102 protein-coding genes, 1 tRNA gene, 1 other RNA gene and 1 riboswitch (2 of these 105 only partly in view) are annotated in these 115,343 nt (G+C 65.1%); of the genes, 66 read left to right on the forward strand and 38 right to left on the reverse strand.

What is annotated here, in order from left to right:
• The 6 genes from mtrB to secA form a co-directional block, all read left to right on the forward strand.
• Positions 1-639: the end of an MtrAB system histidine kinase MtrB gene (mtrB, locus tag DBZ45_RS21315; RefSeq protein ID WP_262982878.1), read on the forward strand. 1,335 nt of this gene lie to the left of the window's left edge; 639 of the gene's 1,974 nt are visible here — the last part of the coding sequence; its start codon lies beyond the left edge, outside the window; the stop codon is at positions 637-639.
• Positions 636-2,354 (forward strand): LpqB family beta-propeller domain-containing protein, encoded by a 1,719-nt coding sequence (locus DBZ45_RS21320; RefSeq protein ID WP_111905811.1) that lies wholly within the window; start codon positions 636-638, stop codon positions 2,352-2,354. Before mtrB ends, DBZ45_RS21320 begins: the two co-directional genes overlap by 4 nt.
• A gap of 87 nt (positions 2,355-2,441) precedes the next feature.
• A complete protein-coding gene (locus DBZ45_RS21325) occupies positions 2,442-3,359 on the forward strand; it encodes a ComF family protein (RefSeq protein ID WP_223257208.1) in 918 nt (305 codons plus the stop codon).
• A 179-nt stretch (positions 3,360-3,538) separates the two neighbouring features.
• Entirely contained in the window at positions 3,539-4,264 is a 726-nt protein-coding gene (gene hpf, locus DBZ45_RS21330; RefSeq protein WP_111905812.1) for a ribosome hibernation-promoting factor, HPF/YfiA family, read from the forward strand.
• A 29-nt stretch (positions 4,265-4,293) separates the two neighbouring features.
• Entirely contained in the window at positions 4,294-5,508 is a 1,215-nt protein-coding gene (locus DBZ45_RS21335; RefSeq protein WP_111905813.1) for a winged helix-turn-helix domain-containing protein, read from the forward strand.
• 85 nt (positions 5,509-5,593) lie between these two features.
• Positions 5,594-8,326 carry a preprotein translocase subunit SecA gene (gene secA / locus DBZ45_RS21340; RefSeq protein WP_111905814.1) on the forward strand — a complete coding sequence of 911 codons (2,733 nt, stop codon included), beginning with the start codon at positions 5,594-5,596 and terminating at the stop codon, positions 8,324-8,326.
• Positions 8,327-8,383: 57 nt separating this feature from the next.
• On the opposite strand, the gene DBZ45_RS21345 is transcribed toward secA, so the two are convergent.
• Positions 8,384-8,812, reverse strand: coding sequence for an Rv3235 family protein (locus DBZ45_RS21345; protein WP_223257209.1), 429 nt, complete (start codon positions 8,810-8,812; stop codon positions 8,384-8,386).
• Positions 8,813-8,906: 94 nt separating this feature from the next.
• A complete protein-coding gene (locus DBZ45_RS21350; RefSeq protein ID WP_146617550.1) occupies positions 8,907-9,701 on the reverse strand; it encodes a LysM peptidoglycan-binding domain-containing protein in 795 nt (264 codons plus the stop codon).
• Positions 9,702-9,860: 159 nt separating this feature from the next.
• Here DBZ45_RS21350 and DBZ45_RS21355 point away from each other — a divergent pair, with 159 nt between their 5' ends.
• Positions 9,861-10,430 carry a hypothetical protein gene (locus DBZ45_RS21355; RefSeq protein WP_111905816.1) on the forward strand — a complete coding sequence of 190 codons (570 nt, stop codon included), beginning with the start codon at positions 9,861-9,863 and terminating at the stop codon, positions 10,428-10,430.
• 47 nt (positions 10,431-10,477) lie between these two features.
• On the opposite strand, the gene DBZ45_RS21360 is transcribed toward DBZ45_RS21355, so the two are convergent.
• Positions 10,478-10,693 carry a helix-turn-helix domain-containing protein gene (locus tag DBZ45_RS21360; RefSeq protein ID WP_043419585.1) on the reverse strand — a complete coding sequence of 72 codons (216 nt, stop codon included), beginning with the start codon at positions 10,691-10,693 and terminating at the stop codon, positions 10,478-10,480.
• A gap of 153 nt (positions 10,694-10,846) precedes the next feature.
• Between DBZ45_RS21360 and DBZ45_RS21365 the strand changes: the two genes are divergently transcribed.
• From DBZ45_RS21365 to DBZ45_RS21380, 4 genes are read left to right on the forward strand one after another with little or no spacing between them, the layout of a single operon-like run.
• Positions 10,847-11,491, forward strand: coding sequence for a hypothetical protein (locus DBZ45_RS21365; RefSeq protein WP_111905817.1), 645 nt, complete (start codon positions 10,847-10,849; stop codon positions 11,489-11,491).
• A complete protein-coding gene (locus DBZ45_RS21370; protein WP_111905818.1) occupies positions 11,488-12,816 on the forward strand; it encodes an AAA family ATPase in 1,329 nt (442 codons plus the stop codon). The genes DBZ45_RS21365 and DBZ45_RS21370 overlap by 4 nt, the downstream gene beginning before the upstream one ends.
• A gap of 59 nt (positions 12,817-12,875) precedes the next feature.
• Positions 12,876-17,729: an NAD-glutamate dehydrogenase gene (locus DBZ45_RS21375; RefSeq protein ID WP_111905819.1), complete on the forward strand. Its 4,854-nt coding sequence runs from the start codon at positions 12,876-12,878 to the stop codon at positions 17,727-17,729.
• Between the two features lie 34 nt (positions 17,730-17,763).
• Positions 17,764-19,233, forward strand: a complete 1,470-nt coding sequence (locus tag DBZ45_RS21380) for a sensor histidine kinase (RefSeq protein WP_111905820.1) — start codon at positions 17,764-17,766, stop codon at positions 19,231-19,233.
• A 95-nt stretch (positions 19,234-19,328) separates the two neighbouring features.
• Here the strand turns inward: DBZ45_RS21380 and DBZ45_RS21385 are convergent, their stop codons facing one another.
• Positions 19,329-19,577, reverse strand: a complete 249-nt coding sequence (locus DBZ45_RS21385) for a WhiB family transcriptional regulator (RefSeq protein WP_003804966.1) — start codon at positions 19,575-19,577, stop codon at positions 19,329-19,331.
• Between the two features lie 233 nt (positions 19,578-19,810).
• Between DBZ45_RS21385 and DBZ45_RS21390 the strand changes: the two genes are divergently transcribed.
• On the forward strand, positions 19,811-20,308 hold the full coding sequence (locus DBZ45_RS21390) for a hypothetical protein (RefSeq protein ID WP_440130543.1): 498 nt from the start codon (positions 19,811-19,813) through the stop codon (positions 20,306-20,308).
• Here DBZ45_RS21390 and DBZ45_RS21395 read toward each other — a convergent pair.
• Positions 20,305-24,537: an FtsK/SpoIIIE domain-containing protein gene (locus tag DBZ45_RS21395; RefSeq protein ID WP_190243216.1), complete on the reverse strand. Its 4,233-nt coding sequence runs from the start codon at positions 24,535-24,537 to the stop codon at positions 20,305-20,307. The genes DBZ45_RS21390 and DBZ45_RS21395 overlap by 4 nt on opposite strands.
• A gap of 190 nt (positions 24,538-24,727) precedes the next feature.
• Between DBZ45_RS21395 and glf the strand changes: the two genes are divergently transcribed.
• Genes glf through DBZ45_RS21415 form a run of 4 tightly spaced genes read left to right on the forward strand, consistent with a single transcriptional unit; the run spans position 24,728 to position 29,535 of the window.
• Positions 24,728-25,915, forward strand: a complete 1,188-nt coding sequence (gene glf, locus DBZ45_RS21400) for a UDP-galactopyranose mutase (RefSeq protein ID WP_111905822.1) — start codon at positions 24,728-24,730, stop codon at positions 25,913-25,915.
• Positions 25,912-27,933, forward strand: a complete 2,022-nt coding sequence (locus DBZ45_RS21405) for a glycosyltransferase (RefSeq protein ID WP_111905823.1) — start codon at positions 25,912-25,914, stop codon at positions 27,931-27,933. Before glf ends, DBZ45_RS21405 begins: the two co-directional genes overlap by 4 nt.
• Positions 27,930-28,808 carry an ABC transporter permease gene (locus tag DBZ45_RS21410; RefSeq protein ID WP_111905824.1) on the forward strand — a complete coding sequence of 293 codons (879 nt, stop codon included), beginning with the start codon at positions 27,930-27,932 and terminating at the stop codon, positions 28,806-28,808. Before DBZ45_RS21405 ends, DBZ45_RS21410 begins: the two co-directional genes overlap by 4 nt.
• Positions 28,792-29,535 carry an ABC transporter ATP-binding protein gene (locus DBZ45_RS21415; RefSeq protein WP_111905825.1) on the forward strand — a complete coding sequence of 248 codons (744 nt, stop codon included), beginning with the start codon at positions 28,792-28,794 and terminating at the stop codon, positions 29,533-29,535. Before DBZ45_RS21410 ends, DBZ45_RS21415 begins: the two co-directional genes overlap by 17 nt.
• An 85-nt stretch (positions 29,536-29,620) precedes the next feature.
• Here the strand turns inward: DBZ45_RS21415 and DBZ45_RS21420 are convergent, their stop codons facing one another.
• Positions 29,621-31,690, reverse strand: a complete 2,070-nt coding sequence (locus DBZ45_RS21420) for a DUF6541 family protein (RefSeq protein ID WP_111905826.1) — start codon at positions 31,688-31,690, stop codon at positions 29,621-29,623.
• 113 nt (positions 31,691-31,803) lie between these two features.
• Between DBZ45_RS21420 and DBZ45_RS21425 the strand changes: the two genes are divergently transcribed.
• From DBZ45_RS21425 to DBZ45_RS21455, 7 genes are all read left to right on the forward strand, one after another.
• The gene (locus DBZ45_RS21425; RefSeq protein WP_223257210.1) at positions 31,804-32,469 is read left to right on the forward strand and encodes a glycosyltransferase family 2 protein; all 666 of its coding nucleotides are present in this window, start codon (positions 31,804-31,806) and stop codon (positions 32,467-32,469) included.
• 3 nt (positions 32,470-32,472) lie between these two features.
• Entirely contained in the window at positions 32,473-32,826 is a 354-nt protein-coding gene (locus tag DBZ45_RS21430; protein WP_111905828.1) for a DUF2304 domain-containing protein, read from the forward strand.
• Between the two features lies 1 nt (position 32,827).
• Positions 32,828-33,652: a glycosyltransferase gene (locus DBZ45_RS21435; RefSeq protein WP_111905829.1), complete on the forward strand. Its 825-nt coding sequence runs from the start codon at positions 32,828-32,830 to the stop codon at positions 33,650-33,652.
• Between the two features lie 173 nt (positions 33,653-33,825).
• Positions 33,826-34,812, forward strand: a complete 987-nt coding sequence (pseB, locus tag DBZ45_RS21440; protein WP_190243218.1) for a UDP-N-acetylglucosamine 4,6-dehydratase (inverting) — start codon at positions 33,826-33,828, stop codon at positions 34,810-34,812.
• Positions 34,813-34,815: 3 nt separating this feature from the next.
• On the forward strand, positions 34,816-35,943 hold the full coding sequence (locus DBZ45_RS21445; protein ID WP_190243219.1) for a DegT/DnrJ/EryC1/StrS family aminotransferase: 1,128 nt from the start codon (positions 34,816-34,818) through the stop codon (positions 35,941-35,943).
• On the forward strand, positions 35,940-36,686 hold the full coding sequence (locus DBZ45_RS21450) for a cytidylyltransferase domain-containing protein (protein WP_111905830.1): 747 nt from the start codon (positions 35,940-35,942) through the stop codon (positions 36,684-36,686). Before DBZ45_RS21445 ends, DBZ45_RS21450 begins: the two co-directional genes overlap by 4 nt.
• Before the next feature lie 122 nt (positions 36,687-36,808).
• Positions 36,809-38,182 carry a GNAT family N-acetyltransferase gene (locus tag DBZ45_RS21455; protein WP_190243220.1) on the forward strand — a complete coding sequence of 458 codons (1,374 nt, stop codon included), beginning with the start codon at positions 36,809-36,811 and terminating at the stop codon, positions 38,180-38,182.
• Positions 38,183-38,348: 166 nt separating this feature from the next.
• Here the strand turns inward: DBZ45_RS21455 and pseI are convergent, their stop codons facing one another.
• The 4 genes from pseI to DBZ45_RS21475 form a co-directional block, all read right to left on the reverse strand.
• Positions 38,349-39,401, reverse strand: a complete 1,053-nt coding sequence (gene pseI, locus DBZ45_RS21460) for a pseudaminic acid synthase (RefSeq protein WP_111905832.1) — start codon at positions 39,399-39,401, stop codon at positions 38,349-38,351.
• Positions 39,402-39,460: 59 nt separating this feature from the next.
• On the reverse strand, positions 39,461-40,855 hold the full coding sequence (locus DBZ45_RS21465) for an oligosaccharide flippase family protein (RefSeq protein ID WP_223257211.1): 1,395 nt from the start codon (positions 40,853-40,855) through the stop codon (positions 39,461-39,463).
• Complete coding sequence (locus tag DBZ45_RS21470; protein WP_111905834.1) at positions 40,848-41,879, reverse strand: hypothetical protein; 1,032 nt, start codon at positions 41,877-41,879, stop codon at positions 40,848-40,850. The genes DBZ45_RS21465 and DBZ45_RS21470 overlap by 8 nt, the downstream gene beginning before the upstream one ends.
• 92 nt (positions 41,880-41,971) lie before the next feature.
• The gene (locus DBZ45_RS21475; protein WP_223257212.1) at positions 41,972-44,344 is read right to left on the reverse strand and encodes an FG-GAP-like repeat-containing protein; all 2,373 of its coding nucleotides are present in this window, start codon (positions 44,342-44,344) and stop codon (positions 41,972-41,974) included.
• Between the two features lie 366 nt (positions 44,345-44,710).
• Here DBZ45_RS21475 and galE point away from each other — a divergent pair, with 366 nt between their 5' ends.
• The 15 genes from galE (at position 44,711) to DBZ45_RS21550 (ending at position 57,394) form a co-directional block, all read left to right on the forward strand.
• Positions 44,711-45,760: a UDP-glucose 4-epimerase GalE gene (galE, locus tag DBZ45_RS21480; RefSeq protein ID WP_111905836.1), complete on the forward strand. Its 1,050-nt coding sequence runs from the start codon at positions 44,711-44,713 to the stop codon at positions 45,758-45,760.
• Between the two features lie 123 nt (positions 45,761-45,883).
• Complete coding sequence (locus tag DBZ45_RS21485) at positions 45,884-47,107, forward strand: CpaF family protein (protein ID WP_111905837.1); 1,224 nt, start codon at positions 45,884-45,886, stop codon at positions 47,105-47,107.
• Complete coding sequence (locus tag DBZ45_RS21490; protein WP_111905838.1) at positions 47,107-47,961, forward strand: type II secretion system F family protein; 855 nt, start codon at positions 47,107-47,109, stop codon at positions 47,959-47,961. The genes DBZ45_RS21485 and DBZ45_RS21490 overlap by 1 nt, the downstream gene beginning before the upstream one ends.
• Positions 47,958-48,899: a type II secretion system F family protein gene (locus tag DBZ45_RS21495; protein WP_111905839.1), complete on the forward strand. Its 942-nt coding sequence runs from the start codon at positions 47,958-47,960 to the stop codon at positions 48,897-48,899. The genes DBZ45_RS21490 and DBZ45_RS21495 overlap by 4 nt, the downstream gene beginning before the upstream one ends.
• 70 nt (positions 48,900-48,969) lie before the next feature.
• Positions 48,970-49,212, forward strand: coding sequence for a hypothetical protein (locus DBZ45_RS21500; RefSeq protein ID WP_223257213.1), 243 nt, complete (start codon positions 48,970-48,972; stop codon positions 49,210-49,212).
• A 3-nt stretch (positions 49,213-49,215) separates the two neighbouring features.
• Entirely contained in the window at positions 49,216-49,611 is a 396-nt protein-coding gene (locus DBZ45_RS21505; protein WP_111905840.1) for a TadE family protein, read from the forward strand.
• Complete coding sequence (locus tag DBZ45_RS21510; RefSeq protein WP_440130544.1) at positions 49,592-50,167, forward strand: hypothetical protein; 576 nt, start codon at positions 49,592-49,594, stop codon at positions 50,165-50,167. The genes DBZ45_RS21505 and DBZ45_RS21510 overlap by 20 nt, the downstream gene beginning before the upstream one ends.
• A gap of 65 nt (positions 50,168-50,232) precedes the next feature.
• Positions 50,233-50,646, forward strand: a complete 414-nt coding sequence (locus tag DBZ45_RS21515; RefSeq protein WP_111905841.1) for a pilus assembly protein TadG-related protein — start codon at positions 50,233-50,235, stop codon at positions 50,644-50,646.
• Positions 50,647-50,705: 59 nt separating this feature from the next.
• Entirely contained in the window at positions 50,706-51,821 is a 1,116-nt protein-coding gene (gene prfB, locus DBZ45_RS21520) for a peptide chain release factor 2 (protein WP_111905842.1), read from the forward strand.
• 174 nt (positions 51,822-51,995) lie between these two features.
• Entirely contained in the window at positions 51,996-52,820 is an 825-nt protein-coding gene (ftsE, locus tag DBZ45_RS21525) for a cell division ATP-binding protein FtsE (RefSeq protein ID WP_111905843.1), read from the forward strand.
• Positions 52,817-53,731, forward strand: coding sequence for a permease-like cell division protein FtsX (gene ftsX / locus DBZ45_RS21530; RefSeq protein WP_111905844.1), 915 nt, complete (start codon positions 52,817-52,819; stop codon positions 53,729-53,731). The genes ftsE and ftsX overlap by 4 nt, the downstream gene beginning before the upstream one ends.
• A 24-nt stretch (positions 53,732-53,755) precedes the next feature.
• Positions 53,756-55,144 carry a M23 family metallopeptidase gene (locus DBZ45_RS21535; protein ID WP_111905845.1) on the forward strand — a complete coding sequence of 463 codons (1,389 nt, stop codon included), beginning with the start codon at positions 53,756-53,758 and terminating at the stop codon, positions 55,142-55,144.
• Positions 55,145-55,271: 127 nt separating this feature from the next.
• Entirely contained in the window at positions 55,272-55,742 is a 471-nt protein-coding gene (gene smpB / locus DBZ45_RS21540) for an SsrA-binding protein SmpB (RefSeq protein WP_111905846.1), read from the forward strand.
• 121 nt (positions 55,743-55,863) lie between these two features.
• Positions 55,864-56,232: a transfer-messenger RNA gene (gene ssrA, locus DBZ45_RS21545) on the forward strand.
• Positions 56,233-56,410: 178 nt separating this feature from the next.
• Positions 56,411-57,394, forward strand: coding sequence for a S1C family serine protease (locus DBZ45_RS21550; protein ID WP_111905847.1), 984 nt, complete (start codon positions 56,411-56,413; stop codon positions 57,392-57,394).
• 96 nt (positions 57,395-57,490) lie between these two features.
• Here the strand turns inward: DBZ45_RS21550 and DBZ45_RS23435 are convergent, their stop codons facing one another.
• Both DBZ45_RS23435 and DBZ45_RS21555 read right to left on the reverse strand, forming a co-directional pair.
• Positions 57,491-57,625, reverse strand: coding sequence for a hypothetical protein (locus DBZ45_RS23435; RefSeq protein ID WP_262982881.1), 135 nt, complete (start codon positions 57,623-57,625; stop codon positions 57,491-57,493).
• Positions 57,626-57,716: 91 nt separating this feature from the next.
• Positions 57,717-58,079, reverse strand: coding sequence for a hypothetical protein (locus tag DBZ45_RS21555; protein ID WP_111906018.1), 363 nt, complete (start codon positions 58,077-58,079; stop codon positions 57,717-57,719).
• Between the two features lie 22 nt (positions 58,080-58,101).
• Here DBZ45_RS21555 and DBZ45_RS21560 point away from each other — a divergent pair, with 22 nt between their 5' ends.
• Positions 58,102-59,490, forward strand: coding sequence for an MFS transporter (locus tag DBZ45_RS21560; protein ID WP_111905848.1), 1,389 nt, complete (start codon positions 58,102-58,104; stop codon positions 59,488-59,490).
• Here the strand turns inward: DBZ45_RS21560 and DBZ45_RS21565 are convergent.
• The 9 genes from DBZ45_RS21565 to DBZ45_RS21605 form a co-directional block, all read right to left on the reverse strand.
• Complete coding sequence (locus DBZ45_RS21565) at positions 59,477-59,842, reverse strand: fluoride efflux transporter FluC (RefSeq protein ID WP_111905849.1); 366 nt, start codon at positions 59,840-59,842, stop codon at positions 59,477-59,479. The genes DBZ45_RS21560 and DBZ45_RS21565 overlap by 14 nt on opposite strands.
• Positions 59,839-60,315: a fluoride efflux transporter FluC gene (locus tag DBZ45_RS21570; RefSeq protein WP_111905850.1), complete on the reverse strand. Its 477-nt coding sequence runs from the start codon at positions 60,313-60,315 to the stop codon at positions 59,839-59,841. The genes DBZ45_RS21565 and DBZ45_RS21570 overlap by 4 nt, the downstream gene beginning before the upstream one ends.
• 6 nt (positions 60,316-60,321) lie before the next feature.
• Complete coding sequence (locus DBZ45_RS21575; RefSeq protein WP_111905851.1) at positions 60,322-61,035, reverse strand: metal-dependent transcriptional regulator; 714 nt, start codon at positions 61,033-61,035, stop codon at positions 60,322-60,324.
• A gap of 31 nt (positions 61,036-61,066) precedes the next feature.
• On the reverse strand, positions 61,067-61,825 hold the full coding sequence (locus DBZ45_RS21580) for a class I SAM-dependent methyltransferase (RefSeq protein WP_111905852.1): 759 nt from the start codon (positions 61,823-61,825) through the stop codon (positions 61,067-61,069).
• Between the two features lie 103 nt (positions 61,826-61,928).
• Positions 61,929-63,347 carry an aminotransferase class V-fold PLP-dependent enzyme gene (locus DBZ45_RS21585; protein ID WP_111905853.1) on the reverse strand — a complete coding sequence of 473 codons (1,419 nt, stop codon included), beginning with the start codon at positions 63,345-63,347 and terminating at the stop codon, positions 61,929-61,931.
• A gap of 34 nt (positions 63,348-63,381) precedes the next feature.
• Positions 63,382-63,495: riboswitch (SAM riboswitch) on the reverse strand.
• A gap of 180 nt (positions 63,496-63,675) precedes the next feature.
• Positions 63,676-64,488, reverse strand: a complete 813-nt coding sequence (gene hisN / locus DBZ45_RS21590; RefSeq protein WP_111905854.1) for a histidinol-phosphatase — start codon at positions 64,486-64,488, stop codon at positions 63,676-63,678.
• A gap of 66 nt (positions 64,489-64,554) precedes the next feature.
• On the reverse strand, positions 64,555-65,670 hold the full coding sequence (gene rsgA, locus DBZ45_RS21595; RefSeq protein WP_111905855.1) for a ribosome small subunit-dependent GTPase A: 1,116 nt from the start codon (positions 65,668-65,670) through the stop codon (positions 64,555-64,557).
• Entirely contained in the window at positions 65,654-67,075 is a 1,422-nt protein-coding gene (aroA, locus tag DBZ45_RS21600) for a 3-phosphoshikimate 1-carboxyvinyltransferase (protein WP_111905856.1), read from the reverse strand. The genes rsgA and aroA overlap by 17 nt, the downstream gene beginning before the upstream one ends.
• A gap of 21 nt (positions 67,076-67,096) precedes the next feature.
• Positions 67,097-67,666 carry a DoxX family protein gene (locus tag DBZ45_RS21605; RefSeq protein ID WP_111905857.1) on the reverse strand — a complete coding sequence of 190 codons (570 nt, stop codon included), beginning with the start codon at positions 67,664-67,666 and terminating at the stop codon, positions 67,097-67,099.
• A gap of 436 nt (positions 67,667-68,102) precedes the next feature.
• On the opposite strand from DBZ45_RS21605, the gene DBZ45_RS21610 reads away from it, so the two are divergent.
• The gene (locus tag DBZ45_RS21610; RefSeq protein ID WP_223257215.1) at positions 68,103-68,831 is read left to right on the forward strand and encodes a sigma-70 family RNA polymerase sigma factor; all 729 of its coding nucleotides are present in this window, start codon (positions 68,103-68,105) and stop codon (positions 68,829-68,831) included.
• On the forward strand, positions 68,828-69,088 hold the full coding sequence (rsrA, locus tag DBZ45_RS21615) for a mycothiol system anti-sigma-R factor (RefSeq protein WP_111905858.1): 261 nt from the start codon (positions 68,828-68,830) through the stop codon (positions 69,086-69,088). The genes DBZ45_RS21610 and rsrA overlap by 4 nt, the downstream gene beginning before the upstream one ends.
• 84 nt (positions 69,089-69,172) lie before the next feature.
• Here the strand turns inward: rsrA and DBZ45_RS23845 are convergent, their stop codons facing one another.
• From DBZ45_RS23845 to DBZ45_RS21635, 5 genes are all read right to left on the reverse strand, one after another.
• Positions 69,173-69,247 (reverse strand): 50S ribosomal protein bL37, encoded by a 75-nt coding sequence (locus DBZ45_RS23845; protein WP_369299106.1) that lies wholly within the window; start codon positions 69,245-69,247, stop codon positions 69,173-69,175.
• 121 nt (positions 69,248-69,368) lie between these two features.
• A complete protein-coding gene (locus DBZ45_RS21620; protein WP_111905859.1) occupies positions 69,369-69,974 on the reverse strand; it encodes a PadR family transcriptional regulator in 606 nt (201 codons plus the stop codon).
• Positions 69,974-70,801 (reverse strand): DUF4097 family beta strand repeat-containing protein, encoded by an 828-nt coding sequence (locus DBZ45_RS21625; RefSeq protein ID WP_111905860.1) that lies wholly within the window; start codon positions 70,799-70,801, stop codon positions 69,974-69,976. Before DBZ45_RS21625 ends, DBZ45_RS21620 begins: the two co-directional genes overlap by 1 nt.
• Positions 70,802-70,891: 90 nt before the next feature.
• Entirely contained in the window at positions 70,892-71,491 is a 600-nt protein-coding gene (locus DBZ45_RS21630) for a GDSL-type esterase/lipase family protein (RefSeq protein ID WP_111905861.1), read from the reverse strand.
• Positions 71,492-71,633: 142 nt separating this feature from the next.
• Positions 71,634-75,461, reverse strand: coding sequence for a multifunctional oxoglutarate decarboxylase/oxoglutarate dehydrogenase thiamine pyrophosphate-binding subunit/dihydrolipoyllysine-residue succinyltransferase subunit (locus DBZ45_RS21635; protein ID WP_111905862.1), 3,828 nt, complete (start codon positions 75,459-75,461; stop codon positions 71,634-71,636).
• Positions 75,462-75,828: 367 nt separating this feature from the next.
• Between DBZ45_RS21635 and DBZ45_RS21640 the strand changes: the two genes are divergently transcribed.
• From DBZ45_RS21640 to DBZ45_RS21660, 5 genes are all read left to right on the forward strand, one after another.
• Positions 75,829-77,259: a hemolysin family protein gene (locus tag DBZ45_RS21640; RefSeq protein WP_111906020.1), complete on the forward strand. Its 1,431-nt coding sequence runs from the start codon at positions 75,829-75,831 to the stop codon at positions 77,257-77,259.
• Entirely contained in the window at positions 77,256-78,326 is a 1,071-nt protein-coding gene (locus DBZ45_RS21645) for a hemolysin family protein (RefSeq protein WP_111905863.1), read from the forward strand. The genes DBZ45_RS21640 and DBZ45_RS21645 overlap by 4 nt, the downstream gene beginning before the upstream one ends.
• A 127-nt stretch (positions 78,327-78,453) precedes the next feature.
• Positions 78,454-79,440 carry a metal ABC transporter solute-binding protein, Zn/Mn family gene (locus DBZ45_RS21650; protein ID WP_111905864.1) on the forward strand — a complete coding sequence of 329 codons (987 nt, stop codon included), beginning with the start codon at positions 78,454-78,456 and terminating at the stop codon, positions 79,438-79,440.
• Positions 79,437-80,252: a metal ABC transporter ATP-binding protein gene (locus DBZ45_RS21655; protein ID WP_190243221.1), complete on the forward strand. Its 816-nt coding sequence runs from the start codon at positions 79,437-79,439 to the stop codon at positions 80,250-80,252. Before DBZ45_RS21650 ends, DBZ45_RS21655 begins: the two co-directional genes overlap by 4 nt.
• Positions 80,252-81,127, forward strand: coding sequence for a metal ABC transporter permease (locus DBZ45_RS21660; protein WP_111905865.1), 876 nt, complete (start codon positions 80,252-80,254; stop codon positions 81,125-81,127). The genes DBZ45_RS21655 and DBZ45_RS21660 overlap by 1 nt, the downstream gene beginning before the upstream one ends.
• 49 nt (positions 81,128-81,176) lie before the next feature.
• On the opposite strand, the gene DBZ45_RS21665 is transcribed toward DBZ45_RS21660, so the two are convergent.
• Positions 81,177-81,641 (reverse strand): Fur family transcriptional regulator, encoded by a 465-nt coding sequence (locus DBZ45_RS21665; protein WP_102972039.1) that lies wholly within the window; start codon positions 81,639-81,641, stop codon positions 81,177-81,179.
• Positions 81,642-81,736: 95 nt separating this feature from the next.
• Between DBZ45_RS21665 and DBZ45_RS21670 the strand changes: the two genes are divergently transcribed.
• The gene (locus tag DBZ45_RS21670) at positions 81,737-82,393 is read left to right on the forward strand and encodes an MBL fold metallo-hydrolase (RefSeq protein WP_111905866.1); all 657 of its coding nucleotides are present in this window, start codon (positions 81,737-81,739) and stop codon (positions 82,391-82,393) included.
• On the opposite strand, the gene DBZ45_RS21675 is transcribed toward DBZ45_RS21670, so the two are convergent.
• Complete coding sequence (locus DBZ45_RS21675; RefSeq protein ID WP_111905867.1) at positions 82,390-83,469, reverse strand: PLP-dependent cysteine synthase family protein; 1,080 nt, start codon at positions 83,467-83,469, stop codon at positions 82,390-82,392. The two genes, DBZ45_RS21670 and DBZ45_RS21675, sit on opposite strands and share 4 nt — an antisense overlap.
• 74 nt (positions 83,470-83,543) lie before the next feature.
• On the opposite strand from DBZ45_RS21675, the gene DBZ45_RS21680 reads away from it, so the two are divergent.
• The 3 genes from DBZ45_RS21680 (at position 83,544) to DBZ45_RS21690 (ending at position 86,097) form a co-directional block, all read left to right on the forward strand.
• Positions 83,544-84,383, forward strand: coding sequence for a sulfurtransferase (locus DBZ45_RS21680; protein ID WP_111905868.1), 840 nt, complete (start codon positions 83,544-83,546; stop codon positions 84,381-84,383).
• Between the two features lie 134 nt (positions 84,384-84,517).
• Positions 84,518-85,672 (forward strand): NAD(P)-dependent alcohol dehydrogenase, encoded by a 1,155-nt coding sequence (locus DBZ45_RS21685; RefSeq protein WP_111905869.1) that lies wholly within the window; start codon positions 84,518-84,520, stop codon positions 85,670-85,672.
• Complete coding sequence (locus DBZ45_RS21690; RefSeq protein WP_111905870.1) at positions 85,669-86,097, forward strand: HIT family protein; 429 nt, start codon at positions 85,669-85,671, stop codon at positions 86,095-86,097. The genes DBZ45_RS21685 and DBZ45_RS21690 overlap by 4 nt, the downstream gene beginning before the upstream one ends.
• 33 nt (positions 86,098-86,130) lie before the next feature.
• Here the strand turns inward: DBZ45_RS21690 and DBZ45_RS21695 are convergent, their stop codons facing one another.
• The 3 genes from DBZ45_RS21695 to DBZ45_RS23055 all read right to left on the reverse strand — a co-directional run bounded on the left by DBZ45_RS21695 (position 86,131) and on the right by DBZ45_RS23055 (position 92,208).
• Positions 86,131-87,717 carry an HNH endonuclease gene (locus DBZ45_RS21695; RefSeq protein WP_111905871.1) on the reverse strand — a complete coding sequence of 529 codons (1,587 nt, stop codon included), beginning with the start codon at positions 87,715-87,717 and terminating at the stop codon, positions 86,131-86,133.
• 162 nt (positions 87,718-87,879) lie between these two features.
• Positions 87,880-91,875 (reverse strand): ATP-dependent RNA helicase HrpA, encoded by a 3,996-nt coding sequence (hrpA, locus tag DBZ45_RS21700; protein WP_111905872.1) that lies wholly within the window; start codon positions 91,873-91,875, stop codon positions 87,880-87,882.
• Positions 91,876-92,040: 165 nt separating this feature from the next.
• The gene (locus tag DBZ45_RS23055) at positions 92,041-92,208 is read right to left on the reverse strand and encodes a hypothetical protein (protein WP_190243222.1); all 168 of its coding nucleotides are present in this window, start codon (positions 92,206-92,208) and stop codon (positions 92,041-92,043) included.
• A gap of 81 nt (positions 92,209-92,289) precedes the next feature.
• Between DBZ45_RS23055 and DBZ45_RS21705 the strand changes: the two genes are divergently transcribed.
• On the forward strand, positions 92,290-93,258 hold the full coding sequence (locus DBZ45_RS21705; RefSeq protein WP_111905873.1) for a GlxA family transcriptional regulator: 969 nt from the start codon (positions 92,290-92,292) through the stop codon (positions 93,256-93,258).
• Here DBZ45_RS21705 and DBZ45_RS21710 read toward each other — a convergent pair.
• From DBZ45_RS21710 to DBZ45_RS21735, 6 genes are all read right to left on the reverse strand, one after another.
• Positions 93,255-93,539: a protealysin inhibitor emfourin gene (locus DBZ45_RS21710; RefSeq protein ID WP_111905874.1), complete on the reverse strand. Its 285-nt coding sequence runs from the start codon at positions 93,537-93,539 to the stop codon at positions 93,255-93,257. The two genes, DBZ45_RS21705 and DBZ45_RS21710, sit on opposite strands and share 4 nt — an antisense overlap.
• Before the next feature lie 60 nt (positions 93,540-93,599).
• Complete coding sequence (locus DBZ45_RS21715; RefSeq protein ID WP_111905875.1) at positions 93,600-94,640, reverse strand: M4 family metallopeptidase; 1,041 nt, start codon at positions 94,638-94,640, stop codon at positions 93,600-93,602.
• A gap of 99 nt (positions 94,641-94,739) precedes the next feature.
• Positions 94,740-94,812: transfer RNA gene (locus DBZ45_RS21720), tRNA-Arg, on the reverse strand.
• 93 nt (positions 94,813-94,905) lie between these two features.
• Complete coding sequence (locus DBZ45_RS21725) at positions 94,906-96,462, reverse strand: ferredoxin--NADP reductase (RefSeq protein ID WP_111905876.1); 1,557 nt, start codon at positions 96,460-96,462, stop codon at positions 94,906-94,908.
• Positions 96,459-97,346 carry an FAD:protein FMN transferase gene (locus DBZ45_RS21730; RefSeq protein WP_111905877.1) on the reverse strand — a complete coding sequence of 296 codons (888 nt, stop codon included), beginning with the start codon at positions 97,344-97,346 and terminating at the stop codon, positions 96,459-96,461. Before DBZ45_RS21730 ends, DBZ45_RS21725 begins: the two co-directional genes overlap by 4 nt.
• A gap of 9 nt (positions 97,347-97,355) precedes the next feature.
• The gene (locus DBZ45_RS21735) at positions 97,356-97,832 is read right to left on the reverse strand and encodes an FMN-binding protein (RefSeq protein WP_111905878.1); all 477 of its coding nucleotides are present in this window, start codon (positions 97,830-97,832) and stop codon (positions 97,356-97,358) included.
• Positions 97,833-98,025: 193 nt separating this feature from the next.
• Between DBZ45_RS21735 and argS the strand changes: the two genes are divergently transcribed.
• From argS to DBZ45_RS21785, 10 genes are all read left to right on the forward strand, one after another.
• Complete coding sequence (gene argS, locus DBZ45_RS21740; RefSeq protein WP_111905879.1) at positions 98,026-99,675, forward strand: arginine--tRNA ligase; 1,650 nt, start codon at positions 98,026-98,028, stop codon at positions 99,673-99,675.
• Positions 99,672-101,174 (forward strand): diaminopimelate decarboxylase, encoded by a 1,503-nt coding sequence (lysA, locus tag DBZ45_RS21745; RefSeq protein WP_262982883.1) that lies wholly within the window; start codon positions 99,672-99,674, stop codon positions 101,172-101,174. The genes argS and lysA overlap by 4 nt, the downstream gene beginning before the upstream one ends.
• The gene (locus DBZ45_RS21750) at positions 101,175-102,503 is read left to right on the forward strand and encodes a homoserine dehydrogenase (RefSeq protein ID WP_111905880.1); all 1,329 of its coding nucleotides are present in this window, start codon (positions 101,175-101,177) and stop codon (positions 102,501-102,503) included. It abuts the gene before it with no gap.
• Positions 102,504-103,610 (forward strand): threonine synthase, encoded by a 1,107-nt coding sequence (gene thrC, locus DBZ45_RS21755; protein WP_111905881.1) that lies wholly within the window; start codon positions 102,504-102,506, stop codon positions 103,608-103,610.
• Between the two features lie 11 nt (positions 103,611-103,621).
• A complete protein-coding gene (gene thrB, locus DBZ45_RS21760; RefSeq protein WP_111906023.1) occupies positions 103,622-104,587 on the forward strand; it encodes a homoserine kinase in 966 nt (321 codons plus the stop codon).
• Between the two features lie 463 nt (positions 104,588-105,050).
• Positions 105,051-107,267, forward strand: a complete 2,217-nt coding sequence (gene rho, locus DBZ45_RS21765; RefSeq protein ID WP_111905882.1) for a transcription termination factor Rho — start codon at positions 105,051-105,053, stop codon at positions 107,265-107,267.
• A gap of 108 nt (positions 107,268-107,375) precedes the next feature.
• Positions 107,376-108,449 carry a peptide chain release factor 1 gene (gene prfA, locus DBZ45_RS21770; RefSeq protein ID WP_111905883.1) on the forward strand — a complete coding sequence of 358 codons (1,074 nt, stop codon included), beginning with the start codon at positions 107,376-107,378 and terminating at the stop codon, positions 108,447-108,449.
• Between the two features lie 15 nt (positions 108,450-108,464).
• Positions 108,465-109,373, forward strand: coding sequence for a peptide chain release factor N(5)-glutamine methyltransferase (prmC, locus tag DBZ45_RS21775; RefSeq protein ID WP_111905884.1), 909 nt, complete (start codon positions 108,465-108,467; stop codon positions 109,371-109,373).
• A gap of 15 nt (positions 109,374-109,388) precedes the next feature.
• Complete coding sequence (locus tag DBZ45_RS21780; RefSeq protein ID WP_111905885.1) at positions 109,389-110,177, forward strand: L-threonylcarbamoyladenylate synthase; 789 nt, start codon at positions 109,389-109,391, stop codon at positions 110,175-110,177.
• Complete coding sequence (locus tag DBZ45_RS21785; RefSeq protein ID WP_111905886.1) at positions 110,174-110,959, forward strand: WecB/TagA/CpsF family glycosyltransferase; 786 nt, start codon at positions 110,174-110,176, stop codon at positions 110,957-110,959. Before DBZ45_RS21780 ends, DBZ45_RS21785 begins: the two co-directional genes overlap by 4 nt.
• Positions 110,960-110,977: 18 nt before the next feature.
• Here DBZ45_RS21785 and DBZ45_RS21790 read toward each other — a convergent pair whose 3' ends face one another.
• A complete protein-coding gene (locus DBZ45_RS21790) occupies positions 110,978-111,874 on the reverse strand; it encodes a glycosyltransferase (RefSeq protein ID WP_111905887.1) in 897 nt (298 codons plus the stop codon).
• Between the two features lie 297 nt (positions 111,875-112,171).
• Here DBZ45_RS21790 and DBZ45_RS21795 point away from each other — a divergent pair, with 297 nt between their 5' ends.
• The 5 genes from DBZ45_RS21795 to atpE form a co-directional block, all read left to right on the forward strand.
• Positions 112,172-113,299 carry an MraY family glycosyltransferase gene (locus tag DBZ45_RS21795; RefSeq protein ID WP_111905888.1) on the forward strand — a complete coding sequence of 376 codons (1,128 nt, stop codon included), beginning with the start codon at positions 112,172-112,174 and terminating at the stop codon, positions 113,297-113,299.
• Between the two features lie 90 nt (positions 113,300-113,389).
• A complete protein-coding gene (locus tag DBZ45_RS21800; RefSeq protein ID WP_111905889.1) occupies positions 113,390-113,887 on the forward strand; it encodes a hypothetical protein in 498 nt (165 codons plus the stop codon).
• The gene (locus tag DBZ45_RS21805) at positions 113,887-114,225 is read left to right on the forward strand and encodes an AtpZ/AtpI family protein (RefSeq protein WP_111905890.1); all 339 of its coding nucleotides are present in this window, start codon (positions 113,887-113,889) and stop codon (positions 114,223-114,225) included. The genes DBZ45_RS21800 and DBZ45_RS21805 overlap by 1 nt, the downstream gene beginning before the upstream one ends.
• An 81-nt stretch (positions 114,226-114,306) precedes the next feature.
• On the forward strand, positions 114,307-115,107 hold the full coding sequence (gene atpB / locus DBZ45_RS21810; RefSeq protein ID WP_111905891.1) for a F0F1 ATP synthase subunit A: 801 nt from the start codon (positions 114,307-114,309) through the stop codon (positions 115,105-115,107).
• 78 nt (positions 115,108-115,185) lie between these two features.
• On the forward strand, positions 115,186-115,343 hold the 5' portion of the coding sequence (atpE, locus tag DBZ45_RS21815; protein ID WP_003804776.1) for an ATP synthase F0 subunit C. 61 nt of this gene lie beyond the right edge of the window; only the first 158 of its 219 coding nucleotides appear in the window; its start codon is at positions 115,186-115,188; its stop codon lies beyond the right edge, outside the window.

Raw genomic sequence — 115,343 nt, forward strand, 5'->3', positions numbered from 1 at the left:
CCCGTCGCCGAAGAGTACGGCTCGAAGATGCAGCTGAATGCGCCGGAGGGCAGCGTCGTAGTGGAGATGGACTCCCGGCGCATTGACCGCATCCTGCGGAACCTGATCCTGAACGCACTCGAACACGGCGAAGGCCGGGCGGTCAACATCTCCGTAGCCTCCAATGCGGATGCTGTCGCCGTCACCGTCAGGGACCACGGAATCGGCATGAGTCCTGCCGAGGCGGCCCGCGTCTTCGACCGCTTCTGGCGCGCCGATCCCGCCCGGGCCCGCACCACCGGCGGCAGCGGGCTGGGCCTGTCCATTGCCACCGAGGACACCAAACTGCACAACGGCTGGCTCCAGGCCTGGGGGAACACAGGGGTCGGCTCCAACTTCAGGCTCACACTCCCGCTTAAACAGGGCGGCACCATCACAAAGTCGCCGCTGCCCCTTGAACCCGCAGACGTGGGGCTCGGCAGGCCCGGCGACCACAGTGTCCTTGTGCTGGGTCCCGGCGCCACCCCCGACCTGGAGGGATCCGCGCCCAAAAACTCTGCCCCGAATGACTCCGTTGGCGCAGGTAACGCCAACGCCGTGACGGTGGACTCCGCCGCGGCGGGCGCACCGGAGACAGCGCGCACCGGGGAGCGTTCGTGAGCCGGGTACGGCCGGCGGCCCGCGGGGTTGCCGCAGGGCTCCTGGCCGTCATTCTGCTGTTCCTGACATCCTGCGCCCAGATTCCGCGGACCGGGCCTGTTGGGAAGAGCACGGACGAAAGCGCAGGAAATCCCAACGCTCCCGTATTCTTTCCCGTCGCGCCGCGCACCGGGTCCGGTCCCGAAGCTGTCATTGAGGACTTCTACCTGGCAGGCAGCGGGTATGAGGACGACTACGCCGTGGCGCGGCAGTACCTGACCCAGGCTTCCTCCGTTGCCTGGAAGCCGGACCAGCGCACATTGGTGTTCCGCTCCGAGCGTGTGGTGAAAACCGGCGTCGAGGGCGTCTATAACTACGAACTGGACGTCGCGTACTCAGTGGATTCCGACGGCGTGGCCACCCCGATGCCGGACGGAACCAAGGAAAACATCCCCGTGACGCTGGTGCAGGTTGACGGCGAATGGCGCATCTCCAAGATCCCGGACGGCACCGCCATTCCCGAGGAGACCTTCAAGGTCATCTACGGCGCCTATCCCATCTACTTCTACGACCCCAGCTTCACGTATGCCGTTCCGGATGTGCGCTGGTTCATCAAGAAGAAAACGGTGAAGGCCATGACGAGCGCCCTGCTCGGCGGACCCGCCCCCTATTTGAAGGGCGCCGTGGTCAGTGCGTTCCCCTCCGGTATGAAACTTGCCAGGGAATCGGTGCCCGTAGTCTCGGGCGCAGCACAGGTTGACCTGTCGGCCAAGGAGCTGACCGAGGCTTCCACCGAGGACAGACTGAGGATGCAGACCCAGCTGGCCCTGACGTTCCGCAGCCAGCCGGACGTCATCAACGTGGAGCTGCGGGCGAACCAGGACCTTGTCCGCGTGGAGGACAACGGTTCAGTCCTGCCGCCGGTCCAGAACAGGAACGCCCCCGCGCGCCAGATCGCCATCAGCAACAACGAGCTGGTGCGGTACGAGAACAACAGGGTGTCGCCGCTGCCTGACATGCAGCCGGTGGCCGGGCTGAAACCGCGTTCGCCCGCCGAATCGCCCGTCTCGCAGACGGTGGCGTTTTTGAACGGCAGCCGCAGCACCCTGTATTCGATGGTGCCAGGCCAGCCCGCGCGCGCCCTGACCACACGCAGTACGCTGACGCACCCGTCGTTCAGCCTGCACGACTGGCTGTGGACCGCCGGTCCCGGAGCCCAGGGCGTCACCGAAATCACGGCCTTCCGTCCCACCGGCGTGGCCCAGGGCGCACCGGTGCCGACCGTCACGCTGACCCCCTCCTGGCTGGCCGGCCGCAACGTGAAGGATTTGCGGGTGTCCCGGGAAGGGGTCCGGGCACTGGTCATCTCCGAGCAGAACGGGGAGACACGCGTACAGGTGACGGGGATCATCCGCAGCGCGGACGGCACGCCTAAGGAACTGACGGCGCCCATCACGCTGCAGTCCAGCGGAAATCCCGACCAGGGCGTATGGGTGAATGACACCACCGTTGTGGTGATGAAGGGCGCCTCGACGTCCAACGTGACCCCGGAACTTCTCTCGCTCACCGCCTCCCAGCCGCAGAAGCTGGCCCCCTGGCCGGGGCTGGTTGCCCTCAGCGCAGGCAACGGCCCCGAGGAAATCTACGCCCAGTCCAGGGACGGCATCTTCCAGCGGCTCGGCAACGGGTGGTCGGCGCAGCTGAGGGGACCCACGGACCCGTCCTTCCCCGGCTGACCGTTCCCCTCTTCCTATCCAGGGCGTTATCCACATGAAGGCCTCTTGCCCTTTTGCGGGCTGGGGCCGTTGCACCACCCTTGAACCGTGGGGAGCCATAGGACGCGAGACGGCCAGAGGACGTCGGCAGATCCGGACCTCCTGGCCCAGCCGCTGTGGCACGCACGTCACCGGGGGGAGCACCGTCAGCGACTCCTGCAGGCCTGGGATCTGCTGGCCGGGGCTGCGGCCGACGTCGTGGCCCTGGCGCTGCCCGTGGAATGCGTCTGTTGCGGCAAGGAGGATCTGGTGCTGTGTGCCGGCTGCGAGCGCAGGCTCCGGATGCTCACCCGCCGTCCCTTCCGGGCAGAGACCGGGGCGCCCGCGCTCATGGACACCGACGGCTCAGTCATCCTTCCTGTCGTGGCGGCGGGCATCTACCGCGAGGAGCTCTCCCAGTCGATCCTGGCCTTCAAGCGCCACGGCCAGGGTCAGCTGCGGACCGTGCTGTCGAAGGTATTGGCTGGCGCACTCGCAGCAGCCTATGCGGGAACGGACGCGATGGTGCTCGTTCCGGTTCCAAGCAGCGGCAGCGCCTACCGGAAACGCGGCTTCAGTCCCGTCCATCTGCTGTTGGCCGGCGTCAGGCGAAGCTTCGACGAACGCCGCCCGGTATGCACTGATGCGCTGCGCAAGGTCAGGAACCCGCGAACCGGCAGCGGCCTGACCGGAAACGGCCTGTCCGGTGGGCAGAAGGGACTCGGCAGGGGAGACAGGTCCCGAAAGGTCCGCGGCTCCATGCGCGCCGTGCGGGGCGCCCGCGGACGCTCTCTGCGGGGAAGGCAGTGCATCATTGTCGACGACGTCCTGACTACCGGCGCCACTCTGGCGGAGGCTGCCCGGGCCATCCACGAAGCCGGGGGAATTGTGCGCGGCGCCGTTGTCCTGGCCGCCACCCGCGCACCCGATGCGGCGGCTGGACCGGCGCCGTCCCGGCATCCTGGGGACTACCTGGGCCCTAGCTGAGACATAGAAAAAAATAAACTGCGAAAGGATGAATAACTTGTTGCTATGAACTAACGTCGGATATGGGTACCAAGATCAGTTGTACCTTTCGATAGCGGCTCGGAAAGGGGCTCGACTGTCAATCAGATCGTCCCCCGGAAGTGCCGCCGTCGTGTCACCGAAGTCATTTGGAGGGCACCATGGAGTTCATGATCAGCGGACGAAATCTGACGGTCTCGGACCGATTCCGCGAATACGCCGGCGAGAAGATCTCAAAGATCGAATCGCTTGGGGACAAGGTCCAGAGGGTCGACGCGAAGGTTTCAAAGGAAACAAATGCGCGGCAGACCGGTGACCAGCTCACGGTTGAAGTGACAGTCCTGGGCCGAGGCCCCGTGATCCGTGCCGAAGCAAGCGCCGCAGATAAGTTCGCCGCGTTCGACCTCGCCTACAACAAGCTGCTCGAGCGGCTGCGCAGGGCCAAGGACCGCAAGAAGGTCCACCACGGGCGGCACACGCCCAAAGCCGTACGCGAGGCAACTGCAACACTGGAGCCCGCGAGCTCCAACCAGCCGATCTACGTGGAAGCGAGCAACAACACCCAGGCTGCTCCGGAACCGGCTGAGAAATCGCCGTACGACGTCGACAACGACATCCCCGCCGGCGACTCGCCGGTACTGATCCGGCGCAAAGTGTTCCCGGCCGCGTCCCTCACCCTCGACGACGCCGTGGACAACATGGAACTTATCGGTCACGACTTTTACCTTTTCGTGGACAAGGCCACGAACGCGCCATCGGTTGTTTACCGGCGTCGCGGCTGGACATACGGGGTTATCACCCTGGACCACTACTGCGAACCCGGCGAGAACACGCATGAGGAGAAAATCATTGCGTACCGCTCGGATGATGCGGCCGCAACTGCCTAAGATGGTGCCCAGGCAACGAAAGGGCTGACATGGGTGCATCGCTGAGCCTCTCGCAGGCGCGGCGGATTGCACTGGCAGCCCAAGGACTGGATAAAGGACGGCCCGCCGGCCCCGTGACCTCACGGGCGGTGGGCCGGACCTTTGCCCGGATTCAACTCGTTCAGATCGATTCGGTCAACGTTCTGGCGCGGAGCCACTTCCTTCCGTTCTTTTCCAGGCTCGGCGACTACGACCGCTCCATCCTCCAGCAAATGGCAGGCAGGCACCCCCGGCGGATGATGGAGTACTGGGCGCACGAAGCCAGTTACATCCGGCCGCAACACTTCCCGGACCTGGTGGTGTGGCAGAACCGCAGGTGGGTCGGGGCTTCGGGGATGGATCCGGGGCTGCGTTCCGGTGTGACCGGCAGGGTCCTGGCTGCGCTCACCGACGGCAGGCCCATGACGGCCGCCGAACTCACCGCCAGGCTCGGGCACGTGGAGGACCGCAAGCACGTCGATTGGGGCTGGAACTGGAACGCCGTCAAGCGCGTGCTGGAGCACCTGTTTGAAGAGGGGGTCGTCTCGTCGGCGTCAAGGACGGACCAGTTCGAACGGCAGTATGCCCTGACCCGGCAGGTTTTGCCCGGCCATGACCTCAAAGCGGTACCTGACCCTTCGGCCGCCATGGACAGGCTCATCGATGCTGCGGCGCAGGCGCACGGCATCGGGACCGTGCGGTGCTTCGCGGACTACTTCAGGACTCCGATGAAGGCAGCTGCGGTCTCTGTTCAGCGCTTAGTTGATGCCGGACGCCTGGAACCGGTGACGGTGGCGGGCTGGGACCGGAAGGTGTACCGCCACGCCCAGGCCCGACTGCCACGCCGCGCAGCCGGCAGGGCGCTGCTCAGCCCGTTCGATTCGCTGGTCTTTGAACGGCGCAGGCTTGAGGAGCTCTTCGGGTTTCACTACCGGATCGAGATCTACACCCCGGCGGCCAAACGCCGGTTTGGCTATTACGTGCTCCCATTCCTGCTCCGCGACCGCATTGTGGCCCGGGTGGACCTGAAGGCAGACCGGGCAGCGGGACTGTTGCTTGCCAAGGCGTGCTTCGGTGAGCCGGGCGCTCCGGCGGACACCGCCGTCGAACTCGCTGCCGAACTGCACCTGATGGCAGGTTGGCTGGGACTGGACGGCGTAGCCGTCTCGCCGCTGGGGGACCTTGCCCCCGCGGTGGCGGCCGCCATTGACGGCTATCCGCTGTGAGGGAACAGGGGCAACGTGCCGTGTGTCTCTCCCGTAGACTAAATCACGCCAGAATTCGGCAGCATGAGACTGGGAGCAACTTCACGTGGCATCACTAATCGAAAAAATTCTCCGCACAGGTGACAAAAAGCTCCTGAGGCAACTGCGGAACTATGCTGATTCCATCAACGCGCTTGAAGACTCATTCCAAACCTTCACGGATGCGGAACTGCGTGAAGAAACAGACCGGCTCCGGGCGCGCCACCAGGACGGCGAGAAGCTCGACGACCTCCTGCCGGAGGCCTTTGCCGCGGTGCGTGAGGCGTCATCCCGGACACTCGGCATGCGGCACTTCGACGTCCAGCTCATGGGTGGCGCTGCCCTGCACCTGGGCAACATCGCCGAAATGAAGACCGGTGAAGGCAAGACGCTGGTGGCCACTGCTCCGGCCTACCTCAACGCCCTTACCGGAAATGGCGTGCACGTCGTCACGGTGAACGACTACCTGGCGGAATACCAGTCCGAACTCATGGGCCGTGTCTACCGATTCCTGGGGCTCACCAGCGGCTGCATCCTCGCCAACCAGGACCCGTCCGTCCGCCGCGAGCAGTACGCTGCCGACATCACCTACGGCACCAACAACGAATTCGGCTTCGACTACCTCCGCGACAACATGGCCTGGGACAAGACCGAACTCGTGCAGCGCGGACACCACTTTGCGATCGTCGATGAAGTCGACTCGATCCTCATCGACGAGGCCCGTACGCCGCTGATCATTTCCGGCCCGGCACAGGGCGACACCAACCGCTGGTACAGCGAGTTCGCCAAGGTTGTCCTGCGCCTGCAGCCGGAGAAGGACTACGAGGTCGACGAGAAGAAGCGCACCGTCGGCGTGCTTGAAAGCGGCATCGAAAAGGTTGAGGACTACCTCGGCATCCAGAACCTCTACGAATCCGCCAACACGCCCCTGATCGGCTTCCTCAACAACGCCATCAAGGCCAAGGAGTTGTTCAAGCGGGACAAGGACTACGTCATCCTCGACGGCGAGGTCCTCATCGTTGATGAGCACACGGGCCGTATCCTCGCCGGCCGCCGCTACAACGAGGGCATGCACCAGGCGATCGAGGCCAAAGAGGGCGTCGAGATCAAGGCGGAGAACCAGACCCTTGCGACGGTGACGCTGCAGAACTACTTCCGCATGTACGACAAGCTCTCCGGCATGACCGGTACGGCCGAGACCGAAGCCGCCGAATTCATGAGCACGTACAAGCTTGGGGTGGTGGCCATCCCCACGAACCGCGACATGCAGCGGATCGACCAGTCCGACCTGGTGTACAAGAACGAAGTCGTCAAGTTCGAGGCCGTCGTCCGGGACATCGCCGAACGCCACGAGAAAGGCCAGCCGGTCCTGGTGGGCACCACCAGCGTCGAAAAGAGCGAGTACCTCTCGCGCCTCCTCGCGAAGGAGGGCATCCGGCACGAGGTGCTCAACGCCAAGAACCACGCCCGTGAAGCCGCGATCGTGGCCCAGGCGGGACGCAAGGGCGCGGTCACCGTGGCCACCAACATGGCCGGCCGCGGCACGGACATCATGCTGGGCGGCAACGCCGAGTTCACCGCCATCGCCGAACTAGCCCAGCGGGGACTCGACCCGGAAGAAAACTCCGACGAGTACGAGGCAGCCTGGCCCGGTGCGCTGGAGGCGTCGAAGAAGGCCGTCAAGGACGAGCACGAGGAAGTCCTGGGCCTGGGCGGCCTGTACGTGCTGGGAACTGAGCGCCACGAATCCCGCCGGATCGACAACCAGCTCCGCGGCCGCTCGGGTCGCCAGGGCGACCCTGGCGAGTCCCGCTTCTACCTGTCGCTGACCGACGACCTCATGCGCCTGTTCAACTCGGGTGCAGCAGAACGGCTGATGAACAGCTCCGTCCCGGACGACGTGGCGCTGGAGTCCAAGCTGGTCTCACGTGCCATCGCTTCGGCCCAAGGGCAGGTTGAAGGCCGCAACGCCGAACAGCGCAAGAACGTCCTCAAGTACGACGACGTCCTCAACCGCCAGCGCGAAGCCATCTACGGCGACCGCCGCCGGATTCTGGAAGGCGACGATCTCCACGAGAAGGTGCAGTTCTTCCTGGAAGACACCATCAACGCTCTGATTGACGAAGCAACCGCCGAGGGCAACGGCGACGACTGGGACTTCGACCAGCTCTGGACCAACCTCAAGACGCTTTACCCCGTCACCGTAACGCCGCACGATGTCATCGACGAGGCAGGCGGCAAGTCGCGCATCACCGTGGAGTTCCTGAAGGAAGAAATCATGTCTGACGCCAAGCTGGTGTATCAGGCACGCGAGGAAGCCATCGGCTCCGAGAGCATGCGCGAACTCGAGCGGCGTGTTGTGCTCTCCGTCATCGGGCGGAAGTGGCAGGAACACCTGTACGAGATGGACTACCTCAAGGAGGGCATTGGCCTGCGAGCCATGGCCCAGCGTGATCCGCTGGTGGAGTACCAGCGTGAAGGTTTCACGATGTTCCAGTCCATGATGGAAGCCATCCGGGAGGAGAGCGTCGGTTTCCTCTTCAACCTCGAAGTGGAAGTCACCCCGGCCGAGGACGTCGTGGTTGCCGACGCCGCGGGCGGCCACACCGAACACCACGAGCCGCAGATCCGCGCCGCCGGTCTTGAAGCGCCGGAGAAGCCCGCCCAGCTGCAGTACACCGCGCCCCGGGAGGACGGCGGAGCCGAGACCCGGATCGAGGGCCGGGCTGCGGGCCGCTCGGGCAACCCGGCCAAGGCTGCTTCCCAGGACCGGCGCGACGGGAAGAAGAAAAAGCGCTAGCCAGACGATAAGGCAGGAAGGGACCGGAGCAGGAGCTCCGGTCCCTTCCTTTTCGCGTTAGCCAATCTCCAGTGCGGTGACGCGCCAGACGTTCTTGCTGCGTTCCAGCCGGACGGCGACTGCGCGGACCCGCAGTTCATCGATCACCACCGCGCTGGCCTCATACACGTCCGGCGTCACCTCACAGGCGCGGACCGAGCGGACTGAGGCGTTGCGGTGGAGCAGCCCCATTTTCCGGGGAGCCCGGGCAGCCACCCGCCGGGTGAGGGCGGCCCTGTGCTGGAGCACGGTGAGGCAGCGCTGGTCCAGCCGCCGTGCGAGCTGGTGGATTGGCCTTGTTCCCGCCAGAACTTCAACGGCGGCCTGGACTGTTGCCCTGGTGATGGCGCATATCTCGCGCGCCTCGTCTCCGGGCCCGGGAGCAGCGGCCGGGACGGACTCAAGAACAGCGCTTCCTGCACGCCGTATCGGGGTTACTGCAGTCATGATCGGTCCTTCGGTAGAGGCTGGCTTGGGAAGGCCGCGGGAGTTGCGGCCGCCGCGGGGTGGATGGCGCGAAAGGAAAACATGCCAATGCCGCTTACGGCGGCGGAGGGCTGAGGAGCTGGCCCGGGAGAAGGACATTGGGATCGGCTCCGATGACATTCCGGTTTGCCTGGTACCAGAGCGGCCAGCGGGCTGCTATATCCACGTCGGAAGCGCCGGGTCCCAGCTCGCGCGCGGCGATGGTCCACAGTGATTCTCCGGCCCGGACGGGTACCTCGCAGCGGGCGCTGGCCGGCTCAGCCGCTGCCCTGGCGGGCAGTGGGGTGACGAGGCCGGGTTCCACAACCGGGACACGCGGTTTCCACTGAGGCTGGAGTTCGCTACCCTCCACGACGGATCTCTGCGTGAGCCCGAATCCTGCGGAGCGGCCGGCGGGCAGGTCCGGCCGCCCGTCAGCCAGGGGCGCCCACGCTGCGGACAGGGACGATCCGCTGTTTGAGGAAAGGGCTCCTGCGGGCAAGGCATCCGCGTGGGCGAGCGGTGCGCCGAGAAGCTGCGCACCCACTGCGGCCATCGCCAGCCTGCGCATGAAGACAGGGGTGCATCGCCCCGTGGCGCGGGCGGCGGCCTGGTGCCCTGTCCGCTCCAGGAGTGCCGATGCAAATGCCGTAGCCAGCGACAGCAGCCACCAGGCTATGACTGTCAGCCCGGCGGCGAGGGCCAGCAAGCCAATCAGGTCGTCGAAGTGCAAAGCCTCCTGGTGTGCAGTGGACCGCCTCCATTGGTCGACGATCCCGGCCCCGGTGTAAGCGAGAAAGACTCCGAGCCCCAGGATGACGGCCGCCAAGGCGGCTTCTGCCCTCACCGGGCGCTGTACCTCTACCGCCATGACTTCCCCCAGAAAAAGCGATTTGATGTAGTTTGATGTGCTTTGATGCATTTAGTACCGGTAGAGCAAGTTTGGGGCAGGGGTATCTCCTTTGTCTATGGAGAAAGAAAAGTTTGTGGATTAATTGACCGCCCTCGCTGGCGCGCCTACGCTGTCGCCATGCGATGGAATGCACTCTTTCAGGATCTTGAGATGCAGCTAGCAGAGGCCGGGGTCCTGGGCCTGGAGTCCGAGATTGCCGAGCGCTCCCGGGCAGACACGGCTGCTATTGCGCTCGATGACAGGCTGCGAGGATCGTTGGGCTGCCGCATTGGTATCCATCTCAGTGCGGGACCGGTCTTCGCCGGCACCCTCAGCCACGCCGGATCCGAGAGCCTGGTCATCGACGAGGCGGCGCACCAGGTGCTGGTTCCTTATGCCGCCGTGGCCCACTACACGGGACTCGGACGGTTCGCCGTGGGCGAGGGGTCCGCCGTGCGACGGAGACTCGGCCTGGCCAGCGCGCTGCGGGGGTTGGCGCGGGACAGGGCAGAACTCACCGTCCTGATGGCGGGCCGGACACCGGATGTGCAGCTCTCGGGTGTGATTGACAGGGTGGGGCGGGACTTTTTTGACCTCGCCATGACGCTGCCGGGAGAAGCGCGGAGGGCTGGCCGGGTTGCCGATGTGGCAACGGTTCCGTTTCGGGCCCTGAGCGCGCTCCGGTCACGGCGCGGAGGGGAGCTCTGACCGCCCCAGGCAGGGAACGAAGCGTCCAGCCCGGAAACCGCCCGTGCTCAAACCGACTTGGACTTGGCCTCTTGAATCATGCGGCTTGCCTCGGCATACCGCTCTTCGATGTACTGCTCGAGCATCTTCTCCTCAACCCGCCACTGGCCGCGGCCACCCACCTGGATCGCCTTCAGTTCGCCGCTGCGGACGAGGGCATACGCTGCCGGCGCATTGATCTGAAGCTGCTCGGCTACATCTGCAAGCGTAAGGAATCGGGGCATAGTCCAATTGTGCCACCGCTGGTCGCGGATGATGCCGTTATCCACAGTTTGATGTTGTTTGCCTGAATACCTTTCCGATTGGGCAGGCATGCCGTAACAATGATCATGACCGGCGCGATTGAAGCGCCCAGGCGCCAAGGGGGAGCAGTACGCATGAGTGGAAGCACGGCGGCGACCGGAGCCCGGCTGAAGAAGCCTTCCTGGAAGGACCCGAGGCTTCTGGTGGGCGTGCTCCTTGTCCTCGCCTCCGTTGTCGGAGTCGTTGCACTCGTCGGCAGCGCGGATCGGACCACAGAGGTGTTCGCCGCCCGTGAGGCGATCGCAGTCGGTCAGAAACTCACCCCTGAAAACATCGGCCGCGTGAAGGTGCGCCTGGGCGACGTCGAAGCGCACTATGTCACAGCGGCGTCTGGCGTTCCCGATGGCCAGGTGGCGGTCCAGCGGATTGCCAAGGACCAGTTGGTTCCCCGTGAAAGCCTGGGCAGTGTCGACGCACTGGACCGGAAACCCGTGGCCGTCACGGTTCAGGAGGCCTTGCCGGAGCAGGCCGTTGCGGGCACCCGGGTTGACGTCTGGGTCTCCATGCCCGACGCCCGGAACGGTTTTGCCGAACCGAAGCTGCTGCTCCCGGGCGCAGAGATCGCAGAGGTCTCACAAGGATCCACCGCCCTTGGCGCTTCGAAATCGACGGTCCTGATGGTTCTGGTGGGAAACGAGCAGATGGCCTCCCTCCTCGGCGCGCAGGCGAACGAAGCCAAAATCTCCGTAGTGTGGAATCCCGGCGGGGCCGCCAAGTGAGTATTCCGGTTGTCACCGTCGGCGAGTCGCAGGAAGATCTGGTGGGCGGACTGGAGCGGCTCCACGGTCCCGTCACAGTAGTCCGGCGCTGCGCGGAACTCGCAGAACTGCTGGCTGCCTGCCAGAGCGGGCTCGCCCGGGCAGCTGTTGTAGCCGAGGGAAGTCAGGACCTGACTGCATCGCTGGTGGACAGGCTCGCCGCAGTAGGCGTAGTGATCATTGCCCTGACCGACAGCCCTGAGGAGCGATTGAGGCTCCGCGGGATCGGAGTCACCGCGGCGCCTCTGACCGTTGAATCCACAGCCCTGGCGGAGAGCATTGCCGACGCCGTAGGCAGGCACGCGAGCTCGAGCCCGGCAGGGCTGACTCCCGGCGGCGGTCCCGGTTACAGCACGGGTTTCGCGGATGCCGGTGCGGCCCTGCGCCCGGAGGCTGACGACGCCGAATCGGAGCCGGTTCCTGTCGGAACCGGCAGGGTTCTGGCGGTGTGGGGGCCGGCCGGTGCACCCGGCAGAACACTGGTTGCCGTCAACGTCGCGGGGGAGCTGGCTGCGGAAGGCAAGTCCGTCCTGCTGGTCGACGCCGACAGCTACGGGGCCAGTGTCGCGGGCGTCCTCGGGCTGCTCGACGACGCGGCGGGTCTGGCGCAGGCCTGCCGGCTGGCCGACCAGGGCCTCCTGGACAGGGAAGCACTGCTCCGTGTCGCCGTACCGGTTACTGCCACATCCGGGACTTTCCGGGTTCTGACCGGAATTACGCGGGCCGACCGCTGGACCGAGCTGCGGGCGGCCGCGCTGGCGCTGGTTCTGGACCGGGCGCGGGAAGTGGCCGACTTCATCGTGGTCGACGCCGGCTTCTGCCTTGAGGCCGACGAAGAGCTGAGTTTCGACACGATGGCACCGCGACGCAACGCCGCGACGCTCAGGAGCCTGGAGCTGGCCGATACCGTGATCGCGGTTGGCGCTGCAGACCCGGTCGGTGTTCCCCGCATGGTCAGGGGGCTGGCGGAGCTCGAAGGTGCAGTGCCGGGGGTGCGCCCCGAGGTGGTGCTAAACAAAGTGCGGGCCTCGGCTGTGGGCCGCTCACCGGAACGTCAGCTCCGCGAGGCGTGGGACCGGTTTGGCCCGTCGGCGAGCATTAAAGCCTTCCTTCCGTGGGACCCTGGTGCAACAGACGCAGCGCTGCAATCCGGTTCGTTGTTGCTGGAATCGGCTCCGGACTCCCGACTTCGTTCGGCGATTGCGGAATTGGTTTGTGCACCTGTCCAGCAAAAACGCCGATCCTCTGTGTTCTCCTCCACAGCAAGGCGCAGGCTGACGGGCTAGGCTCACGGTGAGGGCTGCAAGGAAGCAGCCGCGAACTGTTTTGATGGAGGCGTGTGTCGATGTCGTCTGGGTCCAGCGTGGAGGATCAGTCCCGTTCAGTCGGAGCCGAAGAAGGCTTCTTTGAGGACTACTACGAGCATCTGGCGGAGGAGGACGCGCGCGCTTATCCGCACGAGCTGCTGACAGCACGGGCTGAGACCCACCGCGCCGTCGGGTTTGAACGCCGGCCGGGGAGTGCCAACATCTCGATCGTTCCGGAGGGCGACCGCAGCGTTGTGTACATCGTCACCGACGACATGCCTTTCCTGGTGGATTCAGTTAACGCCGAGCTGGTCCGGCAGAATTCGGCCATCCACCTCGTTCAGCACCCCATGTTCGTGGTCACGCGCAACCGCGAAACCAACGAACTCGTCAAGGTGGACAGGATCCCGTCCAGCATCGGCCTCTCCAGCGGCGACACAGCGGCGCTGCCCGTCCTGTCCCACCTGATCGCACAGGGCGACAACGCGTCCCACATGGAATCCTGGATTGCCGTTGAGATCGGCCGCGCCAGTGACGAAGCCGCTGACCGGCTGCAGGAAGGGCTGGAACGCGTCCTCGGAGACGTCCGGGCCGCCGTCGAAGACTGGCCCAAAATGCGCAACAAGGCGCTGCAGATCGCCCAGGACCTGGACAAGGTGGCGCACTCGGCTCAGATCGCAGAGCTGCGCCAGGCCCAGGACTTGCTTCGCTGGCTCGACGAGGGCAACTTCACCTTCCTCGGCTACCGGGAATATGACCTGGTCAACGAAGAAGGCGAGGATGTCCTGGAACTGCGCGAGGGCAGCGGCCTGGGCCTGCTGCGGGCGCACCACGATACCCATCAGGTGCAGCATCTCACCGACGCGGGCAGGCGCAAGGCCCGCGAAAAGCGCGCTCTGGTCATCACCAAGGCCAATTCCCGCTCAACAGTGCACCGGCCTGCATACCTGGACTACGTCGGCGTGAAAAGCTTCGATGCCGCCGGGAACGTCAACGGCGAGCAGCGGTTCATCGGACTGTTTGCCACCAGCGCCTACACGGACTCGGTGCGCAATATCCCGATTGTCCGGGAAAAGGTCGAGGCTGTGCTGCGCGGTGCCGGTTTTCCGCCGGACTCGCATTCCGGGAAGGACCTGCTGGGCATCTTGGAAACGTACCCGCGCGACGAGCTCTTCCAGATTGAAATTCCCGATCTCGCCGCGACGGCAGCGGGAATCCAGCGGCTGCAGGAACGGCGCCGGACCCGTCTGTTCCTGCGGCCGGATATCTACGGACGGTTCATGTCCGCCGTCGTCTACCTCCCTCGTGACAGGTACACCACGAACGTCCGGCTGAGGATCGAACAGGAACTCCGCGAGACGTTCCACGCGGAGTCCATTGACTTTGAGGCGAGGATGACCGAATCCGCCCTCGCCCGCCTGTTCTTCCGCATCCGCCTGCCCAAGGGCGAGGACGTCAGCCACGTCAACACCGATGCGCTGGAAAAGAGGCTCGTCCGTGCTGCCCGGTCCTGGAGTGAAGGGATCGCCGAGGTGCTCCGCGAGCGGAGCTCTGACGACGGCGCCAATGAACTGGCGGCCATCTGGGCCGAGGCTTTCCCGGCGGGCTACCGCGTCGACTACGAGATAGAAGATGCCCTCGAGGACATCGCCCGGTTTGAAGAGTACGGGGCCGAAGCGGAGAGAACTGTTGGCGCCCGGCAGGAACGGCCGGGAGTCCATGTCTATCTTCCCGAAGGCGCCGGTGCCACCCTCGAGGAGGACGCCAGGGTCAAGCTGTACATGCTGGAGCCGAAGAGCCTGAGCCAGATCCTTCCCTATTTCCACAACCTGGGGCTGGAGGTGCTGGACGAGCGGCCGTTCGAGATCGAGACTGCCGACCGGCGGGACTTCTTCCTCTACGACCTCGGACTGAAGTACCCGGCCGGAGTGGACCCGGTGTCCACGGGCCGGCTGCTGGCGGATTCCTTCGGGGCGGCGGTTTCCGGCGGTGTCGAATCCGACAGTTTTGACCGGCTGGTGCTCCGCGAGGGCATGACGTGGCGCCAGGTTATCGTGCTGCGGGCCTACGCCAAGTACATGCGGCAAATGGGAAACACCAACTCGTTTGAGTTCATGGCCGATACCCTGCTGGCCAATCCGGAGGTCACCCGCGGACTCATTGCCCTGTTCGAGGCACGCTTCGACCCCAGCCTGCCCGAGGCCGAGCGGGCGCAGAAGCAGGCAACCGTCCGCGCCCAGCTGGCGACGTCCATCGACGATGTCGCTACCCTGGACGCCGACCGCGTGGTGCGGACGTTCACGAACCTGATCGAATCAACGCTGCGCACCAACTTCTACCAGGACAAGCCGCACCTGAGCTTCAAGCTCAACCCCTCGACCATCGAAGGGCTGCCCTTCCCTCGGCCCATGTTCGAAATCTGGGTCTACTCCCCGCGGGTCGAGGGCGTTCACCTGCGCTTCGGCAAGGTGGCCCGCGGCGGGCTCCGCTGGTCGGACCGCCGGGAAGACTTCCGAACGGAAATCCTGGGTCTGGTCAAGGCGCAGACGGTTAAGAATGCCGTCATCGTTCCAACGGGCGCAAAGGGCGGGTTCTTCGCCAAGCGGCTGCCGGATCCCGCCAAGGACAGGTCGGCCTGGATGGCAGAGGGCGTCGAAAGCTACAAGACGTTCATCCGCGGACTGCTGGACATCACGGACAACCTCGTCACGGAAGCCGACGGCGAACGGCTCGTCCCGCCGTCGAGCGTTGTACGGCACGACGGTGACGACTCCTACCTGGTGGTCGCGGCGGACAAGGGCACGGCGTCCTTTTCTGACATTGCTAACGGACTGGCCGCCGACTACGGATTCTGGCTGGGCGACGCCTTCGCCTCCGGCGGTTCGGTGGGGTATGACCACAAGGCCATGGGCATCACGGCCCGGGGTGCCTGGGAGTCGGTCAAGCGGCACTTCAGCGAGCTGGACCTGGACACCCAGTCCGAGCCCTTCACCGTGGTCGGTGTCGGCGACATGTCCGGGGACGTCTTCGGCAACGGTATGCTCCTGTCCAAGCACATCCGGCTGCTCGCGGCCTTCGACCACCGGCACATTTTCCTCGATCCGAACCCGGACGAGGCAACCTCCTACACGGAACGCCAGCGGCTGTTTGAGCTGCCCCGGTCGTCCTGGGACGACTACGACAAGAGCCTGATCAGCGAAGGCGGCGGTGTCTACCCGAGGCAGGCCAAGTCGATTCCGGTCTCGACCCAGGTCCGCTCCGCGCTGGGCTTGCCGGAGGACACGACACAGCTCAGCCCGCCCGAACTCCTGCGCGCCATCCTGCTCGCACCCGCCGACCTGCTCTACAACGGCGGCATCGGCACCTACGTGAAGGCCAGTTCCGAGACGCACGCCATGGTGGGCGACAAGTCCAACGATGCCATCCGGGTAGATGGCCGCGACCTTCGGGTCAAGGTCGTGGGCGAGGGCGGAAACCTCGGCATGACGCAGCGCGGCCGTATCGAAGCGGCGCTGCAGGGCGTCATCCTGAACACCGATGCCATCGACAACTCCGCCGGCGTCGACTGCTCTGACCATGAGGTCAACATCAAGATCTTCGTGGACCGGATGGTGGCTGCCGGCAAGCTCGACGCCGCCGAGCGCTCGGACTTCCTCGCGGCGATGACCGACGAAGTGGGCCGGCTGGTCCTGGAAGACAACATCGACCAGAACATCCTGCTCCTGAATGACCGCCAGAAGGTCGCGGAGTGGAGCCCGAGCTACGAGCGGCTGATGGACTGGCTGGAGAAGACGGCGGACCTGAACCGGGACCTGGAGGCGCTGCCGTCCACCGCTGCCCTGCGCGAACGGCTCGAGCAGGGGCAGGGCCTCACCTCACCGGAACTGTCCGTGCTGGCCGCCTACGCCAAGATCGAACTGGCGACGGCCCTGCGCGACAGCGACCTGGCCGACGACCCGTGGTTCCGCACGACGCTCCGGCAGTACTTCCCGGTGCAGCTTCGGGAGAGATTCGACGCCGAACTGGACACCCATCCGCTGCGACGGGAAATCATCGCAACGGTCGTGGCCAACGACATGATCAATCTGGGCGGCATCACCTTTGCCTTCCGGACCATGGAGGAGACCTCGGCGAGCGAGGTGGCTGTGGCCAAGGCGTTCGTGGCACTGCGGGAAATCTACGAGCTCGACGTCATGGTGTCCGAACTCAACGACCTGCCCGCCTCGTTCCCCACTGAGCACTGGAGCGCCGTCCACCTCGATGTCCGTCGGCTGCTGGACCGTTCGGTGCGCTGGGTCCTTGCCCAGGGCAGCGCGTCGCGGCCCATCGCCGACATCGTCGCCGAGTTCCAGCCGCCAATGGAACCCATGCGGGCCCGGCTGTTGGACTACCTGCGCGGTGACGACCGCGAGCGCGTTGCCTCTTGGCTTGAGAAGGCGCGGTCGTGGGGCGTGCCCGAGGACCTGGGCCACCGCTGGGCAGAGCTGTTCGAGAGCTTCGTCCTGCTTGACATCGCAAAAATCGCGCACAGCCGCAAGGAGCCGGTGGAGGACATCGCCAACGTCTACTACACGGTGTTCAACCGGTTCCACGTGGACTCCCTGCTGGAGCGGATCAGTTCCCTGCCCCGGGCGGACCGCTGGCAGGCCCTGGCCCGTGCAGCTCTGCGCGATGACCTCTACTCGACCGTCTCAGACATGACCACGGCGGTCCTGGACTCGACCGACGAAGGGTCGCCGGCCGAGGACAGGCTTAGGGCCTGGGAGCAGCTGAACGCGGAACATTTGGGCCGGGCGAAGAGCATGTTCGATGAGGTCAACGCCCTCGAAGCGGACGACATGGCCTCGCTCTCGGTAGCATTGAGGCTCTTGAGGTCAATCGTCCGACGCTAGGACAAGGTCCCGCCGTCGAAAAACTGGAGGTGCAGTGGCAATCTTTACGGACCCCATCAGGGAGCACGCTGATTTTGGGCCGGGGGATGCCGAGTGGCTGCACCTCCTGGTGGGCGACTGGCAGATGGTGGCCGATCTTGCGTTTGCCGACCTGGCCCTGTGGTTTCCCCACCCGGAGCACGGCTACGTTGCCTTGGCACATGTGAGGCCCTCCACGACGCATACGGTGTTCCACGCCGACTTCGTCGGGGAGGGCATCCGCTCGGACCTGCAGCCGCTGGTGGACAAGGCGTGGGAGAGCCGCACCATTGAGCGTTCCAGCGAGACGAACTGGAGCAGCGACATGGCACTGCGGGTCGAAGCCGTGCCGATGGTCAGGAACGGCCGGACGTTGGCGGTGGTCACCTCACACATGGACCTCTCGAGCTCGCGGATGCCGTCCAGGCTGGAGCTGACCTACCGCCAGTGTGCCTATGACCTGCTGCGCATGGGCACACTGGGCCTCTGGCCGGACTTCGCCTCGCCGACCGGCTCCCGCCGCGGTGCCCCGCGCGTTGGTGATGGCCTGATCCGCCTCGACGCAGAGGGCATCGTGCAGTACGCCAGCCCGAACGGGGTCTCGGCGTTCCGGCGCCTCGGCGACGGCGAATCCCTCGAAGGGCGCTCGCTGGCTGAAGTCACCGCGGGCCTGCTGAAGGACCGCCGCATGGTGGACGAGACGCTGCCTCTTGTAGTCACAGGGCGGATGCCGTGGCGAAGCGAGATTGAATCCCGCGGCGTCAGCCTGTCGCTGCGCGCCATCCCGCTCCGCGACGAGCAGCAGCGTTTCGGTGCGCTGGTCCTCTGTCGTGACGTGTCCGAGCTGCGGCGCCGCGAGATGGAGCTGGTCACGAAGGATGCCACGATCCGTGAAATCCACCACCGGGTCAAGAACAACCTGCAGACCGTTGCCGCGCTGCTGCGCATGCAGTCCCGTCGAATGGTCAGTGACGAGGCAAAGCAGGGGCTGGAACAGGCCATGCGGCGCGTGGCAACAATTGCGCTGGTGCACGAAACGCTCTCGCAGGGGCTGACCCAAAGCGTCGATTTTGATGAACTGATCGGACGCCAGTTCCGCCTTTCCGCGGAAGTGGCTTCACCATCCCAGCAAGTCCGGACGCAGCGGTCAGGGTTGTTCGGTGAGCTTCCCAGCGACTTCGCGACGCCGCTGGCGCTGGTGATCAACGAACTCGTCACCAATGCCGTCGAGCACGGACTGGAGGGACGCACCGGCACGGTGTGGTTGCTGGCCGACCGTTCAGCTGGCGACGACGATGAGGAACTGCTCACCGTCACTGTGGCGGACGATGGCGTGGGCCTTCCGGAGACGCCCCATGTGGAGGGCCTCGGGCTGCAGATTGTCCGGACGCTGGTCACGAGCGAGCTTGGCGGTACCATCCAGTGGCAGCCCCGCGAGGGCGGCGGCACGGCGGTGCAGATTGTCCTGAGTCTGGCAAACCGCTAGCACGACAAAGGCGACGGCCGCGGACCATAGGGTCCGCGGCCGTCGCCTTTTCTTGTGGAGCTTTTGCTCGGGTGCAGTCGCTGCTGTGGTGCGCGTTAGGACGCGCGGCGGGCCCTGGCCGCGCGGCGCTTCAGTGCGCGCCGCTCGTCCTCGCTCATGCCGCCCCACACGCCGGCGTCCTGTCCGGACTCCAGCGCCCACTGCAGGCAGGTGTCAACGACCGGGCACCGGCGGCAGACGCTCTTGGCTTCTTCGATCTGCAAAAGCGCGGGGCCAGTATTGCCTACGGGGAAAAACAGCTCCGGGTCCTTGTCAAGGCAGGCCGCGCGGTTACGCCAATCCATGCTGATCAGTCACTCCATTCCTGGGAAGTCAATACCCTTTGTGAAAATATTCACTAGGGCTTACATAGGAAAGGGGCCCTGGAGGGCCCCCTTGGTCATCTGGATCAAGCGTTTCATGTTAACGCTGTGTAAACAAGGGGTAGTGGACCACGAAATCCCCAAGAAACGTGAGCGATGCATCACATCGGTGGGCTGTCCCGCCGTGAGTCGACTATCTCGGGTAGTGTGCCAGTGTGTCAAGACCCCCAGAAGACCCGTCCGACCCGTTCGCTGATACCGGAGACGGCGGACTGCCGGAGGACCAGGCCTCTGCGGGCACGGATCCTTCGAGTCTCGTCCGTCCCCGCGCCGTCGCCGTGATCTCTGGGATCGTGGCAGCCGAGGCCACGGCCCTGCTGGGCACAGCAGCCTGGTACGGATTTCAGCTGGCCACCGGTGCGCCTGTCATGTCGTTTTGGGGTGCCGTTTTCACGCTCGCCCTGCTCCTGGCCTTTGCGTCGTGGCTGTATGCCGTTGCCGTGTTCCTGTTCCGGGGCTTCCGCTGGCCGAGGGCCGGTGCCCTGGTGGCCCAGCTGTTCGTGCTGACCATTGGCTTCCCCACGCTCACCGGCGGATTGCCGGCGGCCGGCGCCGCGATGCTGATCCCGGCCGCCACGGCCATCGTCCTGCTGTTCGACAAGCGCGTGATCCGCTTCGCCTCCCGCGCCGCTTCCGCTCCGCCGGCACTCTAACGCCTCCTGACTTTGTCGGCCACCGCCAGTTGGACGGGCACCGCCGTGCCGTCCGCCACGAGCAGGGCGCGTCCTGGCGGAGGATGGGGATCCGGCTCAATCCGCAGGCCGAAGATGTCGCCATCCAGCGCGCTGCGGGGCGCTATGAGGATGCCTCTGCCGCCACTGCGGGCTGCCATCGCGAGCGGGACACGCTGGATCAGTGACTGGCTGAACGCGGCTGAGAAAACTGTCGCCCAGCCGCGACTGTTCAGCTCCACGAGTTGCTGCTGGGAAATGGCAGGCAACATGTCCGCATCATCGACGAGGAGTATGGCGTCCTTTGGCAGGCTTCCTTCTACGGCGTCACGGTGGACCGCAGCCCAAAAGTCGCCGGGATGTGACGCCGGGCCGGGCTGCAGCCAGCCGGCCGCCAAGGGATTGAGCGCCGGCAGCGAAGCCAGGAACGAGGACTTGCCCGAACCGGCACTGCCCAGCACGGCAAGGACAGCGCCTCCCGGCAGGCGCACCCCGGCAGGGGCGGGTTCGTCCCCGCCCATGCCCACCACCAGGCATCGGGCGGCTATACGCAACGGGTGGGCAGCTGCGGGATCTGATCCGTGCAGAGGGACGTCTGAAGCAGGCCCATCGGAAGCAGCGTCGCCTGAAGTCCGATCCGCTCTGGGCATCCGGGAGAGCAAGTCCGCCACAGAGAGTTGCACAGGAAGTGGATCCACGCGGAAGGGCTTGACCCGCACCGGCCCCTGCACCGCTTCGCCGAGGGCAATGACAGTTCCGGAACCGGCACGTCGACCTCCTGGGATACAGAGCTGGCAGACCGCCTGGCGCCCTGCCGACAAAGCACCGGATGCCACGGCCCGGCCCGGAACTGGAGGAAGGTCGGGCATCTTGGGCCATGCCAGCCTGCTCTCGGTGCTGGCGCCCCGCGGGCAGTAGATGCGGTTGGGGATGGCTGCAAAGAACCGCGACGTCACGAGTTCCCGGTCGCCGGAGATCACCACGGTGATTCCGGCGCGGTGGCCGTCCCTGGCGATGTCCTGGAGATGGTCCTCGGCGCGGGTCAGAGGGCCGGAGCGAAGGGCCGATAGCCAGGAACCCCAGCCTGAAATGGCCAGCACCAGCGGCGGCCCGAAAGCTGCCGGGAGCCGGCTGAGCCGCCCGGACGCCTCGGCCGCCAGGCGCTCCAGCAGGCGTACACCGCGGCGGAGGTCGTCGAGGTTCACAAAGGACCCGGCGCGGTGCGCGCCCGCCATCCCCGCCAAGGACCCGTCCGCATCGAGGGCATAGAGGTGGCATTCCGTGGGATGGGCCAGCAGCTGTTGCATCGCCACTGACATGGCGTGGGCGGCATCCGGCGATCCTGCCCCGATCAGTGCCAGATGCCCATCGGTTCCGGGCCGCCAGGTGAGACCGGCTAGCCGTTGCTCCTCGGGTAGGTCCAGCAGGCCCAGCCCTACGGCCAAGTCCCCGGCCGTCCCAGGGACGGCCCTTAGAGGGGCGGCGTTTGGAGGGACGGCGTCCGCACGGACAATGTCTGCAGGGACGGCGCTAGCCGCAAGGACGAGGCCATCTGCGGTGAATGCGGCCATGTCGGCGGGATTGGTGAGTACGTCCGGAAGCGGCGGGGCCAGCGGACGGCGCACCGGAGAACCGCCCATTCCGGCCCATTGGGAGGCAGCCAGCTCCACCACAGGCCGGGCGGCGTCCGACGGGGTTGCCGGCGGAAGGCTGCCCGTGACAGAAGGCAGCGTCGCCAGCGCCGCGGTGGCCTCAAGCACCCTGACCCGGCAAGCCGCAGGGTCCTCGCGGGGGCTGGCAATGGATGCTGACTGGAACTCTTCAGCAGTTTCGGTACCCCTGGCCAGGTAGGCCCGTCCGGGCCGGTTGACGGGTATCGCCGATGCCGCATTGTTGCCGATCACGTCGGCTGACTCGTGCGCGGACTGCACCCGAAGGGCGATGCTCGTGGTGACGTTGGCCCGGATGTCCGCTGTGAGAGCCCCCTGCGGGCGCTGGGTTGCCATGATCAGGTGGATGCCCAGGGAGCGGCCAATGGCAGCGATCCTCATCAGCGCGGTGAGGGTTTCCGGAGCGTCATCGACGAGCATCCGGAACTCATCGATGATGAGGATGAGCTGGGGGAGGGGCGGTCCGCCAGCAGCCGACATGCGATAAGCGGCCAGGTCAGGGGCGCCGGCTGCGGCTAACAGCTGCTCACGTGTGCGGACTTCCGCCCGCAGTGACACAATCGTGCGCTCCAGCTGGTTGCTGGCCAGGTCCGTCAGCATGCCGACGCAGTGCGGGATGCCAGTCAGCGGACTGAGTCCGGACCCGCCCTTGAAGTCGAAGAAGAGGACATTGACGCGGTCCGGCGGGTAGCACAGGGCCAGCCCGGCGGTAATCGTGCGAAGCAGCTCCGATTTCCCGGCACCCGTGGTGCCCGCAACGAGGACGTGCGGGCCATCCGCCTCAAGATCCAGAACACGCACACCCCGGTCGGTGCGGCCCAGGGGAATGATGAGTCCCGGCTCCAACCTGCCTGCCGCCCAGCGCTTGGCGGTCGCAGGAGCCGACAGGTCAAGGACATCGCCCAGCCCGCAGCTCGCAGGGAGCGGATGTCCGTCGGCCGGCATCCCAGGGAGGGACTGGCGGTATGTCCGGCAGTAGCGGTCGAAAACGCCGGACGGCACCAGGTCTGCAACGAAGCGGCGATGCCCAGCCCGCACCCGAAGCGTGGCCCAGCGCTCGCCGAGTTCAATGTCGGTTTCCGACGGCTGATGTTCCAGGCCCGGCAGATGGACCACCCGCCATCCGAGACCGCGGGCAGTTGTGATGATGCCGGCCTCAGGGGTGCCGTCTGCTGCTTCGCCGAAGAGCAGGAGAACGCGGGAAGCATCCGGTCCGCCGGACGTGTCCGTCACTGCCGCCAGAGTGTCAGGGATCCTTGAATGGAGTGAGACGCCCGGAAGGAATCGCGCCGCGAGCGGCAGGGCAGAAGCCGGTCCATGAATCGCGATCCGGGTACCCCTGGCCAGCGGATATCCCGTGAGCTGCATCAGGAACGAGTGGACCAGACCGTGTACCTCCGGCTCTGGCCCCCGGACGGAAAGGACCGCAAGGCCAGGATCAAGGAGCAGCGGCACCGCGCCGAGCCCAGGGGGTTTGAAGCCCGGCTGGTTCGGCTCCAGGCGTATGTTGACCAATTGTTCAGCCAGGCCAAGCCTAAGCCAGACGCCTGGCGCAGGCCTTGGCGCCTCCTTGTACTCCGGCATCTCCCGTTCGGCACTCCGGCTGGTGCCGGCAGGGCTCCGCGCGGGAACCGCAGCGCTCAGAGCAAGATCAGCAGCGGACGGTGCGGACCGCCGTCGTCGATCCTGATCCTGCGCAACCGCCGCAGCGACTGCCGATCTGAGCTCGCGGCGCTGCCGGGCGCCCGAGAACACGGGGACAAGCAGAGACACTGCCGACACTGCGGTGAAGGCCAGGAACATCCACGACCCCGTCACCAGCACCAGCCCCACACCTATGATTACGGGGAGAAGCGCCCCGAGGAGCAGCATGGACCGACCCGCCGGCACAGCCGGGTGTAACACGGTCAGTGGCTCGGCCACAGAGCTCCCAGCGAACGCGAGCTCGGCGTCCCGTGCCCCTGACGGCGCAGCCAGCACGACCGACATGGACGAATTGCCGCAACGAATACGGGAACCGATCGCGACGGTTGTTTTTGACACCCGTTTGCCGTCGACCTCGGTTCCATTAATGCTGCCAAGATCCACAAGGGTCAGTGACTTATCCGTAACCTCGAGTCTGGCGTGCTCGCGGGAGAGATCAGCATCCGGAATCGTCAGCTCGGCGTTGGTGCGGCCGATCCGGTAACTTCCCCGTCGCAGCGGAAGGACAGAGCCGGCCGCGGGGCCGCTGTCCACCACGAGGAGCACGGCAGCAGGAGGTTCGCCGGCCGGTCCCGCCCCGGGCACGGCGGCGTCGGACTCGCCACCGGTGGAAGGACCGTCCACCAGAACAGCCCCATTGATGAGGGGGCTTCTGCCGACTGTCATCACGCCCAGGCGCCTGCCCTCCACCGACAGCCTGCCGGTCTGGAAGCGGCGCGAGAGTTCGGTTTCCAGATCAGACCCTGGGCACCCGTCCGGAGCCGACACCGTCAGCTCGACCGGCCCGCCTTGGGATAGGGACCCTGGAGCACGCACCAGTGTGCACTGCAGTTCCATTCGTGTCCGCCTTTCCGGGTCTTTGGTGGAAACGCTAGCCCTCATCACATGCGAGCCGACTCTGTATATCGGTGTATGTGGATAAACCCTCGTCAAGACTGCGATCACTGCCGTCGGGGGAGACTCGGGTAGGCTAGGTCAGCAGACAATGCACAACATTGGGCTGCCCGAATTCGAAACAGGAGATTTAGTGACTGCTGACCTCGTCATCGTAGGATCAGGCTTCTTTGGCCTGACGATCGCAGAACAGGCCGCCAGTGAGCTGGGCTTGAAGGTAGTCGTCCTCGACCGCCGCCACCACATCGGAGGCAATGCCTACAGCGAGAAGGAAGAGCAGACCGGGATCGAGGTTCACCGCTACGGCGCGCACCTGTTCCACACGTCGAACGAGCGCGTCTGGGAGTACGTCAACCGCTTCACCGCCTTCACGAACTACGTGCACAAGGTCTATGGCGTGCACGGCGGGGAGGTTTTCTCACTGCCAATCAACCTGGCCACGATCAACCAGTTCTTCCGCGCCAACATGACGCCGGGAGAGGCGAAGGAACTCATCCAGGAACAGGCCGGGGAACTTGCCGGCACCGATCCCCAGAACCTGAACGACAAGGGCATTCAGCTCATTGGGCGTCCGCTTTACGAAGCCTTCATCAAGCACTACACCGGCAAGCAGTGGCAGACGGATCCCAAGGACCTGCCCGCGGGCATCATTTCCCGCCTTCCCGTCCGGTACAACTACGACAACCGGTACTTCAACGACAAGTACGAGGGTCTGCCGACCGACGGCTACACGGCCTGGATCGAAAAGATGGCCGAGCACCCGAACATCGAGGTCCGGCTCAACACGGACTTCTTCGACGAGTCGCACGAGTACAGCAAGAGCAAAGTGGTCGGCAGTATCCCGGTCGTCTACACCGGACCGGTGGACCGCTACTTCGACTACGCGGAGGGCGATCTGTCCTGGCGCACCATCGACTTCGAGGAAGAAGTGCTCGACGTGGGTGATTTCCAGGGCACTTCAGTGGTCAACTACAACGACGCCGATGTGCCCTACACCCGCATCATCGAGCCCCGCCACTTCCACCCGGAACGCGGCTACCAGGCCGAGAAGACCGTCATCATGCGCGAGTTCTCACGTTTCGCGGAAAAGGGCGATGAACCCTACTACCCGATCAACACGAGCGCAGACCGCGAGCGCCTCCTCAAATACCGCGATCTCGCTGCAGACGAAAAGAACGTTCTCTTCGGCGGCCGGCTCGGTACGTACAAATACCTTGACATGCACATGGCCATCGGGTCGGCGCTGACAATGTTCGACAACCAGATCCGGCCCCATTTCGAAAGCGGAGCCAACCTTGAAAGCGGAGGAGTGGACGCATGAGCACAGCAACCAAGAGTGAGACTCAGGGCGGGACCGAAAACATCGGCACGCAGGCAGAATGGACGACAATCCAGCGGGTCATCCTCCCTGGCGAGCGGGGCCTTGAGACACTGCCGCTCTACATGGACTCCGGCGTTGTAACAAGCGCAACAGACCTTACCGATGCGTCCGGATTCGGGCGCCCCTCGGCGGCAGCCGGTGAGGAGAGCATCACCAGCCGCAGCGTGCACGCAGACGACATTGAGTCGAAGACGTCCGCTTCCGTCCGGGCCGGCGAGCGGATCTCCTTCGGCACCTACTTCAACGCATTTGCCGCAAGCTACTGGCGGCGCTGGACCACCGTGCAGGAAATCCGCCTCAGTGTCCGCACTTCCGGCCGCGGCACGGTCAGCGTCTACAAGTCCAATGCCCGCGGATCACTTCAGCATGTCGAAACCACGCGTGTCCTGGGCACAGCGGAGACACTCTTCACGCTTTCGCTGCTTCCGTTTGGCGACGGCGGCTGGTACTGGTTCGATGTCACGGCCGGTGCCGAGGACATCCAGTTCCTGGGTGCGGAATGGCAGACCCAGGCGCCACGGCGGCAGCACGGCACCCTGACGGTGGAAATCACGACGCTGAACAAAACCGCGTACTGCCTTAACAACCTGCGCATCCTCGGCGAGCATCCGGAGGCCTTGGCCAACGTCAAGGAAGTCATTGTCGTAGACCAGGGCACCGAAAAGTTGGCGGAAGCTGAGGGCTTCGCTGAAGTGAGCGCCGCGCTGGGGGATAAGCTGCGGATCATCAACCAGGCCAACCTGGGCGGGTCGGGTGGCTTCGCCCGTGGAATGTACGAGGCTGTCGAAAACGGCAGCGACTACGTCATGCTGCTGGACGACGACGTCGTCATCGAACCGGAGAGCATCACCCGCCTGGGCATTTTTGCCGATTACTGCAAAAAGCCCACGTTGGTGGGTGGCCACATGTTTGACCTGCACGATCGCAACGTTCTCCACACCTTCGGTGAAATCGTCAACCCGTGGGTTATTGGTCCGGACGAGCCGAACCCGAACCAGCAGATGCGGCACAACTTTGCCCGCCGCAACCTGCGCGACACGCCCTGGATGCACCGGCGGGTCGACGTCGACTACAACGGGTGGTGGATGTGCCTGATTCCGACGTCGGTCATCCGCGAGATCGGCCTTTCCCTTCCGGTCTTCATCAAGTGGGATGACACTGAGTACGGCGTGCGTGCCAAGGCTGCGGGCTACAGCACCGTTTCGCTCCCGGGCTCCGCCGTCTGGCACGTCTCATGGATCGACAAGGATGACCTGGTCGGGTGGCAGGCTTATTTCCACACCCGTAACCGCTTCATCTATGCACTCCTGCACAGCCCATATGACCTGGGGGGCGGATTGATCGAGAACTCATTGAAGCTCGATCTCAAACACAACATCTCGATGCAGTACTACACGGTACTGGGGCGTATTGAAGCCATGCGCGATCTTCTGCGCGGCCCCGACCAGCTCCACGCCATTCTTGCCACGAAACTCCCGGCAATCCGGGCCATGGCCAAGGAACATTCGGAAGCGCAGTTCAAGCCGAGCCCGGATGATTTTCCCGTGGTCAAGACGCGGAAGGTGCCCAGACGAGGCAAGGGCGTCAGCGTTCCGTCGTACGTGTCGCTGGTGCCGTGGTTGGCCAAGACTATTGTCCGCCAGGTCGGCGTGCCGCTCTCCGATGCCAGCCGGCGCAACCCGGAAGCGCTTGTGCCGCACGAGGACAACAGGTGGTGGAGGATGTCGCAGCTGGACAGCGCGCTGGTCTCGAATGCGGAAGGGAGCGCTGCTTCCTGGTACATGCGGGATCCCAAGCTCGTCCGGAAGCTGCTTGTTGACAGCGTGAGGATCTACGGCGACGTGCTTCGCAGATGGCCCAGCCTCAAGAAGCAGTATCGGGCGGCCTTGCCACAGATCACCTCAATGGAGGCTTGGAGGAAAACCTTTGAAGCCCACAGCGATCTAGGTGACAAATGACCTCTCCCGACGCGGAGCTGGTTAGGCCGGGTCTGGGCCGTGGTCTCAATGACGTCGTCCGATCCAGGTTTCTGCTGAAGCTGTTGGTTCGAAAGGAACTGAAGGTCAGGTACCGGGGATCTGTCCTCGGTCTGCTCTGGTCCTATGTGAAGCCGGGAATGCAGTTCATCGTCTTCTACGTAGCACTGGGGGTTTTCCTCGGACTGGAAAGCAGCCCGAGGAACCCGGATGGCCTTCCAAACTATGCGATCTACCTGTTTTCCGGAATAGTTTTGATTAACTTTTTCAGTGAGGCGCTTGGGAACGCTTCCCGGTCAATCGTGAATAACGGCGGTCTGATCAAGAAGATTTACCTCCCGCGGGAGCTGTTTCCGGTGGCTTCCGTGTGGGTATCAGCCGTGCATTTTTTCCCGCAGCTCGTTATTCTCGTGGTTGCTTGCATGTTTGCTGGCTGGCATCCCTCCTTGATCCAGCTGGTTGCCGCAGCTGCGGGCTTCGTTGTGGTGGGGCTCCTGGCTACGGGCCTGGGACTGTTGTTCGGTGCAGCGAACGTCTATTTCCGTGACTCCGAGAACTTCGTCGACATGCTGCTGATGGTGGCAACCTGGGCGTCGCCGGTGATGTACGCCTGGACTATGGTGGCGAAGGAGATAGGGGAGTTCTGGTACAACGTCTATCAGCTCAACCCGATAACGGTGGCTGTGGAGGCATTCCACTTTGCCTTCTGGGTGCCAACAACTGACGGGAACTTCCCGCTGCCCCCGCACTTGCTGTCCTGGTGGCTGCCCGTGGCGCTGCTCATATCCGCAGCCGTTCTGGGACTCGGCCAACTGACATTCCGCCGACTGGAGGGCCGTTTTGCTCAAGAGCTCTGAAACAACGACGGCAATCGAAGTCAAGAACATCAGCAAGCAGTTCGTGCTTCGACACACGCGGTCCATCAAGGAAGCCATCGTCTGGCTGCTGAAGGGCCGCAAGGGCGACCTCTCAGAGAAATTCCACGCCCTCCGCGACGTTTCCGTGGAAATCGGCCAAGGGGAAGCCGTGGCGCTGCTGGGTCTGAACGGGTCGGGAAAGTCCACGCTGCTCAAGCACATTTCGGGTGTCATGCTTCCCGACAGTGGAACCATAAGGACACGCGGGCGTGTGGCCGGGCTCATCGAAGTCGGTGCAGGCTTCCACCATGACCTCTCGGGCAGGGACAACGTCTTTCTCAACGGTGCGATCCTCGGAATGAGCGAGGAGGACATCAGGGAGAAGTTTGATTCGATCGTCGAATTTGCTGAAATCGGCAAATTCATCGATACGGAGGTGAGATTCTATTCATCCGGCATGTACCTCCGGCTGGCGTTTTCCGTGGCCGTCCACACGGACCCCGAGGTCTTTCTCGTGGATGAAATACTCGCGGTCGGCGATGAGCCATTCCAGAAGAAATGCATTTCAAAAATTCAGGACCTGGCTGCGGAAGGCAAGACACTTGTCGTTGTCAGCCATGACCTGGATCTGGTCTCGCGGATTTGCCAGCGGGGCATCCTGCTGGAGGGCGGCAACGTGACCTTTGACGGGCCGATCGAAGAGGCTGTGGCGACCCTGCGCCGTTAGGTACTTCGACAGCCGACTTCGACAGACAACAATAGAGGCAACCGACAATCATGTCGGTTGCCTCTATTGTTGTCTGTCGGGCTGCCTAGCCTTGGCCGTTCCGAAACTCCCCACAGCCTGTCACCTTATACAGCTTGGCCGAGCCCTGCTGGTCCACCAGTGTCAGACCCGTTGCGCTTTCCGCGTGGTCCATGGCCGTGTTGGGGTGCGCACCGCCGTGCACTTCGCGTTCGTCGAACTTCAGGGCGAACTGGACGTTTAGCTTCCGTGCTGCCGGGCACACGGAGGGATCTGCGCCGGCCTCGTCGATCTTGCTCATCACAATGAGCTCTTCCGGGCTGCGCTTTCCTACGACGTGGGGGACCACTGCCTGCCGTTGCGACATACCCTCGGTGAGGGAAGCGCCCGTGAAAGGATCTCCGTAGACCCGGGAATTGGACGGAACCGTTTTAGGGAGACGTTCCAGGAGTTCCTTCTCATCGGTTGAAAGCAGGGGCGAGTTGGGACCGATCCTGTAATTCGAGGCGGCAATCTGCTGCTCGGTGCCAACGGAACCGAACTGTGCACCGACGGCGACGGCCACGACGCCCAGAACCAGGACACCGGCCGGGACGATCCTGTCGAGGCTGTTCCTTCCTGACATACGGAGGGCGCCGCTAGTGAATTCTCCCAGGCGGAGTCTCGTGGTCGTGTCCGCCAGACCCCGCAGGATGCTCTCCCCGCCGAGGACGGCCAGTGGCAGAAGGACAACGGGAAGCATCGCGGCAAGCCTGTACGAGTCGTTGTACCAGACCCCAGTGAGGAAGTGGCGGGTCTCACTCTGCGGGAGCGCTGACGCCACGACGAAGAGTCCCGAGGCAACGGTGGCCATGCCAAGAACCCACACGAGCTTACGGCGTGCGATAGATGCCACCAGACCAGCAACAAGCAGAACCAACATCGCCAGCGAAACGTGGCGCCTTTGCGGTCCTGCTCCGAGAATCTCGCCGATTGCCTGTGAAACAGTCTGATACGGCTTCCATTGGGATGACGTAAGGCTCTGGCCGGCGAGGTCCCAGCCCAGGAACGCCAACGGCACGTAGACAGCGACCATTGCTGCGAAAGCGATCAGTACTGCCGCCCTGACCTGCCCTGCGCGGTAGCCGGCACCCAGCCGGAAAAGCTTGACGAAAAGCAGCGGCAGCGCGAGACCCACCAGGGCGACGACAAAGCTGGGATGTGCCAGTGCGAGGCCCGGCACGACCAGGACGCCCTGGCAGAGCACCGGTACGACCCGCCGCTTTGTCGGGTTGAGGCCCAGAAGGTCGATGATGAGCGCCAAAGCCACGGGCATGATGGCAATGGCCAGGAGGTTGGGATAAAGGACGCCGAAGTCGATCATCAGATACGGGAAGGAACTGAAGCCGGCGGCAACCGCTCCGGCCAGCAGCATGGGCAAGACCTTGCCGCTGGAGATTCGGCTCGTCAAGTACATGGTGCCCAGGGGCCAGATCACCGCAGCGATCACGATGTTTGCCGCGGTGATGGCCTGGGGGACGGAGACCGAAGCCGCTGAAGCGACAAGCGCAACCAGATCGTGCCAGGCGGCGGGATAGAACGCCGCTGAAGATTCGGTCAGGTTTCCCAGCGTCAGCGACGACCCGGAACCCGTCAGTAGGATGTGACCCACCGCATTGAGATGGAAAATGTTGTCATAGGTCTGGGAAATGCTGTCCGGAGCACCGATGATTCTGGCAAAGCGGACCGCGATAATGACTGCCGGTATCGCGAAGGCGACGAGGATGGCACCGCGCCTGACCCACTCCTGGGCTGAAGTCAGGGCGGGGCCGTTTTCAGCGTCGCCACCGGTTCCGTTGTCGAACGCCCTTCGCGGCTGCGCCCCGAAGGCGATGCCGCGCATGGCCAGCACATAGCGGAGAACCAGTGCGGCCACTGTGAGGATCACGGCACAGCCGGCCACCGGGATAATCCCGTAGTCAATGTTGGCGTACGGAGCTGCCACAGCAACGACGCCGGCGATGGTGACCGTCGTCGGACCGGATACCGCAAAGAGAGGAAGGCCCCTGACGCCTGCTCCGCGCATAACCACGAGCCCGGGCCCCAGGAAGATCACTGCTGCCAGCAGCAAAACGGGCACGAATGTCACCCAGGGCATGGGGGCTCCTCGACAGTTTCAGGGAAATATGGCCAGTGGCCAACAATACTGTAAGCACGGCGAGCGCTCACTGCCGTCCCCGGGTCCCGCAATCGGTATGGGAGACTAGTCCAGTGAATCGAACGTGGATTGTCATTCCTATGTACAACGAAGGCACCGTTGTCGGCGATGTGATCCGAGGTCTCCTGCCTACTTTCCCCTACGTCGTGTGCGTGGATGACGGCAGCTCGGACGAGTCGGCAAAAATCGCCCGCGAAGCGGGAGCCGTGGTGGTGCAGCACCCCATTAATCTTGGCCAGGGAGCCGCCCTCCAGACCGGCATCGAGTATGCGCTGCAGGATCCGGCGCTAGGGTGCATTGTGACGTTCGACGCCGATGGCCAGCACAAAGTCTCTGACGCCTTCGAGATGGCGAACCGCATTCTCAGCAACGAGGCAGACATCGTCCTTGGCTCGCGCTTCCTTGACGACCGAACCAAGCTCACTCCGATGAAACGGATCGTGCTCAAGACTGCCGCGCTACAGTCCAAGCTGTCCACCGGGCTGGACCTGACGGACGCGCACAACGGGCTCAGGGCCTTCAACCCCTATGTCGCCCGAAACATCAACCTGACGCAGAACCGCATGGCGCATGCCTCCGAGCTGGTCAACAGGCTGGCAGCCATGAAGCCCCGCTACGTGGAACACCCCGTGGAGATCATCTACACGGATTATTCGAAGGCCAAGGGGCAGTCCCTTTTGAACTCGGTCAACATTCTCGCCGAACTGTTTTTGAGGTAATTCATGCTTATTGTCATCCAGATCATCCTGGTACTCGCCGTCGTCCTGGTCGCGATGATCCTCATGCGGGGCGGTTCAAATGCCAGGCATCTGGCAATCCGCCGCATCATGCTGATGGTGTTCACTTTTGTCGCAGCTCTGTCGATCTTCTTTCCTCAGATGCTGACCACGGTCGCAGGATGGTTCGGAATCGGCCGAGGAACGGACCTTGTCCTGTACGGCGTCGTTGTTTGGCTCCTGATTTTCATGGCCACCACCTACCAGCGGTTTCGCCAGACTGAAATTTCGCTGACCAAGCTGTCGCGGCGTATCGCCATTGACGAGACTCCGAGAGTCTGGGAAACGGACGGCAAGTAGCATGGCCGCAGGACCGGCAGTACCCACGGTGGATGTCTCGCTGATCATTCCGACCAACAGCATGCATCGCTGGCTGGACCGGGCTGTCGAGTCCGTTCTGGACCAAGACGGCGCCAGCTTCGAGCTGATCCTCTACCTGGACGGGGTCGAGCTGGCCCCGGGCAAGGAATGGGCCTCCGACCCGCGTGTTCGGCTGATTCGTGGTACGAACCCCCAAGGCGTGGGGCATGCCCTGGGCGAGGCCTGCAAGCAGGCGCGGGGCGAATTCATTGCCCGGTTGGACTCTGACGACGTCGCACTGCCCGGCCGTTTCGCCCGGCAGGTGGCATACCTGCGTGAGCATCCGGACACCGTGGCGGTCACTGGCCGGGCGCCGTGGATTGATGAGGAAGGCGCCCGAATCGGGGCCTTCGGACATTCTGCCGGTTCCGACGTGCGCGGAAAACTGTTGGAGCAAAATGTGCTGGTCCAGTCGGCGATCATGTTCCGTACAGCTGACTATCGGGCGGTGGGCGGGTACAACCCCCTCAAGCAGATGGAAGACTACGACCTGTGGCTGCGTCTGGCCTTGCGGGGACGCATGGCGGTGCTGGAGGACGATGTCGTTGAATACCGCATACACCCCGACCAGACCAGCCGGGGCGTGCATCCCCGGGCGTCCTACGTCAGGACAATCTTTGCCGGTAGGAAGAATCTCGCGGAGTCGCTGGGGAAGTCAGCGGTCAGCCAACTGGTCCGCAACACGGCGTTCCGCACGGCGCTCTACATGATGTACTACCTGCCGCCGGGCTTTATTCGGCGGATCAGGACGCTGACTTCCCGCTGACGCAGGCAGTGGGAGTCGTCCAGTCGCCGTGCGTCTTCCGGGACTGCGGCTACCGGCGGCAATGCAGCCCTGCGTTTCGGTACTGGTAGGCTGATGAAAGTGTGTCCCGGGCCGGTCGTAGCCCGGGGCTGGCCTTATATGTTTATGGAATTTACCCCAAGGCGGTTATAAAAATGTCCCTACTGACTGGTTCTTCGGTGCTCATCACCGGAGGTACAGGCTCTCTTGGCAAGGCTCTCATCAAGGAAATTCTGGACAACCATGACGTCCGCCGTCTTGTGATCATTAGCCGTGATGAGCTGAAGCAGCACGAGTGCCGCGCGATGTTCAACAACGACCCGCGACTGCGCTGGTTCATTGGGGACATCCGCGACCGCCAGCGTCTGGACCGTGCATTCCACAAAGTGGACTACGTCATCCACGCCGCCGCGCTCAAGCAGGTAGATACCGCTGAGTACAACCCGTTCGAGTACGTTCAGACCAATGTTCAGGGCTCGCAGAACGTCATCGACGCAGCCATCGATGCAGGCGTGAAGAAGGTCGTTGCCCTTTCTACGGACAAGGCCTCCAGCCCGGTGAACCTCTACGGTGCCACCAAGCTCTGCGCCGACCGACTGTTTATTTCCGGCAATCATTACGCCGCCGCCTACGACACCCGTTTCTGCGTTGTCCGCTACGGCAACGTCATGGGCTCCCGGGGCTCGATCGTTCCGATCTGGAAGCGGATGGCAGCCGAGGGCAAGTCGCTTCCCGTTACCGATGACCGCATGACCCGTTTCTGGATCACGCTGGACCAGGCCGTGAAGTTCGTGCTGGACTCTTTCGAGATTATGCAGGGCGGCGAGCTCTACGTTCCGAAGATCCCGTCAGTTCGCATCACGGATCTCGCCAAGGCCGTGGACGATAACGCGACGACCCACGAGATCGGCATCCGCCCCGGTGAGAAGCTGCACGAAGAGATGATCGCTGCTGATGATTCCCGCCGCACGGTGTCAGTCGGCAACCGTTACGTCGTCATGCCCCACCTCGGTGGCTGGGGCTATGAGACTCCTGCCGATGCCGAGCCCGTCAAGGACGGCTGGAGCTACCAGTCGGATGGAAACGAAAAGTTCCTGAGCATCGAAGAGCTCCGGGAAATGTTTGTCGCGGAAGGTCTGTAAAGCGTGCTTCCCTATGGTCGTCAGTCCATCGACGAGTCGGACGTGCAGGCGGTAGCTGAAGCCCTTCGGAGCGACTGGCTCACCACAGGACCGAAGGTGGCCGAGTTTGAAGCTGCGATTTCGGCTGTGGCCGGCGGTGCTAACGCCGTCAGCGTCACTTCGGGCACGGCCGCGCTGCACGTCGCGTATGTGGCGGCGGGCGTTCGGCCTGGGGACGAGATCGTGACCACGCCCCTGACCTTTGTGGCCACGGCTGCAACTGCCGCCATTGCCGGCGCGAAGATCATCTTCGCCGACGTCGATCCTTCCACCGGCAATCTTTCCCTGGATGCTGCCCGCGCAGCGGTGACTTCCAAGACACGGGCCATCACGGCCGTTGACTACGCGGGACTGCCGGTGGATGCTGCGGCGTTCAATGACCTCGCCCACTCCTCGGGGGCACTCTTCGTCGAGGATGCCGCCCATTCCGTGGGATCGCTGCTGGACGGAAACCCTGTGGGTAAGGTTGCTGACCTTACGACGTTTTCGTTTTTCCCGACGAAGAACATGACCACGGCGGAAGGCGGTGCGGTAGTTACCCCTCATGACGACCTGGCCACCAAGGCCCGGCTGTTCAAGGGCCAGGGGCTGGTCCGGGAGCAGGAGTCCCTTCGTTTCCCCGACGAGGGTCCCTGGCACCAGGAAGTGCATGAGTTTGGCCTCAACTACAGGCTTCCCGACGTGCTGTGCGCCCTGGGCATCAACCAGATCGCCAGGCTCCAGTCGTTCCGTGAGCGTCGGCAGCAGATCCATGACGCGTACAACGCGGCATTTTCGGACAATGACAACCTCACCATTCCGGGAACGGTGGATGGAGCGGTACCCGCATGGCACCTCTATCCTCTGCGGGTGGAGGCCGACCGCCGTCGGGCCATTTTTGAAGAGCTTCGTAGCCGCGGTATCGGTGTGCAGGTTAACTACATTCCCGCTTACTGGCATCCGGTGTTTGAGGATCTGGGCTACAAGCGCGGCATGTGCCCTGAGGCCGAGCAGTACTATCGCCAAGAGATTTCGCTGCCGCTGTACCCTGGCCTTACCGATCCAGAAGTTGAGCGCGTGATCGAAAACGTTCTGGCTGTAGTCGGCTCATGACGGAACTGACGTCGCCGCGTGTTGTTGCGGTCATTCAGGCGCGGGTGGGGTCCACCCGGCTGCCGGGCAAGGTGCTGCGCAACCTGGCAGGCGCGGCTGTGCTTGAGTGGGTTGTCCGGGCTGCCAAGGCTGCCCAGGGGATTGATCAGGTTGTCATCGCTACGTCCGTGGACGCCGGAGATGACGCTATCGCGAGCTTCGGGGCGGACCACGGTATCGAGGTGGTGCGGGGGAGCGAGGAGGATGTTCTTAGCAGGTTCCTTCTTGCTGCCGAGCTCTCGGGTGCAGATGCCGTCGTTCGTCTGACAGCTGATTGCCCCTTGCTGGACCCCATGGTGATTTCCCAGGTCGTGTCGTTGTGGCGGTGCGATCCCAGCATCGACTACGTCTCCACCACCCAGTACCGCTCCCTGCCCAGGGGCCTGGATGTGGAGCTTGCCACGGTTGCGGCGCTCACCGCAGCGGATAAGCGGACTGAGTCCTATCACCGTGCCCATGTCACGAGTGCCTTGTACGAAGAGGGGTCCGGCTTCAGCTGTGCGGCCCTCACGTTTCGTCCGACGACGGCGCAGTACAGGGTTACGCTCGACACCGCTGAGGACGCTGCACTGTTGGAGGAGCTCGCGCCGCTTCTGCCGCAGGTTCCGCCGCGCTGGCGGGATGTCGTGGGCATCCTGGATGAGCGACCCGACATCGTGGCCATCAACGCGCACATCGAGCAGAAGGCACTGAGCGAGGGCTGATTTTGCGGGTACTGCTCAGATGTGATTCGACGAAGGCGCAGGGCCTCGGCCACGTCATTCGAACCATGGCACTGGCGGAAGCTGCCCTGGCTGCCGGCCACAGCGTTCAATTCAGTGGTGATGTGGAAAGCCCTGTTGGCCGAGCCCTGATCGAGGATCTTTGCTCGGCCATCCACCCGATGCCAGACGGACCCGAAGCGGTAGCGCGGCTGGCCTGTGACGTGGGGGCCGACCTCGTTCACATAGATACGTACGCGGACCAGGGCGACTTGGTTGCGGAGCTGCGCACGGTGGGGGTACTCCTGTCATCGATGGAGGATGGAAGCTTCGGAAGGCGCCCGGCGGATCTTGTGATAGATCCCTCACCTGGCGCTGAACTTGCCTACCGGCCGGGGGACGGCTCCTACAGGCTGTTCCGGGGCGCAGGGGCAATACCGATCCGCCGTTCGATCCGGGAGCTTGACGGCGCCAAGACCGTCAGCCGGGGGCTGTCGGCGGGCAGGGACGTCATGATCGTGATGGGCGGCACGGACGCACGCGATATGACAGCCCGGTGCGTGGAGCTCTGGGCCCAGACTCGGGTACCATCGCGCTGCTTCGTCGTGGACCCGGGTGGCCGGCGGGGGTTTTCCGTCGAACTGACCGCTGGCCAGTCGCTTGAAGTGATCCAGCCCTCCCTGCAGGTTCCCCACCACTTCCCCTCGATGGATCTCGTGATCAGCGGAGCCGGCACTACAACCTGGGAGCTGGCGACGCTGGGCGTACCCATGGCCTTGGTGCAACTGGTTGAGAACCAGGCCGATAATTATGCGTTCGCAACAGGTAACGGAATGGCCCTTGGCCTTGGGAACGCGAGCATGGGGCAGCTGGACGAGCCATCAGCAGTCGCGGCGCTTCGGGGCCTGCTCCAAGACGATGTGCGACGTCTCCGTCTGGGAGTCCAGGCGCGGAGCGTGGTAGACGGCGGGGGAGCAGACGCGATCGTGCGGTACTGGGAGCAGATGGCGGCCGAGTCGGATGGAATCTCGGTCAGGCCCGCTGAGATCCATGACGCGGGGCAGCTCTTTGATTGGCGGAACGACCCGACTGTACGCCAGGTTTCGCGGGAAAAGGATGAACTGGCCTGGGACACACACCTGGCTTGGGTGTCTCGCGTCGTCAAGGATCCCGGAGTGTGTCTACTCATCGTGCAGTGCGACGGTCGGCCTGCGGGCACCGTGAGGTTCCATGTTCTCGAGGACGGGCATTGGGAAGTCTCCATCACGGTTGCTCCGACCATGCGGGGGCGAGGACGGGCCGCCCAGATTCTTTCGGAGGCAGAGCGCTATTTCCTGGAACGCCGTCCCGAAGCTGTGCTGCACGCCTCGATGCTTGACTCCAACATCGCGTCCTACAAGCTGTTCCGCAACGCAGGTTATGAAGGGAACCTCGACGGTTCCGGCGAGGAAAGCTGGTACCACCTCGTGAGGCGAGGCGGCACACTTCCCGGCCGGTGACCTGCGGAGAACCACATAGGTTTCTACGAAGCAGGGCCGATTGCTTCTTTTGAAGCGTATTGGCGATTCATGATGAAGAAATGACCCCTGGTCGGTGCATGCCAACCAGGGGTCTTCTGTCTACTGGCCGCAGCCAAACTGCGGAGGCGGCCTGCAGTCGCCTATGCTAAACGACGTCCCAGGTAAGGGGCGTGCCGGCTTCGCAGTCTTGGCGGAAGGGACGCCCAAGGACTGTTTCGTACATGGCGGGTTCAAGGCCTCCGGCGGGCCGGATGGAACGAACGTTCTCCGGCGATGCGAGTTCCCCCGCCCGCACGGGTTTGACTACGTACAGTGAACGCCGAAGTCGCTGACTCTCGGATTCGCTGGCAGTCTGCCGGATGACCGGCGATCCGAGGGCCTCCCACGCCGTCTGGCTCTCCTGAACCAGTGCGGCAAGCTCGTCCGGTTCGAGGGAGAAGTCGGAGTCGACGCCCCCATCCGCACGGCTCAGCGTGACGTGCTTCTCGATAACCGTAGCGCCGAGTGCAACTGCAGCAATCGCCGCACCGATGCCCATCGTGTGGTCTGAGAGCCCCACCTGGACACCGAAGGCGTCCCGAAGCACAGGGATGGTGCGCAAGTTCGACTCTGACGCTGCCGCTGGGTATGAGGACGTGCAGGCAAGGACCACGATCTGGTCGTTCCCCTCCGCCCGGATGGTCTGAACAGCGGTATCGATGTCCGTCATCGAAGCCGCGCCGTTGGACAGAATGATGGGCTTTCCGGTCCGGGCAACCAGCCGGAGGAGCGGCAAGTCGCCAATTTCGAGGGAAGCGATCTTGTAAAGCGGAGCATCGAGGGATTCCAGCAGTTCCACGGCAGATGCATCAAACGGACTGGAGAACGGGATCAGCCCCCGGGAACGCGCGCGTTCGAAAATCGGGGCATGCCACTCCCATGGAGTGTGAGCCTCCGTGTAAAGCTGGTACAGGTTCTTGCCACCCCAAAGCGGGTGGTCGGAGCTGATGTTGAACTGGGGCTTGTTGGAATCGATGGTGATAGTGTCCGCGGTGTAGCTTTGCAGCTTGACGGCCTGGGCGCCAGACTCGGCGACCATATCGACGATGTCAAGAGCGCGCTGCAGGTCACCGTTATGGTTGCCCGACATTTCGGCAATGATGAACGGCCGTTCGGAGTTGCCAATCCTGTGGCCGGACACTTCGTAGGATGCTTGCATTACTTACCTATCTCGCTTAGGCGCTTGTTTGACGCTGCTGGTGCGGGTGGAAGGAGGGCCTACCATGATGCTAGACCCCGCTTGCGGAGGACAAAAAAACCTGCTGCGGCGGCTGCGGCGGCCAGCACTGCGCTGACTATCCCGGCCGACACCGTGGTTGGGAGCAGGAAGTTTGCGGCAATGACCACGGTGGAGGCCATGGCGGCCGCGGCGAACGACCGGATGGGAATGAATCCTGGAAGCATTCGTGCGGCCAGAATGCAGTAGGCCATGCCCAGGCCCGCGAAGGTGGCCGCCTTGACTGCCCCCAGCAGCCAGTACTGCTCACCCTGCGCCGGGATAACGGCAACGACGGTTCCTGCAACGAGGAGGAGGGGAGTCACCCAGGTGAAGGCGCTGGTCTTCTGCCGGGCAAACATGACGGACATCGCCACCAAATAGAGGGCGTAACCACAGGCTGCGCCGGGCAAGACCTTGGCTAACTGCGTGACCTGGTGGTCTTCGCCTTTGAGGACCAGCATGCCCAGTGTCGCAGCAGCCGATGCGCCGATGGCGATCGCCCCACCCACCAAGGCGGTTTGGTTCCCTACTTTTCTGACTGTCTGCCCAAGATGTTCACCATGTGACGCTTCGAGGATGCGGGCCGTCCAGACGTTGTTGAGCCCGGAGAGGATGGCAAAAGGTCCCAAGGCGAACGCGGCGGCCGCCACGTAGCGACCGGCGGATTCTGAATCCTGGAAATGCTGCACCAGGAAGGTGTCCCCCTGCATCAGCAACATGATCGCGAAGCTGTGGGGCAGGACCGGCAGCCCAAGGCGAAAGGCTGACCGGACAGCTTTCTTTGCCTTGGAAGGCCAGAGCGGCGGTGCGAGTGCCATGCCCGCTATTGCTGTGGCCAGCATTCCGACGACGAAGGCAGCCATGTAGGTCGCGGAATCCGGCGAAATATAGCTGATGGCGAGCAATCCGGCCAAGTGGGATAGCAACGAGGCGCCGCCGCTGAGCAAGACAAATGCCAAGGCCCGGCCCTGGCTGCGGAGAATCGCCTGCGTACTGACGACGGAGCTCAGCAGCCCGGTTGCCAGGATGGCGCACGAGATCGTGATTGCAATGTCCCGGTCTGGCTCCAAAACGAAGTAGCCGACGGCTGCCAGGACTGAAAGTGTCAGACTGAGGATGATATTGGCGCCGTTGATCGCCCGGGCGTGGGTGGGTCCCTCTGAAGGCCCAAAATAAGCCCGCGTGATGGCAAGGGGCAAGCCGGCGGACAAGACAACCTGGCCGACCTGCAGGAGTACGGCCGAGAGGCCCACCCGGCCCCACTGTGTGGCGTCAAGAATTCTGATGGAAAACGGCTGCACCAGCAATGCACCCATTCCTTGCAGGGCAGCTCCCAGAAGATAGTAAAGGGACTGCCTGGCATGGGACGGGCGGGCTCGTGAGGATTTAGCCAACGTTGATGAAATCGGGAGCGACCAATCTTGTGGACACCGAACGGGGGAGTCTGTCCGGCAGGTGTTCGAATGGATCCTTCAGGAAGTGGAGGGGGGACAGCTTCGCCTCGTTGACTACGGGTCCGACTTTGCGTTGCTTCAGGCCCAGAATCGACTTCGCCTTTGTCCACGGGGCGCCGATCCAGTAATCGGCAAAGGGCCGAAGCCCGGGTGAATCCCAACCCAAAACGCTGCGCAGGTCGGAGGGCGACTTCATGTACTCCTGGCCCAGCTCTGCGTACGCGATCTTCTGCAGGACAGGAACCGAGATGCTTTCCTCGTAGAACTCGGGCCAAAGGCTTCTCAGGTACTCCTCAGACGATGTCTCCTGGACGCCGGCTATCTGGAAGTGCGGGCCATACAAGCTGACCGGGGTTTCTACTGCAGCGCCATATATCAGGGCGGTGGCGAGCCGGTTTGAAACCACCTTCTTGGAGCTCATCAGCAGCCACATGACCCGGGCAAGGAACGCAGGGTCGCGTCGTTCGCCGGCAGTTGTGATGCTGTGGCCGGCCTTTCGCCACGCTTCGACAATTTCGGGCTTCTGCAGATCGTCCACGTGCATGCAGACCAACGCCGAGCCCTCGCGCTCGAACACCTCCCTGGCGTACCCCTGGTGATCGCCTTCGACGTCGAGGAGTCGGGTCCCATGGAAAGGAAACACGACCGCGTCGATGGAGCGTTCTATCGCCGCCCCGCTGTTCCTGGCCATTTCGGCAAGATACAGAGCGGGCGACCCAATGGGGGTGCTGGCGAAACCCGTTTCACGCAGGGATTCCTCTTCGCTCCATCCGCGGGAAGCGTGGGTCCATGTGAACAGGTTTCCCAGGGGCGCTGAGTCGGCGAGGTCGGCGAAGTGCGTCCGGATCGGCGTTACGGGTGTCCATCCATGCTGCAAGAGCCCGGCCATGTGACGGGGGCGCTGCAGCCCTGCATAGCCTGCAAGCACGGCGGAATGGCCATAGAAGTGGTTCTGAATGTCCATTACCGGACGGGTCTCCTTAAGATCTACGCGGCAGTCGGCGCTGAAACGTAGCGCCAGCTACGGCACTCAGGCACGCATCGCTGTCATCAAGGCTAGCTTGTGCCGGCATTCAGGAGCACATTGCTGAATTCGCCGTTCGACGCGACACCGTACAGCCACATGCTGCCATCTTTGTGCCTTGCCAAGATGTTGGGTTGCCCGGCTTCGGCGAAAGCGCCAACCCCGGAAATAGACGAGAATACATCCCAACCGGCGCCTACCCGGCGCCGAGTCTGGAATCCTGCGTTCCCGTTCCCTGGGTACAACCATAGTTCACCTGACGATGATCTAGCCAAAATGTCCTGCTTGCCGTCGCTGGTCAGGTCCTCTGCGCTCACAACGGAGTTGAAGATGTTCCAGCCGGAGCCGATGACTTTGCGTGGCTGGAATCCGCCGGTGCCGTTACCCGGATATAGCCAAAGCTGTCCGCTGCCATCCCGGGCAATTACGTCGGCTCGGCCGTCTCCTGTCCAGTCGCCCGGCGACAGGAGGGAGTTAAAGGTATTCCAGCCGTGTCCGATCACCTTGCGCGGTTTGAAGTTCCCTAGTCCGTCAGTGGGATAGAGGTAGAGCGTGCCATCCTGCATGCGGGTGATGAGGTCGGGCTTTTGGTCGCCGTTGAAGTCGCCGGTGCTCACGATTGAGCTGAAGATATTCCAGCCGGCTCCGATCTGCTTCCGAGGCAACCAGCCTCCATGACCGTTACCGCGGTAGAGGTAGAGGATTCCGCTCCTGTCCGCGGCAAGAACATCGAGGTGCCCGTCACCGTCGAGGTCCCCGGCCTCCAAGACCGTGGAGAACGTCCCCCAGCCGGCACCTGCCTTTACCTTGTTTAGGTACCCAGTGGACCCATTGCCCACGTAGTTGCGGAGCTGCCCGCCCGAATCCCTGCGCAGCACGTCAACGGGGCCATCGCCATTCAGATCCTGCCCGCTGCGGACTTCCGCTGCACCGCCCCATCCGGTGCCCAGGAGGCGGCGGGCCAGGAATCGGCCGTCGCCGGTGCCGGGATAGAGGTAAAGATCCCCGCTGTAGGTCCGTGCGAGGAGGTCTGGGTTTCCATCTGAGTTGTAGTCCCCGGCGGCGCTGACGGAGTTGAAGACGCCCCAGCCGGTACCAATGGCGCGCCGGGGCAGGAACCCGTGAGTACCGCTGCCTCGGTAGAGCCACAATACGCCGTCTGAGGAGACAGCAGCCAGGTCATTCAGGCCATCGCCGTCAAAGTCGCCAACTCCATCCAGAGAGTCGAAGGTGTTCCAGGCGCTGCCGATTTGGATTCGTGGTCGTACCCCGCCCGTGCCGTCATTGCTATAAAACCAAAGCGTGCCGTCGCCCGACCGCGCTAGGATGTCTGCGGCACCGTCGCCGTCAAAATCCGGGCTGGCAAAGACGCGGCTGTATATATCCCAGCCAGAACCAATTTGTCTTGCGCTGCCGAAGCTTCCGTCCGCAAGGCCGAGCTGTAGAACGAGCGCTCCGCTACTGCTCCTGGTGACCAGGTCAGGCCGGCCGTCACGGTTCATGTCCTGGGGGGTGAGGGAAATGTGACTGGCGAACTGCTGCCCGGAGGCGAAGCGCTTCAAGTTCTCGTAGCTGCCATTCCAGACATTTGAATCGCCGGCAAAGGGGCCGCTGGGGCTGAACTGCCAGATGCTGTAATTACCCCAGCTGGAAGGGATGGCTCCAGGACTGTTGGTAGGGGCATCCGGATAGGAGGCAACCCATAGGGGGTAGTCACCGAAGCCAGGGGCATCATTGGTGCACTGCTTCCACCAATTTGTGTTCGTGTAGATGACGGGGAGCCGTCCGGTCAACGACCGCATGGTGTTGCCGAAGTCCCGGACCCACGCAACCAACTGTTGGGGCGTTTTGTCGTAGCAGGTGTCTCCGTGGTAGAAGCCGTTGATGGTCTGGCCCGCATAGGGATTGAATTCGAAGTCCAGCACTGGGGGCATCGTGTAACCGTCACCCGCCCAGCCGCCGCCGTTTGCCACGAAAAAGCGGGCCTGGTCAGCACCAGAGGAGGCGTTGGGGATTGCGAAGTGATAGGCGCCGCGAAGCATGCCTACGTTGCGGGCACCCTGGTACTGGGATGAGAAGCTGCCGCTGATGAAGTAATTGCCTTCGGTGGCTTTCACATATGCAAAGCGCGAGCCCATGTTCCATTGCTGTTGCCAGTTCACGGCGCCTTGGTGGCTGCTGACATCTTGGCCCTTGACGCCAAAGGACGGGACCCACGTAGCTTCTGTTACAGCATCGCGGCGCGACCGCACGGCAAGTGGATTGCCCTGGCCCATCTGGGCGCCGTCTGCGCCTGCCGCTGCCTGCATCGCGGCCTTCGCTGCTTCGGAATCGAGCTCGGTGCCCGGGGCAGGCTCCACGGGGGCGCTTGTTTCGCCTGCCGTGGCAGTCGGCGTTGATTCCACGGCTGAAGCCGGAACCGGCGCCCCAAAACCCGCAAGAACCACGAGGGCGAAAAGGCTAGCGCTGAACGGTCGAGCAGTCCTTCGCCATGCAGTTATGGTCTGTGTCATATATCCGCTCCGCAGTCCGGGCCGGTGGCCCCCAACAGGCCAGTAGGCGCGGCCGGGCGGACGCGGTTGGGTCGCCCCGCTCAGCCCAGCCCCCAAGGGGTAGTCCTTGGCGCGGCCTACCCTACCACTCTTGTTACTGCTGATGCTAATGATGGACTTGGTTCCAATGTGGTTTATGGGACCCGAAGCGTGGGCTTTTGCTACGGCAGCTCGTGCAGGGATTTCAGCGCCAATCCCTGCAGCTCTAGACTGGAGGCCATGAAGGTTTTGGTCACCGGCGGCGCCGGGTACATCGGATCACACACAGCTCTCTGCCTGCTCGAAGACGCACATGAGGTTGTCGTGCTCGACAACCTCATGAACTCGAACATTGAGGCAGTTCGCCGCGTTGAGGAGCTCGCCGGCAAGAAGGTGGAGTTCCGCGAGGTCGACCTCCTTGACGCTGAAGCTGTTGACCAGGTCTTCGCGGAGGGCGGGTTCGACGCCGTGATCCACTTCGCCGGCCTGAAGGCCGTCGGCGAGTCCGTGGCGAAGCCGCTCTGGTACTACAAGAACAACGTTGTGGGCACGCTCAACCTCCTCGAGAGCATGGACAAGGCAGGCGTCCGGAGGCTGGTCTTCAGCTCGTCAGCCACCGTTTACGGCGCCTCGGAGCACGTTCCCCTGATTGAAAAGTCTCCGCTGGACGCGACAAATCCCTACGGCCGGACGAAAGAGCAGATCGAGGACATCCTGTCCGACCTGAGCGACGCCGACCCGCGGTGGAGCATCGCACTTCTGCGCTACTTCAACCCCGTAGGTGCGCACGAATCGGGGCGCATCGGCGAAGACCCCCACGGCATCCCCAACAACCTTTTGCCCTTCGTTGCGCAGGTTGCGGTTGGACGGCGCGAGAAAGTCATGGTGTTCGGCAACGATTACCCCACGCCGGACGGGACAGGGGTACGGGACTACATCCATGTCATGGACCTCGCAGCCGGCCACTTGGCAGCGCTGAACTACCTGCAGACCAAGACCGGCTCGTTCCGCTGGAACCTTGGGACCGGCAGGGGTTCGTCCGTTCTGGAGGTCATCGACGCATTCGGTGCTGCTGCAGGGCATCCGGTCCCTTATGAGTTCGCACCCCGGCGGCCGGGGGACGCGGCCGTCAGCTACGCAGATGCCTCCGCCGCATTGGCAGACCTGGGCTGGTCCGCCCACCGTGACCTGGCGCAGATGTGCGCCGACCACTGGCGCTGGCAGAGTGCCAATCCGTACGGCTACGCCGGAGCAGAAGCGACTGAACCGGCGGCAGCCGCTACGTCCTAACCACGGCATCGCAGCTCAGTTATCCACATGCCTGAGTTTGTGCTTGGCTCACGGGATAGCATCCTTTAGCTTTAACCCAGATGTACTGCCTCCGCTGGGGGCGGCAGTCGTTCGGGGGAATTCATGGATGCAGTTCGCATTGTCGAGGATGAAGTCCGGGAGCTGATCCGTCGGCGCGGTCTCGATCCGTTGCACCAGACGGCCGAGGTCAGGCGGCTCGTGGAAGCGGCCGTGACCGACTATGACGAGCGTGCCCTCATGGGGCCGCTCCCGCCGTTGGGGCCGCTGGAGTCAGCACGCCGGTTTGTCTTTGACGCGGTGGCCGGGTTCGGTGCCCTCCAACCGTTTCTGGACGATCCGGGCATCGAGGAAATCTGGATCAACGCGCCCACTGAAATCTATGTCGCCCGGAACGGCGAATCCGAACTCACATCCCTGACCCTGACGGACCAGCAGGTGCGGGACCTCGTTGAGCGAATGCTGAAGAGCTCGGGCCGGCGGCTGGACATCTCATCACCCTTCGTGGACGCGGCACTGCCTGACGGATCGCGCCTGCATGTGGTCATCCCGGACGTCACCAGACGCCACTGGGCGGTCAACATCCGCAAGTTTGTTGTGAAGGCGACCAGGCTAGATCATCTCGTGGAACTGGGCACACTGACCCCTCAGTCCGGGCGCTTCCTGGGTGCCGCTGTCGCGAGCGGACTCAACATCCTGGTCTCGGGTGCGACGCAGGCGGGGAAGACCACGCTGCTGAACTGCCTGGCGGCCAGCATCGGCAGCCGCGAGCGAGTCATTACGGTCGAGGAGATCTTCGAACTGCAGTTTCCGCTGCGCGATGTGGTCGGGCTGCAATGCCGGCAGCCGAACCTCGAAGGCGAAGGCGAGATACCGCTCCGCAGGCTGGTCAAGGAAGCCCTCCGCATGCGCCCTGACCGCCTGGTGGTGGGCGAGGTCCGCGAAGCCGAGAGCCTCGACATGCTGATCGCCCTCAACAGCGGGCTGCCGGGGATGTGCACCGTCCATGCCAATTCAGCACACGACGCCGTAACCAAGATGTGCACCTTGCCGCTGCTCGCCGGGGACAACATTTCCAGCGCGTTTGTGGTACCCACCGTAGCCTCGTGCATCGACCTGGTGGTTCACTGCAGCCGCCTTGCAAACGGGCGGAGGCAGGTGACGGAAATTCTCTCCCTGGGCAGGCGGGTCGAGAACGGCATCATCGAGTCCTCAATGATTTTCACGACGATCGGCGGCCTGCTGGAACCGACGGCCAACACAATGCCGGCGGAGGAGAAATTCGCCAAGGCCGGTTATGAGGTCGCGGCACTCTTGGACCCGCGCTGATGGCTGCGCTGCTGGGGGTCCTGGTAGGAGCCGGTCTGTTCCTCATCTGGTGGTCGGCCTGGGACGAGCCCGCGCGTCCCAAGCGTGAACCGCGGGCAAGCCGTCTCCATGACCTGCTGTTGTCTGCCGGAATTGAAAAGGTCACCGGCGCCGGTCTCATCGGCAGCTGCCTGGGACTTGGCGCCTTCGGGACGCTGGCCTTCTTCGCTGTGAGCAGGTCCTTGCCCGTCTCTGTTTGCTTCGGCCTGTTCGGCGCCTGGCTTCCGGTGGCGGTGGTGAAATGGCGGGTCAAAAGACGAAGCTCCGTCCTGCGGAGAGCGTGGCCCGACGTCGTGGACCATCTGCGGTCAGCCATCCGGGCCGGGTTGTCACTGCCCGAAGCACTGATACAGCTGGGCGAAAAGGGGCCGGAGGAGCTCCGGCACGTATTTCGCGACTTCGGCTCGGACTACCGCTCGGGCGGCCAGTTCGACGCGTCGCTGAACAGGCTCAAGGAGCGGCTGGCGGACCCCGTAGCTGACCGCATCATCGAGGCACTTCGGCTGACCCGGGAGGTGGGCGGCTCCGATCTCGGCAAGCTGCTCGGGACCCTCGCCGAGTTCCTGCGCGAAAGTGCACGGACCCGGAGCGAGCTTGAAGCGCGGCAGTCGTGGACAATCAACGCTGCGCGGCTGGCCGTCGCGGCGCCGTGGATCGTCATGCTGCTGCTGGTCAGCCGTCCGGAGGCTGTGGCTGCATACAACACCCCCATCGGGGCGGCCGTGCTGTTGGGAGGCCTGGTTGTCTCGCTGGTGTGCTATTCAGTCATGCTGAAGATAGGAGCCCTTCCAGAGGAAGAGAGGGTGCTGCGGTGACCACCGTTCCAGCGGCTGCGATTGTCTGCGGTGCATTCCTGGGTGCCGGTCTGTGGCTCCTCCTTGTCAGGCTCCCATTCATGCGGTCCATCAGTTTCGTGGAACGAATCGAACCGCAGCTGCGATCCCAAAACCTCGAATCGAGGCTCCTTCGGGCGGAGGAACGCGTTCTCACTCCTTTTGGTCCCCTCGAACGCATACTCCGTCCGCTGATCAGGGAAGCCACAGCCAAACTGGCCAGGTTCAACCTTGGCTCCGCCGCCCTCAGCCGAAGACTTGCGCAGGCGCGCATCGACAAGTCGCCCTTGGACTTCCGGGCCCAGCAGCTCTTCTGGGGGCTTTGCGCATTCATTGCGGCTGTCAGCGTGATAGTGCTGGCCGCGCTCTCCGGGAGATTCAGCCCTGTCCTGGCCGTAGCGGTCTCCGTCGGTAGCGCGATCGGCGGATTCCTCTTCAGGGATTACTGGCTCGGGGTGCAGATCAAACGGCGGGAGGAGCGGATGGTGGCAGAATTCCCCAGCCTGGCGGAAATGATTGCGCTTGCTGTGGGCGCCGGGGAGAGTGCCACCGGTGCCCTCGACCGCGTGTGCAGGACCGCCCGGGGCGAGCTCTCCAAGGAATTCAGCAGCATCCTGGCCGAAACCCGTGCGGGCAAGCCCCTGGTGGAAGCGCTTCAGGAGTTTTCTGCACGCACCGATCTGGGGCCGCTCATTCGCTTTGTTGACGGCATCGTCGTGGCGGTGGAACGCGGCACACCACTGGCCGAAGTCCTCAGGGCCCAGGCCCAGGACGTCCGCGACACGGCCAAGCGTGAGCTGATGGAGTCCGCCGGCAAGAAGGAGATCGCGATGATGGTGCCGCTTGTCTTCGGTGTGCTGCCCCTGACAGTGGTGTTTGCCGTATTCCCCGGAATAGCGGCACTCAGCCTGAATTTTTGACGCCGCTGCTCCGGCAACCGTCGCAGTAGCCATATTCAACAAACAAGTAACTCCGAGAAAAGGGAAGCACATGACATTCATGGCCAGGCACGGACTTGCACTTGTCGCCGCAGTGGCGGCGCTGATCGGCCGCTCCTTGACCGCGGCCCCCCGGTTCCGGAAGACCTTCGCGGACCATCCTGAACGCGGGGATGTGCCCGGCTGGGTCATGATCACCCTGATGTCCGCGGTCCTTGTTGCCGCGCTGCTGGCCGTGGCCGGCCCGGCCTTGGAAGCCATGTTCAACCAGGCAATGGACACGGTTGGAAAGTAGCCCGTGAACGAAACCGGTGCGGCCACTTCCGGACGCGAGCGGGGTGCTGCCGTTGTCGACTTTGTGCTTGTGGGCGCCCTCCTGACGATGTTTTTTGTCTCCATCATTCAGCTCGCGCTCGTCCTGCACGTCCGGAACACACTTATCGATGCTGCGGCGTCCGGCGCCCGGCACGGGACCTTGGCCGACCGCACCGCGGAGGACGCCCGGCACCGCACCGGCGAGCTCATCGCCACGGCGCTCAATGCCGACTTTGCCCGCGACATTGAAACACGTGAAGTCGTGTTCCAAGGGCTGCGGACACTGGAGGTGACCGTTAAGGCCCCGCTGCCCGTCATCGGTCTCATCGGTCCGCGCGGAGGGCTGGAGGTCGCCGGGCATGCCGCGATCACCGGCTGACCGCAGGCGGCGCCACGTCACCAAGCAATGTGCGGACAGGTTTCGGGAGGCTCTGTGTGCCGGCCCTGGCGCTACACCCGGCGCTCACGGCAGCCTCGGCGCCCAAGGCGCCGCTGACCCCGGGAACGCAGGGGACGACGTCGGGCAACGGGGGAGTGCGGTCGTGGAGTTCACGTTCCTCGGACTGCTCCTCATGGTTCCCGTGGTGTACTTCATCATCACTGTTGGCCAGCTTCAGGGCGGCTCGTTCGCCGTGGTGGGCGCAGCGGACCAGGCCGCCAAAGTCTTCGTGGCCCAATCAGATGCAGCGTCGGGCCGGGCGGCCGCTGAGCAGGCCACCATGGTGGCCCTTGCTGACTATGGCCATCCCGCCGGGAACGCCAGCGTCGAGATCCACTGCGACTCCGGCGGCGACTGCACCGCGGCGGGCTCGGCGGTCACCGTCACCGTCCGCCTCACCGTGCCGCTTCCGCTCGCCCCCTTCGGAGAGGCGCTGCGCCTCAACGCCGGCCAGCTCAGCGCTTCGGCCACCCAGGTTGTGGGCAGGTTCCGTTGACGCCTCCTGCAGCCAACCGTACCTCCGCCGGGCCTGCGCGAACCAGCCGCGATGAGGGCGGGCAAATGACAGTCCTCATCATCGGGTTCGTCATGCTGGCCCTGTTGGTCAGCACCGTAATCATGGCGGCGTCCAGCCTCTACATCGAGCACAAGAAACTCCTGTCGCTCGCGGACGGCGCCTCCGTGGCGGCCGCCGACTCCTACACGCTTGGCCAGGTGGAAACGACCAGCGGCACTCCGTCGGCACTTCTGAACGGTGACAGGGTCCGGAACGTCGCCGCCGATTATCTCAGCCGCAGCGGCGCCTTCGGACGCGTCGACGCACTGGCCGCCGCGGCGGGAACAGGGACGCCGGACGGTTCCACCTCCGTCGTGGTCCTCAGCGCCACCGTGCACCCGCCGGTGGTCAATTTCCTCATCCCGGATGGCATAACCATTGCCGCCACGTCCACCGCACGCTCCCGGCTGACCCGGTAGCCCAAGCGGCCGGTTCCCCGTCAGGCCGGTGAGGGTGGATAGCGTACGCTTAAACAACCATGGCTCAAATTGATTTTGCTGCAGAAATCCGCGCGCTGCGCGGCACCTATACCTCCATCGAAAAGGTCACCGATGTCGAGGCGCTCAAGGAAGAGATCGCAGAACTGAGCGAGCGGGCCGGCGAGCCGGACCTGTGGGATGACCCCGCGGCCGCCCAGGTTATTACCTCGCGGCTGTCGCACCGCCAATCCGAGCTGGAGCGGCTGAACACGCTGGTTTCCCGCATCGACGACCTTGAGGTGCTGGTGGAACTCGGCCAGGACGAGGACGACGCCGACTCCATGGGGGAGGCTGAGACGGAGCTTGAGTCCATCCGCAAGTCGCTGAAGGACCTCGAGGTCGTCACCCTGCTCTCCGGCGAGTACGACGAGCGGGAAGCCGTGGTTACTATCCGCTCCGGTGCCGGCGGCGTGGATGCCGCGGACTTCGCCGAGATGCTGCTGCGCATGTATCTCCGGTGGGCAGAGCGCCACGGCTACCCCACCACCGTCATGGACACCTCCTACGCGGAGGAGGCGGGCCTCAAGTCCGCCACCTTCGAGGTCAACGCGCCGTACGCGTTCGGCACGCTGAGCGTCGAAGCGGGAACACACCGCCTGGTCAGGATCAGCCCGTTCGACAACCAGGGCCGCCGGCAGACGTCCTTCGCTGCCGTGGAGGTCATTCCCCTCATCGAACAGACAGACTCCATCGACATCCCGGACAACGAGATCCGCGTGGACGTCTTCCGCTCTTCCGGCCCCGGCGGCCAGTCGGTCAACACGACCGACTCCGCCGTGCGCCTGACCCACATCCCCACCGGGACCGTGGTGTCCATGCAGAACGAGAAGTCGCAACTGCAGAACCGCGCAGCCGCGCTGAGGGTGCTCCAGTCGAGGCTCCTGCTGCTCAAGAAGGAGCAGGAGGACGCGGAGAAGAAGGCATTCGCGGGCGACGTCAAGGCATCCTGGGGTGACCAGATGCGTTCCTACGTCCTGAACCCCTACCAGATGGTCAAGGACCTCCGGACCGAGCACGAAGTGGGAAACACTACCGCAGTGCTGGACGGCGCCATTGACGACTTCATCGAAGCCGGGATCCGCTGGCGCACTGACAACCGCAACGCCGAACGCTAGGCGCACCCGCCCGGGCAAGGGACCCAATCCCGCGACACGCCCTCTGACTCCCGCCTGAGCGCGGTGGCCCGTGCGTATAGTCGAGAGGCCGGAGCTCTTCTTCCCCCTAGAGAAAGCCCCCGCGCCGGTTGCAGACTATGCCCATAAAGCCGTGTCCTGCAGGGTTTTAGGGTCATGATCCGTTTCGAAAATGTCACCAAGGTCTATGACCAGAAAGCCAGGCCCGCCCTGGATTCTGTCAGCCTTGAAATTGACCGTGGTGAATTCGCCTTCCTCGTCGGCGCGTCGGGATCCGGCAAGTCCACGTTCCTGCGCCTGGTCCTCAAAGAAGACCGCGCCACCTCCGGGATGGTCCACGTCGCCGGCCAGAACGTCGCCAACATCTCCAGCTGGCGCGTGCCCCGCCTGCGCCGCGGAATCGGCGTGGTGTTCCAGGACTTCCGCCTGCTGCCGCAGAAGAACGTCTTCGCAAACGTCGCCTTCGCCATGCAGGTCATCGGCAAGAGCCGCAGCGTCATCCGCGACACCGTCCCCGAGGTGCTCAAGACCGTAGGCCTGGAGGGCAAAGAGAAACGCATGCCGCACGAGCTCTCCGGCGGTGAGCAGCAGCGCGTGGCCATTGCCCGCGCCGTAGTCAACCGCCCCGGCATCCTGCTGGCCGACGAGCCCACCGGCAACCTGGACCCCACCACGTCCATGGGCATCATGGGCGTCCTGGACAAGATCAACCAGAACGGCACCACAGTGGTCATGGCCACCCACGACGACGACATCGTGAACGAGATGCGCAAGCGCGTCGTGGAGCTCAAGAACGGCAAAGTCATCCGCGACGAGGCCCGTGCCCTCTACACGTCGATGCTGCCTGTGGTCGGCCAGTCCCGAAGGCTCAAGGATGCCAGCGGACGCGATGAGGCCGCGCACTCCGGCGGCCAGGCTGCGGGCCAACAGGCAGCACGCGAGCAGGCGGCGCGCGAGCAGGCGGGGGAGGGCCGGCTGTGAGGCTCCAGTTCATCCTTGGCGAGATCGGCGGCGGACTGCGCCGCAACCTTTCGATGGTCGTCTCCGTGATCCTGGTGACCTTTGTGTCGCTGACCTTCGTGGGCGCCGCCGGCATGCTCCAGCTCCAGATCAACCAGATGAAGGGCTACTGGTACGACAAGGTCCAGGTGGCCATCTTCCTGTGCGGGGAAGGGTCGACGGCGGCCGGTTGCGCCTCGGGACCGGTGACGGCGGAACAGCAGGACAACGTGCGGACCCTGCTGGAATCGCCAGCGGTGGCCCAGTACGTCAACGATTTCCAGTTCGAATCCAGGGACGACGCCTACAAGCACTTTAAGGAGCAGTTCTCGAACTCTCCGATCGTGGATTCGGTCACGCCGGACCAGCTTCCCGCCTCGTTCCGAATCAACATGAAGGACCCGGAGAAATACCAGATCATCAGCGAGACGTTCTCCTCGCAGCCGGGTGTTGAAACTGTCATCGACCAGCGGCAGGTCCTGGAGCGGCTCTTCTCCGTGATGAACGCGGCGTCCCTCGTGGCAGTGATCATCGCCGGTGTAATGACGGTGTGCGCCATCCTGCTCATCGCCACTACGATCCGGCTTTCGGCGTTCAGCCGGCGTCGGGAGACCGGCATCATGCGGCTCGTGGGCGCCTCGAAGACAGTGATCCAGCTGCCCTTCATCCTTGAAGGGGTGATCGCCGCGGTAATCGGAGCAGCCCTGGCCTCCGGAACGCTGTGGGCCGTGGCCCACTTCTTCCTGGGCGAATACCTGTCCAAGCAGTACCCCGATACGGCGTTCATTTCGCCGGCGCAGACGCTGCTCCTCGCCCCGGCGCTCGTCGGGCTGGGTGTTGTTCTGGCGGGTACTTCATCTCTGCTCACGCTGCGCCGATACTTGAGGGTGTAGGCCATGCTCATCGAAGGAATGCCCATGACCAGGTCCGGCAGGCCCGTGCGACGAAGCCCGGGCGGGCGCCAGCGCAGGGTTCTTAGTGCCGCCGTGGCACTGGTGCTGGCCGCGAGCCTGGGAGCGTCGGCTCCAACCGCGTTCGCAGGCGACCTTGAAGACCAGCAGGCCGCCCTCAAAGCAGAAGCTGCCCGGGTCCAGCAGTCGCTCGAATTCGTCGACGCAAAGATTTCCAAAGCTGTCGGCGACCTGGTGATCTACCGGGGCCAGCTTCCGGCCGCGCAGCAGGCGCTGCTCGAGGCACAGGGCCGGGTGGCGAGTGCCGTCAAGGAAGTGGAGGCCCTCGCTGCCAGGGTGGATCTGGCCCAGCAGAACAAGGCCAAAATCACCCAGCAGTTGGATGCAGACAAGCAGAAGATCGCCAGCACGAAGAAGCTGATCGGCCAGATCGCGACGCAGGCGTACAAGTCCGGCGGCGTGCCGTCTGACCTCACCCTGTTCTTCGGTTCCAACAACACAGGCAGCCTCACTGACACGATGGACATGGCCGACCAGGCATTGCGCAGCCAGAACTCCGCAATGGACAAGCTCACGCAGCAGAACGCCACCAACGTTAACTCGCAAGCACGCCTGCAGGCGGTCGAAGCCGAGATCAAGGACCTCAAGGCCAAGGCCGATGCGGCGCTGGCCAAAGAGAAGGCCGCCCGCGACGAGGCCGCCGCCAAGAAGGCCAAGGTGGACAAGCTCATCGCCGACACCACCCGCCTGAACAACGAACTCGAGGCAGCCAGGCCCGGAATCCAGAAGAAGCTGGCTGGCGTCAAGGCACGCCAGGACGCCGTCGCTGCCGAAATCAAAGAGCGTGACCGCAGGCTGCGGGAGGCGTGGCTCGCCGAACAGCGGCGGATCGCCGCCGCTGCCGCCGCGGCGGCGAAGGCCAAGGGGGAGCAACCCCCGCCTTACGTGCCACCGGTGACCGGACCGCCGTCGGCCTTTGGCCTCCGCCACCCGTTCCCCGGCAGCGTACCGATCACCTCCGGTTTCGGATGGCGGGCGACGCCGCCCGGCACCATCGATTTCTATGGTGCCGGTGGCTACATGCACACGGGCATAGACTTCGGTGCCGCTTGCGGCACGCCGGTGTACGCGGCGGCGGCCGGCGAAGTTTTCTCAGCCGGCTGGGCGGACGACGGCGGCGGGAACAACGTTAAAATCTCGCACGGTGTGGTCCAGGGCAACTCGCTGACCACGATCTACTACCACAACACCAGTGTGGTGGTCTCGCCTGGACAGCAGGTCAGCCAGGGCCAGCTCATCGCATACTCGGGCACCACGGGAAACTCCACCGGCTGCCACTCGCACTTTGAGACTTGGCTGAACGGTGAAGCTGTTGACCCGATGCGCCTGCTCTGACCAGGGCAGGACCAGGCGGCAGCGGCGTCCTGACGGCGCCGGCCCGCCGGTGCACCTGCCGTAGAATAGTAAGACTTTGTTCCGGTGCCGCCGGGACAGCCAGTACCGAGAACTGAGGAGTTGAACCGTGCCCAAAGAAAGTGGCCGAAAAGTCGTGGCCACCAACCGGAAGGCCCGGCACGACTACCACGTCATGGACACCTACGAGGCCGGGATCGCTCTCATGGGGACGGAGGTCAAGTCCCTCCGCGAAGGCCACGCTTCCATGGTCGACGGGTTCTGCACGTTCTACAACGACGAACTCTGGATGGAGGGCATCCACATCCCTGAATACAACCAGGGAAGCTGGACTAACCATGCAGCGCGCCGGCGGCGGAAACTCCTGCTGCACCGCGAGGAACTCATTAAGATCTCGCACAAGGTCCGCGAATCGGGCTTCACCATTGTGCCGCTGCAGCTGTATTTCGTGGATGGCCGCGCCAAGGTGGAAATTGGCATCGCGCGCGGTAAGAAGGACTACGACAAGCGCCAGACACTCCGCGAGCAGCAGGACAAGCGCGAGGCCCTCCGCGTCATGCGGGAACGCAATCGGCGCTGAGCCGGCGCGACGACACGCGGTGAACCATCAGGAATGATTCGCCGCTGTGATGCGTTATGATTGATAGTCCGGCAGGGATCTGGTCCAGAACCTACGCTCCGCCGGTTTGGTAACAAAATACGGGGATGATCGGTTTCGACGATGTTAGTCGCGACAGGTGAAGCGGGCCGAGGATGCAGAATTATCTCGTAAACGCTGTCTGCAAACCAATAAGTGCCGAATCTAAGCGCACTGACTTCGCTCTTGCTGCCTAAGCAGTAAGACAGTCCGTCAGCCCGAGGTTGCTATCGCCCCGGATCCTGGCGTCATTTAGATAGCCACTGCTGTTTGCTCCCGTCATCGGAGTAAACGGGACTTTTAGATGACTGGGCCCGGATCAGCCGCCTGTTTGCAGGACGGCTGGGGCCGAGAATATCCGACGCAAACTGCGCCCGGAGAAGCCCTGACAACACGACATCGGACGGGGGTTCAATTCCCCCCATCTCCACTGAATCCCGTTACCCAACGGGGAATGCCCGGACCTAGGTCCGGGCATTCCCTGTTTAAAGGTTCGAGCCCCTTGCCGTTCACCCACGGCGTAGCCCGTACGGGACTACCCGCCATCCCTGTGGGGTTGTGACTGGTATCACGAATCCAGCAGTTCGAATCCAGCGGTAGGGAGGCATGCCATGTTTACGGCGGCTGCAAACGAACCGGGCCCCGTCGATGACGGCGCGGCCCTCGACTCCTATTCGGAGACGGTCATCAGCGTGGCCAAGACCGTCACGCCCCATGTGGCCGCCATCGAGATGACGGGGAACCGCCGCAACGGACGGTTCCGGGTCGGCGCCGGGTCCGCGGTCCTGTTCACAGAGGACGGCTACCTGCTGACCAACGCCCACGTGGTTGCCGGCACCCAGAAGGGCCGCGCCGTCTTCGCTGACGGCTCCGGCACGGACCTTGAAGTGGTGGGCGCGGATCCGTTGTCCGATCTTGCAGTGGTCCGGGGCCGCGCCCCGCATGTCGCTCCTGCGGAGTTCGGGGACGCCGAGTCACTGCAGGTGGGGCAGCTGGTGATTGCCGTCGGAAACCCGCTGGGTCTCTCGGGCTCGGTGACGGCAGGTGTGGTCAGCGGACTGGGACGCGCCATCCCTGTCTGGGCCGGACGCAACCGCAGGGTCATTGAGGATGTTATCCAGACCGACGCCGCCTTGAATGCCGGCAGTTCCGGCGGGGCACTGGCGGACTCCCGAAGCCGGATCGTGGGAATCAACACGGCGGTGGCGGGTGCCGGGCTGGGGCTGGCTGTTCCCATCAACAGGACATCGCGCCGGATCATTTCCGCGCTCCTGTCGGACGGCCGGGTCCGGCGCGCCTATCTCGGGGTGGTCAGCACCCCGATCCGCCTGGGCGCCAGCGAAGTGGTCCGCACAGGGCAGCGGGACGGGCTGCGCGTCGTGGAGGTGCTCTCCGGTTCCCCGGCGGAGCAGGCAGGTCTAAAGACCGGCGATGTGCTGCTGCGGGTAGGCTCCCGCGCCGTCAGCAATGCCGAGAGCCTGCAGAAACTCCTCTTCGCCGAGGCCATCGGCGTCCCGATGAACATAGCCGTGCTTCGTGACGGCCACTTAACCGACGTCGCGGCCGTCCCCGGCGAGATGGCGGACTGGGGATAGCCGGGCCGCGGATACAGACTGGGCACTGACTCAGGAGGGGACACAAAACGGGCTGGCCAGGGAATCCTGGCCACCCCGTCCGGTGGTATTGGGCAATCAGCGCTTCTTCAGATGCGCTACGGGGTCCACTGCTCCCTCATGCGGGGCCTTGGCCTTCTTGTCCGCGCGTTTCTGCTTGATGGTCTTGCCCGCTTTTTTCTGCTGTTGCTGGTGCGGCGATTTGTCCGGCATGGCGTGCTCCCTCGTCCGAGGGGCAGGAGGGTGCCCCTCCCTACGTAAATTACGCCTGTTTCAGCCCAGATGTAACTGCCTGGTATGCCCGTCAGCCCGTGACGTCGGCTATTCCCACAAACCTGGTGCCCACGCCGTCGAACTCGCTCCGCACGAAACCGGGCGCGGGCGAGGGAACCTCGGAGGGGCGGTGATGATCGCACACGACGTACGTGAAATCCGGCCACCATTTCTTGGGCCGGGCCGCCTCCTCGTAACCGCAGACCGCGCAGACGAGGTGCACCCATACCGGCCGCTTCCCTGTCCGGTTAGCGCGGGACTGGACGAGCCACGCAGGGGGATTGTCCAGCAGTTCGCCAAGCTGGGCTTCGGTCAGAAGCTTGGGAATGCCGTGGCGCTGCGCCATTTCCAGTGGTACATCCAAGGCAATTGCTGCGTCGCGTCTGCTGATCATCCAGTCCACGATACGGTAAGTCATGAGCGATGCCAGCCAGACCACTGCTCCCACGCGTCTCCAGCGGCAGGTGCTGGCTGTCGCGATCGTGGCGTCTTTCATGGCGATCCTCGACAGCTTCGTTGTCAACCTGGCGCTGCCCGCCATCGGCAGGGAACTCGGCGGCGGCCTCCGCGTCCAGCAGTGGGTGGTGGATGCCTATCTCCTGACGCTCGGGGCGCTCATTCTGGCGGCCGGCTCGCTCTCGGACCATTTCGGACGGGTGCGTGTGCTGCAGTGGGGGCTGGGCGGGTTTGCCCTCACTTCGGTCCTCTGCGGGGCAGCATGGACCGGTGAAATGCTGGTGGTCAGCCGGGGTCTGCAGGGAGTGGCCGGAGCACTCCTGGTGCCCAGTTCGCTGGCGCTGATCGCCAGCCACTTCGACGGCGCCGCCCAGGGGGCGGCCATCGGCAAATGGTCGGCGTGGACCAGTGCCGCCGCCATCGTGGCCCCCTTGATAGGCGGCGTATCCGTGGACCTGCTCTCGTGGCGAGTCATCTTCTTCGTCAACGTCGTGCCGGCGGCTGCCATCTGGCCCGTGCTGGCCAGGCTGCGGAAGGCCGATGCGGTCCCCGGCCCTGCCGGCAGCATCGACATTGCCGGGGCGCTCCTGGCCGTCATCGCACTGGGCGGACCGGTGTACGCTCTGATCGAGCAGGGGACTGCGGGCTGGGGCAGTCCGCAGGTCTGGCTGCCGCTGGCGGCAGGCCTCGTGGCCACGGCGCTCTTCCTCATCCACGAATCGCGCACTGCCGCTCCGCTCCTGCCACTGGGCATGTTCGCGGTCCGGAACTTCGGCTGGGGCAACATCGCCACCGCCGCGATCTACGGTGGCTTTTCCCTCGGGTTCTTTGCGCTGGGTATCTATATCCAGCAGGTCGGCGGCATGAAGGCGACCACCGCCGGCCTGGCGCTGCTGCCCTCGACGGTGATCCTGATGCTGTTGGCATCGTTCTTCGGTGGCCTGGCCGGCAAGTACGGTCCGCGGTGGTTCATGACAGCCGGTCCGGTGCTGTGTGCGGCCGGATTCCTGCTGACGCTGTCCGTTGGCGGCTCCCTGAATTACTGGACCCAGATCCTGCCCGGGCAAGTCGTCTTCGGCCTCGGCCTATCCATGACAGTGGCACCCCTGACGGCGGCCATCCTGGGATCAGTCGCTGAGAAGCAGGCCGGCGTGGGCTCGGCGGTGAATAATGCTGTTTCGAGGATCGCCGGCCTGGTCTGCATAGCCTTTGCGGGCTTCATCGTCGGTCCGGAACTGACGACGCCGGGCCTGCACCGCGCGCTGCTGGCCACGGCCGCGCTGCTGCTGCTGGGTGCGGCCTGCTCCGCCGTCGGAATCCGCAACCCGGTGCCGGCTAGCCGCCGCTGACCGCGATTCCCGCCGCGGCAGCAGCCAGCCCCAGCACCAAGTTGGCGAGGATGTTGGCGGCGGCGGCCAGGTAGCGCCGTTCGCTGGCCAGCCGCACCGTCGCAGTGGTCCAGGAACTGAACGTGGTCAGGCCGCCGGCGAACCCGGTGGCCAGGGCAGAGTGCCATTCGGGGCCGAACACCGCTGCGGCGCCCACGGACAGCCCGATCACGAACGAGCCGGCCACGTTGACCAGCAGGGTAGCCCAGGGCCAGTGCCGCCGCGGCGACGGGAAGCCGGCCAGCCAGCCATCTACGGCGAACCGGAGAAGGGCTCCGGCGATACCGAAAAGACCCACGAGGAGCGCCGTCACCGTCCAGCACCACGAGGAGCGCCGCGGAAGGCGCGGGGCGCGCCGAGTACCCTGCCCGTCCGCCATCCGGCGGCAGCCGCCGCCAGCCCCAGCAGGACAGAGAGTCCGAGGTAGATAAGGCCCGGGCCGGGCAGCCCGCTGCGGGTCAGCTGGTCAGTGGAAAATACGACGGCGGAGAAGGTGGTGAAGGAACCCAGCACGCCCGGCCCGATTGCCGCACGGAGCCAGAACGCGGTCTGCGGCCGGGTGATCCAGATGGTGGTGAGGGCTGCCAGCACGAAGCTGCCGACGAGGTTAATGCCCAGCGTGGCCCACGGCAGCTCTCCCGCCTGGTCGGGGAACAGCAGGCCCAGCCCGTACCGGAGTTCGGTGCCGAGCAGGCCGCCGGCGGCCACGGCCGTCCAGACCCGCCAGCCGTAGCCGGAGCCCGTCGTGGGGGCCGCGCCGGTGCTGCCGGCCAGGGGAGCCCGCACCAGTGCCTACAGGCCGGCCATGCGGCAGCCGGGATGTGCGGAGTCGCTGTGGATCCAGAGCGCGGAGGCTACTTCGTCGGCGAGGTCGACGTCGCGGCTGGTCCCAGGGGAGCCGATGCGGACAACCAGGGCGCCGCCGAAGGGCTTGCGGCCGCGCACCTCGACGTCGGCGTCGAGGTTGATCTTTTCGGCGGCAAGGTAGCGCAGCAGCTCCGGGTTCTCGTCGCTGATCCGGGTGATCCTGCCGGTGTGGCCGTCGTCGAGCTCGGTCATCCGGTGGGCGGACGGCATCCGGACAGAACCGTCGGCCGAGGGGATCGGATCGCCGTGCGGGTCCCTGGACGGGTTGCCCAGCCGGGCTGCCAGCCTCTCAACGAACGTGTCCGAGACCGCATGTTCCAGCTGTTCGGCCTCGTCGTGGACTTCATCCCAGCTGTATCCCAGGTCCTTGACCAGGTAGGTCTCAATGAGCCGGTGCCGCCGGACCATGGAGAGGGCAAGCCGGACTCCCTGCGGCGTGAGCGTGATGGCGCTGTACGGCTTGTGGAGGACCAAGCCCTGGTCCTTGAGCTTGCGCACCATCTCGGAGACCGAGGAATTGGCCACGCCGAGGCGCTGTGCAAGCTGGGTGGAGGTAATGGGCTTGTCCTGCCATTCCGTGAAGGAATAGATGACCTTAACGTAGTCCTCGATTGAGGAGGAGGGCGTACTGGTCTTCACAGCTTCAAGCCTACCTGCTGCCACCGCGGCGTTACGCCCGGACAGCCCGCCAGGTCTGGGTGAGGTAGGGGAGCTGCAGCAGTTCGCCCTCGGCATGCCCCAGGTGTTCGTGCAGGTACCAGGCCAGGTTGCCGGTCACCTTGGTGCGGGTGGCGTCGTTGGCCGCGAGGTAATAGCTGCGCGACTTGGCCAGTTCGAGGATGTCCTCTGGGGTGACGGGATCCTCCCACCGGGTCAGGTGGCTTTCGAGGGACGTGAATTCCGGGCCGATTTTGGGGCGGAAGTGGGGTTTGTGGACGTCCCCGGCGTGCATGATGCGGGACAGCCGGTGCACCCAGGGCACTGATGTGTCCAGCTGGTTCCAGATCAGGCCCAGCACCCCGTGCGGCTTGAGGATCCGGGAAATCTCGGTGCTGGCCCGCAGCGGGTCGCACCAGTGCCATGCCTGAGCAACGCTGACGACGTCGAACGCCGCCTCGGGCAGTCCGGTTGCCTCCGCGGTCCCTTCCAGAGCTTGAACCGCGGGGTAGGCACGGCTGAGCTGCTCCAGCATGTCCATGGAAGGATCCACCGCGCTGACGCTCAGTCCGCGTTCCACCAGCAATGCCGTGAATTTGCCGGTTCCGGCGCCAATGTCGGCAGCAGTGCTGGCCCCGGCTGGAATGAGCCAGTCGGCGGAATCAGCAGAGTAGCCGGGACGGACGCGGTGGTAGTGCTCGCCGCCGTCCTGGAAGCTCTGCCCAAGCTCCTGCCGCCGTCCGTGATGAAGTTTGGGACCGCCCCGTGCCACGCACAGTCTCCTTAGCCCGACGTCGAAAATTACCTTTCGAATTTACCGCACGGGGACCGTTGCCGTAGCAGGCCGGGGGTGACGGCTTTGTCCGGGTTGGCGGCTAGTCCTGCACGCAGGGTGCGGCGCCCGCGGTGCCGGGGGTGTTGGGTGCCCACTCCGGGTAGGTGCGGGTGTCGTTCGCCGGGACCCAGCGTCCGGCGTCCACCACGTAGTCCCAGCCGAGGCCGGAGCGGCGGAGTTCTTCGATGCCGGCGAGCAGCCGCTGGGCGTCCTCGACCCGCGATCCCACACCGAAGCTGGCACGCAGGGATCCGGACGGCAGGCCCAGGCGCTTCAGCAGCGGGTGCGCGCAGAAGCGGCCGTCGCGCAGGCCCACGCCGTGTTCGGCGGACAGGTAGGCGGCCACCAAACCTGCGTCGTAGCCCTCCACGGAGAAGTTGACCACGCCGATGGCGTCGTCCGGGTCGCTGTCGGCGAAGATCTGGTGGACGGTGACGCCGTCGATCTTGCGCAGCCCCTCGATGAGGAAGGACCGGATGGCGGCCTCATGGGCGTGCCAGCCCTGCGGATCAAGGGCAGCGATGACCTGGGTTGCCCGGGCCAGGGTGGCCGCGCCGAGCACGTTGGGTGAGCCGCCCTCGTGGCGGGCAGGGCCGGTGGCCCAGCTGACGCCGTCGAGCCTGGCCTCGCTGACGGCGCCGCCGCCGGCGAGGTGGGGGGTGCCGGCGTCGAGCCAGTCGGGGCGGCCGATCAGGACGCCGGCCCCGAAGGGGGCGTAGAGCTTGTGGCCGGAGAAGGCGAGGTAGTCGACGTCGTCCGCGGCGATGTTGACGCGGCGGTGCGGCGCGAGCTGCGCGGCGTCCACCACGATCCGGGCGCCGTATTCGTGGGCCAGCGCAGCGAGGCGCCGGATCGGAAGGATTTCGCCGGTGACATTGGAGGCGCCGGTCACGGCGAGGAGGCTGACATCGCCGTGCTCCAGCTCGGCGCGCAGGCTGCCGATCGTGGCTTCCAGCGTCTCCGATGCCACTACGCTGCGGTGCGGCACTCCCTGCCACGGCAGCAGGTTGGCGTGGTGTTCGATGTCCAGGTACAGCACTTCACCGGTGTGGTGGTGGTCCTCCACGGGCAGGCAGCCGGCGAGGAGGTTGAGGGAGTCGGTGGTGTTGCGGGTGAAAATGACGGCGTCATCGGCGCGGCCGCCCACGAACTCCCGCACGATGTTCCGCGAGTTCTCGTATACGGAGGTGCTGATCTGCGAGGCATAGCCGGCGCCGCGGTGCACGCTGGCGTAGTACGGCAAGATCTCGTTGAGGTACGCGGAAACCACCGACAGCGCGGGCGCGGAGGCGCCGTAATCCAGGTTGGCGTAGCGGACGTGGCCGCCCTGGATCAGAGGAGCCTGGATTTCTGCGCCGGTGACGGCTGCCAGGGGACGGCCGGCGGCGGCAAATCGGCCGTCCAGCAGGGCCGCGTCCGCGGCAGAAGACTCGGTGGAAGAAATGGTTGCAGTCGTCATGGGACCTCACTGAGAAAGGACCCCGTGTGACGGGGATCCGCGCTTGCCGGGTCCGTTCCGGATCGGCCTGGTCGTCACCCGGGGCACCCCACCGCGAATGGAGGGTTGCCGGCCAGCTAACCGGGGTTTAGCGCTGGCACTCGTGACCTGTTACGAGACTAGGACATCCGGACGGGCGATGAAAAAGCCTGTCCGGAATGTTAAGCGGATTATTACGCAGCGCAGATATCGGGCCTCAGGCCGAATAAACGACGGCGAACGCCCCGGAAGGGGGCATTCGCCGTCGTAATATTCAGAGCAAGAGGCGCAGGCCGCGGTGGGACGAAAACTAGAGCAGATCGTCCAGCTGCGGGTTCAGGCGCTTCAGGACTTCCGAGTGCAGGATCGAGTTGGTCGCCAGCGCATTGCCGCCGAACGGGCCGTCGGTGCCTTCGAGGGAGGTGAAACGGCCCCCTGCCTCGGTCACGATCGGCACCAGCGCGGCCATGTCGTAGAGGTTCAGCTCAGGTTCGCAGGCGATGTCCACGGCCCCCTCGGCCACCATGCAGTAGGACCAGAAATCACCAAAGGCCCGGGTGCGCCAGACCTCCTCGGTGAGCTGGAGGAACTCATCGAGGTTTCCGCGGTCCTTCCAGCCGCCGAGGCTGGAGTAGGACAGTGAGGCGTCGGCGAGGCTGGACACATTGGATACCTTAAGCCTCGTGGCGGCAGCGAGGGAACGGCCCGTGTAGGCGCCGGCGCCCTTGGCCGCCCACCAGCGCTTGCCCAGCGCAGGCGCGCTGACCACGCCGACCACGGGTTCGCCCTCGTCCACGAGGGCGATCAGCGTGGCCCACACCGGCACTCCGCGGACAAAGTTCTTGGTGCCGTCGATGGGGTCGATGATCCAGCGGCGGGAACCGTGGCCGGAACTTCCGAACTCCTCACCGAGGACGGCGTCACGGGGACGGGAACGGGACAGCTGGCCGCGGATGGACTCCTCGGCGGCCTTGTCCGCATCGGTGACCGGCGTCAGATCCGGCTTCGTCTCGATCTTGAGGTCCAGCGCTTTGAACCGGCTCATGGTCTGGTCGTCCACGGAATCGGCCAGCACGTGGGCCAGACGCAGGTCATCGTTGTACGTTGAAGCGGGTTGGGTCATGGATCCAAACTACCCTCAAAGGCACGGCGGGGCGGGGAGGCAGCTGCCGGGCTGCGCCGCGGGAGGCTAGCCGACGCTGCCGAGTTCCTTGGTTTCCTGGGCCTCCATGCGCGGGTCGGTGCCCAGCAGGCGGCGCAGGGACGCGAGCCTGGCTGCTCCGGTTGGGCCGGCATGCCCGGCCGCTACCCACGCATCCACACCGCAGTTGACGGCGGTGGCGTCGTGCTTGCAGCCTCGTTCGCAGGCCTCGGTGCCCGGCTCAAGGTCGGGGAAGGAGTGCAGGATGCGGTCCGGGTCAACGTGGGCCAGCCCGAAGGAGCGGATGCCCGGAGTATCGATGATCCAGCTCCCCGCCGGGGCGTCAGCGAGCTTGAGGGCAAGGGCCGACGACGACGTGTGCCGTCCGCGGCCCGTCACGGCGTTGACGCCGCCCGTGGCACGTTCGGCGCCCGTCAGGGCGTTGACCATGGTGGATTTTCCGACGCCGGAATGGCCCAGCATCACGGTCACCTTGCCGTCCAGGTGGGCGCGGAGCTCGGACACGGCGGCAACGTCGAGCCGGGCGGAGAGGCCGTCGTCGGACCGGGCGTCGATGCCGCCGGCCTCGGAATCGGCGGTGCGGCTGATGATGACCGGAAGGTCGAGGTGGCGGTAGTTGTCCAGCAGCCCGGTGGGGTCCTTGACGTCCGCCTTGGTGACCAGCAGCAGTGGTTCGATCCCGGCGTCGTAGGCTGCCACCAGCGCCCGGTCAATAAATCCGGTGCGGGGTTCCGGGTTGGCCGCGGCGACAACCACCACCAGCTGGTCCGCGTTGGCGACAACCGCCCGTTCCACGGGATCCGTGTCATCGGCGCTGCGGCGCAGCAGGGTTTTGCGGTCCTGGATCTTCACGAGCCGTGCAAGGGTGTCGGGCTCGCCGGAGACATCGCCAACGAGGGACACGAAGTCTCCGGCTACCACGGGGGAGCGGCGGAGTTCCCGGGCACGGGCGGCGATGACCGTCCGCTCGTTGCCCGAATCCTCGCCTACGACAGCTGTGTAACGCCCCCGGTCAACGGTGATGATCCGTCCGGTTACGGCGTCCTCATGGCTTGGGCGGTCCTTCGTCCGGGGCCTGGAACCCTTTTTGTTCGGCCGGATCCGGACGTCGGATTCGTCCCAGGAATCAGTGCTGCGTGCCACCGGGGGTCCCTGCGGTGTTGGCGCTTGCCGTGTCTGCGCCTGCGCTGTTGGCGCCCGCGCCACCCAGCTGTCCGAGCATGTCCGCCCAGAGCTTGGGGAAGTCCGGCATGGTCTTGGACGTTGTGGCGATGTCCTGCACTTCCACGCCCCTGACCGCCAGCCCGAGGATGGCCCCGGCGGTGGCCATCCGGTGGTCGGCGTAGCTGTGCACGACGCCGGCATGCAGCTCCGCGGGCCGGATGATGAGTCCGTCCTCTGTTTCCTCGACGTCGCCGCCGAGGCGGTTGATTTCGGTGACAAGCGCCGCGAGCCGGTCCGTCTCGTGTCCGCGGAGGTGGGCGATGCCGCTCAGCCGGGAGGGGCCGGAGGCCAGCGCGCACAGCGCGGCGACGGTTGGTGCGAGCTCGCTGGTTTCGGCGAAGTCCGCCCCCTTGATGTCGCTGCCGCCGGTCACCGTCAGGGTGCCGTCCTGCAGGGTCACCGCGGCCCCCATGTCGGTAAGGATGCTGCGCCACATGTCGCCCACCTGTGTGGTGTGCTCCGGCCAGTCCGGAATCCGTACGGTGCCGCCCGTCGCCAGGGCAGCGGCCAGGAACGGGCCGGCGTTGGACAGGTCCTGTTCGATGCGCTGGTCGAACGCACGGATCGGGCCGGGGCTGACAATCCAGTGGTTCGGCGTGGAGTCATCCACCACCACGCCGGCGCCGCGCAGCACGGCAATGGTCATGTTGATGTGGTCCAGGCTCGGGACCGTGCTACCGGAGTGTTCTGGGCTTGAGTGTTCAAGGTGCAGGCCGTCCGTGAAGCGTGCTCCCACCAGCAGCAGGGCGGAAACGAACTGCGAGGACGCGCTGGCGTCAATGACGAGGTGGCCGCCGCGGACCTGACCCGTGCCTTCGACGCGGAACGGCAGCGAAGCGGGCATACCGCCGTCCTCGCCGCTGACGGTGACGCCCAGGCCTGCAAGCGCCTCGATGATGGTTCCCATCGGACGCGCCCGGGCGTGGGGGTCGCCGTCGAAAACGGTGGCACCGCTTCGGAGCGCCGCCAGTGGCGGAACAAACCTCATGACCGTCCCGGCCAGGCCGCAGTCGATGGCGACGTCGGCACCACCGGAGTTGGCCGGAATCGGCGTCACCTCCAGGTCCGGGCCGAAGGCGCCTTCGCCCGGCACTTCCCGGATGTCCGCGCCCAGCTGGCGCAGGGCTTCGATCATCAGCGCTGAGTCGCGGGAGTGCAGTGGCGCCCGGAGCCGGGACGGCCCGTCGGCCAGCGCGGCGAGCACCAGGTATCTGTTGGTCAGCGACTTTGAGCCCGGCACGCGGACCGTGGCGTCAACCGGCTGCTCCGCAAACGGCGCAGGCCAGTGCGGAGCTGCGCCGGAGGTCTTAGCGGACGCGCCCATGGGTGAAGCCGTCATTCCTGTTTATGCCCCCACCGCGTGGTCAACAGCCCGGCGGACTGCCTTGTCTGCGTTGCGGACAGCCTTGTCGGCACTGTGCAGCTTCTTGCCGGTGGTCTTGCGGGCGTCCGCGGCGAGGTGGCTTGCGGTCTTGCGTGCGTCGGCGGCGAGGTGCTCTGCGCGCCAGGCCAGGCCGGGCTTGCCGGCTGTGTCCACGGAGGCCAGCAGCACACCGCCGGTGAGGGTGATGTTCTTGAGCAGCTGGTTGCGGCGGGCTTCCCGGCCCTCCTTGCTGCTGATGTCCGCGCTGCGCCATTCAACGAAGGCGTTCAGTGCCGAGATGACGGCCAGCACCGAGGCTGCGAGGCGCGCGGATTTGCCGAGCGCGAAGAGGACACCTGCACCCACCTGCGCTCCGCCGATGACCCGTGCCAGGACCTTCTCATCCGTCTGGAACGGCAGGGCTTCGGAGGCGCGGCGCAGGAGGGGCGACAGTTGCTGTGCGGTGTCGTCCGCATTCCTGAGCTTGTCCGTTCCGGCGAGGATGAAACTTGAGGCCAGCATCGGCCGGGCAAAAAAGCGGACAACGGACATGAATTTCCTCCTGGATGGCCGAGCCGCGGTGGCCGCGGCGGAGTCGGTTCTAGTCTTGCACTTTTGCGGAATATTTGCCCACCGCGCGTCGTTGTGCACTTCAGGCCGGAAGCAGTCAGCAGGCGGTGTGCTGTGCGGTTTCCGGTGTTCAGCGGCGGCGGGGGATGTCCGGAACCGGCTAGAGCGCGGACCGCCGCACGAACGCGGGTTTGATCAAGCGGGTCTCGATAAGCGGAGTGGAGATGGAGCATTGACTTTGGTGAAGGAAGCTGTGGGGGTGCGAAGTCCCACCAGGATGCGGCCGTTTGTGGTGCCGGAAACCGACGCGTCTGAGGGTGGAAATGCCTTCTCGGGTCCGGACGTCGTCGCCGGCCCGGACTACGGCACGGCACGCCGTCGGACGCGGTCAGCGACGATCAAAGTAGACTTGAACGCAATGAGCACCGTGGATCCGGCCCTGCAGGCCGCACAGGAGGACGCCGCCAACGGCATCCCTAAGACTGGTACGTCGCCCGCCGCTGAAGCGGCAGAGGATATCGACGTCGGCTCGGAGAGCGCCGAAGCGCGCCGGGCCCGGTTTGAGCGAGACGCCATGCAGTACGTGGACCAGCTCTATTCGGCGGCCATGCGCATGGCGCGGAACCCGGCCGATGCCGAGGACCTCGTGCAGGAGGCGTACACCAAGGCGTTCTCCGCGTTCCATCAGTACAAGCCGGGCACCAACCTGAAGGCCTGGCTGTACCGCATCCTGACGAACACCTACATCAACCTGTACCGGAAGCGGCAGCGGGAACCCCTGCAGTCCAATTCGGACACCATCGAGGACTGGCAGCTTGCACGTGCCGAGTCCCACACCTCCAGCGGTCTGCGGTCCGCGGAGGCCGAAGCTCTGGACCACCTGCCTGATTCGGACGTCAAGCGGGCCCTGCAGGCCATCCCGGAGGAGTTCCGGCTTGCCGTGTACTTCGCCGACGTTGAGGGCTTCGCATACAAGGAAATTTCGGACATCATGAACACCCCCATCGGCACTGTGATGTCCCGGCTGCACCGGGGCCGGAAGATGCTGCGGGACGAGCTGGCGGACTACGCCGCCGACCGGGGATTCAAAGCTGCCGCAGACGCCACGGCGGCAACGGAAAGCAACAAACAGGAGAACGGGAAATGAGCGACTGCCAGGGATTGGGCGATTGCGATGACACCAGGATGCAGCGCATCTACGAGTATCTGGACGGGGCCTTGACCCGCAGCGACCTTGCGGAGATCAAGCACCACCTCGACGAGTGCCCGGAATGCGCACAGCAGTACGATCTGGAGTGCGTCATTCGAAAAGTGGTGAAGCGCTCCTGTACCGAGGCCGCTCCGGAAAACCTGAAGAACGCCATCCTGCAGCGGATCCACACCATCCGGCCAGTGGACGCCTGACGGTTTGCCCGACTTAAACGCGATGCCCCCGCTACCTTGCTGGTAGCGGGGGCATCGCGTTTAAGCTTCGGTTCAAGCCGTGGCTTAGGTGTTGGGGCGCTTCCCGTGGTTCGCGCCGCCACGCTTACGGTCACGACGCTTACGTGCACGCTTGCTCATAGCTGGCCTCCTTAATTTCGTTACCCAAAAGAGTTGCCCTCTAGTCTCCCATATCAGCGGACCGCCTGCGAACCGGCGACGGTGCGGGGCAGGGAATCGGGACCCGGTGCCCGGACGGCGCCTACAGTGAGTTCCGGATCGAGACCCGGGCCTGGTCCAGCACGGTCCGCACGGTTTCCAGGGCCACCGGCGTCATGGGCCGGGCGGTGGTGTTCAGGCGCAGCTCGGCGCGCATGTCGTCCCGGAACGCCTGCAGCAACATCTCCGCTTCCTTGAGCATGCGCTGCCCTTCCGCGGTGTAGCGGCCCGGTCCTGCCGGATCCGCCGACCTGGCCGCGGTGCGTGCCGCTTCCGCTGTGGCCGCCAGGTCTGCACGCAGCCCACGCATGTTGCTGCGGATGTCGGCGCGGAGGTCGTCGGCGAGCCGGCGGACGGAGGCCGCAATATCGTTCTCCACGGTCTCCAGCTCCTCGCGCCGGCTATTCAGCTCAGCCAGGCCCGCAGCAGTGATGCGGTAGTTGGTGCGGCGACCCTGGGATTCCGTGGCCACCAAGCCTTCCTCCTCCAGCTTGCCCAAGCGCGGATAGATGGTGCCCGCGCTGGGGGAGTAGGTGCCGCCGAACCGGTCGCTGAGCGCTTTGATGAGTTCATATCCGTGCTTGGGGCCCGCCTCCAGGAGCGCCAGCAGATAGAGCCGGAGCGCGCCGTGGGCAAAGACGGGAGGCATCAGAGTGCCGGTTCCGGGGTGACCGGTGCCTGGCCATGGAAAATGGACGTCTTCCCGGACACGGAGTTGGTCCGGACCAGCATGAGTTTGGCGTCCGGGCCCGAGATGGTCTGCACTTTGCCGCCGGGGTGGCCATACTTCCGGTCGTCGATGACCACCGGACCGGTGGCCGACTGGGCCACGATGTCCACGCCGACGTCGTGCGGGACGCGGACAGTCAGGTCACCGGACACCGAGTTCGCGCCGAAGTCGTGGGTGAAGCCGTGCAAGTCAAAGCTCATGTCGCCGCTGACGGTGTTGGCCCGGATATTGCTGAACTGGCCGGAAGCAGTGACCTCGCCTGAGACACTCTTGGCCGTGAGGACGCCGCTGTGGTTGCGGGCGATCACTTCGCCGCTGACGGTGTTGACGTGCAGTTCGCCAGTGGTTCCGTCCGCCAGCAAGGATCCGGTCACGGTGCTCAGCCGGGTCCGGCCGTGGACGCCTGAGACCAGTCCGTCCCCGCTCACGGTGCCTGCCTCGACCTCGACGCCGGCTGGGACAGCGATGCTGATAATCACCGAGTTGTCGCTGCTGTTGTTGACCGAATCCATCAGGTTCTTGAACCAGCCCTGCGGCCCATGCAGCTGGTGCCGGATTTCAAGGCGGCCGCCGGTCACGGACACGGCGAGCGGATCCCCGTGCACGTCCGACACCTCGATCCGGACGGCTGCCTCATCGTGCGTGACGATGTCCAGCCTGCCGCGGACGATACCCACTTTAAGGTGCGAGACGCCGTCGACGTCCATGGTCTGCGGCCCGGTGACGGTCCAGGAGTTCTCTTCCATGATTCCCTCCAATTGCGATATATCGTGACTGTGGAAGCCACGCTAGTCCGCATGCGGCGGAAGATCAAGATATATCGCGAGCTGGCTATTCTACTCCGGGCTGTCCATCCCCAGCCACTGGAACCAACCCCGGTGGAGCACCAGCCATGCCATCAGCCCGTAGCCCGCCTGCCCGGGCGAGCCGCCGTTGGCTGCGAGGTCCTGGCGCCACTGTTCGTGGTTCAGCAGCGGTGAAAACGTGTCGACGTAGAGGTGCTTGCGCCGGGTGGTTACGTCCGCAAAGGCAGTGTTCAGCTCACCGAGGCGGCGGTTCTGCACCGGATCCAGGGTGGGAGGCGGCCCCACGACGAAGACCTCCAACCGCCTCTGGGTGGCTGAATCCAGGATGTTGGCGAGGTTCAGCCGGCTCCGGGCAGTGGACAGCCCGAACTCGATGTCCCGGCCGGAGAGACCGATGACCAGCCGGTTCTCATGGTTGTCGGCGAACCGGCGCCCGGCCTCCTCGAGCCAGCGCGCGGCCAGGCCTTCCGTACCTTCCTGGGGGCACGGAAGCGAAAAGCTCTCCACCGTCATGCCGTCCTGCGGAGTGCGGGCGAGCACCCGGCCCAGCCATCCCAGCGCCCGGGGATCGCCGAGTCCGGCCAGCAGTTCATCTCCAACAGCCGCAATCCGCAGCTTCCTGTCTTCCACTACTACCTCTTCACTTGTTGGGAGGGCGTGTCCCGGATACGGACCGTTTGAATGCCAGCCTAAAGGTCCATTAACTCACGCCGATTAAACAGAACTGCCCGGCTGGAACGGTATGTCACCGTCCGGCCGGGCAGCTGTTCTGCTACTTACGTGCGAATGCCTGCTTCAGGAGCGCGTCCTGCTCCGCAGCGTGGCGCTTCATGGAGCCGGCCGCGGTGGAAGCCGAAGCCGGGCGTGAAACCAGGCGCACCTGACGGTCCAGGGCGGTCGGCAGGTGCAGGCCCATGAACGGCCACGGACCCTGGTTGGCGGGCTCGTCCTGCGCCCACACAACTTCCGCGTTCGGGTACTTGGCCAGCTCGGCTTCGATCTCCGCCTGCGGCAGCGGGTACAGCTGCTCGACACGGATGATCGCCGTCGTCTTGTCACCCGTCTTCTGCCGCGTGGACAGCAGGTCGTAGTACAGGCGTCCGGAGACCAGGAGAACACGCTCGACGGCGTCCCCCTGCAGCTGCTCGTGCTCACCGATCACCGGGCGGAAGCCGCCGGTGGTGAAGTCCTCCACGGACGAGGCAGCGGCCTTGAGGCGCAGCAGCTGCTTCGGCGTGAAGATGATGAGCGGCTTCCGGGGCCGGCTGTAGGCCTGGCGGCGCAGCAGGTGGAAGTGCGAGGCGGCCGTCGTCGGGTTGGCGACGATCATGTTTTCCTCGGCGCACAACTGCAGGAAGCGTTCGATGCGGGCCGAGGAGTGGTCCGGACCCTGTCCTTCGTAGCCGTGCGGAAGCATCAGCACGAGCGACGAGCGCTGGCCCCACTTCTGCTCGGCGGACGAGATGAACTCATCGATGATGGTCTGCGCGCCATTGACGAAGTCACCGAACTGCGCTTCCCACAGGACCAGGGCGTCGGGACGCTCCACCGAGTAGCCGTACTCGAAGCCCATGGCTGCGTATTCGGACAGCAGGGAGTCGTAGATCCAGAGCTTGGCTTGGTTGTCCGACAGGTTGCCCAGGGGCAGCCATTCGTTGCCGTTGGCGCGGTCGTGGAACACGGCGTGGCGCTGGACGAACGTGCCGCGGCGTGAATCCTGGCCGGCAAGGCGTACGGGCACGCCTTCCATGATCAGGGAGCCGAAGGCGACGATTTCGCCGAAGCCCCAGTCGATGCCGCCTTCACGGGACATCTGTTCACGCTTCTCCAACAGCTGCTTGAGCTTGGCGTGGACGGTGAAGCCTTCGGGGATCTCGACGTGCGCCTTGCCGATGCGGGCGAGGGTGTCGGCGGAAATTGCCGTGGACGCTGGCGCGTTCGCTCCGATGTCCGACTGCTGGGCCTGGGGGCGCTCGATGTCCGATACCGCAGCCGAATCGGCCGTGATGATTGGAATCGGGGACGTCTGGGCGGCGTGGGTCTCGGCGAAGACGCGCTCGAGGCGTTCCTGGTAGTCGCGGAGCAGCTGCTCGGCTTCTTCCTCGGTGATGTCGCCGCGGCCGATCAGCGACTCGGTGTAGAGCTTGCGGACGGACCGCTTGGCTTCGATGAGGTTGTACATCAGCGGCTGCGTCATCGAGGGGTCATCGCCCTCGTTGTGTCCACGGCGGCGGTAGCAGACCATGTCGATGACAACGTCCTTGTGGAACCGCTGGCGGAACTCGTAGGCGAGCTGGCCGATGCGGACAACCGCCTCGGGGTCGTCGCCGTTCACGTGGAAGATCGGAGCCTGGATCATCTTGGCGACGTCCGTGGAGTACGTGGACGAGCGCGAGGAGGACGGTGCGGTGGTGAAGCCGACCTGGTTGTTGACCACGATGTGGATGGTTCCACCGGTGCGGTAGCCGCGCAGCTGGGACAGGTTGAGCGTTTCCGCCACAACACCCTGGCCGGCGAAGGCCGCATCGCCGTGGACCATGATGGGCAGCACAGGGAACGCCTGTCCCTGGTCCAGCCGGTCCTGCTTGGCGCGGACGATGCCCTCCAGGACCGAGTCCACGGCCTCGAGGTGCGAGGGGTTGGCGGCGAGGTAGACCTTGGTCTCCTTGCCGTTGTCCGACGTGAACGTGCCCTCGGTGCCGAGGTGGTACTTGACGTCACCGGAACCCTGCACGGAGCGCGGGTCCTGGGTGCCTTCGAACTCGCGGAACACCTGGGCGTAGGTCTTGCCGGCGATGTTGGTCAGCACGTTGAGGCGGCCGCGGTGGGCCATGCCGATGGCGACCTCGTCCAGTCCGTCGTCGGCCGCATCGGAGATGACCGCGTCCAGCAGTGGAATCAGTGACTCGCCGCCTTCCAGCGAGAACCTCTTCTGGCCCACGAACTTGGTCTGCAGGAAGGTCTCGAAAGCCTCTGCAGCATTCAGCTTGGAGACGATGCGCAGCTGCTCGTCGCGGCTCGGCTTGGAGTACGGGTGCTCCAGCTGGTCCTGGAACCATTTGCGTTCGGCCGGGTCCTGGATGTGCATGTACTCGATGCCGGTGGTGCGGCAGTAGGCGTCCCGGAGCACGCCGAGGATGTCGCGGAACTTGAGCATCGGCTTGCCGCCGAAGCCGCCGGTGGGCCACTCGCGGTCAAGGTCCCACAGGGTCAGGCCATAGGTGAGCACGTCGAGGTCGGGGTGCTTGCGCTGCACGTACTCGAGGGGATCGGTGTCCGCCATGAGGTGGCCGCGCACGCGGTAGGAGTGGATCAGCTGCTGGATGCGGGCGACCTTGTTGATCTGGTCGGCCGGGTCCACCTGCAGGTCCGGGCTCCAGCGCACCGGCTCGTACGGGATGCGCAGCGCTTCGAAGATCTCGTCGTAGAAGTCCTGCGCGCCGAGGAGCAGGGAGTGGACGAGCTTGAGGAATTCGCCGCTGCCTGCACCCTGGATGACGCGGTGGTCATACGTAGAGGTCAGCGTCAGGATCTTGCTGATGGCGTTCTGGGCGATGATCTTCTCGCTGGCGCCCTGCCATTCGGCCGGGTAATCGAGGGCACCAACGCCGATGATGGCGGCCTGGCCCTTCGAGAGGCGGGGCACGGAGTGCACGGTGCCGATGCCGCCCGGGTTGGTCAGCGACACGGTGGTGCCTGCGTGGTCGTCCGCCGTCAGCTTGCCGTTGCGGGCACGCTTGATGAGGTCCTCATAGGTGTGCCAGAACTCCGCAAAGTTCATGGTTTCGGCCTTCTTGATGTTGGGAACCATCAGAAGGCGGGTGCCGTCGGGCTTGGGCATGTCAATGGCGATGCCGAAGTTCACGTGTGCCGGCTGGACCGCGACGGGCTTGCCGTCGACCTCGTCGTAGTACACGTTCATGGACGGGAACTGGGACAGGGCCCGGACAACGGCGTAGCCGATGAGGTGGGTGAACGACACCTTGCCGCCGCGGGCACGGGCCAGGTTGGAGTTGATGACAACGCGGTTGTCGATCAGGAGCTTCGCCGGAACCGCTCTCACGCTGGTGGCCGTGGGCACCTCGAGGCTGGTGACCATGTTCGTCGCAATGGCCTTGGCCGGTCCGCGGAGGACGGATACGACGTCTTCCTCGGGGGCGCTGGGAGCCTTGACGTTCTTCGGCAGCTGGGCAGGGATAGGCTGGGCGCCGGTGCCCGCCTCGGTCTTCTTCGCGCCGTCGCGGGCCACCGTTGCCGGAGCCTTCTTGGCAGGTGCAGGCTGGGCGGGGGCTGCCGCCGGCGCCGATGCCGGAGCTGCCGCAGGCGCCTGGGCCGCGGGAGTAGCGGATGCCGGTGCCTTCGCGGGCGCCGGGGGAGTGACAACAGGCAGTTCGCGGGTAGCCGGATTGGCCGCCGGTGACGTCACTGCCGGCACGCCGTTGGAAGATGGACCGCTGCCGCTGTCGAATGATTCGAACAGGGGCCACCACTTGGCATCCACCGTGTTCTTATCCTGCTGGTAACGCTCGTACAGTTCGTCAACGAGCCACTCGTTTCCACCAAATTCCTCTGGCAGACGGTGGCTAGGCTGCTCTGGCACTTGAAATACGCCTCTTCCATGAGTTTGATTTCCCTCTGGTCGCCTAAGGTGCCACGGCACAACGATCGAACCAGTTTCTGTGTCCTATGAACCCAGACCCTTGCCAGTCTAATGACCGTTCCGGGTTAACTGCCAATAAGGGTGACCCAAATCATGTACCGCGCGAATTATGGCGAAATCGCATTCAAACGAGCCCCGAACAGTGTCCTTCCACCGTGCCGGGACGGCGGTTCCGGACGGGCCGGGTGAGTCCCTTTCAGTCCTCAGTGGCCCCACATTGCTCCTGTAGACTGCAATCCTTATGGACAGTAGAAATAGGTGCCATGGACGGTAAATCCAGGTGCCGGCCTGGGGGCTTTCGCCCATGATGGAGTGGCTCCTTGTCGCCGCCGGACTGCTGCTCATCCTCGGAACCGGCTTCTTCGTCGCCGTCGAATTTTCCCTTATTGCGCTTGACCAGCCCACAGTGCAGCGTGCCGTTGACGACGGCGACGCTGCCGCAGTGCCGCTGCTCAGGTGCCTGAAATCCTTGTCCACGCAGCTGTCCAGCTGCCAGCTGGGCATCACCATGACCACGCTGTTGACTGGTTACGTCATGGAGCCGTCCGTCGGGGTGCTGCTCGAGGCGCCCATTGCCGCCGTCGGGATCCCCGAGCCGGTGGCCGGTTCCGTCTCCCTCGTGGTCGCGATGGTGATCGCGACGGGGCTGTCCATGCTCCTGGGTGAGCTCGTTCCCAAAAACATGGCCATAGCACTCGCGTTCCGCATCGGCCGTGCCCTGGCCCGTCCGCAGCTGGTCTTCACCGCCATTTTCAAGCCCGCCATCGTGGTCCTGAACGGTTTTTCGAACAAGGTCCTGAACGTCTTCGGGCTGGAGGCCAAGGAGGAGATCTCCGGGGCCCGCACGCCGGCGGAGCTTGCCTCCCTGGTGCGCAGGTCCGCGGCCATGGGCACGCTCGATCCCGGGACCGCGAACTTCATTGCCCGCACGCTGAACTTCTCGGGCCGCAGCGCCGCTGACGTGATGACGCCGCGCATCCGCCTGGAAACAATTGACGCCGACCAGCCGGTTTCGGACATTATCGACGCGGCCCGCCGCAGCGGATATTCGCGCTTTCCCGTCATTGGTGAGTCTGCGGACGATATCCGCGGGCTGGTGCACGTTAAGAAGGCCATCGCAGTTCCTCCGGACCGGCGGCGGAAGCTCGAGGCCGGTGCCATCATGACCGACGTCCTCCGGGTCCCAGAAACCATCCACCTGGACGCCCTGCTCGCCGAATTGCGGGAAGGAAACCTGCAGCTGGCCGTGGTGCTTGACGAGTACGGCGGAACTGCCGGGATCGCCACGCTGGAGGACCTGGTCGAGGAAATCGTGGGCGAAGTGGCCGACGAGCACGACAAGGTCCGGCCGGGGCTGCTGCAAAGCGCCTCCGGTGACTGGTACTTTCCGGGCCTGATGCGGCCAGACGAGCTCTCGGAACAGATTCCGGGCCTCGCCGTTCCCGACGAGGCCGCTTACGAGACGGTGGGCGGGTATGTCATGAGCGAGCTTGGACGGATTCCCGAGGTCGGGGACACCGTGGAAGCGGGCGGCGGAACGCTCAGCGTGACGAGGATGGACGGCCGGCGCATCGACCGGATCTGTTTCAGGCCGCACCGTGCGCCCAGCGACAGCGCCCCCAATCACGGCAAGCCGGGCAACGGCGGCAGACCCGCTAACCACGGCAAACCCGGCAACGGCAAGTCCGGCAATGGCAAGTCCGGCAATGGCAAGTCCGGGAACGGCGGCCGGCCATGAGCGACTGGGCAGGACTGATCTGGCTGGTGGTGCTGCTCCTGGGCAACGCCTTCTTCGTGGCCGCTGAGTTCGCCGTCATGTCGGCACGCCGGAGCCAGATCGAGCCGCTGGCGGACGAGGGCGTCCTGCGCGCGCAGACCACGCTGCGGGCCATGGAGAACGTCTCACTGATGCTGGCATGCGCGCAACTGGGCATTACGGTGTGCTCGCTGCTGATCCTGCTGGTCGCCGAGCCGGCCATCCACCACCTGCTGGCCGTCCCCCTTGCCGGGCTCGGGGTGCCGACTGAGATTGCCGACGTCTCGGCATTCGCCGTGGCGCTGATGCTGGTGACGTTCCTGCATGTGACGTTCGGGGAGATGGTGCCCAAGAACATTTCCGTCTCCGTTGCAGACAAGGCAGCGCTGCTCCTGGCTCCGCCGCTGATGTTCATTGCACGGATCGTGAATCCGGTCATCGCCGCGCTCAACTGGTCCGCTAACCACATCCTCAAGCTGATGGGCATCGAGCCCAAGGACGAGGTCAATTCGACGTTCACGCTGGAGGAGGTTCAGTCCATCGTGCAGGAGTCCACGCGGCACGGCCTGGTGGATGACGACGCCGGCCTGATCACCGGCGCCCTCGAATTTTCGGAGTACACCGCCGGCAGTGTCATGGTCCCGCTGGAACGCTTGGTCATGCTGCGGTCCTCGACCTCGCCGCTGGAGTTTGAAAAGGCTGTCAGCCGGACCGGCTTTTCCCGCTTCCCGATGCTGGACGACGACGGCATGCTGGCCGGCTACCTCCACATCAAGGATGTGCTTGCCATTCCGGAATCCGGCTATGAGCTGCCCATCGCGGAGAGCCGCATCCGGTCACTGGCAAACCTCTCGCGCGACGACGAGATAGAAAAGGCGATGTCCGTGATGCAGCGTTCCGGTTCACATCTGGCGCGCGTCATCGGGCCGGGCGGCCAGACCGAAGGAGTGCTGTTCCTGGAGGATGTGATCGAGCAGCTTGTGGGAGAGATCCGCGATGCGACCCAGGCCAAAGGCATTCGGCGGCTGGGCAGTTCCGACGGCGAATAGCCGCCCGGTGCCCAGGCCGAGTCCGCAGTCGCGATTCTCTAAATAGGAATCATTCCTATTTAGCGCTACACTCGAGTAGGGGTTGCCCCTCCCCGCGACCTGACCTGTCCAGAACCGAGGTATTTCCGTGCCCAGCAATGCCCGCATTTTCCTGACCGCCGCCGTGGCCGGCTTCGGCCTGCTTCTCACCGGCTGTGGTTCGCCGGCGGCTGAGACTGCAGGTGCAGAGGCCAACGGCCGTATCGCCGTCGTCACGTCCACGAACGTTTACGGGGACATCGTTGAGGCCATCGGCAAGGACAAGGTCAATGTCTCGGCCATCATCTCCCGTCCGAGCCAGGACCCGCATTCCTACGAGGCCAACGCCCAGGACCGGCTGACCGTGTCCAAAGCCAAGCTGGTGGTGGAAAACGGCGGCGGCTACGACGATTTCATCCACACTCTGGCGGACGACAGCAATGTGCCGCACGAGAACATCATCAGCGCCGTGGAGGTTTCCGGGCTGGCCCCGCAAGCGCCAGGCACGGCCTCCGCGCACGCTGACTCCGCCCACGCGGAGGACGGGCACGCCCATGACCACGGAAACTTCAACGAGCACGTCTGGTACAGCTTTGATGCCATGACACATCTCGCCGATGCCGTGGCGGCCCGGCTCGGCGCGCTCGACTCCGGGTCGGCCTCCCAGTTCACTGCCAACGCCGCCGATTTCAAGTCCAGCCTCGCAAAGCTTGAGAGTAAGATTTCCGCAATGAAGACCTCGCACGGTGGTGCTGGCGTCGCCGTGACCGAACCGGTGCCCCTCTACCTGCTGGAAGCGGCGGGACTTGAGAACCGCACCCCTGCCGAGTACACGGCCGCCGTGGAGGAAGGCGCCGACGTTCCGCCGGCCGTACTGAAGGCAGCCACCTCGACGGTGGCCGCAAAGGACACCAGTTTCCTCGCCTACAACGAACAGACGGAAGGCCCGCAGACCCAGGCCGTCAAAAACGCAGCCAGCGCCGCTGGAACGCCCGTGGTGAATTTCACTGAAACGCTTCCGGACGGCAAGACCTACCTGGAATGGATGGCGGACAACGTGGAAAACGTCAGCAAAGCACTGAAGAGCCAGCGTTGAACCCAGTCATCAGCCTGAAACAGGCGTCCCTGAAGTTCGGCCGGCGCACCCTCTGGGACGACCTGAACCTGGACATCAATCCGGGGGAGTTCTTCGCGGTGCTGGGGCCAAACGGCAGTGGCAAAACCAGTTTCCTCAAGGTCCTGCTGGGGCTGCAGGAGCTGCACTCCGGCCACGCGAGCCTCGGCGGCCACCCTGTGGAGCGGGGCAGCCGGCTGATCGGCTACATCCCGCAGCAGAAGCCCTTCCTGCCCGACACCCCCATGCGGGCCCGCGACCTGGTGGGCCTGGGCGTCGACGGGCACCGCTGGGGAATCCGGCTGGGTACCGCCAAAGCCAACCGCAGGATCGACGAACTGCTGGACCTGGTCGGGGCAAGCGACTATGCCAAGGTTCCCGTCGGGCAGCTGTCCGGCGGTGAGCAGCAGCGTCTCCGCGTTGCCCAGGCCCTTGCCACCGACCCGAAGGTACTGCTCTGCGACGAGCCGCTCCTGTCGCTGGACCTGCACCACCAGCAGGCCGTCAGCGCACTCATCAACAAGCAGTGCCATGACCGGAAGAGTGCTGTGGTGTTCGTGACCCACGAGATCAATCCGATCATCGACTACGTGGACCGGATCCTGTACCTGGCCGGCGGCAGGTTCAGTGTGGGAACGCCCCACGAGGTCATGACCACCGAGGTCCTCTCCGACCTGTACGACAGCAACGTGGAAGTGATCCATGCCAACGGCCGGATAGTCGTCGTCGGACTGCCCGACGCCACAACCCACCATCATGACGACGCGCACGCTGCTGCGGGGGAGGGTTCCTGATGGATCTGGATTCGCTCCTGCAGTCGGTCTTTAACTTCGAGAACTACGGCGAATTGCTGGTGCTGGTGCAGAACTCGCTGTGGGCCGGCGCGGTGCTTGGTCTCCTCGGCGGCCTCGTGGGGACCTTCGTGATGAAGCGCGACCTGGCGTTTGCCGTCCACGGAATCTCCGAGCTGTCGTTCGCCGGCGCCGCCTTCGCGCTCCTGGTCGGCACCGACGTGGTGTTCGGCTCCCTCGTGGGGTCCGTTGCGGCCGCGCTCCTGCTCGGTCTCATGGGAGTCCGGGCGCGGGACAAGAACTCCATCATCGGCGTGATCATGCCCTTTGGCCTCGGGCTCGGCATTCTCTTCCTGTCGCTCTACGAGGGCAGGGCAGCCAACAAGTTCGGACTCCTCACCGGGCAGATTGTGTCCGTGGACACCGTCCAGCTCCAGGTGCTGGCGGGGACCGCGGTGGCCGTGATGGCGGCGCTGTGCGTCATCTGGCGCCCGCTGAGCTTCGCCAGCGTTGATCCCGAGCTGGCCGAGGCCCGCGGTGTTCCCGTGCGGTCCCTGGCCCTGGTTTTCATGGTGCTCCTGGGCGTCAGCGTGGCGCTGTCGATCCAGATCGTGGGTGCGCTGCTGGTTCTGGCCCTGCTGATCACTCCGGCGGCGGCGGCCCTGCGGGTGACGTCCTCGCCGCGCCTTGTTGTCCTGCTCAGTGTGGTGTTCGCCGTTTCGGCAACGGTAGGGGGAATTCTGCTCGCCCTCGGGGGGCGCATCCCCATCAGCCCCTACGTCACCACGCTGTCGTTCCTGATCTACGTGGTGTGCCGGGTCATCGGCAGCGTCCGCGCCAGGCGCGGCCTCAACGGCCGGGTCATGCGGACCGCCTGAATTCTTTGGGCCGCTTACTAATGCACTCGGTGCCTACTGCACCCGCTTCCTACTGCGCGGCGGCCTTGCGTGCGGAGCAGTCGGGGCAGAGGCCGTAAATTTCAACTGTGTGGGCCACTTCCGTGAAGCCGTGCTCCTGCGCGGTCCGCGCGGCCCAGGTCTCGACGGCGGGGGCCTCCACTTCCACGGCCTTGCCGCAGTTGCGGCACAGGAGGTGGTGATGGTGCACCGTCACGGCGCAGCGGCGGTAGACGGCCTCGCCGTCGCCGTTGCGCAGCACGTCCACGAGTTCCTCGTCGGCCAGTGACTGCAGGATCCGGTAGGCGGTGGCCAGCGAGACCGAGACACCCTTGTTCTGGAGGATCCGGTACAGCTCCTGGGTGCTCACGAAGTCATTGAGTTCGTCCAGGGCGGCGCTGACAGCGATCCGCTGCTTGGTGACGCGCTGCTCTTTCCCGCCGGCCGCCGTCGAAGGTGCCTGTGGTCTGCCGTCAGCGCTGGTGCGTTGTGGCATGGATGAACTCGCTTTTCTTCCGGGTAATGGCAGGCTTTAACGTTACCAGCCGGAGGCGCGTGGACACTGATCGGGGCCGTCCCTAGGCTAGCTTCATGAAGCTGACCAAATTCACGCACGCCTGTGTCCGGCTCGAAAAGGACGGCCACGTGCTGGTCCTGGATCCGGGGACCTTCTCCGAAACCGCCGAGGCGCTGGACGGCGCACACGCCGTCCTCATCACGCACGAGCACGCGGACCACATCGATGTTCCCGCCGTGGCCGCTGCGCTTGGGGACAATGGCGGGCTGGAGCTCTTCGCACCGGAGGGCGTGGCGAAGAACGTCCGCAAGGAAGCGCCGGATGCCGCGGACCGTGTGCATGCCGTAGAGCCCGGGACGGGGTTTGACGCCGCAGGCTTCACGGTCCGCAGCTTCGGCGGCCAGCACGCCCTGATCCACCCGCAGATTCCCGTGGTCGCGAACGTCGGCTACCTCGTGGACGAGAACGTGTACCACCCGGGCGACTCGTTCATCATCCCGGACGGTATCAGCGTGCGCACGCTCCTGGTCCCGGTCCACGCCCCGTGGAACAAGGTCAGCGAGGTGGTGGACTTCGTGATCGGCGTCCGTGCCGAGCGGGCGTTCAACATCCACGACGGTCTCTTGAATGACACCGGCCTCGGCCTGGTGGAGGGCCATGTCAAGCGGATCGGCGCCAAGTACGGCACCGAATATACCCACCTCTCCAGCCGGGAGTCCGTGGAGCTTTAGGGCTGCCAGACACCCGTCTCGAAGAATGCCTTCAGCGTGTCCTCGTATGGCTGCGGATCCAGTCCCTGGGCCGCCAGCCACGCTGGGCTGTAGTGGCTGCCGGCGTACCGGTCACCGCCGTCGCACATCAGGGACACGATGCTGCCCCGTTCGCCGTCCGCCACCATCTGGGCCACGAGCTGCCAGACACCCCAAAGATTGGTGCCCGTGGACGGCCCGGCGTGCAGCCCTGCCAGCGGGTGCAGGTGCCGCATGGCCGCCACCGACGCAGCGTCGGGAACCTGGATCATGTGGTCGATGACCGAGGGGACGAAGCTTGGCTCCATGCGGGGCCGGCCGATCCCCTCGATCCGTGACGGCATGCCGGTGCTGAAGTCCGCAGCGCCGCTCCGCCAGCCGGGGTAGAAGGCGGAGTTTTCCGGATCGACAACCGCCAGGGACGTGGCGTGGCGGTGGTAGCGGAGGTAGCGGCCGATCGTGGCGCTGGTCCCGCCCGTTCCGGCCCCCACCACAATCCAGCGGGGGACCGGATGCTCCTCCAGGGCCAGCTGTTCAAAGATGGATTCGGCAATGTTGTTGTTGCCGCGCCAGTCCGTGGCGCGCTCGGCGTACGTGAACTGGTCCATGTAGTGGCCGCCGCTCGTGGCGGCAACCCCGGCGGCTGCGGCGTACACCTCGGAGGCATGGTCCACCAGGAGGCAGGCGCCGCCGAACTGTTCTATCAAGGCGATTTTTTCCGGGCTGGTGGTACGGGTCATCACGGCGACGAACGGCAGGCCCAGGAGTTGTGCGAAGTAGGCCTCCGAAACTGCGGTGCTGCCGCTGGAGGCCTCCACGATGGTGGTGCCCTCGTGGATCCACCCGTTCACCAGCCCGAACAGGAAGAGGGAACGTGCCAGCCGGTGCTTCAGGCTTCCGGAGCGGTGCGTAGATTCATCCTTGAGGTACAGCTGGACGCCCCAGTGTTCCGGCAGCGGCACCGAATAGAGGTGGGTGTCGGCCGACCGGTTGTTTTCCGCGTTGATCTTGCGGATAGCCTCATCCGCCCATGCCCGTTCACTGAATCGCCTGCTCACGGATTCAGCCTACCGGCGCGGGCAGCCGCGGCTAGAGTTGGTGCTGATCTGCAGGCAAACCCCCAAGGAGACGTATGGACACCCTCATTGACGTGGCAGGGCTGAAGGCCCGGATGGCAGCCGGCCAGAGGACCGTGGTGCTCGATGTCCGCTGGGCGCTCGGGGATGCAGAAGGACGCAGCCACTATCTGACCGGGCACATCCCGGGCGCTGTGTACGTGGACCTTCCCACCCAGCTGGCGGACCCGGCAGATCCCGGCCGCGGACGCCACCCGTTGCCTTCGCCGGCCCGCTTCCAAGAAGCGGCACGGTCCTGGGGAATTCGCGACGGCGACGTTGTGGTCGCCTACGACGATGCCGGCAACACCTCGGCTGCCCGGGCATGGTGGATGCTCCGGAATGCCGGCGTGCGCACCGTTTACCTGCTCGACGGCGGCCTGGCCGCCTGGCGCACGGCAGGTTTGCCGGTGGAGGGCGGGCCAGTGCAGCCGGATACCGGAGACGTGGTGCTCGCCGATGGCAGCATGCAAGTGACCGACGCCGACGGAGCCGCGAACTGGGCAGCCGGCGGCGTGCTGCTGGATGCGCGCGCCGGGGAACGGTTCCGCGGGGAAGTCGAACCGGTGGACCCCCGGGCCGGCCACATTCCGGGCGCCGTCAGCGCGCCCACCACCGGGAACCTCGACGACGACGGGCGCTTCCTCCCAGCCGAGGCGCTGCGGCAGCGCTTCGCCAACCTTGGGGTCGACGCAGCGACGCCCACCGCCGTCTATTGCGGCAGCGGCGTGACGGCCTCGCATGAGATGGCGGCCCTGGAAATCGCCGGTTTCAGTGCCGCGCTGTTTCCCGGCTCCTTCTCCGAATGGTCCAATGACGCCTCCCGCCCGGTGGCCACGGGCGCGGATCCCGGGTAGTGATGACCGTGGGCCGCCCGGTGGTGGAGCTTGTCGAAACCGGGATTGATTTCGACAAGCTCAATCTGCGGTGGGCCAGATACGGAGCGCACCGGTAGTTGGAACTCGCCGGGGTGCCGCGGTAGCGTCGCCATATGACTCCTGGACGCCCCGTGCCCCCGCCGCTGAACCTGCGAATCGAACTGGACGAGACCGCCGTCGAACCCCTTGAGGGACGCCTTGCCGCAGCCCGCGGCGCGTCCTCCGCCACTAGCGGCCTGGTCGGACTGACCGTTGGCCGCCGGGCACCCAAAGCCGACGACGTCGAAATTGCGATCGAGTTCTGCGGGCTGTGCCACTCGGACGTTCACGCCACCCGGGGGGAGTGGGGCTCCCAGAACTACCCGCTCGTTCCGGGCCACGAGATTGTGGGCAGGGTCAGCCGCGTCGGTGCCGACGTGGAGGACTTTCAACCGGGAGACCGCGTGGGCGTGGGCTGCATGGTGGACTCCTGCAGGGAATGCGGGAGCTGCCTCGAAGGGCTGGAGCAGTACTGCGAACGCGGCCTGACTGGGACGTACGGAGCCAAAGACGCCAGGAACGGGGACGCCGTCACCCAAGGCGGTTACTCGACGTCGGTGGTGGTGGACCGGCGGTACGTCCTGCGGGTGCCGGAAAGTCTGGACCCTGCAGCAGCTGCCCCGCTGCTTTGTGCAGGCATCACCACGTTTTCGCCGCTGCGCCACTTCGGCGTCCGGGCAGGTCACACGGTCGGGGTTGTGGGTCTGGGCGGTCTTGGGCACATGGCCGTCAAACTGGCCAAAGCGTTGGGAGCCGAGGTCAAGGTCTTCACTACGTCCGAATCCAAGGTGTCGGCAGCGCTGGAACTGGGCGCTGACGCAGTAGTGCTTTCCCGGGATGAAGAAGCGATGGCCGCTGAGAACCGGAGCATCGACGTCATCATCGATACGGTGGCAGCACCGCACGACCTCAACCCCTTCTTCCGGACCCTGCGCAGGGACGGGGCCCTGTTCCAGCTCGGTCTGCCCTCCGAGGCCATGCCGCCGGTGAACCCAGGGGCACTGATCCGGCGACGGATCTCCTATGCCGGTTCCCTGATCGGGGGCATCGCCGAGACGCAGGAGATGCTTGACTTCTGCGCCGAGCACGGAGTGGTCTCGGACATCGAACTGGTTGGTGCTGAGCAACTCAACGACGCCTATGACCGGATGGTCGCAGGCGATGTGAAGTACCGTTTTGTCCTGGATGCATCCACACTGCAGGAACCGTCGGAAAGGGCTGACGCATGAGCACGCTGTTCACCAAGATTCTCAACGGGGAGATCCCTGGCCGGTTTGTCTGGCGCGAACCGGACGTCTCCGCGTTCCTCACTATGGGTCCGCTTGCGGACGGGCACACCCTGGTTGTTCCGACCGAGGAAGTGGACCGCTGGACGGACGCCTCGCCGGAGACCCTTGCCAGGGTCATGGAAGTGGCCCGGCGCATCGGTGCCGTGCAGGTGGACACGTTCGGGGCAGCCCGGGCGGGACTCATCGTGGCCGGTTACGAAATCAACCACATGCACGTGCACGTGTGGCCTTCCAACAGCATGGCGGAGTACAACTTCGCCACAGCCGAGCATAACCCCGATCCGGCGCGGCTGGACGCCAATGCCGAGAAGCTGCGTGCAGGCCTGCGTGACGCCGGCTACGGGGAGTTCGTGCCGGAGGCATAAGCTGGGGCACGGCGTGCCCGGCCGCCCGGCGGGTCACGGGGCAGGGCCGGGATGCTCGGATTCGTGCCTTTCGCGCACGTCGGCTCGGGACAGCCCAGATCCCGGCAACGGAGGCGCGCCTGACTGGTAGCTGTGGCCCGTGGGCGTTGTCAGTTCGATGGTGTGCCGGGGTCCGGGTTTGGGTTTTGCTTTCCAGCCGGTGAGTTCTTTGGTGTGGTTGCAGGCTTCGCACAGTCCCGCGCCGTTACTCAGGGACGTTGGGCCGCCGTCGTGCCACGGGGTGATGTGGTCGTGGTGGCGGATCGGGGCGTCGCAATAGGGCGTTCGGCAGGTGTTGTCGCGGATTTGGATGAAGCGGCGCAGCGGTGCCGGGAACAGGCGCCGCCGCGAGTCCATGCCCACCAGATCCCCGGTCCCGGGTGCAGTGTAGAGGCGCCGGACCCAGGTCTTCAGCTCCTCAACTCCCTTGGCCTGTTCGGTGGTCACCAGCTTCCGGGCCCAGTCTCCGGGGACGGTGCCGTAGCCCGGTATGTGGGCGGGTTCGCTGTCGCCTTGGAGGAGTGTCCGGTCGGTCATGACGAGGTTGAGTTCGATGCCGGTGATGCCGCCGGGGGTGCCGGTGGTCCTTTCAACGAGGGTGTCGGCTTTGATCTGGTCGCGGGTGCGCGGGTCTCCGGCGGCGTGCAGGGTGTCGGCGTTCCGGGTGAGCGCCGCGAGGACCGCGACGCCTTCGTGGACGGGCAGCAGCGCCGTCAAATAGGTCATGCAGTCCGGGGCGGGGCGCAGGCTCACCCTGCGTTCCGAGACGGCGTGGCTGGCGCGCTGGGCGACGGAGCGGGGATCCCGCCGGATCGCGGCGGCGCGGACGGCTGCGATGACGGCCCGGGTTCCGGCACCGTTGAAGGTGCCGGTGTCGGCGGCGAGTTCCTCATCAACGGCCGTCCGGTCCTCGACGCGCAAACAGGCGGTCTCTTTCACGATGTGCATGACGCGCTCTTCGTTCAGCTGCCCGTTCTCCAGCGCTGCCTGGGCGTGGGGCATCTGTACCAAGGCTTTGGCCGTGCCGAGCAACCGTTGTCCGCGGTTGGGGGACTCGCCGCGGGCCAGTGCGATCTGTTCAGCCGCGCCCAGGCCACTGTCTTTGCCGCGGTCCTTGCCCAGGTCTTCCGCGGCCAGGGGCCGCCGGTCGGCGGATTCCTGGCGGAGCCTGGCCTCGAAAGTGACGGACAGCCTCGCCTGTTGCCCGGCGGCCCAGCACTTGACGTTCTCGTAGGCGCGGACCTGGTCGATCAGCCCCGCATTGCCTGCCGTGAGGTCAGCTGCCGGGAGAAACCAGCCCGAGGTTGCAGCGGAGCCGGAGAGAACCGCGTCGTCAAAGTGGTCCCCGTCAAAAGGACGGTCGGCAAACAGAACCTCCGGAAACGGGTCCTCCGCAAAGGATGCCGGAAACGCGGCGTCGAGGTCATCGTCATACGGAAGCCCGTCGTTCACGAACGCACCTTCGGGGAACGCGGCTAGAGGAAAAACGGCGTCTGCAATAAAGGCGTCAGGAACCGCGGCAGCGTGCAGAACGACGCGCGGCGCCGCTGCTGTCAGTGCTGAATTTCCGATGCCTTCCATGGACACAGTCTGCCAAGGGGGACTGACAATAAAGGGCCGATAGGGCGCCGGATGAGGGCGGGATCCAAAATGCTACTCAGGTGGGTGCAGGGGCGAGTGGGCAACCCAAGCCGCGGCAGCAGCCGCCGAACGCGAAATTCAGGGCGGTGTAGCCCGTTGACGCTATGCCGCGAGCACCTTGTTCAACGCCGTTCGGATCCGCTTCTCGGACACGGAATAGGCTGTGCCGAGTTCGACGGCGAACAGGCTCACCCTCAGCTCCTCGATCATCCAGCGCACCTGCGTCAGCTCGGCACCGGCGCGCCGGCCGGGCAGCAAAGCCGACACGGCGTCGTCGTAATCATCCTCCAGCTGCTGGACCGCCGCCATGTTGACCGCATCGCGCTGAACGTTGCCGGGCAGCTTCTCGAGGCGTTTTTCGATAGCGGCGAGGTAACGGGGGAGCTGGCTCAGCTGGGCGTAGCCCGTGCGGGCTACGAAACCCGGGAAGACCAGCTGTTCAAGCTGGCTGCGGACATCGTTGAGTGCGCTGATGAGCGCCAGGCTCGTCGTGCCCTTGAGCTGCTTTTGGATCCGGCGCGTGCTCGCGAGGATGCGCTCCACCACGGCCGTAACACTGAAGACGGTGTCTATCAGTTCCGCCCGGACATGCTCAAACAGGGCATCGAACGCTGCCTGGTCCCATGGGAGTTCTGCGGGGGTCAGCTTGTCCACCGCCGCCAGGACGCAGTCTGCGATCAGAGCCGAGACGGACCCGTGCGGGTTCTGGCTGAACGTCAGCTTCTCGGTGTTGTTCAGGTGCTCCAGGACGTATCGGTCCGGCGCCGGCACGCGCAGTGCGAGCAGCCGGATGACTCCGCCCCGCATGGCTTCCTGCTGCTCCGAAGCTGTCTGGAAGATGCGTAGGCCAACGGACTTTCCCTCGTCCACCAGCGCGGGAAATCCGGTGACGGTATGGCCCTTGACGGTGACGCTGGCTTCCCGCTGAATGGCGCCGAACTGCCAGGCGGTCAGGCCGGACTGTTCCGTGAACCCGGCGTGCGCCTGCGGACGGCCGTCCTGTGCCCGCGCGTCCCGCGCGTCCTTTGGGGCCCCTTGCTGCTGGCCCTTCTTCGCAGACCGCGGGCCGGCGGTGGCCGGAGTGGCGCCCAGGGACTCCGCGATGGCCCGGCGGGTGGCCGGCGCCAGCCGCTCCTGCAGCGCTTCCAGGTCCTTGCCCTCGTCCAGAACCTTGCCGCGGCTGTCCACCACCTTGAAGCTCACGCGCAGGTGCGGCGGAACCGCGTCCCAGTTCCAGGACCCGGGCGGGATGATCTGGCCCTTGAGGCGGCGGAGGACAAGCTCAAGCGAGCTCTCGAGCTCGTCCTCGGCCGGGTCGAAATCCGCTTCCAGTGCCGCCACCGCCTGCCGTGCGACGTCGGGGGCAGGAACGAAGCTCTTGCGGACCTGCTTCGGCAGCGACTTGATCAACGCAGTCACGAGTTCCACACGCTGGCCGGGAATCAGCCATCGGAAGGGTGCGTCTTCAAGCTGGTTCAGGAAGAGGACCGGAACTTCCGCCGTCACGCCGTCGGACGGGTTGGGCGTCGAGCCCGGCGCCACGGGATGGAACTCATAGCTCAGGGGCAGTTCAAACCCCTTGTGCAGCCACGTCTTCGGGTACGCGGACTCGTCCAGCGCTTCGGCGTCCTCACTCAGAAGCAGGGCCTCGTCGAAGTCCAGAAGCGCGGGATTCTGCTGCCGGGCGTCCTTCCACCACTTGTCGAAGTGCCGTTCCGAGACGACGTCCTTGCCCACCCGCGCGTCATAGAACTCGAAGAGCGTTTCGTCGTCCACCAGGAGGTCCCGGCGGCGCATCCGTGCCTCGAGTTCCTCAACTTCGTGCAGCAGGGCCCGGTTACGGTGGAAGAACTTGTGGTGCGTCTTCCATTCGCCCTGGACCAGCGCATGCCTGATGAACAGCTCACGGGCCAGGACGGGATCGACCTTGCCGAAGTTGATCCGGCGCTGGGCGATGATGGGCACGCCGTAGAGGGTGACCTTTTCATAGGCCATCACTGCGCCCATCTTGGTGGACCAGTGGGGTTCGCTGTAGCTGCGCTTGATCAGGTGCGGCGCCACCTGCTCGGCCCACACCGGCTCGAACTTGGAGGCCACCCGGGCCCACAGCCGGCTGGTTTCCACGAGCTCGGCAGCCATGACAAATGTGGGCGACTTCTTGAACAGAGCCGAGCCCGGGAAGATGGCAAAACGGGTTCCCCGGGCGCCGGCGTATTCCCGCTTGCGTTCGTCGAGGATGCCGATGTGGCTCAGCAGGCCGGAGAGAAGGCTGATGTGGATGCCCTCGTGGTTGCCCACAGCGTCCGCCTGGCGCTTGTTGTCCAGGCTGATGCCCAGCGGCCGGGCCAGCTGCCGGAGCTGCGTGAACAGGTCCTGCCACTCGCGGACACGCAGGTAGTTGATGAATTCGTTCCGGCAGAGGCGGCGGAACTGGGTGGAGGAGAGCTCCTGCTGTTTCTCGTGGATGTAGTTCCAGAGGTTCAGGTAGCCGGTGAAGTCTGAATTCTCGTCGCGGAAGCGGGCGTGCTTCTCCGCCGCCAGCTGCTGCTTGTCCGTTGGACGTTCGCGGGGGTCCTGAATGGTGAGTGCCGCCGCCAGGATCATCACTTCGCGGACGCAGCCGCGCTGGCCGGCCTCCACAATCATGCGTCCGAGCCGCGGGTCCACCGGGAGCTGGGCAAGCTTATGTCCGACGGCGGTCAGAGCGCCGCCGCCGTTGCGGCCGGCATTCCTGCCCTCCGCTATTGCCGTTTGGGGAGAGCCGGCGGCTGCCTGCGGCGCGCTCAAGGCGCCGAGCTCACGAAGGAGGGTCACGCCGTCGTTGATGGCCCGTGAATCCGGCGGCTCAACGAATGGGAAGTTTTCGATGTCCTTGGGCCCGCGGGCGACACCCATGGCGGTCATCTGCAGGATGACGGCGGCCAGGTTGGTGCGCAGGATTTCCGGATCGGTGTAGAGCGGCCGGGACTCGAAGTCCTCCTCGGAATACAGCCGGATGGCGATGCCGTCCGACACGCGGCCACAGCGCCCGGAGCGCTGGTTGGCCGACGCCTGGGAAACCCGTTCGATGGGCAGCCGCTGCACCTTGGTGCGGTGCGAATAGCGCGAGATGCGCGCGGTGCCGGTGTCGATGACGTACTTGATGCCGGGAACGGTGAGGGAGGTCTCGGCCACGTTGGTGGCCAGCACGATCCTCCGCTTGCTGCCCGGGTTGAACACCCGGTGCTGTTCCTGCAGGCTCAGCCGCGCGAAAAGCGGCAGGACCTCGGTTCCGGCCAGCCGCCGGTTGGTCTGGATCCTGGCCTGCAGCGCGTCCGCGGCGTCCCGGATCTCCCGCTCGCCGGAGAAGAAGATGAGGATGTCGCCTGGCGCTTCCAGGGCGAGTTCGTCGACGGCGTCGCACACCGCGTCCAGCGGATCCCGGTCTTCCTCGAGTTCATCGTCGGAGGAGTTGTCCTCGTCATCGCCGGTGGACGGGCCGCCGGCTGGCTGCGAGAGCGGCCGGTAGCGGATCTCCACGGGGAACGTTCTCCCGGACACCTCAACGATCGGTGCCGGTTCCTCATCCGAGCCGAAGTGCTTGGCGAAGCGCTCGGGGTCGATGGTGGCGGAGGTGATGATGACCTTCAGGTCCGGCCGCTGAGGCAGGATCCGCTTGAGGTAGCCGAGGATGAAGTCGATGTTCAGGCTGCGTTCGTGCGCCTCATCGATGATGATCGCGTTGTACTTGCGGAGCAGCTTGTCGCGCTGGATTTCGGCCAGCAGGATGCCGTCGGTCATCAGTTTGACCTTGGTGGATTTGCTCACCTCGCCGGTGAAGCGGACCTGGAAGCCCACCTCCTGGCCGATGTCGACGCCGAGTTCGGAGGCGATGCGCTCGGCCACCGTGCGGGCTGCGAGCCGCCGCGGCTGGGTATGGCCGATCAGTCCGTTGTCCCCCAGGCCCAGCTCCAAGCACATCTTGGGAATCTGGGTGGTCTTTCCGGAGCCGGTCTCGCCGGCAATGATGGTCACCTGGTTGGCGGCAATCGCGGCCATCAGGTCCTCGCGGCGCTCGGAAACCGGCAGCTCGGCGGGGTAGGAGATGTGAAAAGTCATGGCTCCTCCAAGTCTACTGCCGTGTAAAAGGACCCGGCGTACGCCGGGTCCTTGGTGTTGGTGGGGATTGTGGTTCTGGGTGGGCAGTGTTTTTCGGGTGGAGGACAGTGGCGGGCGGACATTGGCGGGCGGACAGTGAACAGGTGTGGCCGGGGTCATCCGCCGCTAGAAGATGCGCATCGTGTAGTTGCTGCTGGGTAGGTCTAGTGCGGACCAGTCGCGCACCGAGTGTTCGGGAGGGGTGTGACCGCGCCCGTCCCGCAGAATGGCGCCGACCGTGGCGGCAGCTGCAATGAGGACCAGGACAAGAAGGGCGATTCCGAAGATTTCCATGTCTCCATGGTTCTCCTGCGCAAGTCACGAAAGAAGTGGCAGAAATGCCTAAAATGTACAAATTTCTGCCATACTGGAAACATGCTCAAATCAGTGGCAATCATTGCGGTTCCCAACTTCTCGATCTTCGAGTTCGGTACCGCCTTTGAGGTGTTTGGCATCGACCGTTCGGACCGGGGAACAGGCGTGCCGCAGTTCGACTTCCGGGTGTGTACTCCGGTGCCCGGCGAAGTTCCGCTGAAATCCGGCCTCACCATGAACGTCGGCCTCGGCCTGGAGGCCGCCGCCGATGCCGACCTGGTGATCATGGCGCCCTACGGCCGGGAAGAAGATGTGCCGGAATCAGTCCTCGATGCCCTCCGGGCGGCGCACAGCCGCGGTGCTTGGGTGATGTCGATCTGCTCCGGCGCGTTCGCGCTGGCGCGAGCCGGGATCCTGGACGGACGCCGGTGCACCACGCACTGGCATTACTCTGAAGAATTGGCGGCCCAGTACCCCAAAGTCCTGGTCGACGAGAATGTCCTCTACGTCCAGGACGGACGGATCATCTCCAGCGCCGGTACGGCGGCGGGCATCGACGCCTGTCTGCATCTGGTGAGGATCGAGTTTGGGGCCGCCGTGGCTGCCGCCATTGCCAGGGACATGGTGGTTCCGCCGCACCGCGACGGTGGCCAGGCCCAGTTCATCGACCGGCCTATGCCTGAGTGCGGCTCCCAGCCCATGGAGGAACTCCTCCGGTGGATGGTGGCGAACCTCGACGAGGAGCATCCCGTCCAGGAGCTGGCCGCCCGCGTGCATATGTCGCCGCGCACCTTTGCCCGGCGGTTCCGTGCTGAAACTGGAGCCACCCCGGCTGCGTGGCTCAACTCCCAGCGGGTCCTGCGCGCTCAGGAGCTCCTGGAGTCCACGGAACTGAACATCGACGAGGTGGCGCGGCAGTCAGGGTTCGGCCACCCCGTGCTGCTTCGGCACCACTTCGCCAAGGTGCTGGACACGAGTCCGCAGTCCTACCGACGGGCCTTCCGCGGCCAGATGGCCCCGGCCGGCTAGGCCGATTCTTCGGCTGCTGCCCGGGTGGACTCCACCAGCACCCGCCAGGGACCGGTCACAGCCGTCTCCGGCAGGGTGGCGCGGCGCTGGCCGGCACGGATGGAGTACATGAAGCGGTCCGGCTGCCCATCCGCCGCCTGGCGGGGATCGTCGACGGCGTCCCAAGGGCACGCTTCGACGAGCGGCTGCCAGCGGCTCTTGTCACTGGTGGTGACGGCAAGCACCGTCCAGACACGGGTGAGTGCGGCTATCCCGCCGCTGCGCTCGACTGTGATTTTCATGGCGAGGCTCCCGGGTTTCCGCGGCCGCCGGGAAGCGGAATGTCACAGTCCCGGCGCCGGTTAGAGCTTTACCTTCACAGTCTCCCACGCCCCGCGCACGGCGTCATGCTCTGCCGACTCCTCGCCGAACAGTTCCTTCGCCGTCGCCGCGGTGGCTTTGGCGAAGGCTGTGAAGGTGCTGGTCGGGCTCAGCGAGCCGTTTGTCAGGGTCTCGTACCAGATCTGGCCCGGCGCTTCCCAGGCGTTCCCGCCCAGGGTCTGGGCGACGACGCAGAACGCCCGGTTCGGGATGCCGGAGTTAATGTGGACCCCGCCGTTGTCCGCCCTCGTGCGCACGTAGGAGTCCATGGAGTCCGGCTGCGGGTCCTTGCCGAGGACGTCGTCGTCGTACGCGGTTCCCGGTGCCTTCATGGAGCGCAGCGCGGACCCTTCAACCTGCGGCGTGAACAGCCCTTGGCCGATCAGCCAGGAGGCTTCGGCGGTGGTCTGCTTCCGGAAATACTGCTCCACGAGTGCGCCGAACACGTCGGACACGGACTCGTTGATGGCCCCGGCCTGGTTGCGGTAGGCGAGTCCGGCCGAAAACTGCGTCACACCGTGGGCCAGTTCGTGGCCAATCACGCTGAGCGAGCTGGTGAACCGCTCGAAGACCTCGCCGTCGCCGTCGCCAAACACCATTTGCTGGCCGTCCCAAAACGCGTTGTCGTACATTCTGCCGAAGTGGACAGTGGCGTTCAGCGGCATTCCCAGGCCGTCGATGGAGTTGCGTCCGAAGGCGTCCGCGTAGAGGACGTGCGTATGGCCCAGGCCGTCGTAGGCCTCGTCGACGGCGGGGTCGCCCGTGGCGGCGTCGCCCTCTTTCCTGACAACCTGCCCGGGCAGGGACTCGCCGGACTTGGCGTCAAAGACGGACCTGTTGACCGAAGCGGGCTCCAGTTGCCTGATGCCGGCAGGGGCGGACGGCGCCGCCGCGCGGCCCGCGTGCACGGCCCCGACGTGGAGGAGGGCTTCCTTGGCGGCGCGGGCAACGGCCGAGAACCGGGGTGACTTTTGGGCAGCCAAGCGGCGAAGGATGTACGGCGGAACGATTGAACAGACCATGCCACTCACACTACGAAGGGCCTCTGACATTCTGCGTCAGGGACACTCGAGACACAGAAAACCCCCGTCGCTTTCAGTAAGCGGCGGGGGTTTCTTCTGTGCCCTCGATAGGATTCGAACCTACGGCCTTCTGCTCCGGAGGCAGACGCTCTATCCCCTGAGCTACGAGGGCATCCAGGGATCCTGCCGTTCCCGGCCGGACGTCCTAGAGCTTAGCAGGAAGGTGGGCCGGAATGGAAAACGAAACCCGCTTCCGTGCCCCACATCAGTATCCCGCGAACGAATCCACGTGGATACGGCGTGCGCCGGCATGCCGGGCGGCGCGCCGCAGCGAGCCGACGCTGGCCGGTGAACCCGAGATGAAAACCCTTCGCTGGCCAATGTCCGGCACCAGCCGTTGCAGTGCGTGACCGTCAAGCCGCTCGCCCGGGGCAAGCACAGCACCGGCGTCCTCGATGAAGTCCGGCGGCGCCGATCCGTCCGCGAGCCGGGCAACGACGCGGGCGCCGGAATCCTCCAGTTCGGCCGCGTAGGCGAGTTCCGATGCGCTCCGGGCGAGGTAGAGAAGCACGGTGTCGCGCTCGCGGGCCACCCCGGCGGACAAGCGCGCCAGATACGGCGTGATACCGATGCCGGCGGCAATGAGCAGCACGGGGTCCGAACCCTTCGGCAGGACAAAGTCACCCGCCACGGTGGTGGCCGTGAGCTCCTCGCCGGGTTGGAGGGACAGCAGCTTGCGCTTGGCAGCGGAGACGGGGTCAGCAGTGCCGACGCCGATCTTCACATGCTTCGCGTCGGGCGGGCTGGTCAGGCTGAACACGCGGCGCCTTCCCCGTCCGTCGGGCTTGGGGTGCGGAAGATCCAGTTCGAGGTACTGGCCGGACGCGTGGCGGAGCGGGCGCTGGGGGCGGAAGACGAATTCCGTCGTCGTCGGCGTAAGCCTGCGGGAGTGGCTGAACAGCAGCCGGACGCTTCCGCGCTGGCCGGCCAGGAATGCCAGCAGATTGCCCACCAGCAGTGCCAGCTCGGGGGAGTTGGCCAGGAAGCCGAGGTTGAAGGGTGTAGCCAGCAGGATTCCGACGACGGCGGCGAGCGCCAGCTGCTGCCAGCGCCGGGGTGGCAGGGTGAGCGGCTCGGTGAGCATGAAGCCGGCAAAGAACAGCACAGGGCCTTGCGCCAGGGTTTGCCACACGACACTTCCGAGGTCGACGCCGGAAGACATTTGCACCGCGGCCACGACGCCGGTTGCCACCAGGACGAAGACTGCGGCCATGAGCGTTTTTCGGGTCCGGTAGAGCACCAGCAGGACGCCCGGGACCAGAAGCATGAGCATGGCAGGTGTGCCGGCCCACCACGTGGCGATGTTGAGCCCGGTAAGCCCGGTGATGAAGGCCCCGGCGGCCGCGGGGTTGAACACATGGCGGCCGCGCCAGGCGAGGGCGTACTTGGAGGCAGACGCCAGGACGCAGGCCAGTGCCACCCCGGCCAGGTCCATCGGTGCAAAGGCCGGGCCGAGCTGAGTCGGCCAGAACAGGAAGTACAGCAGGAGGCCTGTAATCAGCGACGATTCCGAATGCGGCTGAACCTTGAACAGCACGGCCAGGGCGCGGTTGGAAACGTACGTCAGCGCAAGGCAGAGGGCCAGGTGTGCGAGCATGTTCGGAATACCGAAGGTCAGCCAGCCGAGGGCGTCGAGCAGGAGGCTGTAGGCAGCCAGCGAGGCAAGCACCAACAACACCAGCCTGTACATCGTGAACCGGCCCAGGTACGCGTCAAGGGCGGTGCCGGGTGAGGCCTGCTGCCGGGAGGTGGTTGAACTCATGTGAACAGCCTTCCTTCGAATTCCGCGGAGTACTCCGCGCTGCCGTTGGAAAATACCTTGAGCCAGGAAAAACGGAAATGCCGTTCCAGGTCCTCGGCCGGAACCAGGAACAGGGCGGTGGCGAGGGCGTCAGCCTCCAGGGCCGTGTCCGCCAAGGCCCACGCGGCCACCACCGTCCTGACCGGCGCGCCTGTGGTGCCGTCCAGGACATGATGGAGCCCGTCTCCCCACGCCCGCCGGTTCGACGCCGAAGCGCAGAGGGCGCCGGATCCCAGCGGCACAGTTCCTATCGCCTTAGTGGCGTCATACGGATGCTCCAGCGCCACCTGCACCGGCTCCTGTCCGCCGTCTTCCGTGCTGCCGTTCAGCAGGTCCCCGCTGGCGTCAATGAAGAATTCCGGAACACCGTGGCTCCCTAGCTGTTCGGCGAGAAGATCCACGAGCTGGCCCTTGCCCGCCGCGCCAATATCCAGCACCACCGGGGCAGTGGTGCGCAGTGACGTTCCGTGCCATTCCAGGACGGCGTCCCAGGCCGGGGGAGCCGCAGCTTCCCCGCGGGGCCGCAGCGAATATTGTGGATCGTAGCCCAGCCGCTCAAGGCTTTCACCGATGAGGGGCGTCATGGCGCCGCCGCTGAGCGTGTAGAGCTGCCGGTAGAGTGCGGCCAGGCCCGCGGCTTCGGGCGGCAGCTCGTATTGTCCGGGCGCCGCGGCGATCCGGGCCACCAGGGAGTCCTCCCGGAACCTGGACCACGTGGAGTCGTAGCGCTCCACTTCGGCGAGCACTGAGCTGCGCAGCACCGGGGGCAACGGGGCAGGAGTGGAGATTTCCCAACTGGTGCCGATGCCGTCAAAACGAAAGCCCTGCCAGCCCGGATGCGGCATGGCAGCCGCCTACAGGGCCTGCGCCTTGATCGCTTCGACCGCCTGGTTGAAGCCGCCACTGGTCAGGGAGGAGCCGGCCACCTTGGAGACGTTGATCTCATCCAGGCTCTTGCCCACCACCTGGTCAGCGATGCCGCCGGCGAACTCGCCCTGGAACTTCCGGGTGTTGGGATTGGACGGGTGCTCGGTGATCTCCACCGCGGACACCGTGCCGCCGGCCAGCGTCAGCTGGACGCCAACGGTCTCGGTGCCGTTGGGGGACTTGTAGTTGCCGTCCGCGCTGTAGGTCCCGTCCTTGTAGCCGGCTGCGGCGCCCGCCGAGGGCCCGGGTGCCGCCGAAGCGGTTGCCGACGCAGAAGCGGGCGCCGAGGGCTCGGTCTCCTGGGCGGCAGGCTGCTGGGCCGACGGCGCGCAGCCGGCGACCGTTCCGGCGAGGGACAGGCCGGCCATGCCGGCGAAAACAGTTTTGCGGATTGAAGGCTTCACGGGGTCTCTTTTCGTGGTGCGGGCACTTTAGGGACAGCGTTGTGGCTTGGTGTTGATGTTTCAACAATTTCACCGGTCAGTAAAGGTTAAAGGGTTTCCCTGTGAATTTCCCTACTATTTGCTGTGACGTGGGGAGCCGTGTGGGCCCCTACCGGATTCCGCGCCACGACGGGCTCCCCGGTAGTCTAGGAGTGTGACTCCCGAAGAACTCTCCCTCGCAATATCCGCCTGCCTGAAAGACGCCGTTGCCGCCGGCGACATCGCCCTTGCCGAGGCGGCGATACCGGAATCCGTCCTGGTGGAGCGTCCGAAGAACCGGGAGCACGGCGACTGGGCCACCAACATCGCCCTGCAGCTGGCAAAGAAGGCCGGAACCAACCCGCGCGAATTCGCCACGCTGCTCAGCGCGCGGCTTAAGGACATCAACGGCGTTGCCGGTGTGGAAATCGCCGGTCCCGGCTTCCTTAACATCACGGTTGACGCGGCGGCCGCCGGAGCGCTGGCCAAAGCCATCGTCGAAGCGGGCAGCGAGTACGGCACCAACGCCGCGCTTGCCGGCCACACCGTCAACATGGAGTTTGTCTCCGCCAACCCCACCGGGCCGCTGCACATCGGCCACACGCGCTGGGCTGCCCTCGGTGACTCGATCGCCAGGGTGCTTCGCGCCTCGGGTGCCGACGTCACCGCCGAGTACTACATCAACGACGCCGGTTCCCAGATGAACGTCTTCGCCAACTCGGTGCTGTCGCGCCTGCACGGCCGCGACGTGCCTGAGGGCGGCTACCCGGGCGAATACATCCGCGACTTGGGCCACGATGTCTTGACCCGGCACCCGGACATCCGCGAACTGACCGATGCCGCGGCGCTGCCCGTGATCCGCGCCGCGGCCTACGAGGCGCAGCTCAAGGACATCAAGGACACCCTGGCTGACTTTGGGGTCGCCTTCGACGTGTTCTTCTCCGAGCAGGAACTTCACGACGCCGGCGCGATCGAAAGTGCGGTTGCCCGCCTTCGCGAGCAGGGCCACGTGTTCGACGACGGCGGTGCCGTCTGGCTGCGCACCACCGACTTCGGTGATGACAAGGACCGCGTGATGATCCGCGCGAACGGCGAGCCGACCTACTTCGCGGCCGATGCCGCGTACTACCTGTCCAAGAAGGACCGCGGCTACACGGAAAAGATCTACCTCCTGGGAGCCGACCACCACGGCTACATCAACCGGCTCAAGGCCATCGCCGCCGCCGCCGGCGATGATCCCGAGGTCAACATCGAGGTCCTGATCGGCCAGCTGGTTTCCGTCAACGGCGCCAAACTCTCCAAGCGCGCCGGCAACATCATTGAGCTCAAGGACCTGATCTCCTGGCTGGGAACGGACGCGGTCCGCTACTCGCTGGCACGCTTCCCGGCCGACTCCCCGCTCACGCTGGACCCCGAGCTGCTCAAGAAGCACTCCAACGAGAACCCCGTGTTCTACGTGCAGTATGCGCACGCCCGTTCCCGCGGCACCGCGCGTAACGCCGTGGCTGCCGGAGTGGACCGGAGCGCCTTCGACGCCTCCCTGCTGGACCACGCCACGGAGAACGAACTGCTGTCCTACCTGGGCAGCTACCCCTCCATCGTGGCCAAGGCAGCGGAACTGCGCGAGCCGCACCGCGTGGCACGGCACCTCGAGGTCATCGCCGGCGCCTACCACCGCTGGTACGACGCCTGCCGGGTGGCGCCCATGGGTGACGAACCGGTTACGGACACCAACCGCACCAGGCTGTGGCTCAATGACGCCACCAGCCAGGTGCTGGCCAACGGACTTGAACTGCTGGGCGTTTCGGCGCCGGAACGGATGTGATTCGGTTGCAAACCACCAACACCGAAACCACCAGCGCAGCCTCGCCGCTGGCTCCGGAGTGGCTCGCCGTCCCCTCGGACATCAACGCCCTCCACACCCCCGTGTGGGCCGGCGGAGTGGAGCGGAGTGCCGGCGGTGAACTGGCCATTGACGGCATCCCGGTCAGCAGCCTCAAGGAACAGTTCGGCACGCCACTTTTCGTCATGAGCGAATCGGACTTCCGTGCACGTGCCCGCGCCTTCAAGGACGCGTTCGACGAAGCCTTTGCCGACATCTGCGGGGGAGTGGATGTCTACTACGCCGGCAAGTCATTCCTCTGCACCGCCGTCGCGGCATGGGTCGCCGAAGAAGGGCTGCGGCTGGACACGTGTTCCGGCGGCGAACTCGCCGTAGCCGCCCGCGCCGGCATCGACGGCGCCAACCTCTCGCTGCACGGCAACAACAAGTCCGACGCCGAGATCAACCGGGCGCTGGACATGGACCTCGGCCGCATTGTGGTGGACAGCCTCGACGAGCTGGAGCGCGTGGCCAAAATCGCCTCCGGCCGCGGGGAGACCGCCAAGGTCATGCTGCGGCTGACGCCCGGCGTGCACGCCCATACCCACGAGTTCATCGCCACCGCCCACGAAGACCAGAAATTCGGCCTCTCCATGGCGGAGGATACGACCGACGAAGCAGGCCTGTCCGCCGCCGAGGAGGCCGTCGCCGCGGCAACGTCCTACCCCAGCGTGGAGCTGCTGGGCCTGCACTGCCATATCGGTTCGCAGATCTTCGAGCCGGACGGCTTTGCGCTGGCCGCGCAGAAGCTCCTGACCTTCCTGGCCGCCGTGCAGGCCAAATATTCCATTACCCTTCCCGAGCTTGACCTCGGCGGCGGCTACGGCATCGCCTACACGCCCGTGGACACGCCCCGCCCGGCAGCCGACATCGCGCAGGCGATGGCCGCCGTCGTACGTTCCAAGTGCTCCGAACTGGGCATCACCGCACCCCGGATTTCCATCGAGCCCGGCCGCGCGATCGTGGGCAGCAGCACCTTCACGCTGTACGAGGTGGGCACGCTGAAAACCGTCCGCGTGGACGCCCCGGCCGGCGGCGACGGCGCAGCCGGTGAAAATACTGCTAAAAACGTTACGCACCCGCGCCGCTATGTGTCAGTGGACGGCGGCATGAGCGACAACGCCCGTCCGGTGCTGTACGACGCGGATTATTCGGCCATTCTCGCGTCGCGGACCTCCGCCGCGGCCCCGCAGCTGTCCCGCGTAGTGGGCAAACATTGCGAGAGCGGCGACATAGTTGTTAGAGATGTATATCTGCCCGAGGACGTGGCAGCCGGTGATCTGCTCGCTGTACCGGGGACCGGCGCCTACTGCTGGGCCCTGTCAAGCAACTACAACTATCTGGCCCGGCCGGGCGTTGTCGCTGTGCGCGACGGATCTCCCCGGCTGATTGTCCGCGGGGAAACCGAAGAAGATCTGCTGAACCGCGACATGGGAGCCTGAATGACCGAATTGCGAACCCTGAAAGTGGCCCTGCTGGGCTGTGGCAACGTCGGGGCTCAGGTGGCGCGGATTCTGATTGACGACGCCGGCACCCTGGCGCCGCGCACCGGCGCCCGCCTGGAACTGGCCGGCATCGCGGTGCGTAACCTCGACGCCGAACGCGACGTGGACCTCCCGCGCGACCTCTTCACCACCGACGGTGAAACGCTGGTCAAGGAGGCTGACCTCGTGATCGAGCTGATGGGCGGCATCGAGCCTGCCCGCTCGCTGATCCTCTCCGCCATCCAGAACGGCGCCAGCGTGGTCACGGGCAACAAGGCCCTGCTGGCCGCCGATGGTCCTGCACTCTACGAAGAAGCGGACAAGGCCGGCGTCGAGCTGTCCTACGAAGCCGCCGTGGCAGGCGCCATCCCCATCCTGCGCCCCATCCGCGACAGCCTCTCCGGTGACCGCATCACCCGCGTGCTCGGCATCGTCAACGGCACCACCAACTTCATCCTTGACCAGATGGACTCCACCGGCGCGCAGTTCGCCGACGCACTTGCCGAGGCCCAGCGGCTCGGCTACGCCGAGGCTGACCCGACGGCCGACGTCGAGGGGCACGACGCCGCGGCCAAGGCCGCCATCCTGGCGTCCCTGTCCTTCCACACCCGCTTCGACCTCGAGAACGTCTACTGCGAGGGCATCACCCGCGTCAGCGCCGCCGACATCGCCGCCGCCAAGGAAGCGGGCTTCGTCATCAAGCTGCTGGCCATCGCCGAGAAAATCACCGCCACTGGCACGGAAACAGCCGGCAACGAGGGCGTTTCCGTGCGCGTCCACCCGACGCTCCTGCCGCGCGAGCACCCGCTGGCAGCCGTCCGCGGTGCGTTCAACGCCGTCTTTGTCGAGGCGGAGAACGCCGGCGAGCTGATGTTCTACGGCCAGGGCGCCGGCGGAACCCCGACGGCGTCTGCCGTGCTGGGCGACCTCGTCTCGGCGGCCCGCCGGATCGTCCTGGGCGGCCCCGGACGCATCGAGTCCACCACCGGCCACGTCCCGGCGCTGCCGATCGATGCCGCAACCACCAGCTACTACATCGGCCTGGACGTTGCGGACCAGCCCGGCGTGCTGGCGAAGATCGCCCAGCTGTTCGCCGAGCACGGCGTATCCATCGAAATCATGCGCCAGACCATCCACCGCGATGCCGACTCCAACGTGGAATCGGCCGAGCTGCGGATCGTCACCCACCGCGCAAGCGAAGCTGCACTGGCAGCAACCGTCGAAGCCGTGAAGGCCCTCGACGTGATCAATTCCGTTACATCCGTACTGCGGGTAGAAGGAGCTTAAGTGGCTCACCAATGGCGCGGTGTCATCCGCGAATATGCTGACCGTCTGCCCGTCACGGCGGCCACCAAGGTCATCACCCTCGGGGAGGGCGGCACCCCCCTGGTTTATGCGCAGAAGCTGTCCGAACTGACGGGCTCCGAGGTCTACCTCAAGGTCGAGGGCATGAACCCCACCGGTTCCTTCAAGGACCGCGGCATGACCATGGCCATGACCGCGGCCGTTGAGGCCGGGGCCAAGGCCGTGGTGTGCGCCTCCACCGGCAACACCTCAGCGTCCGCCGCAGCATACGCCACCGCCGCCGGCCTGACGTGTGCCGTGCTGGTGCCCGAAGGCAAGATCTCCATGGGCAAGCTGAGCCAGGCCATCGCGCACGGCGCCACGCTCCTGCAGGTCGACGGCAACTTCGACAACTGCCTGGACATCGCCCGCAAGCTGGGCGAATCCTACCCGGTATTCCTGGTCAACTCCGTGAATCCGGCCCGCATCCAGGGCCAGAAGACCGGCGCCTTCGAGATCGTCGATGCCCTGGGCGACGCCCCGGACATCCACGTGCTCCCGGTCGGCAACGCCGGAAACATCACGGCCTACTGGAAGGGCTACAAGGAGTACTCCGCCCCGTTCGAGTCCGAAACTGCCGGAACCCTCGCTCCCGTCGCCACCAGGACCCCCGCCATGTGGGGCTTCCAGGCCGCAGGCGCCGCGCCCTTCGTGGCCGGCCACCCCATCACGGAACCGGATACCATCGCCACCGCTATCCGGATCGGCAATCCTGCCTCCTGGGACGGCGCCATTGCGGCCCGTGACGAGTCCGGCGGATTCATCGATTCCGTCACTGACGAGGAAATCCTGGCCGCCCACCGCTGGCTGTCTTCCGGTGAGGGCGTCTTCGTGGAGCCCGGCTCGGCGGCCGGCGTCGCAGGCCTGCTCAAGAAGCACGCCGCAGGGGAGGTACCCGCCGGCAAGACCATCGCCATCACCGTCACCGGACACGGCCTCAAGGACCCGCAGTGGGCCCTCAGGACCGAGGACGGCAGCGATGTCCAGCCTGTCAAAGTGTCCAACGACGTCGTGACCGTTGCTGCGGAACTGGGACTGGAAGACAAATAACAGTGGAAACCATGCTGCCGCAGACCGCCCAGCTGCCCGCCATCCAGGCCGGGCAGCAGGTGACGGTCCGGGTTCCGGGCACCAGCGCAAACCTCGGTCCCGGCTATGACAGCCTCGGACTGGCGCTGACCCTGCACGACACCCTCACCGTGGAAAGCCTGGACAGCGACGAGCTGGTCTTCGAGCTCAGCGGTGAGGGTGCGGATTCCCTGCCGCGGGACGCCAGCCACCTGGTGGTCCGGGCGATGAATGCCGCCTTCGGGCGGCTGGGCTACCGCCACACGGGCCTGAAGATCACGGCGGAAAACGTCAACCCGCACGGCCGTGGCCTGGGCTCGTCGGCGTCCGCGGTCGTGGCAGCCGTGACCGCGGCCAACGCGCTGCTGCCGGCGGGGAAGCAGCGGGACCGGAACTGGATCCTGCAGCTGACCAGCGAGATTGAAGGCCACCCGGACAACGTCGCTCCGGCGATCTACGGCGGACTCGCGCTGTCGTGGCAGGACAGTGACCAGTACAGCAGCACATGCGCCACCGTGGACGCCGCCGTCATCCCCATCGTGGCGGTTCCGGACTTCGAGCTCTCCACCGAGGCCGCGCGCGCTTTGCTGCCTGCGTCCATCGGCCATCACGCGGCCGCGATGAACTCCGGCCGCGCAGCACTTCTGATCCATGCCCTGACGCAGAAGCCTGAATTCCTGCTTGCCGGCACCGAAGACTTCCTGCACCAGAGCTACCGCGCCGAGGCCATGCGGCCCAGTGCGGCACTTATCCGGGCCCTGCGCGATGCCGGCCACGCTGCCGTTGTCTCCGGAGCCGGGCCCACGGTTCTGGTCCTGGCTAACGGCGAGGCGGAGGCGGCCGCCGTTCTGCAATTCATTGCCTCGTTTTCCGAGGCAAATACGCCGGACATCAACTGGCGTGTGATGAAGCTGGCGGTCGACGTCGAAGGTGCTAAAGTGGGAGTGCACCGGCGGTAACACCGCATGCAGTCTCCGCAGTCAGCACCGCATTCACTGAGCAGTTTTCATTCATTGAACACAATATTCATTGATGCAGCCAGACGGCGACTCTGCAGTCGAGAGGGCCCTGCAGCCAAGAGACCGTGCAGTCACCGACTCCGAAAAATGGCCTTAACCGGTCATCGGGTCAGAATCTGCTTCGATCTGCTGCTGCTGCTTCGATCTCTTATTTGCACGATATTTTCCGGTGCCACCTGCTTGGCCTGGCCAGGAACCTACAGATGTGTTTCTGTTCCCTGAACCGCCAGTCCGCCGCCCCGCCAGCTATGCGGAGCGTTTGAAGGTGATCAGTATCCGGCCCTGCTGGCCGAAATCCAACCGGCAAGGCCGAACATCGCGGCTGCAGATCTGAACTGCAGCCCAGATCCAATCATCGCGTCCAGCTCACAGTCTGGACGCCGTCGAGGGGGAAGGATCCTTCGTGACCGAAACCACTGAGCTGTCGCCAGCTGTGGACATATCATCTTCTGCTTCCGGATCGTTGACGGAAGCGCCCGCCAAGAGCAGCGGCCTTGCCGGCCTGAAGCTCGCCCAGCTGCAGGCCCTCGCCAGCCAGCTCGGTATCTCCGGCGGATCCCGCATGCGCAAGGGCGACCTGGTGGCGGCTATTTCCGCGCACCGTGCGGGCACGTCCGCCACCGCCACCAAGGCGCCGGCACGGACTTCCGCAAAGGCCGCTGCAGCCAGCGCGGCAGCCCCGGCCGCCGAAACCGCCGCAGCAGCTTTGGCTCCGGAAGCCGCTGCAGCAGCCGAGGCCCCGGCGCAGGAAACCCGTACACGTGGCCGCGGCCGCAGCCGCCGGGCAGTGAGCGACGGTATTGTTGCCGCACCCGCGACGGAAACCCCCGCCGAGGCTCCTGCCGCTGAAGCGCCGGCCGCCGCCGAGGCACCCGTTGCAGCTTCGGCCGAAGGTGCAGCCTCCGCTGAGGCAGAAGGCGCAGAGCGCCGCCAGCCGCGCACCCGCAACCGCCGCCGCGGCGAAGCAGCCGCAGCGGCTCCCGCCGAAGCACCCGCTGCCCCCGCCGAAGCTGCCGCCGAGGCACGCGGTGCTGAAGCACGTGGCGCCGAGATCCCCCGCACTGAGGCCCCCCGCACTGAGGTTCGTGGCGCTGAAGTACGCGGTGCTGAGGCCCGCGAGCAGGCACCGGAGGGCGAAGCCGGACAGCGCGAACGCCGGGATGCCCGCGGCCGCGGTGGCCGTGACGCCGGCGAAGCTGGCGGACGCGAAACCCGCCGTGATGACACCCGCCGTGATGACAGCCGGCGTGACGATAACCGCCGTGATGACAACCGTGACGCCGACGACGACGGCGGCAGCCGCCGCAACCGGCGGAACCGCCGCGACCGGAACGACCGCAACGAGCGCTCGGACAGCCGCGACGGCAGCCGCAACGAACGGTTCCGTGACCGCAACGACCGCCGCCGGGGACGCAGCCAGGGGCCCGACGTCGACGACGTCGAGGTCACCGATGACGACGTGCTGCTGCCCGTGGCCGGCATCCTGGATGTCCTCGAAAACTACGCGTTCATCCGCACGTCCGGTTACCTGCCGGGCCCGAACGACGTGTACGTCTCCCTGGCCCAGGTCAAGAAGTACAACCTGCGCAAGGGCGACGCCGTTGTTGGCGCCATCCGCGCGCCGCGCGACGGCGAGGACCGCGGCCAGCAGTCCGCCCGCCAGAAGTTCAACGCGCTGGTCCGCGTCACCTCGGTGAATGGCAAGACCGCCGAGGACCTCAAGGACCGCGTGGAGTTCGCCAAGCTCGTTCCGCTGTACCCGTCCGAGCGCCTGCGCCTCGAGACCGACCCCAAGAAGATCGGCCCCCGCGTCATCGACCTGGTCGCCCCGATCGGCAAGGGCCAGCGTGGCCTGATCGTCTCCCCGCCCAAGGCCGGCAAGACGCTCATCCTGCAGTCCATCGCCAACGCGATCACCACCAACAACCCTGAGGTCCACCTCATGATGGTGCTGGTTGACGAGCGTCCCGAAGAAGTGACGGACATGCAGCGCACCGTCAAGGGTGAGGTCATTGCCTCCACCTTCGACCGTCCCGCCGACGATCACACCACCGTGGCCGAACTCTCCATCGAACGCGCCAAGCGCCTCGTGGAAATGGGCATGGACGTGGTGGTCCTCCTGGACTCCATGACCCGTCTGGGCCGTGCCTACAACCTGGCAGCGCCGGCCTCCGGCCGCATCCTGTCCGGTGGTGTGGACTCCGCAGCGCTGTACCCGCCTAAGCGGTTCTTCGGTGCTGCCCGCAACATCGAAAACGGCGGCTCGCTGACCATCCTGGCGACGGCCCTGGTGGAGACCGGATCCAAGATGGACGAGGTCATCTTCGAAGAGTTCAAGGGCACCGGCAACATGGAGCTCCGCCTGTCCCGCCAGCTGGCTGACAAGCGCATCTTCCCTGCCGTGGACGTCAACGCCTCCGGCACGCGCCGCGAAGAGAACCTGCTCTCGGCCGAAGAGGTCAAGATCATGTGGAAGCTGCGCCGCGTCCTCTCCGGCCTCGAGACCCAGCAGAGCCTGGAACTCCTGACCAACAAGATCCGCGAGACCCAGAGCAACGTCGAGTTCCTCATGCAGGTTCAGAAGACGACGCTTGGTGCGAAGTCGGATAACGACAAGTAGCTGAGCTAAGGGTGGGGCCGTCGCGTAGTTTCGCGGGCCCCACCCTTTGTCGTTCCACCTAACGCCGCCGCATAACTAGACTTGAGAGAGTCGAAAGAGGTTTGAAAAATGTTTGAGTCCGTACAGGGCCTGTTGGATGAGCATGATTCCATCCAGGCGCAGCTGGGGGATCCGGCTGTTTATGCTGACCAGAAGCTGGCGCGGAAGCTGGGACGGCGGTCTGCTCAGCTGAACGGCATTGTGGAGGCCTACCACAAGTGGCATGCGCTGCATGATGACCTCGCGGCTGCCAAGGAGATGGCTGCCGAGGACCCTGACTTTGCTGCCGAGGTGCCTGAACTGGAGGAAGCTTTGGAAGCCGCGGCGGCGCGGCTGACGCGGCTGCTGATTCCCCGGGACCCCGACGATGCTCGCAATGTGATCCTTGAGGTCAAGGGCGGTGAAGGCGGCGACGAGGCGGCACTGTTCGCGGGCGACCTGCTGCGCATGTACACCCGCTACGCAGAGTCCCGCGGCTGGAAGACCGAGATCATCTCCTCCACCGAGTCCGACCTCGGCGGCTACAAGGACGTCCAGGTGGCCGTCAAGGGCAGCTCCAACGATCCCGCCGAAGGCGTGTACGCTCGGCTCAAGTTCGAGGGCGGCGTGCACCGCGTGCAGCGCGTGCCTGTCACCGAATCGCAGGGGCGCATCCACACCTCGGCCGCGGGCGTGCTGGTCCTGCCCGAGGTGGATGAGCCCGAAGAGCTCGAGATCAACCAGAACGACCTCAAAATCGACGTGTACCGGTCCTCGGGTCCTGGCGGCCAGTCCGTCAACACCACAGACTCCGCCGTCCGCATCACGCACCTTCCCACGGGAATCGTCGTGGCCATGCAGAACGAGAAGTCCCAGCTGCAGAACCGCGAAGCAGGCATGCGCGTCCTCCGCGCCCGCATCCTGGCCCACCAGCAGGAGCAGATCGACGCCGAGAACTCCGCACAGCGGAAATCCCAGATCCGCACGATGGACCGCTCGGAGCGTATCCGTACCTATAACTACCCGGAAAACCGGATCGCCGACCACCGCACTGGCTACAAGGCCTACAACCTTGACCAGGTCATGAATGGTGACCTCGAGCCGGTCATCCAGTCCGCCATCGAGATGGACGAGCAGGCGCGGCTGGACGCCATCGGCGACTAGAAGCCCAGAGATTCCATGACGTCCGAGCACACTCCGGCTGCCCAATCCCTGCCCGCCCAGTCCCTGGCTGAGGCCGTCCGGGAAGCAACGGAGCTCCTCACCGAGGCCGGCGTCCCCAGCCCCCGGGTGGACGCCGAACTCCTGGCCGACCATCTGCTCGGCGTGGGCCTGGGGCGGCTGCGGGCCATGATGCTCGGCGATGCCCCTGCCCCGGCCGGCTACACCGAACTCGTTGCCGAGCGCGCCACCCGGATTCCGCTCCAGCACATCACCGGCGTGGCGCACTTCCGCTACCTCCAGCTCGCGGTGGGACCCGGCGTGTTCATTCCGCGCCCGGAGACCGAATCCGTGGTGCAGCTGGTCATCGACCGGCTGCGCGCACTCGAACGTGCCGGCGTGGTCCGCCCCAAGGTGGTGGACCTGGGCACCGGATCCGGTGCCATCGCTGGATCCATCGCACACGAGGTCCCCGAAGCCGAAGTCTTCGCGGTGGAGTTCAGCGAGTTCGCGCACGCCTGGGCGGCGAAGAACCTCCGGCCGCTGGGGGTCACCCTGCTGCTGGGGGACCTGCGGAACGCCCTGCCGGAACTCAACGGAACGTTCGACGTCGTCGTCTCCAACCCGCCGTACATCCCCGCCGAAGCCATCCCCAACGAACCGGAAGTGGCGCTGCATGATCCGCCGGAAGCACTCTACGGCGGGGGAGCGGACGGCATGGAACTGCCGACGGCGGCCGCCGCCTCCGCGGCGCGGCTCCTGGTTCCCGGCGGCTACTTCGTGATGGAACACGCCGAAGTCCAGGCCGGCTGGATATCGACGATGCTAGAGCGGACGGGGCTCTGGACCGACGTCACGACGCAATTTGACCTTAACGGCAAGGAACGCGCAACCAGCGCCGTCCTTGCCTTCCCGCCCGCGGAGTAATGAAAGAATGAGGCAGTGACCACTACGTACAACTGCACGGCCGACGACGAGCGGACCGAAGGGATCGCCCACGCACGGCGGGCGATCCTGGAGAAGAAGTGCATCGTCCTTCCCACGGACACCGTCTACGGAATCGCGGCCGATGCCTTTTCCCCGCAGGCCGTCACCATGCTGCTGGTCTCCAAGGGCCGCGGCCGGAACATGCCCCCGCCCGTCCTGATTCCCCGCCTGAATGCGCTCGACGGGCTGGCCACCGATGTGTACCCGGATGCCCGCCAGTTGGCCGAGGCCTTCTGGCCCGGCGGGCTGACCCTGATCTTCCACGCGCAGCCGTCCCTGGACTGGGACCTCGGCGAGACCAAGGGCACCGTTGCCCTTCGCATTCCGGACGATGAGGTGGCGATTGATCTGCTGACCGTTACCGGACCCCTGGCCGTGTCCTCGGCAAACCGGACTGGCCAGGCTCCGGCGCAGACAGCCTTTGAAGCCCGTTCCCAGCTCGCGGAGTCGGTCGAGGTCTACCTTGAAGGCGGTTTCCGTCCGGTTGAGGGGACCGACGCCCGGCCGTCCACCATCGTGGATGCCACCTCGCTGCCGCTGCGCGTGGTCCGCGAGGGGGCCATCAGCCTGGAGCGGCTGCGCGAGGTGGTGCCCGGAGTTCTCGACATCAACGGCAACGCCGCGGACGAAGCTGAGCTCACCGCTACCCCGGAGGACGCTGCCTCCGAAGACGCGGTGCCCGAGAGTGCTGCTGACGCTCCTCTGCAGCCCGACGCCGGCGAAAAGCCCGCAAGCGCCGAATGACGCTGCAGAGGCAATCTATTCCCGTTCTTGGAGTGGACGCCACGCCCTTGGACGTCGACGGACTCACCGCCGTACTCAACGGATTCGTGGCTGACGGCACCACCAGGACGGTCGTCGGACACAATCTCCACAGCGTGACGCTTTTCCACTCCGAACCGGAGTTCAGAAAGTTTTACGAGAACAGCGACGTTGTCCTTCTCGACGGCGCGCCCGTCCTCTGGCTGTGGGGGAGGAGCCGGCAAAAGACCGGCCGGAAACAGTCTGGCGCCGACAGGCGGCCCGTCATGGACTACAGGCTTGGTTCAACGGACTGGATTCCCGCGCTGGGCCGGCTGGACGGGCTCCACCGCATTGCCGTCCTTGGAGCCGGGGCGACTGCCAATGCCAAGGCTGTGGCGAAACTGCAGAGCCTGGTGCCGGGCGCCATGGTCGCCGGTATGCCGGGGGAGGACTGGGACGCGGAACTGGAAGAGAAAGCTGCCGCCTGGCTGGCGGAATTCCAGCCGCAGCTGGTGCTGATCGGCCTTGGCATGCCGCTGCAGGAAGAGGTGCTGTGGCGCCGCCTGCCGTCGCTACCGCCCGCGGTCTACTGCGCCGTCGGCGGAGCTATCGAGCAGATCGCCGGCATCCAGAAGCTGGCGCCCCGCTGGCTTGGCCGGCTCGGGCTGGAATGGGCGTGGCGGCTGCTACTGCACCCGCGCCGCGTGGCGTACCGGGTGTTTGGCGAGCCGTGGGTCCTTCTGGCACTGCTGCTGCGGCGCCGGCTGCGCGGGCAGGTCTGACAGCCCCGGCCGCCTAGGCTAGAACTTCTGGTCCTTCAGCGGGCCAAATCCCTTGCCGCGGAGCCCCGTGGAGAACGCCCGGAACCAGTCCGCCAGCCCGCGGAGATCGCCCCGGCGGAGGAAGTAGCCGAGGTAGCCGCCCACGTCGGCCACCAGGGACTTCACACGGAAGTGGCGGCGAATAAGGTAGCCGCGGTTGCGGTAGTAGTAGTAGCGCTTGAAGGCGCCCTCCGGGACGATGACGTGCCAGCGGGCACCAAAAACGTGCTTCGTTTCGGAAAACGCGTGCGGGTGCATGATCGCAGCCGTGGTGACGGTGCCGAAACGGATGCCTGCCTTGCGCAGCCGGATGGTGAAGTCCACCTCGTCGCCGCGGATGAAGAGGCGCATGTCGGGCAGGCCCACCTTGAAGAACACATCGGAGCGGATGAGCGCACCGTTGAAGAAATGACCGTCGTTCGGCAGGAACCCCACCTTCTCCAGTGCGGCCCGGTCATGGCTAACCTTGCCGTCCAGCCGGAAGAAGAAGGAGAGTCGGTCGGGATGCCCCGGGGCCACCACCAGAGGCACAACGGCCTCCAGATCCCGCGCCTCCGCTTCCCGGATGAGCGTGGCCAGGCACTCCGCGTCCGCCGGCTCGGCGTCGTCGTCCATCATCCAAACCCAATCGGCGCCGCTGGCCACGGCCTTCAGCGCCGCAAGGGAGAAGCCTCCGGCACCGCCAAGATTGGCTTCCGAACGGATATAGTCCACATTTGCATGCTGGTCGGCGACGTCCTTCGCTGGGGCGGTGCCACTGTCAACGAGGCAGATGGTCGACACGCGGGCCGTCTGCCCGTTGATGGCCCTCAGCAGGACGGCGAGCTCATGGGGACGGTCAAACGTCACGGCGGCAACTGCGACCGACACTGGCATTGCGGGGATCCTTTCAGCACAGCCGTCGGCAAGTTTCCCGCCGGCGTAAGGCCGTGTGACGCGAAGCGATGTACCCGTTGGCGTTAGTATCTTGACTAGAGTCCACTGTAATACAGCCCCGTCAGGCACTATGCACTGCCTGTCTGTGCGCGCATGGCGACGGAGAAGTTTCATTTATTGCACGTCAGATCCACACCTATCCAGCCCGCATGGTCCGCCCGGACTGACCCCGAATCCGCATAGCCCGCAGCATGGCGGGAAGCACTGCGCCAGTGTCATGGCAACGGTGGCCGCGCCATGATCATGTACCTTTCCATGATGCTGACCGCGGCACTCGTGTCCTACGGGGCCACCTGGGGTGCACGGCTGATCGGCAACCGGCTTGAGCTGTTCGCCCCCATCCGCAGCCGGGACATGCATTCAAGCCCGGTCTCACGGCTTGGCGGGCTGGGGATCTTCGCCGGCGTGTTGGTGGCGCTGGCCGTGGCAAGCCAGTCCTTCTTCGTCAAGGACATCTTCCGGAACAATGGCGCTCCGTGGGGTGTGCTGGCGGGCGCTGGCGTCATCGTGCTGGTCGGAGTGGCAGACGACCTCCTGGACCTGCGCTGGTGGGTCAAACTGATCGGGCAGTCTCTCGCCGCGCTGGTGGTAGCCGTCTGGGGTGTGCGGATGACCATCATCCCGTTCATTCCGGAACCGATCCGCTTCGACTCGGACCCGATCAACATCATCCTCACCACCGGCCTCATCGTCGTCACGATGAACGCTTTCAACTTCATCGACGGGCTCGACGGGCTGGCCGCCGGGGTGGCCATCATCGGCGGGTCCGCGTTCTTCCTCACCGCCTACTGGGTCCACCGGAACGCGCCGATCCTGGACCGTTCCGACCTCGCCACGCTGCTGACGGCGGTCCTTGTGGGCAGCTGCCTGGGTTTCCTGCCACACAACTGGTTTCCCTCAAAGATCTTCATGGGCGATTCCGGCGCGATGCTGATAGGCCTGCTGATGGCGTCGGCCGGTGTGGTCTCGACCGGGCAGATCACCTCGGGCCTCTATGACCGCGTCAACGGTATTCCCACGATCATCCCCATCCTGCTGCCGTTTGCCGTGCTGTTCCTGCCGCTCCTTGACCTGTGCCTTGCGGTGGTACGGCGCACCGCCGTCGGGCGTTCACCGTGGTCCGCCGACCGCGGGCACCTGCACCACAAGCTCATGGACATCGGTTACTCACACCGTACGGCGGTCATGCTGCTGTATTTGTGGGCGGCGGTGCTGTCTTTCGGTGGTCTGGCCTTTGCCGTTTACCCCTGGCAGGTTGTGCTGGCCGCCATGGTCGCCGCCACCCTGATCATGGGTCTGGTCACGGCCTGGCCGTACCTGAGCCGCCGCGGCGACGACGCCGGGGTAGGGCCAACACCGCAGTAATTCGCGCTTTTTGGAAAATTTCTATCTCGTGTAGAATTCAAGTGCAGGTCTTTCCTGCACCACTCCACCCTGCCCCGAAGATTGGTTAGCATGACCTCCAACGCCGAGCCCGGACCTGCGTCCGGCAAGGAATCCGTTGGTGTCTCCGGGCCCACGCGGTCGCTCTGGCTCGGCCTGCTTAAACTCAGTTCTGCAGTCTCCTGCGGCGCACTCGTCCTTACAGGCGTGGTGGCTGCGCTGCTGAACGGCTGGACCGGTGTTGTGTCCAGCAGCCTCGGCGGCCTGCTGGTGGTCGTGTTCTTCGCGATCAGCCTGCTGATCGGACACTTTGTGGGGCGCAATAACCCTTCGGGTGCCGTCGGCCTGTTTGTGGCGACTTACTTCGTCAAGGTCATCGGTTTCGCCGTGGTGCTGTTCGCCGTGGGTGCTCCCGACTGGCTGCACGGCCGCTGGTTCGTCATAGGCGCCGTCGTTGCCGTGGTCACATGGCAGGCTGCCGAGATCTACGGTTTCAGCAAAGCCCGACTGCAGATCTTCAATGACCCCGAACCGGACAGCGACCGCAAATCGAACGGGGAGCAACACTGATGACCAAGCACAACCACCCCGGGAAAAACGAGCCTGGAACACCCGAACCGACGCCCGGTCCTGTCGCTGTACCCAGCGAAAATTCCGACGGCGGTTACAACGCTGGAATGGCCGTCTTTAGCTACATTATTGGCGGAATCATCGTCTGGAGTTTGATAGGGTGGGGACTGGATTATCTGTGGGGAACCCGCTGGATTGTGCTCGTAGGCGCTCTGCTTGGAGCTGCGGGAGGGTTCTATCTGTCCCATATGCACGGCCTCACCAGTTCAAGGAAAACAACTGGCGGGAACGGTGCAGCCAGCGGCCCGTCCGAGGACGGGAACAGTAATGCCAAATAATTTCATGAGGGGGAGGGCAAGCATGACGCGCGCCGGAACCTTACCAACGCCCAACGATGGACACTGCAGAGAGGAAACGCGTTGATCGCGCTTGCGCTCCCGGCCCAAAATTCAGGAGAGTTCACACCTCCCGGAATTGAAGAAATGCACCTGCCGGCAATCCTGCCGTGGGGTGCGGCAGACGGATTCTCCAAGCAGATGCTGCTGGTTATCCTGTCCGTCGTCATTATCGCCACATTCTTTTTGCTCGCTGCGCGGAAGCAGCAGCTCGTTCCCGGCAAGCTGCAGTTCGCAGGTGAGGCCGCGTACGGCTTCGTCCGCAACAGCATCGCAAAGGACATCATCGGCGGCAGGGACTTCATCAAGTATGTCCCGCTGCTGTTCAGCCTGTTCTTCTTCATCCTGGTGAACAACATCTACGGCGCAATCCCCGTGATCCAGCTCCCGAGCTTCTCGCACGTCGGCGGCGCCTACGTGCTGGCAGCCATCGTGTACGTCACCTGGATCGGCATCGGCATCAAGAAGAACGGCCTGCGCTACTTCAAGCTCGCCACCGTTCCCTCCGGTGTCCCCGTCTACATCCTCCCGATCGTCATTCCGATCGAGATCATCTCCAACTTCCTGGTCCGTCCGGTCACGCACAGCCTGCGTCTCTTTGCCACCATGCTGGCCGGCCACCTGATCGTCATGATTGCCGGATCGGGCATCGAATACCTCGTCATGCAGGAGAACGTCCTCCTCAAGGGCACCTCTGTGCTGGTTCTCGCCGGCGCGATTGCCATGTACATGCTGGAGGCGCTGATCATGGCGCTTCAGGCGTACGTGTTCACACTGCTGACTGCGATCTACATTGAAGGCGCACTCCACGCCGACAGCCACTAGGCACCCCAAACTTCCCCTCGTGGGGATGAAGCAACCCAAACAACCTGCCATATACATGGCATCTTGAAAGGAAGAAAAATGGAAGGCTCCATCAACGGCTCCCTCAACCTCATCGGCTACGGCCTCTCGGCCATCGGCGGTGGTATCGGTGTGGGACTCGTGTTCGCTGCCTACATCAACGGTGTGGCTCGTCAGCCGGAAGCCCAGCGCGTCCTGCAGCCGATCGCATTCCTCGG

It is taken from the genome of Arthrobacter globiformis (assembly GCF_003261175.1).
Taxonomy (GTDB): domain Bacteria; phylum Actinomycetota; class Actinomycetes; order Actinomycetales; family Micrococcaceae; genus Arthrobacter; species Arthrobacter globiformis_A.

Excerpts from the sequence above, each read along its gene's own strand:
- DBZ45_RS21385 (WP_003804966.1), bottom strand. The coding sequence starts at position 19,577 with ATGGATTGGCGTAACCGCGCGGCCTGCCTTGACAAGGACCCGGAGCTG.
- DBZ45_RS21490 (WP_111905838.1), top strand. The coding sequence starts at position 47,107 with ATGGCTGCGCTGCTGGGGGTCCTGGTAGGAGCCGGTCTGTTCCTCATC.
- DBZ45_RS21510 (WP_440130544.1), top strand. The coding sequence starts at position 49,592 with ATGCCGCGATCACCGGCTGACCGCAGGCGGCGCCACGTCACCAAGCAA.
- DBZ45_RS21705 (WP_111905873.1), top strand. The coding sequence starts at position 92,290 with ATGCTCAAATCAGTGGCAATCATTGCGGTTCCCAACTTCTCGATCTTC.
- thrB (WP_111906023.1), top strand. The coding sequence starts at position 103,622 with ATGCTGCCGCAGACCGCCCAGCTGCCCGCCATCCAGGCCGGGCAGCAG.
- DBZ45_RS21790 (WP_111905887.1), bottom strand. The coding sequence starts at position 111,874 with ATGCCAGTGTCGGTCGCAGTTGCCGCCGTGACGTTTGACCGTCCCCAT.
- DBZ45_RS21610 (WP_223257215.1), top strand. The coding sequence starts at position 68,103 with ATGAGCACCGTGGATCCGGCCCTGCAGGCCGCACAGGAGGACGCCGCC.
- DBZ45_RS21355 (WP_111905816.1), top strand. The coding sequence starts at position 9,861 with ATGCGATGGAATGCACTCTTTCAGGATCTTGAGATGCAGCTAGCAGAG.
- DBZ45_RS23435 (WP_262982881.1), bottom strand. The coding sequence starts at position 57,625 with ATGCCGGACAAATCGCCGCACCAGCAACAGCAGAAAAAAGCGGGCAAG.
- DBZ45_RS21450 (WP_111905830.1), top strand. The coding sequence starts at position 35,940 with ATGACGGAACTGACGTCGCCGCGTGTTGTTGCGGTCATTCAGGCGCGG.
- DBZ45_RS21395 (WP_190243216.1), bottom strand. The coding sequence starts at position 24,537 with ATGGAACTGCAGTGCACACTGGTGCGTGCTCCAGGGTCCCTATCCCAA.
- DBZ45_RS21365 (WP_111905817.1), top strand. The coding sequence starts at position 10,847 with ATGAGTGGAAGCACGGCGGCGACCGGAGCCCGGCTGAAGAAGCCTTCC.
- DBZ45_RS21620 (WP_111905859.1), bottom strand. The coding sequence starts at position 69,974 with ATGCCTCCCGTCTTTGCCCACGGCGCGCTCCGGCTCTATCTGCTGGCG.
- DBZ45_RS21405 (WP_111905823.1), top strand. The coding sequence starts at position 25,912 with ATGAGCACAGCAACCAAGAGTGAGACTCAGGGCGGGACCGAAAACATC.
- DBZ45_RS21625 (WP_111905860.1), bottom strand. The coding sequence starts at position 70,801 with ATGGAAGAGAACTCCTGGACCGTCACCGGGCCGCAGACCATGGACGTC.
- hrpA (WP_111905872.1), bottom strand. The coding sequence starts at position 91,875 with ATGACTTTTCACATCTCCTACCCCGCCGAGCTGCCGGTTTCCGAGCGC.
- hisN (WP_111905854.1), bottom strand. The coding sequence starts at position 64,488 with ATGACCCAACCCGCTTCAACGTACAACGATGACCTGCGTCTGGCCCAC.
- DBZ45_RS21500 (WP_223257213.1), top strand. The coding sequence starts at position 48,970 with ATGACATTCATGGCCAGGCACGGACTTGCACTTGTCGCCGCAGTGGCG.
- DBZ45_RS21420 (WP_111905826.1), bottom strand. The coding sequence starts at position 31,690 with ATGCCCTGGGTGACATTCGTGCCCGTTTTGCTGCTGGCAGCAGTGATC.
- DBZ45_RS21750 (WP_111905880.1), top strand. The coding sequence starts at position 101,175 with ATGACCGAATTGCGAACCCTGAAAGTGGCCCTGCTGGGCTGTGGCAAC.
- aroA (WP_111905856.1), bottom strand. The coding sequence starts at position 67,075 with ATGGGCGCGTCCGCTAAGACCTCCGGCGCAGCTCCGCACTGGCCTGCG.
- DBZ45_RS21670 (WP_111905866.1), top strand. The coding sequence starts at position 81,737 with ATGAAGCTGACCAAATTCACGCACGCCTGTGTCCGGCTCGAAAAGGAC.
- prfB (WP_111905842.1), top strand. The coding sequence starts at position 50,706 with ATGGCTCAAATTGATTTTGCTGCAGAAATCCGCGCGCTGCGCGGCACC.
- DBZ45_RS21430 (WP_111905828.1), top strand. The coding sequence starts at position 32,473 with ATGCTTATTGTCATCCAGATCATCCTGGTACTCGCCGTCGTCCTGGTC.
- DBZ45_RS21715 (WP_111905875.1), bottom strand. The coding sequence starts at position 94,640 with ATGGTCTGTTCAATCGTTCCGCCGTACATCCTTCGCCGCTTGGCTGCC.
- DBZ45_RS21805 (WP_111905890.1), top strand. The coding sequence starts at position 113,887 with ATGACCAAGCACAACCACCCCGGGAAAAACGAGCCTGGAACACCCGAA.
- DBZ45_RS21360 (WP_043419585.1), bottom strand. The coding sequence starts at position 10,693 with ATGCCCCGATTCCTTACGCTTGCAGATGTAGCCGAGCAGCTTCAGATC.
- DBZ45_RS21690 (WP_111905870.1), top strand. The coding sequence starts at position 85,669 with ATGAGCACGCTGTTCACCAAGATTCTCAACGGGGAGATCCCTGGCCGG.
- DBZ45_RS21350 (WP_146617550.1), bottom strand. The coding sequence starts at position 9,701 with ATGGCGGTAGAGGTACAGCGCCCGGTGAGGGCAGAAGCCGCCTTGGCG.
- DBZ45_RS21550 (WP_111905847.1), top strand. The coding sequence starts at position 56,411 with ATGTTTACGGCGGCTGCAAACGAACCGGGCCCCGTCGATGACGGCGCG.
- DBZ45_RS21335 (WP_111905813.1), top strand. The coding sequence starts at position 4,294 with ATGGGTGCATCGCTGAGCCTCTCGCAGGCGCGGCGGATTGCACTGGCA.
- DBZ45_RS21345 (WP_223257209.1), bottom strand. The coding sequence starts at position 8,812 with ATGACTGCAGTAACCCCGATACGGCGTGCAGGAAGCGCTGTTCTTGAG.
- DBZ45_RS21605 (WP_111905857.1), bottom strand. The coding sequence starts at position 67,666 with ATGTCCGTTGTCCGCTTTTTTGCCCGGCCGATGCTGGCCTCAAGTTTC.
- DBZ45_RS23055 (WP_190243222.1), bottom strand. The coding sequence starts at position 92,208 with ATGGAAATCTTCGGAATCGCCCTTCTTGTCCTGGTCCTCATTGCAGCT.
- DBZ45_RS21785 (WP_111905886.1), top strand. The coding sequence starts at position 110,174 with ATGACGCTGCAGAGGCAATCTATTCCCGTTCTTGGAGTGGACGCCACG.
- DBZ45_RS21660 (WP_111905865.1), top strand. The coding sequence starts at position 80,252 with ATGGATCTGGATTCGCTCCTGCAGTCGGTCTTTAACTTCGAGAACTAC.
- DBZ45_RS21535 (WP_111905845.1), top strand. The coding sequence starts at position 53,756 with ATGACCAGGTCCGGCAGGCCCGTGCGACGAAGCCCGGGCGGGCGCCAG.
- hpf (WP_111905812.1), top strand. The coding sequence starts at position 3,539 with ATGGAGTTCATGATCAGCGGACGAAATCTGACGGTCTCGGACCGATTC.
- DBZ45_RS21560 (WP_111905848.1), top strand. The coding sequence starts at position 58,102 with ATGAGCGATGCCAGCCAGACCACTGCTCCCACGCGTCTCCAGCGGCAG.
- DBZ45_RS21685 (WP_111905869.1), top strand. The coding sequence starts at position 84,518 with ATGACTCCTGGACGCCCCGTGCCCCCGCCGCTGAACCTGCGAATCGAA.
- rsrA (WP_111905858.1), top strand. The coding sequence starts at position 68,828 with ATGAGCGACTGCCAGGGATTGGGCGATTGCGATGACACCAGGATGCAG.
- DBZ45_RS21680 (WP_111905868.1), top strand. The coding sequence starts at position 83,544 with ATGGACACCCTCATTGACGTGGCAGGGCTGAAGGCCCGGATGGCAGCC.
- DBZ45_RS21665 (WP_102972039.1), bottom strand. The coding sequence starts at position 81,641 with ATGCCACAACGCACCAGCGCTGACGGCAGACCACAGGCACCTTCGACG.
- DBZ45_RS21795 (WP_111905888.1), top strand. The coding sequence starts at position 112,172 with ATGATCATGTACCTTTCCATGATGCTGACCGCGGCACTCGTGTCCTAC.
- pseI (WP_111905832.1), bottom strand. The coding sequence starts at position 39,401 with ATGCAAGCATCCTACGAAGTGTCCGGCCACAGGATTGGCAACTCCGAA.
- DBZ45_RS21435 (WP_111905829.1), top strand. The coding sequence starts at position 32,828 with ATGGCCGCAGGACCGGCAGTACCCACGGTGGATGTCTCGCTGATCATT.
- DBZ45_RS21515 (WP_111905841.1), top strand. The coding sequence starts at position 50,233 with ATGACAGTCCTCATCATCGGGTTCGTCATGCTGGCCCTGTTGGTCAGC.
- DBZ45_RS21730 (WP_111905877.1), bottom strand. The coding sequence starts at position 97,346 with ATGCCGCATCCGGGCTGGCAGGGCTTTCGTTTTGACGGCATCGGCACC.
- DBZ45_RS21725 (WP_111905876.1), bottom strand. The coding sequence starts at position 96,462 with ATGAGTTCAACCACCTCCCGGCAGCAGGCCTCACCCGGCACCGCCCTT.
- DBZ45_RS21640 (WP_111906020.1), top strand. The coding sequence starts at position 75,829 with ATGGAGTGGCTCCTTGTCGCCGCCGGACTGCTGCTCATCCTCGGAACC.
- prfA (WP_111905883.1), top strand. The coding sequence starts at position 107,376 with ATGTTTGAGTCCGTACAGGGCCTGTTGGATGAGCATGATTCCATCCAG.
- DBZ45_RS21375 (WP_111905819.1), top strand. The coding sequence starts at position 12,876 with ATGTCGTCTGGGTCCAGCGTGGAGGATCAGTCCCGTTCAGTCGGAGCC.
- DBZ45_RS21800 (WP_111905889.1), top strand. The coding sequence starts at position 113,390 with ATGACCTCCAACGCCGAGCCCGGACCTGCGTCCGGCAAGGAATCCGTT.
- DBZ45_RS21585 (WP_111905853.1), bottom strand. The coding sequence starts at position 63,347 with ATGACGACTGCAACCATTTCTTCCACCGAGTCTTCTGCCGCGGACGCG.
- DBZ45_RS21485 (WP_111905837.1), top strand. The coding sequence starts at position 45,884 with ATGGATGCAGTTCGCATTGTCGAGGATGAAGTCCGGGAGCTGATCCGT.
- pseB (WP_190243218.1), top strand. The coding sequence starts at position 33,826 with ATGTCCCTACTGACTGGTTCTTCGGTGCTCATCACCGGAGGTACAGGC.
- DBZ45_RS21470 (WP_111905834.1), bottom strand. The coding sequence starts at position 41,879 with ATGGACATTCAGAACCACTTCTATGGCCATTCCGCCGTGCTTGCAGGC.
- galE (WP_111905836.1), top strand. The coding sequence starts at position 44,711 with ATGAAGGTTTTGGTCACCGGCGGCGCCGGGTACATCGGATCACACACA.
- DBZ45_RS21695 (WP_111905871.1), bottom strand. The coding sequence starts at position 87,717 with ATGGAAGGCATCGGAAATTCAGCACTGACAGCAGCGGCGCCGCGCGTC.
- DBZ45_RS21555 (WP_111906018.1), bottom strand. The coding sequence starts at position 58,079 with ATGATCAGCAGACGCGACGCAGCAATTGCCTTGGATGTACCACTGGAA.
- DBZ45_RS21710 (WP_111905874.1), bottom strand. The coding sequence starts at position 93,539 with ATGAAAATCACAGTCGAGCGCAGCGGCGGGATAGCCGCACTCACCCGT.
- ftsE (WP_111905843.1), top strand. The coding sequence starts at position 51,996 with ATGATCCGTTTCGAAAATGTCACCAAGGTCTATGACCAGAAAGCCAGG.
- prmC (WP_111905884.1), top strand. The coding sequence starts at position 108,465 with ATGACGTCCGAGCACACTCCGGCTGCCCAATCCCTGCCCGCCCAGTCC.
- DBZ45_RS21645 (WP_111905863.1), top strand. The coding sequence starts at position 77,256 with ATGAGCGACTGGGCAGGACTGATCTGGCTGGTGGTGCTGCTCCTGGGC.
- DBZ45_RS21410 (WP_111905824.1), top strand. The coding sequence starts at position 27,930 with ATGACCTCTCCCGACGCGGAGCTGGTTAGGCCGGGTCTGGGCCGTGGT.